The sequence below is a fragment of the Paenibacillus sp. Y916 genome, assembly GCF_056786435.1.
The window spans coordinates 229,444-344,786 of the sequence record NZ_JBXCJA010000002.1 but is presented as its reverse complement, the minus strand read 5'-3'; the positions used below and the strand labels follow the sequence as shown (position 1 = coordinate 344,786).

Annotated in this window: 98 protein-coding genes (2 of these 98 only partly in view); 73 read left to right on the top strand and 25 right to left on the bottom strand. The window is 40.8% G+C overall.

Annotated features, from left to right (window positions below):
* Positions 1–452: the beginning of an ABC transporter ATP-binding protein gene (locus AC1TO9_RS05735; RefSeq protein ID WP_482058829.1), read on the bottom strand. It extends 1,582 nt beyond the left edge of the window; the window shows 452 of its 2,034 coding nt (coding positions 1–452); its start codon is at positions 450–452; the stop codon falls past the left edge of the window.
* Positions 453–500: 48 nt separating this feature from the next.
* A complete protein-coding gene (locus AC1TO9_RS05730; protein ID WP_482058622.1) occupies positions 501–2,258 on the bottom strand; it encodes an ABC transporter ATP-binding protein in 1,758 nt (585 codons plus the stop codon).
* A gap of 494 nt (positions 2,259–2,752) precedes the next feature.
* Here AC1TO9_RS05730 and AC1TO9_RS05725 point away from each other — a divergent pair, with 494 nt between their 5' ends.
* Both AC1TO9_RS05725 and AC1TO9_RS05720 read left to right on the top strand, forming a co-directional pair.
* Positions 2,753–3,052 (top strand): HesB/YadR/YfhF family protein, encoded by a 300-nt coding sequence (locus tag AC1TO9_RS05725; protein WP_482053846.1) that lies wholly within the window; start codon positions 2,753–2,755, stop codon positions 3,050–3,052.
* 142 nt (positions 3,053–3,194) lie between these two features.
* The gene (locus AC1TO9_RS05720) at positions 3,195–4,946 is read left to right on the top strand and encodes an ABC transporter ATP-binding protein (RefSeq protein ID WP_482053845.1); all 1,752 of its coding nucleotides are present in this window, start codon (positions 3,195–3,197) and stop codon (positions 4,944–4,946) included.
* A gap of 93 nt (positions 4,947–5,039) precedes the next feature.
* On the opposite strand, the gene AC1TO9_RS05715 is transcribed toward AC1TO9_RS05720, so the two are convergent.
* A complete protein-coding gene (locus AC1TO9_RS05715) occupies positions 5,040–5,483 on the bottom strand; it encodes a DUF441 domain-containing protein (protein ID WP_482053844.1) in 444 nt (147 codons plus the stop codon).
* A gap of 21 nt (positions 5,484–5,504) precedes the next feature.
* A complete protein-coding gene (locus AC1TO9_RS05710) occupies positions 5,505–6,488 on the bottom strand; it encodes a YpdA family putative bacillithiol disulfide reductase (protein ID WP_482054473.1) in 984 nt (327 codons plus the stop codon).
* Between the two features lie 171 nt (positions 6,489–6,659).
* On the opposite strand from AC1TO9_RS05710, the gene AC1TO9_RS05705 reads away from it, so the two are divergent.
* A complete protein-coding gene (locus AC1TO9_RS05705; protein WP_482053843.1) occupies positions 6,660–7,334 on the top strand; it encodes an HAD family hydrolase in 675 nt (224 codons plus the stop codon).
* A gap of 137 nt (positions 7,335–7,471) precedes the next feature.
* Here AC1TO9_RS05705 and AC1TO9_RS05700 read toward each other — a convergent pair whose 3' ends face one another.
* The 5 genes from AC1TO9_RS05700 to AC1TO9_RS05680 form a co-directional block, all read right to left on the bottom strand.
* Entirely contained in the window at positions 7,472–8,116 is a 645-nt protein-coding gene (locus tag AC1TO9_RS05700; protein ID WP_482058621.1) for an FMN-dependent NADH-azoreductase, read from the bottom strand.
* A gap of 136 nt (positions 8,117–8,252) precedes the next feature.
* Complete coding sequence (locus AC1TO9_RS05695) at positions 8,253–9,098, bottom strand: DUF4097 family beta strand repeat-containing protein (protein ID WP_482053841.1); 846 nt, start codon at positions 9,096–9,098, stop codon at positions 8,253–8,255.
* Complete coding sequence (locus AC1TO9_RS05690; protein WP_482053840.1) at positions 9,095–9,658, bottom strand: HAAS signaling domain-containing protein; 564 nt, start codon at positions 9,656–9,658, stop codon at positions 9,095–9,097. Before AC1TO9_RS05690 ends, AC1TO9_RS05695 begins: the two co-directional genes overlap by 4 nt.
* The gene (locus AC1TO9_RS05685) at positions 9,651–9,980 is read right to left on the bottom strand and encodes a PadR family transcriptional regulator (protein ID WP_482053839.1); all 330 of its coding nucleotides are present in this window, start codon (positions 9,978–9,980) and stop codon (positions 9,651–9,653) included. Before AC1TO9_RS05685 ends, AC1TO9_RS05690 begins: the two co-directional genes overlap by 8 nt.
* Before the next feature lie 179 nt (positions 9,981–10,159).
* Positions 10,160–10,399 (bottom strand): hypothetical protein, encoded by a 240-nt coding sequence (locus AC1TO9_RS05680; protein ID WP_482053838.1) that lies wholly within the window; start codon positions 10,397–10,399, stop codon positions 10,160–10,162.
* A 299-nt stretch (positions 10,400–10,698) separates the two neighbouring features.
* Between AC1TO9_RS05680 and AC1TO9_RS05675 the strand changes: the two genes are divergently transcribed.
* The 5 genes from AC1TO9_RS05675 to AC1TO9_RS05655 all read left to right on the top strand — a co-directional run bounded on the left by AC1TO9_RS05675 (position 10,699) and on the right by AC1TO9_RS05655 (position 19,073).
* On the top strand, positions 10,699–11,496 hold the full coding sequence (locus AC1TO9_RS05675; protein WP_482053837.1) for a hypothetical protein: 798 nt from the start codon (positions 10,699–10,701) through the stop codon (positions 11,494–11,496).
* Positions 11,497–11,562: 66 nt separating this feature from the next.
* Entirely contained in the window at positions 11,563–12,366 is an 804-nt protein-coding gene (locus AC1TO9_RS05670) for an SDR family oxidoreductase (protein ID WP_482058620.1), read from the top strand.
* Between the two features lie 156 nt (positions 12,367–12,522).
* Positions 12,523–15,033: an ATP-dependent helicase HrpB gene (hrpB, locus tag AC1TO9_RS05665; RefSeq protein ID WP_482053835.1), complete on the top strand. Its 2,511-nt coding sequence runs from the start codon at positions 12,523–12,525 to the stop codon at positions 15,031–15,033.
* A gap of 254 nt (positions 15,034–15,287) precedes the next feature.
* The gene (locus AC1TO9_RS05660; protein ID WP_482058619.1) at positions 15,288–16,484 is read left to right on the top strand and encodes an acyltransferase; all 1,197 of its coding nucleotides are present in this window, start codon (positions 15,288–15,290) and stop codon (positions 16,482–16,484) included.
* Positions 16,485–16,685: 201 nt separating this feature from the next.
* Positions 16,686–19,073 carry a GH36-type glycosyl hydrolase domain-containing protein gene (locus AC1TO9_RS05655; RefSeq protein WP_482058828.1) on the top strand — a complete coding sequence of 796 codons (2,388 nt, stop codon included), beginning with the start codon at positions 16,686–16,688 and terminating at the stop codon, positions 19,071–19,073.
* Positions 19,074–19,177: 104 nt separating this feature from the next.
* On the opposite strand, the gene AC1TO9_RS05650 is transcribed toward AC1TO9_RS05655, so the two are convergent.
* The gene (locus tag AC1TO9_RS05650) at positions 19,178–20,215 is read right to left on the bottom strand and encodes a HAMP domain-containing sensor histidine kinase (protein ID WP_482053833.1); all 1,038 of its coding nucleotides are present in this window, start codon (positions 20,213–20,215) and stop codon (positions 19,178–19,180) included.
* Positions 20,212–20,886: a response regulator transcription factor gene (locus AC1TO9_RS05645; RefSeq protein WP_482053832.1), complete on the bottom strand. Its 675-nt coding sequence runs from the start codon at positions 20,884–20,886 to the stop codon at positions 20,212–20,214. Before AC1TO9_RS05645 ends, AC1TO9_RS05650 begins: the two co-directional genes overlap by 4 nt.
* Positions 20,887–21,066: 180 nt before the next feature.
* On the opposite strand from AC1TO9_RS05645, the gene AC1TO9_RS05640 reads away from it, so the two are divergent.
* On the top strand, positions 21,067–23,457 hold the full coding sequence (locus AC1TO9_RS05640; protein ID WP_482053831.1) for an ABC transporter ATP-binding protein/permease: 2,391 nt from the start codon (positions 21,067–21,069) through the stop codon (positions 23,455–23,457).
* Between the two features lie 350 nt (positions 23,458–23,807).
* On the opposite strand, the gene AC1TO9_RS05635 is transcribed toward AC1TO9_RS05640, so the two are convergent.
* Complete coding sequence (locus AC1TO9_RS05635; RefSeq protein ID WP_482053830.1) at positions 23,808–24,452, bottom strand: transcriptional regulator; 645 nt, start codon at positions 24,450–24,452, stop codon at positions 23,808–23,810.
* A 366-nt stretch (positions 24,453–24,818) separates the two neighbouring features.
* On the opposite strand from AC1TO9_RS05635, the gene AC1TO9_RS05630 reads away from it, so the two are divergent.
* The 7 genes from AC1TO9_RS05630 (at position 24,819) to AC1TO9_RS05600 (ending at position 37,525) form a co-directional block, all read left to right on the top strand.
* Entirely contained in the window at positions 24,819–24,950 is a 132-nt protein-coding gene (locus tag AC1TO9_RS05630) for a hypothetical protein (protein WP_482058842.1), read from the top strand.
* A gap of 30 nt (positions 24,951–24,980) precedes the next feature.
* Positions 24,981–27,290: a helix-turn-helix domain-containing protein gene (locus tag AC1TO9_RS05625; protein ID WP_482058618.1), complete on the top strand. Its 2,310-nt coding sequence runs from the start codon at positions 24,981–24,983 to the stop codon at positions 27,288–27,290.
* A 298-nt stretch (positions 27,291–27,588) separates the two neighbouring features.
* Positions 27,589–28,572 (top strand): ABC transporter permease, encoded by a 984-nt coding sequence (locus tag AC1TO9_RS05620; protein WP_482053828.1) that lies wholly within the window; start codon positions 27,589–27,591, stop codon positions 28,570–28,572.
* Positions 28,573–28,659: 87 nt separating this feature from the next.
* On the top strand, positions 28,660–29,472 hold the full coding sequence (locus tag AC1TO9_RS05615; protein WP_482053827.1) for a carbohydrate ABC transporter permease: 813 nt from the start codon (positions 28,660–28,662) through the stop codon (positions 29,470–29,472).
* Between the two features lie 65 nt (positions 29,473–29,537).
* Positions 29,538–31,154 (top strand): extracellular solute-binding protein, encoded by a 1,617-nt coding sequence (locus AC1TO9_RS05610; protein ID WP_482053826.1) that lies wholly within the window; start codon positions 29,538–29,540, stop codon positions 31,152–31,154.
* A 115-nt stretch (positions 31,155–31,269) separates the two neighbouring features.
* Positions 31,270–35,676 (top strand): hypothetical protein, encoded by a 4,407-nt coding sequence (locus AC1TO9_RS05605; RefSeq protein ID WP_482058617.1) that lies wholly within the window; start codon positions 31,270–31,272, stop codon positions 35,674–35,676.
* A 10-nt stretch (positions 35,677–35,686) separates the two neighbouring features.
* Positions 35,687–37,525, top strand: coding sequence for a hypothetical protein (locus tag AC1TO9_RS05600; RefSeq protein WP_482058616.1), 1,839 nt, complete (start codon positions 35,687–35,689; stop codon positions 37,523–37,525).
* 83 nt (positions 37,526–37,608) lie between these two features.
* On the opposite strand, the gene AC1TO9_RS05595 is transcribed toward AC1TO9_RS05600, so the two are convergent.
* Entirely contained in the window at positions 37,609–38,658 is a 1,050-nt protein-coding gene (locus tag AC1TO9_RS05595; protein ID WP_482053823.1) for a glycoside hydrolase family 88/105 protein, read from the bottom strand.
* Between the two features lie 136 nt (positions 38,659–38,794).
* Between AC1TO9_RS05595 and AC1TO9_RS05590 the strand changes: the two genes are divergently transcribed.
* The 8 genes from AC1TO9_RS05590 (at position 38,795) to AC1TO9_RS05555 (ending at position 49,934) form a co-directional block, all read left to right on the top strand.
* Complete coding sequence (locus AC1TO9_RS05590; protein ID WP_482058615.1) at positions 38,795–39,718, top strand: AraC family transcriptional regulator; 924 nt, start codon at positions 38,795–38,797, stop codon at positions 39,716–39,718.
* A gap of 118 nt (positions 39,719–39,836) precedes the next feature.
* Positions 39,837–41,297 (top strand): PstS family phosphate ABC transporter substrate-binding protein, encoded by a 1,461-nt coding sequence (locus AC1TO9_RS05585; protein ID WP_482053821.1) that lies wholly within the window; start codon positions 39,837–39,839, stop codon positions 41,295–41,297.
* 178 nt (positions 41,298–41,475) lie between these two features.
* Positions 41,476–42,996, top strand: a complete 1,521-nt coding sequence (locus AC1TO9_RS05580; protein WP_482053820.1) for a YcdB/YcdC domain-containing protein — start codon at positions 41,476–41,478, stop codon at positions 42,994–42,996.
* Positions 42,997–43,147: 151 nt separating this feature from the next.
* Positions 43,148–43,291 (top strand): RAxF-45 family protein, encoded by a 144-nt coding sequence (locus AC1TO9_RS05575; RefSeq protein ID WP_482053819.1) that lies wholly within the window; start codon positions 43,148–43,150, stop codon positions 43,289–43,291.
* A 103-nt stretch (positions 43,292–43,394) separates the two neighbouring features.
* A complete protein-coding gene (gene abc-f / locus AC1TO9_RS05570; RefSeq protein WP_482058614.1) occupies positions 43,395–45,344 on the top strand; it encodes a ribosomal protection-like ABC-F family protein in 1,950 nt (649 codons plus the stop codon).
* A 123-nt stretch (positions 45,345–45,467) separates the two neighbouring features.
* Positions 45,468–46,586, top strand: coding sequence for a hypothetical protein (locus tag AC1TO9_RS05565; protein WP_482058613.1), 1,119 nt, complete (start codon positions 45,468–45,470; stop codon positions 46,584–46,586).
* A gap of 297 nt (positions 46,587–46,883) precedes the next feature.
* Complete coding sequence (locus AC1TO9_RS05560; protein ID WP_482058612.1) at positions 46,884–48,641, top strand: alpha-glycosidase; 1,758 nt, start codon at positions 46,884–46,886, stop codon at positions 48,639–48,641.
* 162 nt (positions 48,642–48,803) lie between these two features.
* Complete coding sequence (locus AC1TO9_RS05555) at positions 48,804–49,934, top strand: SGNH/GDSL hydrolase family protein (RefSeq protein WP_482058611.1); 1,131 nt, start codon at positions 48,804–48,806, stop codon at positions 49,932–49,934.
* A 150-nt stretch (positions 49,935–50,084) separates the two neighbouring features.
* Here the strand turns inward: AC1TO9_RS05555 and AC1TO9_RS05550 are convergent, their stop codons facing one another.
* On the bottom strand, positions 50,085–51,803 hold the full coding sequence (locus tag AC1TO9_RS05550; RefSeq protein WP_482058610.1) for a cellulase family glycosylhydrolase: 1,719 nt from the start codon (positions 51,801–51,803) through the stop codon (positions 50,085–50,087).
* Between the two features lie 308 nt (positions 51,804–52,111).
* On the opposite strand from AC1TO9_RS05550, the gene truA reads away from it, so the two are divergent.
* Entirely contained in the window at positions 52,112–52,849 is a 738-nt protein-coding gene (truA, locus tag AC1TO9_RS05545) for a tRNA pseudouridine(38-40) synthase TruA (protein WP_482058609.1), read from the top strand.
* Between the two features lie 38 nt (positions 52,850–52,887).
* Here truA and AC1TO9_RS05540 read toward each other — a convergent pair whose 3' ends face one another.
* Positions 52,888–53,244 carry an MmcQ/YjbR family DNA-binding protein gene (locus AC1TO9_RS05540; RefSeq protein WP_482058608.1) on the bottom strand — a complete coding sequence of 119 codons (357 nt, stop codon included), beginning with the start codon at positions 53,242–53,244 and terminating at the stop codon, positions 52,888–52,890.
* Positions 53,245–53,413: 169 nt separating this feature from the next.
* Between AC1TO9_RS05540 and AC1TO9_RS05535 the strand changes: the two genes are divergently transcribed.
* The 4 genes from AC1TO9_RS05535 (at position 53,414) to AC1TO9_RS05520 (ending at position 56,982) form a co-directional block, all read left to right on the top strand.
* The gene (locus AC1TO9_RS05535) at positions 53,414–54,043 is read left to right on the top strand and encodes a hypothetical protein (protein WP_482053810.1); all 630 of its coding nucleotides are present in this window, start codon (positions 53,414–53,416) and stop codon (positions 54,041–54,043) included.
* Positions 54,044–54,256: 213 nt separating this feature from the next.
* Complete coding sequence (locus tag AC1TO9_RS05530; RefSeq protein WP_482053809.1) at positions 54,257–54,463, top strand: S-layer homology domain-containing protein; 207 nt, start codon at positions 54,257–54,259, stop codon at positions 54,461–54,463.
* A gap of 679 nt (positions 54,464–55,142) precedes the next feature.
* Entirely contained in the window at positions 55,143–56,078 is a 936-nt protein-coding gene (locus AC1TO9_RS05525; RefSeq protein ID WP_482058607.1) for an alpha/beta fold hydrolase, read from the top strand.
* 232 nt (positions 56,079–56,310) lie between these two features.
* Positions 56,311–56,982, top strand: a complete 672-nt coding sequence (locus AC1TO9_RS05520; protein ID WP_482058606.1) for a TetR/AcrR family transcriptional regulator — start codon at positions 56,311–56,313, stop codon at positions 56,980–56,982.
* Positions 56,983–57,093: 111 nt separating this feature from the next.
* Here the strand turns inward: AC1TO9_RS05520 and AC1TO9_RS05515 are convergent, their stop codons facing one another.
* Positions 57,094–57,270 carry a hypothetical protein gene (locus tag AC1TO9_RS05515; RefSeq protein ID WP_482058605.1) on the bottom strand — a complete coding sequence of 59 codons (177 nt, stop codon included), beginning with the start codon at positions 57,268–57,270 and terminating at the stop codon, positions 57,094–57,096.
* Positions 57,271–57,986: 716 nt separating this feature from the next.
* Here AC1TO9_RS05515 and AC1TO9_RS05510 point away from each other — a divergent pair.
* The 20 genes from AC1TO9_RS05510 (at position 57,987) to AC1TO9_RS05415 (ending at position 83,185) form a co-directional block, all read left to right on the top strand.
* Complete coding sequence (locus tag AC1TO9_RS05510; RefSeq protein ID WP_482053805.1) at positions 57,987–58,346, top strand: replication termination protein; 360 nt, start codon at positions 57,987–57,989, stop codon at positions 58,344–58,346.
* A gap of 21 nt (positions 58,347–58,367) precedes the next feature.
* Entirely contained in the window at positions 58,368–58,748 is a 381-nt protein-coding gene (locus tag AC1TO9_RS05505) for a DivIVA domain-containing protein (RefSeq protein ID WP_482058604.1), read from the top strand.
* A 133-nt stretch (positions 58,749–58,881) separates the two neighbouring features.
* Positions 58,882–59,823, top strand: a complete 942-nt coding sequence (locus tag AC1TO9_RS05500; protein ID WP_482058603.1) for a carbohydrate ABC transporter permease — start codon at positions 58,882–58,884, stop codon at positions 59,821–59,823.
* A gap of 26 nt (positions 59,824–59,849) precedes the next feature.
* The gene (locus tag AC1TO9_RS05495) at positions 59,850–60,689 is read left to right on the top strand and encodes a carbohydrate ABC transporter permease (protein ID WP_482053802.1); all 840 of its coding nucleotides are present in this window, start codon (positions 59,850–59,852) and stop codon (positions 60,687–60,689) included.
* A gap of 116 nt (positions 60,690–60,805) precedes the next feature.
* Complete coding sequence (locus tag AC1TO9_RS05490) at positions 60,806–62,203, top strand: ABC transporter substrate-binding protein (RefSeq protein ID WP_482053801.1); 1,398 nt, start codon at positions 60,806–60,808, stop codon at positions 62,201–62,203.
* Positions 62,204–62,278: 75 nt separating this feature from the next.
* Positions 62,279–64,090, top strand: a complete 1,812-nt coding sequence (locus AC1TO9_RS05485) for a sensor histidine kinase (RefSeq protein WP_482058602.1) — start codon at positions 62,279–62,281, stop codon at positions 64,088–64,090.
* Entirely contained in the window at positions 64,083–65,684 is a 1,602-nt protein-coding gene (locus AC1TO9_RS05480; protein ID WP_482053799.1) for a response regulator transcription factor, read from the top strand. Before AC1TO9_RS05485 ends, AC1TO9_RS05480 begins: the two co-directional genes overlap by 8 nt.
* A 41-nt stretch (positions 65,685–65,725) precedes the next feature.
* Positions 65,726–66,859, top strand: coding sequence for a glycoside hydrolase family 88 protein (locus AC1TO9_RS05475; protein ID WP_482058601.1), 1,134 nt, complete (start codon positions 65,726–65,728; stop codon positions 66,857–66,859).
* 52 nt (positions 66,860–66,911) lie between these two features.
* Positions 66,912–68,768 carry a DUF2264 domain-containing protein gene (locus AC1TO9_RS05470; protein WP_482058600.1) on the top strand — a complete coding sequence of 619 codons (1,857 nt, stop codon included), beginning with the start codon at positions 66,912–66,914 and terminating at the stop codon, positions 68,766–68,768.
* 278 nt (positions 68,769–69,046) lie between these two features.
* A complete protein-coding gene (locus AC1TO9_RS05465) occupies positions 69,047–70,672 on the top strand; it encodes a sensor histidine kinase (RefSeq protein WP_482058599.1) in 1,626 nt (541 codons plus the stop codon).
* Positions 70,672–72,276, top strand: a complete 1,605-nt coding sequence (locus AC1TO9_RS05460) for a response regulator transcription factor (protein WP_482058598.1) — start codon at positions 70,672–70,674, stop codon at positions 72,274–72,276. The genes AC1TO9_RS05465 and AC1TO9_RS05460 overlap by 1 nt, the downstream gene beginning before the upstream one ends.
* 83 nt (positions 72,277–72,359) lie before the next feature.
* A complete protein-coding gene (locus AC1TO9_RS05455) occupies positions 72,360–73,274 on the top strand; it encodes a carbohydrate ABC transporter permease (RefSeq protein ID WP_482053795.1) in 915 nt (304 codons plus the stop codon).
* A 3-nt stretch (positions 73,275–73,277) separates the two neighbouring features.
* The gene (locus AC1TO9_RS05450; RefSeq protein ID WP_482058597.1) at positions 73,278–74,114 is read left to right on the top strand and encodes a carbohydrate ABC transporter permease; all 837 of its coding nucleotides are present in this window, start codon (positions 73,278–73,280) and stop codon (positions 74,112–74,114) included.
* Positions 74,115–74,235: 121 nt separating this feature from the next.
* Positions 74,236–75,597, top strand: coding sequence for an ABC transporter substrate-binding protein (locus AC1TO9_RS05445; RefSeq protein WP_482053793.1), 1,362 nt, complete (start codon positions 74,236–74,238; stop codon positions 75,595–75,597).
* Between the two features lie 91 nt (positions 75,598–75,688).
* Positions 75,689–77,341: an MGH1-like glycoside hydrolase domain-containing protein gene (locus AC1TO9_RS05440; protein WP_482058596.1), complete on the top strand. Its 1,653-nt coding sequence runs from the start codon at positions 75,689–75,691 to the stop codon at positions 77,339–77,341.
* A gap of 15 nt (positions 77,342–77,356) precedes the next feature.
* A complete protein-coding gene (locus AC1TO9_RS05435) occupies positions 77,357–78,244 on the top strand; it encodes a glycoside hydrolase family 43 protein (RefSeq protein ID WP_482058595.1) in 888 nt (295 codons plus the stop codon).
* A 214-nt stretch (positions 78,245–78,458) separates the two neighbouring features.
* Positions 78,459–80,177 carry an alkaline phosphatase gene (locus AC1TO9_RS05430; RefSeq protein ID WP_482058594.1) on the top strand — a complete coding sequence of 573 codons (1,719 nt, stop codon included), beginning with the start codon at positions 78,459–78,461 and terminating at the stop codon, positions 80,175–80,177.
* A 57-nt stretch (positions 80,178–80,234) separates the two neighbouring features.
* Positions 80,235–81,017, top strand: coding sequence for an ABC transporter ATP-binding protein (locus tag AC1TO9_RS05425; protein ID WP_482058593.1), 783 nt, complete (start codon positions 80,235–80,237; stop codon positions 81,015–81,017).
* Positions 81,017–82,252, top strand: coding sequence for an ABC transporter permease (locus AC1TO9_RS05420; protein ID WP_482053788.1), 1,236 nt, complete (start codon positions 81,017–81,019; stop codon positions 82,250–82,252). The genes AC1TO9_RS05425 and AC1TO9_RS05420 overlap by 1 nt, the downstream gene beginning before the upstream one ends.
* 9 nt (positions 82,253–82,261) lie before the next feature.
* The gene (locus tag AC1TO9_RS05415; protein ID WP_482058592.1) at positions 82,262–83,185 is read left to right on the top strand and encodes a hypothetical protein; all 924 of its coding nucleotides are present in this window, start codon (positions 82,262–82,264) and stop codon (positions 83,183–83,185) included.
* A gap of 140 nt (positions 83,186–83,325) precedes the next feature.
* Here the strand turns inward: AC1TO9_RS05415 and AC1TO9_RS05410 are convergent, their stop codons facing one another.
* Positions 83,326–85,722: an S-layer homology domain-containing protein gene (locus tag AC1TO9_RS05410; RefSeq protein ID WP_482058591.1), complete on the bottom strand. Its 2,397-nt coding sequence runs from the start codon at positions 85,720–85,722 to the stop codon at positions 83,326–83,328.
* 296 nt (positions 85,723–86,018) lie between these two features.
* On the opposite strand from AC1TO9_RS05410, the gene AC1TO9_RS05405 reads away from it, so the two are divergent.
* Both AC1TO9_RS05405 and AC1TO9_RS05400 read left to right on the top strand, forming a co-directional pair.
* The gene (locus AC1TO9_RS05405; RefSeq protein ID WP_482058590.1) at positions 86,019–86,360 is read left to right on the top strand and encodes a cupin domain-containing protein; all 342 of its coding nucleotides are present in this window, start codon (positions 86,019–86,021) and stop codon (positions 86,358–86,360) included.
* A 287-nt stretch (positions 86,361–86,647) separates the two neighbouring features.
* A complete protein-coding gene (locus AC1TO9_RS05400; RefSeq protein ID WP_482058589.1) occupies positions 86,648–87,688 on the top strand; it encodes a hemolysin family protein in 1,041 nt (346 codons plus the stop codon).
* Positions 87,689–87,784: 96 nt separating this feature from the next.
* Here the strand turns inward: AC1TO9_RS05400 and AC1TO9_RS05395 are convergent, their stop codons facing one another.
* Entirely contained in the window at positions 87,785–88,117 is a 333-nt protein-coding gene (locus AC1TO9_RS05395; protein ID WP_482054470.1) for a helix-turn-helix domain-containing protein, read from the bottom strand.
* Between the two features lie 184 nt (positions 88,118–88,301).
* Between AC1TO9_RS05395 and AC1TO9_RS05390 the strand changes: the two genes are divergently transcribed.
* Complete coding sequence (locus tag AC1TO9_RS05390) at positions 88,302–88,562, top strand: hypothetical protein (RefSeq protein ID WP_482058588.1); 261 nt, start codon at positions 88,302–88,304, stop codon at positions 88,560–88,562.
* 194 nt (positions 88,563–88,756) lie between these two features.
* Here AC1TO9_RS05390 and ilvB read toward each other — a convergent pair whose 3' ends face one another.
* The 3 genes from ilvB to AC1TO9_RS05375 form a co-directional block, all read right to left on the bottom strand.
* Complete coding sequence (gene ilvB, locus AC1TO9_RS05385) at positions 88,757–90,454, bottom strand: biosynthetic-type acetolactate synthase large subunit (RefSeq protein WP_482058587.1); 1,698 nt, start codon at positions 90,452–90,454, stop codon at positions 88,757–88,759.
* A 155-nt stretch (positions 90,455–90,609) separates the two neighbouring features.
* Positions 90,610–90,951, bottom strand: coding sequence for a helix-turn-helix domain-containing protein (locus AC1TO9_RS05380; protein ID WP_482058586.1), 342 nt, complete (start codon positions 90,949–90,951; stop codon positions 90,610–90,612).
* A 58-nt stretch (positions 90,952–91,009) separates the two neighbouring features.
* Positions 91,010–91,798 (bottom strand): TerC family protein, encoded by a 789-nt coding sequence (locus AC1TO9_RS05375; RefSeq protein ID WP_482058585.1) that lies wholly within the window; start codon positions 91,796–91,798, stop codon positions 91,010–91,012.
* Between the two features lie 724 nt (positions 91,799–92,522).
* Between AC1TO9_RS05375 and AC1TO9_RS05370 the strand changes: the two genes are divergently transcribed.
* From AC1TO9_RS05370 to AC1TO9_RS05325, 10 genes are all read left to right on the top strand, one after another.
* Positions 92,523–93,572 (top strand): ABC transporter substrate-binding protein, encoded by a 1,050-nt coding sequence (locus AC1TO9_RS05370; protein ID WP_482053779.1) that lies wholly within the window; start codon positions 92,523–92,525, stop codon positions 93,570–93,572.
* Between the two features lie 94 nt (positions 93,573–93,666).
* Positions 93,667–94,581, top strand: coding sequence for an ABC transporter permease (locus AC1TO9_RS05365; protein ID WP_482053778.1), 915 nt, complete (start codon positions 93,667–93,669; stop codon positions 94,579–94,581).
* Positions 94,581–95,375: an ABC transporter ATP-binding protein gene (locus AC1TO9_RS05360; protein WP_482053777.1), complete on the top strand. Its 795-nt coding sequence runs from the start codon at positions 94,581–94,583 to the stop codon at positions 95,373–95,375. Before AC1TO9_RS05365 ends, AC1TO9_RS05360 begins: the two co-directional genes overlap by 1 nt.
* A 21-nt stretch (positions 95,376–95,396) precedes the next feature.
* Entirely contained in the window at positions 95,397–96,044 is a 648-nt protein-coding gene (locus tag AC1TO9_RS05355; RefSeq protein ID WP_482058584.1) for an SGNH/GDSL hydrolase family protein, read from the top strand.
* Between the two features lie 104 nt (positions 96,045–96,148).
* The gene (locus AC1TO9_RS05350; protein ID WP_482054469.1) at positions 96,149–97,192 is read left to right on the top strand and encodes a LacI family DNA-binding transcriptional regulator; all 1,044 of its coding nucleotides are present in this window, start codon (positions 96,149–96,151) and stop codon (positions 97,190–97,192) included.
* A complete protein-coding gene (locus AC1TO9_RS05345; RefSeq protein WP_482053775.1) occupies positions 97,189–98,352 on the top strand; it encodes a Gfo/Idh/MocA family protein in 1,164 nt (387 codons plus the stop codon). The genes AC1TO9_RS05350 and AC1TO9_RS05345 overlap by 4 nt, the downstream gene beginning before the upstream one ends.
* 44 nt (positions 98,353–98,396) lie before the next feature.
* Positions 98,397–99,128, top strand: coding sequence for a ThuA domain-containing protein (locus tag AC1TO9_RS05340; protein ID WP_482053774.1), 732 nt, complete (start codon positions 98,397–98,399; stop codon positions 99,126–99,128).
* A gap of 23 nt (positions 99,129–99,151) precedes the next feature.
* A complete protein-coding gene (locus AC1TO9_RS05335) occupies positions 99,152–100,258 on the top strand; it encodes a Gfo/Idh/MocA family protein (RefSeq protein ID WP_482053773.1) in 1,107 nt (368 codons plus the stop codon).
* Between the two features lie 365 nt (positions 100,259–100,623).
* Positions 100,624–101,463 (top strand): sensor histidine kinase, encoded by an 840-nt coding sequence (locus AC1TO9_RS05330; RefSeq protein WP_482053772.1) that lies wholly within the window; start codon positions 100,624–100,626, stop codon positions 101,461–101,463.
* The gene (locus AC1TO9_RS05325; RefSeq protein WP_482053771.1) at positions 101,460–102,134 is read left to right on the top strand and encodes a response regulator; all 675 of its coding nucleotides are present in this window, start codon (positions 101,460–101,462) and stop codon (positions 102,132–102,134) included. The genes AC1TO9_RS05330 and AC1TO9_RS05325 overlap by 4 nt, the downstream gene beginning before the upstream one ends.
* A 72-nt stretch (positions 102,135–102,206) precedes the next feature.
* Here the strand turns inward: AC1TO9_RS05325 and AC1TO9_RS05320 are convergent, their stop codons facing one another.
* Entirely contained in the window at positions 102,207–103,571 is a 1,365-nt protein-coding gene (locus AC1TO9_RS05320) for a TrkH family potassium uptake protein (RefSeq protein ID WP_482053770.1), read from the bottom strand.
* 137 nt (positions 103,572–103,708) lie between these two features.
* Between AC1TO9_RS05320 and AC1TO9_RS05315 the strand changes: the two genes are divergently transcribed.
* Positions 103,709–104,269, top strand: a complete 561-nt coding sequence (locus tag AC1TO9_RS05315; RefSeq protein WP_482058583.1) for a GNAT family N-acetyltransferase — start codon at positions 103,709–103,711, stop codon at positions 104,267–104,269.
* 72 nt (positions 104,270–104,341) lie between these two features.
* Here AC1TO9_RS05315 and AC1TO9_RS05310 read toward each other — a convergent pair whose 3' ends face one another.
* Positions 104,342–105,094 carry a stalk domain-containing protein gene (locus AC1TO9_RS05310; protein ID WP_482053768.1) on the bottom strand — a complete coding sequence of 251 codons (753 nt, stop codon included), beginning with the start codon at positions 105,092–105,094 and terminating at the stop codon, positions 104,342–104,344.
* Between the two features lie 241 nt (positions 105,095–105,335).
* Between AC1TO9_RS05310 and AC1TO9_RS05305 the strand changes: the two genes are divergently transcribed.
* Positions 105,336–106,958, top strand: coding sequence for an S-layer homology domain-containing protein (locus AC1TO9_RS05305; protein WP_482058582.1), 1,623 nt, complete (start codon positions 105,336–105,338; stop codon positions 106,956–106,958).
* 109 nt (positions 106,959–107,067) lie between these two features.
* Entirely contained in the window at positions 107,068–107,820 is a 753-nt protein-coding gene (map, locus tag AC1TO9_RS05300; protein ID WP_482058581.1) for a type I methionyl aminopeptidase, read from the top strand.
* 130 nt (positions 107,821–107,950) lie between these two features.
* Here the strand turns inward: map and AC1TO9_RS05295 are convergent, their stop codons facing one another.
* A complete protein-coding gene (locus AC1TO9_RS05295; RefSeq protein WP_482058580.1) occupies positions 107,951–108,103 on the bottom strand; it encodes a hypothetical protein in 153 nt (50 codons plus the stop codon).
* Between the two features lie 179 nt (positions 108,104–108,282).
* Positions 108,283–108,888, bottom strand: coding sequence for a pentapeptide repeat-containing protein (locus AC1TO9_RS05290; protein WP_482058579.1), 606 nt, complete (start codon positions 108,886–108,888; stop codon positions 108,283–108,285).
* A gap of 230 nt (positions 108,889–109,118) precedes the next feature.
* Between AC1TO9_RS05290 and AC1TO9_RS05285 the strand changes: the two genes are divergently transcribed.
* The 8 genes from AC1TO9_RS05285 to AC1TO9_RS05250 all read left to right on the top strand — a co-directional run.
* Entirely contained in the window at positions 109,119–109,718 is a 600-nt protein-coding gene (locus AC1TO9_RS05285) for a nitroreductase family protein (protein ID WP_482058578.1), read from the top strand.
* A gap of 199 nt (positions 109,719–109,917) precedes the next feature.
* Positions 109,918–110,262, top strand: coding sequence for a YojF family protein (locus AC1TO9_RS05280; protein WP_482053762.1), 345 nt, complete (start codon positions 109,918–109,920; stop codon positions 110,260–110,262).
* Positions 110,263–110,332: 70 nt separating this feature from the next.
* On the top strand, positions 110,333–110,980 hold the full coding sequence (gene bshB2 / locus AC1TO9_RS05275) for a bacillithiol biosynthesis deacetylase BshB2 (protein ID WP_482053761.1): 648 nt from the start codon (positions 110,333–110,335) through the stop codon (positions 110,978–110,980).
* A 79-nt stretch (positions 110,981–111,059) separates the two neighbouring features.
* Positions 111,060–112,391, top strand: a complete 1,332-nt coding sequence (nagZ, locus tag AC1TO9_RS05270) for a beta-N-acetylhexosaminidase (RefSeq protein WP_482053760.1) — start codon at positions 111,060–111,062, stop codon at positions 112,389–112,391.
* Between the two features lie 25 nt (positions 112,392–112,416).
* Entirely contained in the window at positions 112,417–113,499 is a 1,083-nt protein-coding gene (locus AC1TO9_RS05265; protein WP_482058577.1) for a lactonase family protein, read from the top strand.
* A 217-nt stretch (positions 113,500–113,716) separates the two neighbouring features.
* Positions 113,717–114,151 carry an NfeD family protein gene (locus AC1TO9_RS05260; protein WP_482053758.1) on the top strand — a complete coding sequence of 145 codons (435 nt, stop codon included), beginning with the start codon at positions 113,717–113,719 and terminating at the stop codon, positions 114,149–114,151.
* A complete protein-coding gene (locus tag AC1TO9_RS05255; protein WP_482053757.1) occupies positions 114,151–115,083 on the top strand; it encodes an SPFH domain-containing protein in 933 nt (310 codons plus the stop codon). Before AC1TO9_RS05260 ends, AC1TO9_RS05255 begins: the two co-directional genes overlap by 1 nt.
* 116 nt (positions 115,084–115,199) lie before the next feature.
* A protein-coding gene (locus AC1TO9_RS05250) for an ABC transporter ATP-binding protein (RefSeq protein ID WP_482058576.1) crosses the window boundary here: on the top strand, positions 115,200–115,343 show its 5' end (the start). Its footprint extends 588 nt past the window's final position; 144 of the gene's 732 nt are visible here — the first part of the coding sequence; its start codon is at positions 115,200–115,202; its stop codon lies beyond the right edge, outside the window.

Below are 115,343 nucleotides of genomic sequence, written 5' to 3'. Positions count from 1 at the left end.
AAGATGGTGACCAATAGTAGTAAGAGATATAATCCAACGAGCTTCATAATGCCAGGTATTTCTGGTTTGTAAAAGGTGAAAAGTTGGTCGGCTGTTAATGCCTTGACTGGATAAGTGGACTCTAGAGATCCATTTGAAATGGTCATCTGCCCATCGATAACGACTCTTTTTCCATTAGCAACTTCTACTGCTTGATTGATAAAATAGAAAGTCTTACCTTTCTGGAGAATACGGACTTCTTGACCTTTATTCTCATTCTCGGCGAATCTTTCGCCGCGCTTGTAATAATGACCTTCATATAGAACGGCTCCTTCTGATGTAGGCGAATCCGTCTCAAAGAATGGCTGTTCAATACCGAGCATATGGTCATCGATCATCGCTTTAGCTATAAAAGGTCCCGCAAGTTCTGCGGCAACGCCTATACATAATGTGAATATAGCGGCTATGAACATTACTTTAGCCGTAAGAGCGTACTGGAACAACCGTTTTCCTATGTTCAATTAAGTCACCTCCTCAGTGCCTAGTTTGTTCTCTACTTGTTGACGTTCAAATTGTTCATGATACCAACCCCTTAGAGCTAACAGCTCTTCGTGAGTCCCTTCTTCGATAATGTTACCTTCCTCAAGCACGACAATCCAGTCAGCATGCTCCACAGCGGATAAGCGGTGAGTGGATATGAGCGTTGTTTTGCCAGCGCGTTTGAGTCTGATATTCTCAATAATTCGTGCTTCTGTTCTTGCATCAACGGCAGAAAGTGCGTCATCTAGAATGAGAATTTCAGGATTTCCAATAAATGCTCTTGCTAACGCGACACGTTGCTTCTGTCCCCCAGAAAGGGCGACCCCTTTCTCACCTACAAGGGTATCTAGACCATCTGAAAGGGTAGTCAGATCATTCTCGAAGGCAGCGGTTGCGATGGCATCCATAATGAAGGAATCACTTGCGTCTTGTAAGCCGTATTGAATGTTCTCACGTACAGATCTAGAGAACAATATTTGTTCCTGCGGTACATATCCGATCCAGCTATGAAGTTCGTGCTTAGCGATTTGTTGTATAGGGATATCGGAGATAAGAAGCTCTCCGTCGCCTGCAGGGTATTCATGAAGAAACTGCTTCAGTAAAGTGGATTTACCACTTCCGGTACGTCCAACTACGCCAAGTGTCTGCCCCTTTTGGAGTGTTAACTGAATATTCTTCAAATTATCTACCGTTGAAGTAGGATAACGGAAAGTAATATCCCGGAGCTCAATACGCTGTGGATCACCAACAGTCGTAGGATGAGCAACGTCATCCACATCCGGTGTGACGGATAGAATTTCATCGACACGATCGAGAGAGGCGCTACCCCGTTGCATAATATTAATTAATTCACCAATGGCGAACATTGGCCAGATCATCATCCCAAGGTACATATTAAATGACACAAGATCCCCAAGGGTAATCTGATTTCTGAACACAAGATAAATCCCATAAGTAAGACCAATCACATAGCTTAGACCGACACACAGTCGAATCGTAGGCTCAAAAAAGGCATCCACTTTAGCTACACTCATATTTTTGCGATACACATCATCCGTGATGCTCTGAAAATGTTGTTGGTCTGATCTTTCTTGAACATAAGCACGAATAACGCGCACTCCGGCAACAGATTCGAGAACTTGGTCATTCATATCTCCAAAGGCATCCTGTGCTAAAGAGTAACGTTCATGTACGATTTTTCCATAAATCTTCATCGCAAGAGCGATAAAGGGAAGCGGGATAATCGCTGCTAACGTTAACTGCCAGCTAATGAGGAATCCCATGGCGAACAGAATAACGAATAAATATACGGTTGAATCTGCCATGACTAATATTCCGAAACCAGCTGTTGAAGCGACGGAACGAAGGTCGTTCGTTGCTCTAGCCATCAAATCACCTGTACGATTTCGTTCGAAGAAAGCCGGGGTCATACCAAGTAAATGATTCATATACCGCGTACGGAGAATCCGCTCGACAAGGTTAGCACCACCAAACAATCTATGCATCCATATGTAAGTGATCAGGTAGATAGCAATTAGAATGATAATAATCAATGCGATATAGCGAAAAAGTGAAGGACCTGTAATAGAGCCTGTAACGATATCATCAATCGCATTTCCAAGTAAACGAGGTGGTAACAACTCACCTACTCCACATAAGATCAGCGTAATTAAACCAATGATATAGCGCTTTTTTTCTTGGCGGAAAAACCAACCTAGCTTTTTTAAAACAGAAAACAAAACAATCACTTCCTCTCAAGTTGAAACTGCTGATGAATTTAACACCCAAGTTGGACACAAAAAAAGACATACCATCCGTGAACGGACGATATGTCTTTTGAAATGCTAAAGTTATCATGCGTACGGTTGATTGAGCAACCGCCGCCAACGTAGAATATTTAATTCAGAAATTCTAAGAAGCACACATGACTTCTTTAGAATTAATCCACCAGCAGGGTTACTCCAATATTCAATTGTAGTTTATAAGCCGTATTGTGTTGAAAAGCTCTAATCATCTGATTGAACATGTTACTCACCCTTCCTTTGTAAATTTTTGTAGATCTCGTATCGCAAGAATTCTATCATCATGTCATCAAATTTGTCAATTTTTATTTTAAGGAGAGTGTCTGTTCGTATTTATTACGAGGTAGAGGGGGTGTATGTATTTTTGATGCGGCTTCAGGTATGATAGAGAGACACACATTGGAATACAGAACGTAAAGGAGTTGGATTTCATGAACATTGTAATGAGTGCAGATGCAGCGCGTTGGTATGTGAGAGAGTTAAATTTAAACATCGGTGATTCCGTAAGGTTTTTTCCGCGTTATAGTTCCGGAGGAGGACTACATCCAGGATTCTCACTGGGCATCTCTGTAGAGAAACCGACTAATGGTACGTTATATCAAGATGTAGAAGGAATTCGCTTTTATTTGGAAGAGCGGGATTTATGGTACCTTAAAGGTTATGATCTAGTCGTTAATTATGTAGAGCCTCATGATGATATTGACTATGTGTATGAAGAGATTAAACAATAGTATTTGGAATTTATATAAAGAACTCCTTTTCGACAAGGAAAGGAGTTTTTGGTTGTGTTTAAATGGTAAGTTGTATTTTATTAGAGAAGTGAAGGGATAATAACGAGATATCGTGATCCTTTCGAAAGGGGAAGTATAATCATTGGAGCAATGGAAAGCCTATTTTAAATTTATAAAGCCGTATATGAAATTAATTATTATTACGCTGATTATTGGGATGATTAAGTTCAGTATTCCATTAACTTTACCGATGATCATGAAATATGTAGTCGATGATTTATTGACAGGAAATTCACCACTTTCGATGCAAGAAAAAGTGTCACAATTGATGAAGGTTCTTGGTGGAGCATTAATACTATTCGTTATTATTAGAGGGCCTGTTGAGTATTTACGTCAGTATTTCGCCCAACTTATTACGAATAAGGTTTTATTTGATTTACGAAATCGTTTGTACTCACACTTACAAAAGTTATCGCTTCGGTATTATCAGAATACGAAAGCGGGCGAAGTCATATCGCGTTTCATTAACGATGTGGAGCAGACGAAGAACATTGTAGAAGTCGGGATGATGAATATATGGTTGGACATGTTTACGCTTGTATTCGTATTAGTTGTCATATTCTATCTGGACCCTATGTTGGCTTTAGTCGCCATTTCGATGCTACCCCTGTACGCTATCGCTGTAAAGATTCTTTATAAAAGATTGAAAAGTCTTACAAAGGATCGTTCACAAGCATTAGCAGGTATTCAATCCTATCTACACGAAAGAATTCATGGGATCTCTGTTATACGAAGCTTCACTCTAGAGAAATACGATCAGAATAAATTTGAAGGTATCAATGGTAACTTTCTTAATAAGGCTTTGGCACAGACACGTTGGAATGCGATCACATTCGCAGTCATTAATACGATAACGGATATTTCACCGATTCTGGTCATTGGATATGGTGGATACCAAGTGATTCAAGGGAATCTGACATTAGGTACCTTTGTAGCATTCTTTGGTTACTTAGACCGTTTGTATGCCCCGTTGAGACGTTTAATCAGTTCATCTACGGTGCTCACTCAAGCATCTGCCTCTTTAGAAAGAGTGATGGAATTGATGGACGAGCCTTATGATATCGTGGATGCCCCACATGCTAAGAAATTGAAAGGTCAGGCTCAACAGATTACGTTTGACCATGTATGGTTTAAATATAATGAGAAGAATGATTGGGTTCTACAAGATATAAATCTAGATATTAAAGCGGGAGAGACCGTGGCTTTCGTTGGGATGAGCGGTGGAGGGAAATCTTCACTGATTAGCTTGATTGCTCGATTCTACGATATTCAAAAAGGCGGAATATTGGTTAATGGTCAGAATATTCAGGATCTTACCCAGGAAAGTCTGCGAAGTAAAATCGGAATGGTACTTCAAGATAACTTCTTATTCAGCGGGTCTGTGAAGGAGAATATTCTATTAGGCAATCCAGATGCGGGATACGATGATATTGTAGCAGCATCGATTGCAGCGAATGCTCATGAGTTTATTATGAATTTGCCAAAAGGTTATGATACAGAGGTTGGAGAACGCGGAGTTAAATTATCGGGTGGGCAGAAGCAACGTTTAGCTATCGCCCGTGTCTTTCTGAAGGACCCTGATATTCTGATACTGGATGAGGCGACTTCGGCTTTGGATTTGGAATCTGAGCATCTTATTCAGCAGTCTTTACAGTCCTTATCTTCGAACCGTACGACGTTAATTGTGGCTCATCGATTGTCGACCATCACGCATGCAGATACAATCGTTGTTCTTGAGAACGGAAGCATCACCGAGAGCGGAAGTCATCAAGAATTGATGGAGCTGGATGGAAGTTATGCTCGATTGTATAACGTGCAGCATTTGGATGTTTGACTGAATAGTTGATTGATATGAAAAAAAGGCGCTTTAGCTTATATAAGCTAAAGCGTCTTTTTTTTTTGTTCAAATACAAGTTTCTATCATGCTCTAGCCTTTACCAATCAACAAAGACAGAATGCCAGCGGCAATAAGCGGTCCGACAGGGACGCCGCGAAATAGAGCAACGCCCAATACAGTGCCTACAAGCAATCCTGCTACAATGGTTGGGTTATTACCCATGAGGGTAACACCACGGCCACCGAGATAAGCGACTAGAATGCCAATGGATATCGCCAGTAGCGATTGCCAGTGTAGAAAAGATGAAGTAATGGTAGAGATGCTGATCGTTCCGCTAGCCAAAGGTGACATAACGCCAATAGTTAGAATAATAATCCCGATGGTTAATCCGTATTTCTCTAACCAAGGAAATACTTGTGTAAGTCGAGTAACCCGAATCAGAAGCAAGACGACCATGGCTACGGATATGGATGTATTGTTACTTACTATTCCTAAGCCAGCCATTCCCAATAAGATGAGTGATGTGACATCCATGAATCGATCCCTACTTTCATATTAATTGTGAGTGGGACGGATATGTTCAGCAATTAATCGTCCGTGCACACGACCCGTCTCAATAAATACTTCGTTTGCATTGCTTCCAGATGCAATGACGCCAGCGACATAAAGTCCAGGCACTGAACTTTCCATCGTATTAGGGTTAAAGACAGGCTTCTCCATATCTCCACCTAATTGTACGCCTGAGGAAGCAAGTAACTTCCGGTCGGGATGAAACCCTGTTAGCGCAAGTACAAAGTGATTATCTACGATAAATTGCTCTCCATCATTTGTTGTAATAACGACAGCATCTTCTCGAATTTCAGTCACTTTCGAATTCATGTGAAGAGTAACGCTACCTTTCTGAATAAGTCCTTCAAATAGGGGGCGAACCCAAGGTTTGATATTGTTAGAAATCGTCTCTCCACGATATACAACAGTCACTTCAGCACCTACACGGCTGAGTTCCAACGCTGCATCTACGGCAGAGTTACTTCCCCCAATAATAGCTACTTTTGTACCTGTATAAGGATGAGCCTCGCGGAAATAGTGAGTTACTTTGGGTAGGTCTTCTCCTGGAATACCAATATAGTTAGGATGATCGAAATAACCTGTTGCAATAACGACATGCTTCCCTTGATGATGCTTCTCTTGCCCGCGTCGGTCTTTCGTATGAACTGTGAAATATCCATTCTCATGTCGTTCAATAGAAATAGCTTCCTCATAAGACGTAATATTTAGTTCGAAATGAGAGGCTACCCTACGATAATAGGATAGGGCCTCGTGGCGGTAAGGTTTATCATTCGGTGTAGTAAAAGGAATATCCCCAATCTCCAGCATTTCAGCTGTACTGAAGAATTGCATATATGTAGGATATAGAAATATAGAACGAACAATATGGTGTTTCTCAATAATATGTGTGGATAGTCCACGGCGGTTGCATTCTATCGCTGCCGACAGCCCGCAGGGACCAGCTCCAATAATGATGACGTCTTGCATAATGAACCTCCTTAGTAATGTAGCGATATGTGTAGTTCAAACATTATAATCCTACCCTAAAAGCAAGTTGAATGCCAGAAACTCAAAGGAATCGAACAGAATGTCATCATAGTTTGTGATCATCATAGAAGTGGTTTGGGGTATATGATATGCTTTTGATAGCGAGGGGAGAGAATGGTTTTGCATATAAAAGCTGTTATTTTTGATTTGGATAATACATTAATGGACCGAGATATGACATTTCGTAAATTCACAGAACAATTTGTAGGTGAGCATTTGGGGCACTTGAATGGTCACCTACAGGATGAAATAATAATAGATCTTAAAGTAAGAGATGCAGATGGATATCGGGATAAACAAGGTTTTTTCGCAGAAATGGTGGAGGTTCTTCCTTGGAAGGATCCAGTTACAGCACATGAAATTGAAGCATATTATAACAAACACTATATGACGCACGCATGTCGAATGGATTATGTAGAGGAAGTATTGGCATATTGTAAGTATCGTGGTTATCGCATGGGGATCATGACGAATGGTCCACACCATAATCAGTATAAGAAGATAGATGTTTTACAACTCCGGGAGTTATTCCATACGGTGATTGTATCTGAAGATGCGGGTATGAAGAAACCAGATCAACGAATTTACCAAATGGCATTAGATGAGCTTCAAATGCCAGCAGAGCATACGGTGTTTGTTGGAGACCATCCTGTAAATGATATTTGGGGAGCCAATCAGGCAGGGATTCGTGGGATTTGGTTGCGGCGGAACCACCTGTGGGATGACTCGCTTGGAATGAAGCCATGGAAGACGATTGATCAATTGAATGAGTTGATGGAGATCATTTGAACATGAAGTGCGTTCTACTCACTGAACAACGCTGGATAAGAAGGATCGAAATCCGGTAAATAAGAAACGCCCCTATTTCCAGTGAAATCTGTGAAATAGGGGCGTCTCTATTTGATAACGTATGATTAGGACAACAATTAAGCTTTAACAGCTAGATCTACTACACGTTGTGCAGAAGCTTTAACTTCTTCCATACCTGCAGAAATGATCTCTTGTGCTTTATCAGGAGCTGCATTGTGACCTTCGATGATGACTTCATCAATGATTTGCATACCGAATACGCCAGCGAATACGTTGCGCATGTAGTTAACAGCCATTTCCATTGGAGCAGCTTCCGGTGCTGAGTAGAAACCACCACGAGCGCTCAAGAAGATTGCCTTCTTATCTGTCATGAGTTGAACCATGTTACCTGAAGCGTCATATTTGAATGCGAATCCAGCAGCATATACATAATCGATGAATGTTTGTAATTTAGCTGGGATTGTTAAGTTCCATAATGGGAACGCGAATACGATTACGTCTGCAGCTGAGATAACGTCCATTGCTTTTTGCTTTGCAGCTAAAAGGCGTGATTCAACGTCTGTTAATTCGCCACCGTTCTGTACTTTACCGAAAGCGTTGAATAGATCTTGACCGAAGTAAGGTGTATCTTCTTCAAAAACATCGTAAATTGTTACATTTACGTTTTTCCCTTCTAATGCTGCCATGAAGGTTTCATACATTTTACTTGAAATGGCCTCTGTCGCTGGGCGGTTGTTTGCTTTAACTACTAATACGTTCATTTTGTAAACTCTCCTCTATATCTGTTTATGGTTTTTTTAATTCCTATCCACTCTATATATACTACTTACTTTCTTTAATATAGTACTATACTATTTATAGGTTGTCAAAGTTTCTTGCATGATCCGCAGATTTAAGTTACTCGATTCGGATATTGCCAGAGGAAGTACGAACCTTGATGAGGTCATCAGACAATCTTAGCGATTCTGGCGATTTAATATTACCTGATCTAGCATTTAGATCATAGGAACCTTTGAAATCAGGATCTACCGTTAACGTTACATTACCTGAATTAGCTGAGATATCTAATGATGAAGAACCCTTTTGCGTTAACTTAATATTGCCAGATCGGGCACTGAATGTACCTATGCCCGAGTAATCAGTTATATTAATATTTCCTGATTTAATGGAGACAATTGCAGGAGCTTGGATGTCAGTTCCAGTCACATCGCCAGAACTTGATTCGATTCTAAGCTGGTCTGCAACAATGGATTGGAGTGTTAAATTACCGGAATTTGCTGTGATCTCAGCATTGTATGAGTTCAAATTGGTAATTGTTCCATTGCTTGATTTGAAATGAATACCCACTTCTTGAAGCTGATTCAGATCAGGTAAAGACACCGTTAGAGTAACTTTATGGGATTTGAACGATAACTGAAAGAAATGAATGGAATCATCATCGATATTGATTTCAAATTGTTCATCCTGAGGATGAATTTGGTTCAACTTAGAGATCACTTTATCCTCAAATGATCCTTTCAATTCTACCGTTTGAGTACCGTCTGTACTTTGCACAAATGTAATATCAGTGTTGTAATCACTATTCACAATAAGTTGAGTAAGTACATTATCCTCAATCGTCCACTTTTTTTGATACTCCGTAAGTTCATTACCAAAGTTGAATTTATTCATTGACATACCTACGAATCCTATAATGATGAGTATTAAACCGAGAAATGCAAGACGGATCATGTTCTTTTTCATTGTAAATGCCCTCCTTTAGTGATGTTTATATTCCACCTAATGTATGATTTGCACATGTTTACTAGCCATGTGTAGGTGAACTTGACCGCTATAAATAACCAAATGCCGATTCCTACACACACAATCGAGGCAAATAATTTCGCGACGGAAAATTCATGATTAATGAAATATTCGGGAATGAGTAGAAAAGGACTGACCAAGGTGGCTAATGTTGTAGCACATAACCCGATCCATGTCGACCAAATGCCAATGAATAATGGAACGATAATAATATTGATGAAGAAGAGACCCGTATAAACAAAAATATTACGTGTAATCGATATGGGTTTTTTATGAACTGCCTGTATTTGTGGGTCTTGTATCGTAAATCGATCTCCTAGTATTTCTTTAACTAATTCGAATGGGTCACCTAGTTCATGTGCTATTTGTTCTTCGGTCTTTCCATTTTGCAGACCATGAATGAAGTGTGATTCATAATCGGCTAGTAACTCTTGTCTTTCATCCTCAGAAATGGGGGTCAGATGATGTTGCAAAATAAATAAAAATTGTTGTTTATTCATGCTCAGTTCCTTCCTCAATTAAATTGGATACATTCTGAACAAAGTCTTTCCATTCGAAGATCATATCGGTCAAATAGGATTTACCGACTGCTGTAATCCGGTAATATTTACGCGGTGGACCTTCGGTGGACTCTTGTAGATAAGTGGTGCAATAGCTCTCATTCACGAGTCTGCGTAATAGAGGATAGAGTGCGCCCTCGGCAACATCAATATACTTAGATACGGATTGCGCTAGCTCGTAACCATACTGATCTTTGCGCTGGATTAGGACAAGTACGCAGAGCTCCAATACTCCTTTTTTAAACTGAATACTAACATTCATATGGTTGCTCCCTCAAATCTTGATAATGTAGGTTGTTATAAACAGTACTGAACATTAGATACTAGTGTGTAAGTAAAGTATAATACATAGTACTGAATAATGCAATATACCGGAAACAGAAAAACGCCTTCCATAAAAAAAGGAAGACGCCCAACTTATCTAAGGTCAAAGCTATATGATTAATAAAGAGATAACGCTAACGTGTCATCTTCACTCTTGCTGTGCAGTATGGCTTCAGAACCTTCGATTTCGATACTTATGAGAGATCCCAGACATTTTTGTATGGCTGCTTTGCCGCTTTGAATTTTAAGCTCAAGCGTCTTGCTAAGAAGTCTCATCGTTTTTTGTACAGGTTGTTTATTATCAGTACCGAAATAAACGGGTACTAATTTGTTTTGAAAACTGATTAACATCGTCATTGAAATCACTCCATTCTGGGTATGTCTTGTTTCTATACTAGTGAATGTTTCTTAAGATTACCTTAAAAATAGATTATAAATAGTTAAATAATCCAATCTAAAAACGAATTAGTCCAAGTTGTGACAGAGTGAAAGTCAATAGTTCATTCGTTTTGTAATAGGGTAATATACCCAGGACTATCCTCTTTTGTGCTTCACAGAAGTCCGTAGTATAGTTAATTAAAATATAAGAAAGTATCAGTTTCACTTGAATCAATTTCATAATCGCCGATAAGGGGGTATAGGAGGTTATCATGCTCATGAATCCTGAAATAGTTGAAAAGTTTCGTTACATAAGTTCGCAGGCTAAAGAACAAAAGATATCTTCTTATCAAGGCTTAATGACTTGCCGATATGGATATGGAAGAGCAATTGAGAAGATTACGCAAGGTGAAATGAGTCGGGATTTTTTAGCAGTCTATCTGAAAGATGATATATGTAACTTTACTTTATGTAAGGGGATCGGTAAGAACGACCAAAAAAGTTTAGCTTCGCGTAATTTAGGGAATATGTTAATGGATTGGTTAGATACAACGGATGACTGGTCCTCTGCTGGTTTCTTATCCTTTTTGAAGAATACTCCGCCATTATCTCTAGAGGATTTGAACACAGGGGCTACACAAGAGGAAAACTTAGTATTTATGGGGAAAGTATTCGAAGAACTACAGCTTCAAAGCCTCGAATCGATGTATATATGTGGTCGGTTAGAACTACCTACGTTAGAACGCCCTATCGGAAGAATATGGTTGGCGTGGCAAGGTGAATCTCGCTTGAAATATTGGAGGGACGAGCTCGAGGTAAGTCAATACTTCAAACAAACGATGACCACGGATGAGTGGTGGTCTGCTTCCGATGGTCCTGTTGGTGGAGCGCCACATATATATCAAAGCCGCTTAGAATATGGAATGCCAATAAGACTGCAATTGTATACAGAAGGTCTTAGCGATCTAGATCCGATAGGTGATTGGCTTCCCGATGAACAAATTCAGATTCTATTTGATGCACCACATACGGACGGATTAAGAGAAGATGCAGCATTTTTAGAATTTAAATGGTGATTTTGATTAAATATCCCTCCTATTTGGGTAATCTGAGATATATGTAAACCAAAAGGAGATGTTCATATGAGTAAGGATACAATAAATTCAGAATGTTTTGCAGGTCAGACGGCTATTGTCACAGGAGCTGGTTCAGGTATCGGAAGAGCGGCAGCTATAAAATTGGCCCGACAAGGTGCCCACGTGGCCTTATTCGACTTACTTGATGAACGCACAACGGAAGTGGAAACTGAGATCAATCAGTTTCGCCAAGGCGCAGCACATGCATTTGATGTAGATATTGCGGATGCGGTGAGGGTGGAAAAGGCGGTTCTAGAAACGGTTAAGTTGTTCGGCGGAGTTGATATTGTATTTGCAAACGCAGGTATCAATGGTGTTCTCTCACCAATCGAGGAATTGAAGCTTGAGGATTGGCAGCAGACGCTTAGTGTCAATTTGAATGGAACCTTCTTAACATTGAAGTATACGATTCCGCATCTTAAAAAGAATGGTGGGAGTGTTATCATTACGAGCTCGGTTAATGGTAACCGTACGTTTTCTAGCTTTGGTATGTCAGCCTATAGTACATCGAAGGCGGGCCAGGTTGCCTTTGCCAAAATGGCGGCACTTGAACTTGCTAAGTTCAAAATTCGTGTGAACGTCATTTGTCCCGGGGCGATATCGACCAACATTGATCAAAGTACGAAAAAAACAGATGAACTTAAGGATATTGTCATTCCTGTTGAATTTCCTGAAGGAAGACAACCCCTAGAAGATGGTCCTGGAGAACCAGAACAAGTAGCCAATTTAGTAAGTTTTCTAGCATCGAAAGAGTCTTCCCATATTACGGGATCGCAAATCTTTATTGACGGTGCCGAATCGCTACTGTAAAGAGAAAGTTCAAAAGGTTATATTGTGAACCTTGTATACAGGAGTATCGTCCTTCAACGGATGATGCTCTTTTCTTATATCTTCCTAGATATCGGATGCGGCTTAGCTATATAATAGGCAAGAACGTAATAATGGAAATCAAATGGAGAAGATATAATGCATGATTTACCTATATATGAAGTTATACCTCAGTTAAAAGAAATATTAACCCATCATTCTTCAGCTGTTCTTATAGCAGAACCTGGTGCAGGGAAGACAACATGTGTCCCTTTGGCATTACTTAATGAGCCTTGGCTTCAAGGCAAGAAGATTATTATGCTAGAGCCGCGAAGATTAGCTGCACGTTCTGCTGCTCACTTCATGGCTTCTCAACTAGGAGAGCGAGTGGGTGAAACGGTAGGATATCGCGTTAGAATGGATAGTAAGGTTGGGAAGTCAACGCGGATTGAGGTCGTAACGGAAGGGATTCTGACCCGTATGCTACAGCATGATCAAGAGCTAGTAGATGTAGGAATTCTCATCTTTGACGAGTTTCATGAACGTAATATACAAGGAGATCTAGGACTAGCATTAGCATTGGAATCACAATCGATGTTGAGGGAGGATTTAAAGATTCTGGTGATGTCAGCTACGCTTGCGGCAGAACCGGTAGCTTCCTTGCTTCAAGATGCACCTATCATCCATTGTAAAGGACGGCAGTTCCCAGTAGAAACGATATATTCCCCTCAATTAGTTAATGCCTCATTGGAAAAGGGTGTAGCGTCCGTAATTGGTCAAGCGTTATTCCGCCACAAAGGCAATGTTCTCGCGTTTCTTCCGGGTGTAGGAGAAATACGCAAAGTTAAGCGTGAGTTAGAAATGATGTCTTTACCAGATCAAATAGTCATTAGAACATTATATGGACAGTTGTCATTGCCTGAACAGGATGCTGCGATCCGACCTGAACCTGATGGTAAACGAAAAATCGTTCTGGCGACTTCGATAGCTGAAACTAGCTTAACGATCGAAGGTGTTGCCATTGTTGTGGATAGTGGGCTTATGAGGACACAAGCCTTATCCTTACGTAGTGGAATGACTCATTTAACGACCATGAAAGTATCGAAGGCATCGGCAGATCAGCGTAAGGGTCGAGCTGGGCGCACACAGCCAGGTACTTGTTACAGGTTGTGGAGTCAACAGGAGCAAGATGCGCTTCAGAACGATAGCACACCTGAGATGATGAGTGCTGACCTAACATCATTTGCTTTGGAAATTGCCGCATGGGGAGTACAAGACCCCAAAGAATTACGTTGGCTTGATACACCAAGTGAGACGAGATTCGAGCAAGCAGTTGCTTTACTTCAATCACTCGGTGCATTAGATGAACAAGGTCGAATTACTTCACACGGTCGCCAAATGGTCAATTTGGGGATGCACCCACGGTTGGCACATATGATATTGAAGGCGATTCCGCTTCATTGTGGATATTTGGCTTGTCTGATCGCAGCGCTTCTACAGGAGCGGGATATTTTCAAAGGAAAAAGAGCTACTGATCATTGTGATATCTCTAATAGAATAGATCAGTTAATAATGTGGGTGAGCCAAGGATTGCCGAACTTAGATGATTCCTCCTTAGATATTGCAGCGATGCATCGGATTATTCAAGAGGCGCGAAATATTCAGAAACAGATTCATATTCAGGAAAAGTCTACTGACGGAACGGAATGGTGTGGTGTGCTCTTATCTTTTGCGTATCCAGATCGGATTGGACAAGGAAGAGGAGACGGTCGATTTCTATTAAGTAGTGGTCGCGGTGTGGAAATGTCTACGATTCAGCCACTAAGTCGATCAGCATATATCGTAGCAGCAGTAGTAGACGATCGAGGAACAGAAGGTAGATTGCAACTTGCTGCAAGTTTAAGCGATTCCATGTTGTACCGCTATCAAGAGGAATCGATGCAAGAGGAACATATCGTAGCGTGGGATCGTGATTTGCAGGGTGTGAAAGCTCGGCGAAGATGGATGCTAGGAAGCCTTTTAATTAAGGAGCAGCCATATGCTAAGCCACCAGAGGAAGAGGTTGCATCCGCCTTACTAGAAGGAATACGGCAAGAAGGATTACAGTTACTTCCATGGACGAAGATGTCGATCCAATTCCGACAAAGATTACAATTTATGTATACGTTAACGCCATCTGAATGGCCAGATGTGACAGACGATGCATTGCTAGCTACGCTCCAAGACTGGTTGTTATTATCTATTTATGGTATGAAGAATCGCCATGATCTACAACGTCTACAGTTAACGAATATCATCGAACAGAATCTACTATCATGGGATCAACGGCGAGCATTAGATGATAAAGCGCCAACTCATATGACGGTTCCCAGTGGTTCACGTATTCCGATCGATTACAGTGATCCACTTCAACCGATTGTTGCTGTGCGATTGCAAGAAATGTTCGGATTACAGGATACGCCACGTATTGGTGGAGGTAGAGTACCTTTAATCCTTCATTTATTATCACCAGCACAACGACCAGTACAGGTGACCTCAGATTTAGCCAGCTTCTGGCGAGGTACTTATTTCGAGGTGAAGAAGGAATTGAAAGTTCGCTATCCTAAACATTACTGGCCGGATGAACCATTAGAGGCTGTGGCGACTCGACGGGTGAAGCCGCGACATTAGTCGGTCTGGGACATCATTATAGGAGAATTCATCATGGAAAAGAAAATAGTTGGTGTGTTTGAGACAGAAGTAGAAGCTCCTAGAGCTATTGAGAACTTGAAAATTCAGGGTGTTGGGATTGAACTTATATACTTAAGGTCATAATAGCTCATGGCTTGATTCTTATCGTATGAATGAAGTAATAGTCTCATTCTACAAGAATCAGCTATGAGCTATTTTCTAGGGTATCAAATCATTATTAATGGGAGAGTGCAATGGTAAAAAAGAAAAGAATCACCGAGATAGAGTTATTACGCGGTCTGGCCTTTCTGGCTGTGGCATTACAGCATAGCATTGCCCATTTCGCCTATGTGGAAGGCGTAAGCTTTGGGGATGGTGTTGTCATGACGGTATTATTAATACTGGCTAAATTTGCGGTGCCCGTGTTTATATTTATAACCGGAATGGTGTTATTCTACAATTATGAAGGCCAATTCAACTATATTTCTTTCTTGAAAAAGAGAGTGAAGGATATCATCATACCATACATATTGTGGTCATTTGTGTACTTTTCCTTAAATTATGGTTGGCAGCAAGGCTGGATCGAGCAATCCTGGAAATGGTTTACTATGCTGTTTACGGGTAAGACAAGCTCTCACCTGTGGTACGTCGTTATGATCTTTCAGTTCTATCTATTATTTCCAATGTTCCGCTACGTGATTAATAAAGTGAGAAGGAAACTATCACTATCGGTTTGCATCGTTAGTCTTGTGGGTGTTGGATTACTATATGTATGGCTCACAGGTCAAGTCTCAGCGATTGGAAAGTTGATGTCGTCTATCCAAATCCCTGTTATTACCGCCATGTTTACGAAATATGCAGATCGTAATTTCTTGTATTTCTTCTTTTATTTCGTACTTGGAGCATGTGCAGGTCTAAGACCAGACATATGGAAAGAGTGGATCCGTAGAGGACGTTGGATTTATATATCTAGTTTTATAGTCTTAACGATCTACTATATCATCCTCGTTACGGGAACCTTCCGAACACCTACAGGGCTCCAAGTTGGATTCCATGCAGTATCTTTAATCCGGCCTATGATGGTGTTCTTTCTACTCAGTTCGATTTGTGTAGTATACATGCTTGCTACATGGATGAAGGTGAAAAATGGAAGTCGAAGTAGTCCATTCATTCTTTCCATTGGAAAATATTCATATGGTGCCTATTTAGTGCATGCACTCATGCTTAGAGTTAGCTATATATTCGATGTGGCATGGTTTGTACATTGGCCTATCCTACTGCGCATGCTGATTTCCTTTGTGATATGTGTTCTGTTATCTTATGTTCTTATGAAGTTGCTATCTAGATTCACATGGGGGAAATGGTTGGGTGGAATTCCAATGAAGGGGAATAGAAGGGGAAGGAATTCAAAAAAGACCGCCTTGACTAATCGCTCTGACGGTCATTCTTAATAGCGTTATTCTATCAAAGATCTAGATGCAGCTATCGATTACCGCGGCTCGAAGAACAAGCGGCGTTCAAGATTAAATATCCCCAAGATATTCTTATTTTGGATGGAGCAATAATCTACGTACACTGTTAAAATGATAGTATGGGAGGAAGTGTTAAAAGAGTGATTTCGTTAAAAAACTAAATAGAAGAGAGGTACGATGATGATAAGAGCTTCTGAAAATAATGAATATTATGAACTAACAAGTCCTACACTTCTACCAAAGGCTTCGGGGTTTTTATGGAATGAAAAGATGATGATTCATATGAATTGTCGTGGGTACGCTGTAGCTCAGTTTATGCAACCGGAACCTGGGAAGTACTCCTATGCACCGAATTTGGAAGCCAAGTCTTTTATGCAGCCAGAGCAGCCTTATTATGCCCATCATCCTGGCCGTTTTGTTTATGTGAAGGATGAGGTGAGTGGTGAGATTTTCTCTGCGCCGTATGAACCAGTACGCGTACTCCCTGATAAATATACATTTTCTGTAGGAAAACATAATATGGTATGGAAGATCGAAAGTAATGATATTTTGATAGAAATGAGTTTGAGCTTACCTAAAGAGGATCCGATGGAACTGTGGCGAGTCAAGGTGAAAAACCTTTCGCCAAATAAACGAAAACTAAGCATTTACCCCTATTTTACAGTAGGCTATATGTCATGGATGAATCAATCAGGTGAGTACAAGGATGATTTGCAAGGGATTGTGTGCTCTTCTATTACGCCTTATCAGAAATATCAAGATTATGATAAGATAAAAAATCTGAAAGACAAGACATTTTTATTAGCTGATCAAAAGCCTTCTGCATGGGAAGTTAACCAGGAAGCATTTGAAGGAGAAGGTGGTATTACATCACCGTCAGCAATCAAAAACGAAGTGCTGTCAAAAGGGGAATCCCGGTATGAATCACCGGTTGCTGTCCTGCAATATAGAATCGATGTAGATCCAGGTGAGGAGAAGGCATATCGGTTTATATTTGGTCCGGCTAAAAACGAGGAAGAGATTAGTCAAATTCGCCAGAAATACTTCTTAGATACAGATGCCAGCGGCGATGATGGTTTTGTTACAGCTGAATTAGAATATGCTGAATACGTAAGCGAAGGCAGAGGGTGTATTGAGATCACAACACCGGATGCTGATTTCGATAATTTTGTGAATCACTGGTTGCCGCGGCAAATGTATTATCATGGCCAAACCAACCGACTTACGACAGATCCCCAGACTCGGAACTACCTTCAAGACAATATGGGGATGAGTTATATTAAACCACAGATGGCTAGAAATGCATTTCTAACTGCGTTAAGCCAGCAAAGTACAACCGGTGCAATGCCAGATGGCATCATTTTACATAAGGATGCTGAGCTGAAATATATTAATCAAGTCCCTCATACGGATCATTGTGTTTGGTTGCCCATCTGTTTGAGTACTTATTTAGATGAAACGAATGATTATACTATTTTGGATGAAATTGTTCCTTATGCTGATGGTCTGGAAACGGGTTCCATTTTTGAACATATTAATCGTGCGATGCACTGGCTTATCAGTGATAGAGATGAGCGGGGACTAAACTTTATTAATCAAGGCGATTGGTGTGACCCAATGAATATGGTTGGCTACAAAGGAAAAGGTGTTTCTGGGTGGCTAACGATTGCTACGGCATATGCATTTATGGTATGGGCGGATATATGTGAACAAAGTGGGCGACTGGATGTAGCCAAGGAATTTCAAGTGGCAGCTGATGAGACGAATGCTGTAGTCAATCAATATTTATGGGACGGAGAATGGTATGCACGAGGAATAACGGATGACAATATTGTATTTGGTATTAGTGAAGATAAGGAAGGCAGGATTTTCATAAATCCTCAAGGGTGGTCTTTATTAAGCGGTGCTGCCGATGAATTGAAACAAAAGAAACTGATACAAGCAGTTAGGGAGCAATTAGAAACACCATATGGTGTTGAAAAGCTAGCGCCATCCTACACATCGATGCGAGAGGATGTAGGTAGGGTAACGCAGAAACATCCAGGAACGGCAGAGAATGGGGCTGTGTATAACCATGCTGCAGCATTTTATATCTATGGGCTTTACTCCGTGGGAGAGAAGGATAATGCGTTTCGTTTGCTTCGAAAAATGATTCCAGGGCCAGATCCAGAGGATATTATTAGACGAGGTCAATTGCCTGTGTTTATACCTAATTATTATCGTGGCGCATATAGACAAATTCCGCATACTGCTGGACGTTCCAGTCATTTATTTAATACAGGAACGGTTCCGTGGGTTTATCGCTGTCTGATTGATGGTCTGTTTGGATTACAGGGGAATAAAGCAGGACTTCAGATCAAGCCACAGCTTCCTTCTGACTGGCAAGAGGTTACGGTTAAACGGTTTTTTAGAGGAGCAGAACTGCATATCGATATGAAGCGGGAATCTGGCGTTAGTATAACAGAAGTGTATGTCAATGGTAATTATATTGAAGATGGCATCATTAAGGATTTGAAATCAGATAACGAATATAAAGTGCTAGTAAAAATTCCGTCCCAGAATGAATAAGCTCGAAATACATCACGGAAAATGATCAGATTGTTCTTTTTATTGTTGGATATAATCCCGAGCGACCACTTAAGGCTAGCTCGGGATTATATCCATCTCCTACTTCAATCCATAGGCAATCTAACCGTAAAGGTTGAGCCTTCACCTAATTCGCTTATAACGTCAATCTTCCCACCGCATAGGTTAATGATACGATTGACTAAGGGGAGACCGAGACCGTTGCCTTCTGAGTATCTGGCATGATCTTCTTGATAGAATTTTTCGAAGATATGCTTACTTACTTTGTTTGTCATTCCTATACCGTTGTCAGATATAATTACCGAGATTCCGTTGTCATTAGATATGAGGGCAACGGATATTTCTCCGCCTGTTGGCGTGAATTTAATCGCATTACCAAGCAGGTTCAACCACACTTGCATCATGAGCTCTTCATTTCCGTGATAGGTAAGCTTTGCAAGCTCGATATTTAGAATCAGTTGTTTAGATGACCAGATCGATTCTAGTAGCAATATGGCTTGGCGAATTTGTTCGTCTAGACGATACTCTATTTTTCCAGAAATGACCTCTTGATTCTCAAGCTTGGAGATCTTTAGAATGTTCCCTGATAATGTAGACAATTGACGTGCACTATTTACGATCATCTCTGTATATTCATCATGCTCTTCCTTAGTAATATTCTTATCCTGCAACAGAGTGGCATAACCTTCAATGGCTGCAATGGGCGTTTTGAATTCATGAGATACGTTAACGACGAAATCGTTTCGAAGTGTTTCGATACTGCGAAGTTCTTGAACCATAATGTTAAAGTGATGTGCTACCTCATTAATTTCGTTCACCCGATGAGATTCGTTCAAATCAATGTCAAAGTTTCCGTTGGCGATTTCCTTAGCTGCATTGCTGAAATCAGTAATAGGAGATAAAATTCTTTTGCCGACCATGAATGTTATGATTGTACCGATGACAAGACTGAACAAGACCATGAGTAGAAGAACAGGAATGGGACTTCCGTTATGTTGGGTTATATTTTCATTGCGAATATAAAAGTATGCTACTGGAGCTAGCATGACAGAAGCAGAAAGCATAATAAGAAATACCTTCGATACAAAATACCACCACAGACTATTTCTTTTGCGTTGAATCATGATGATTTCACCACCTTATAACCAAGCCCCCTTACGGTCACGATCTCAAAATCTTCGCATTCCTTAAAGCGTTCCCGCAAGCGATTGATATGCACAACGATCGTGTGTTCATCCGATTCAGAATCCATCCCCCAAATTTCATCCATCAGTTGTTGTTTCGTGAATGTTTTATTAGAATAGGATATGAGTTTATATAGAAGGTAAAATTCTTTCTGCGGTAGAAGAATGCTGCTATCTTGTTGAAAGACCGTTAAAGAATCATAGTCTAACAGGGTATTCCCACATTCGATTTTGCGTTCAGTCATAATTTTGGCGCGGCGGAGTAGGGCACCGACACGTAGAATCATTTCATTAACATCAATCGGTTTCACCATATAATCATCTATCCCAACGAGAAAACCTTGTTGTTTATCAGCAAAGCTCTCCCGTGCCGTTACCATCAAGATGGGGAGATTGAAGTTTGCTTCTCTAAGTGTTCTCGTAAGCTCGTAGCCATCTATACGTGGCATCATAATATCTGAGATAATTAAATCGATATATTCCTTATCCAGAATAGCGAGGGCTGCCTCGCCATCTTCCGCAGATCTTGGATGATAACCGTTTCTGCTAAGAACGGTACAGAATAGTTGACGCAATTTGTGATCATCTTCAACAACTAGAATAGTAAACATACTATGACCTCCAGGGGGAATCTTATATACAATACATATTAGTATACCTCATTCATTTAAATCACAAGAATATAATGATTCCACGTAATTAGGCTCAGTTTAGGTTTAGTTTATAATTGTTTGATATACTTGTTCTATAATCATAGAGACATAGTTATTTGGAAGGGGAGAAGCATCAACATGTTACAGTTAAAAGATATTACGAAGAGTTACAAGACTGGGGATTTCACACAGGTAGCTTTGGATAAGGTGAGCCTCAATTTCAGGAAAAGTGAGTTCGTTGCTATTCTTGGGCAGAGTGGGTCGGGTAAGACAACATTATTGAATTTAATTGGTGGTTTAGATCAATATGATAGTGGAGAACTCACAATTAATGGACAATCGACGAAGAATTTTCAAGATGGTGATTGGGATGCTTATCGTAATAATAGTGTAGGGTTTATATTTCAGAGTTATAATCTGATTTCGCACTTAAGCATCGTGGATAACGTCGAAATGGGTATGACACTTAGTGGTGTGTCCACTTCGGAGAAGAAGAAGAAGGCATTAGAAGTGCTTGAAAAGGTCGGATTGAAAGACCATGTGCATAAGAAACCGAATCAATTGTCTGGAGGGCAAATGCAACGTGTAGCTATTGCTCGTGCTCTAGCGAATAATCCAGATATTATTCTAGCAGATGAACCAACAGGAGCGTTGGATACAGAAACTAGTGAACAAATTATGGAGCTTATCAAGACCATTGCGGCAGATAAACTAGTTATTATGGTGACGCATAATCCTGAATTGGCAGAACAATATGCGGACCGGGTCATTAAGTTCTCCGACGGCAAGTCAATATCTGATACTAACCCGCTGGCGAACCAAAAGATATCATCCAGCTATACGCTCAAGAAAACGAGTATGAGTTTCTTAACGGCATTAAAATTATCAGGTAAAAATATTGCGACGAAGAAGTGGAGAACGGGCTTAACTGCTTTTGCCTCAAGTATTGGTATTATTGGTATTGCATTGATTCTATCTTTATCGAATGGATTTGATAAGCAGATTAGTTCCTATGAAGCAGGGGCTATGTCTAATTTTCCTATTACGATCAACCAGACTGCTATGAGTGTTGATGTATCACAACATGCTGCTATGGGGGGGACAGATCTACCGTCTTATCCGACAGAGAAGAAGTTGATACCGTATGATCCAACTGCGAATTCAATCCTTCATACGAATGTGCTGACAACAGAATATTTAGCCTATCTGGAGAAGATCGACCCTAAACTGATTGATGGGATATCATATACGCGTACGGTTAATATGAATATGTTGAAATCAGATGGAGAAAAGGCTAGCACGGTTAATAAGGGGAATATTAGCTTTTCTTCTTATCCTAGTAAACAGGGGGCTTCCACAGAAAGTTATTTAGAGCAGTACTATGATGTGCTTGAGGGAAGTTTTCCTTCGGAGAAGACGGATCTTGTACTGATCGTGGATGAATATAATCGTCTGACAGAAGCTTCAATTGATGCGTTGGGTCTGGACTATAATGTCGATAGTATTGACTTCGCTGATCTGATTGGTTATGAGTTAAAGCTCATGAAGAACGATGACTATTATCAAAGAAATGGTGAGCAGTTCGCAGTGAAAGGAACAGCTACGAATCTGATTGATATGTATAATAGTGACGATGCAATCACTTTAGATATTGTCGGTGTTATCCGCGGTCAGGAAGAATCCAAGATGTCTACTTTAGCTGCGGGAATTGCATATTCTGATGAACTGGCAACTTACTTTATTGAAGATGCGAAGAGTTCAGAAATTGTAAAGGCACAACAGGAAGCTGACTATAACGTGTTAACAGGACAAATGCTCTCTCAAGACATAGCTGGTAGTGGAATGGCAGGGATGACTCAACCTGGAATGCCAACTATGGATCCTAGCATGGCTGCTGCTATGGCAGCAGTCACCCCAACGACTTCGACGAAGGCTGATATTCTTGCCTCCTTGGGAGCAACGGAGATTCCAACATCAGTCTCTCTGTATCCATTAGACTTTGGATCAAAGGAAAAAGTTAACGCTTATCTGGATGAGTGGAATGCGAATTTGGATACAAAAGACAAAGTGATATACACGGATCTGGCAGCGATTGTCACAAGTATCTCAGGAGGCATTATGGATGGTATTACAATGGTGCTGATTGCATTTGCGGCAATATCCCTCGTGGTCTCCCTAATCATGATTGCTATCATAACTTACATTTCAGTGATGGAAAGAACGAAGGAAATTGGTGTTCTTCGCGCATTGGGAGCAAGGAAGAAGGATATCACGCGTGTGTTTAATGCAGAGACCTTTATCATTGGAGCTTGTTCAGGGATTCTTGGAATTGGTATAACGTATCTGTTGACAATTCCAGTCAATGCAATACTTTATAATCTAACGGATCTCTCTAATGTTGCACAGCTTGATCCTATGCATGCGCTAACGCTTGGTATTATTAGCGTAGTACTTACGATGGTAGGTGGATTCATTCCTGCGAAGATGGCAGCGAAGAAGGATCCAGTAACCGCATTGCGTAGCGAATAGTTCACTGGTAGGTTAGCGATTTGTTGCATCAATAATGGCGATTAGAATTTAAACGTCGCTTAGATCTATAATGAGGAAGAGGTTGATCCAATAGGATCAGCCTCTTTTCTCATTATATACTCTAACGGAAGCAGGAGACCTTATTTGGCCGTATACACCACTTTTGAAATTCTAACGGATCTAGGAGACCTTATTTGATCCTTTTTGCACGATCTGGGCTGTTTATTTACATATAGGGGCGTGTACTTCCGTTAGAATTTTATAAAGGTGTCTTTCCATCGAATAGAGTCTATGATTTCCGTTAGAAATTCGAAGATGCGATATGCTTACTAAGGGATACGATACATCTACTATGGTAACCTAAATGTGCGATACCGCTGGACTCCGCTTGCAACGACCAGTATCTTTTTATGCACTAATTCGAGAGAAATATGTCTTGAGTGGCGATCCGAAAGTTGCAGATGAGTAGAAAGTTCTCGTGGTGTGAAAGGACGCATCAATCTACGGGCAAAGCGTAACGTTTCTGCCTCAGCCCAGTTAAGATCAGAAGGTACTACTGTGGATAGGAACTTTCCGACAAATGCGAGCACTAATTGTTTGCAGACGCCCGGATCTTCTTTAATTGAGGGATAAGCGATGGGTAGGAATATCCAATCGTCAAGTACAAGCAAGGCTTGCTTCATACATAAATCTTTAAAGCGACTGACTTCGATGTCCCTCGCGTGAGATCGATATCCATGAATCTCTATACAGCCCTTTGCATCGTTTGGTCTGTAAGCGAGGTCAAGGTAGCGGCATCCGTTATTAAAGTCACGCACCTCATATTCAGGATACAAATAATCTAGATTCCCTACTGCTGGAAACCAGATTGAACGAAGAAATTCTATCGTTCCATGTCCTAATCCTTTGAGTAGAAGTTCCCGCACTCTGGGGTTCTTCTCTTCGGCAATGTGTTTGTACAGCCATACCTCATAGACATCTTCAAACAAATTCACATCCCCCTAACTTGTAGTCACTATATAAAAAGAAAGCCGCTTTAATACGATAATGCTCATATGAGCTATCGTATTAAAGCGGCTTGTACTTCACGCCGATGAATTATTAAATGTATTCATATAATGGCTTATTCTCGATAGGTTGTCAAGGATTTTCCGTTTTGCGTTAGCTACCATAAGGGGATTTGGAGTGGTTGGATATGTAGGGGATTGGTGTTTGATGCTGTAAGATTATTGCGTAATTTGAAGCCGTACTCACTGATACTCTATTCGCTGTGGGATGCATCGAGATCGGAAGTGTTGCATATAATCGGTTGAACTCCTTTGTGAGAATCAATACCGGAATCCAGAAGGGAATCCATATTTGTGGGATTTAGTGGTACTGAAGTGGTACAGGCAGAAGAAATCATTCAGTTGTTCTTAAACACAGATGTCCATAGGGTAGAAGCTGATGGAGAGATAGATAACCAGGTTATCAGTGAAAGAAGTGAGGTCTAACCCGAAAGAAATTCCATTTGGAGGTATAGCATGATGAAGATAAGCATATCGACTAAGATTATGCTGGTTTATGGGCTCGTATTCTTAGTAATCATCACGCTGACCTTTGGGTTATCGTATATAGGAACAGTAGGTAAGCTAGAGAGTGATCTGAATGATACGAACCTTGCTTTATTGAAACAAGTCGATCAGAAGATTGAGGTGGCCTTTCGTCAGACGGAAAAGGATCTGCTAGCGCTTATGAACGAGCTTGAATTCGTTTACTTTATGCTCGATAGCTATTCGGATGATGGTCAGAAATATAGTAATTTTTTCGGATTAAACACGAAGTTGAGGAATTTTATTGATGCCAATCCTCAGTTCTCGTCCATTTTTGTTTATTCTTCTGTAAGCGGTCACATTCTGACGGACAAAGTGTATATGAAGGATGCCCCCTTGATGGATAACTGGTTGGATGATTATTTGGATATGCCAGTATATTTCAAGTGGCTAACTACCCACCAGGTATGGGAAGATAACGGGAATAAAGATGTGATCACTTTAGTGAGGACTTACCCAACGATCAGTAGCCCGGGATATCGTAAGGGAATTGTTGCCGTCAATATTAATGAAAAGGTATTATACGATATGGTTAAAGTAGTCTACGAGGATAGCAACATGGGTCATATGTTTATTATAGATAACGATGGAAATGTGGTGACTCACGATGATAAAAGTCAAATCTATCGTAACTTGAAGGAACTTCCTTATATTAAAAATGTACTCACTAAAAAAGGAAGCGGGTCATTTACAGAGCAGATTAATGGTGACCGTCAATCGATATTTTACCTTGATTCCAATTATACAGGTTGGAAATTGATCAGCATCCTTCCAGAGTCACAGATATATGAGCCGCTCAAAGTTACGCGGAATCTGCTGATTACTCTGGCGGCGGGTATGATTCTGCTAGCGTTGATCGTGTTGTTTTACGTAAACCGTTGGACATTTAAACCGCTTAATCAATTGGTGGGCAAAATGTCGGGTACATATAAATTCAGCGAGAACTATGAACAAACAGATGCTGGACTTCCTTATCTGGAAAGCGTATTCGACCAATTAATGCTGGACAGAGAACATCTTCAGCGACATGTGCGGGACTCGAAGCCGGTACTGAAGTGGAGAATCATGATGGATATGCTTGTGGGGTATCGAACGGATTATCTGGCTGTGCTTCATCATCTTGAGTTCGTGGGTGTTCATTTATACCCGGATCGATTTCTTGTATGTACGGCGGAGATTAGCAAAGAGGGAATAGACTTAAGGGCTCAGGATGAGACACTTTATACTTATGCATTCTGTAATGTGGCGGAGGAAATGATTAATCTAGAGAACGCTGGGATGGCTATTGACTTAGGAGGGGGGCGTGCAGCAGTCATTTTCAGCTTTGCAGAAGGAGATGCGGAGCAGAATCACTTACGTTCGCTTGCGATTATGGAGCTAATCCTCGATATTATGAAGAAGCAATTCGATCTGATCGTGACTGTTGGCGTGGGTCGAGGCTATAGTGAGATGAGGGAAATTCCTAAATCATACGATGAATCACAGAAGGCGCTTCATTATAAGATGGTGTTCGGCCAGCATTCCGTTATCTCCATTGAAGACCTACAGCCTCTGGACAGCCAAGATTATTATCGATTGATTCGTACATCGGACCGAATTACGGATGCACTGAAGATGACGGATACGGTGAAGCTGAAGAAGTATGTGAAGGAGACATTTCAAGAGGCGATAGATAGCAATTTGCCTCCAGATCTGATCCGTCAGCTTTCTTTTGATATCATTATGAAATCGGTACAGTCCGTTGGTTCCATAGGAATCGACCTGAAGGAATCGATGAGCCAACTGGACAACATCTATGAGCTGATTAACCGCAGTGGAGACTTGAAGGAGATGGAGAGGATTGTCTTCTCGTTTCTAGAAGAGATGGCTGGCAGAATCAAAGCTAAGCGGAGGCAGAGGGGAAGTAATGAGACTATTGAACGTATGCTCATCTATATCGGAGAACATTTTCAGGAAAGTGATCTTTCTTTGGAAAAGCTTGCCCAAGAGTTCCATTTAAGTCCAACTTATATAAGCAAACAGTTTAAAGAATATACCGAAAGTAACTTCATTGATTATTTGATCGGAATCCGGATTACTGCTTCTCAGAAATTTCTAGCAGGGAAGGACATGAAAGTGAACGAGATTGCCGAAGCTGTTGGTTATCTAAACGCACGAAGTTTCCTACGAACATTTAAGAAGTATACAGGGATGACCCCGTTAGAGTACCGAGCCAAGTCACGGACTGATAATGAACAATAATCAAGCATTTAATAACTTTAATATCAAGACATATATTTGAGATCTTCTTCACTTGTGGAAGAATGATCTCTGTATATGTCTTTTTGAGTTGTGTGTCTTACGACTAGAAACCCACGTCCCTGTAGGTATATTCATGTAATATCACAAGAAAATGAACCCTGTTTAAGAATGGTGACTGTACCTATAGCAAGAATAGTCATCGTGTTTAGATCGTGTCTATATCCATAGATTCTATCCCAAGGTACGATCGAATTGCCCAGACGTACTTAGGCCTCCAAACCAAGAAAGGATGAACCCAATGAAGCATAAACGACCCGAACTCGAAACTGTACTGGCCGATTCAGAGTCGACATGGACGAGAACGAAGCCAAGGACTCCCAATGTATTCAACCGATTAAAGAGGGACCGACATTTGTACCTGATGCTGCTACCTGTTATCGGGTTTTATCTTTTATTTAAATACTCTCCGATGGTAGGCGAGATTATAGCGTTCAAAGATTATCGCTTAGGGGATGGGATATTCGGTAGTCAATGGGTTGGATTCAAGCATTTTGAAAGTTTATTCGGGAGTATTGATTTCTGGAGAGTTCTTCGAAATACGCTAGTATTGAACGTGTACAGTCTTGTTTTTGGTTTTCCAGTACCTATCATACTGGCTCTTTTACTAAATGAAGTTCGCAAAGAATGGTATAAGAGGACAGTACAGAACTTACTGTATTTGCCTCATTTTATATCATGGGTTGTCTTGGGTGGTATCTTTATCGCTATCCTTTCGCCAAGTACTGGTGTTGTTAATGCAGTACTTGAGCATGTATTCGGTATTGAACCGATTTACTTTATGGCTAATTCTAGATGGTGGCCAGTAGCGTATACGCTGTCAGGTATATGGCGAGAAGCAGGATGGGGTACGATTCTCTATTTAGCAGCAATGGCTTCGATCGACCCTCAACTATACGAGGCCGCTAAGATCGACGGAGCGAGTAAATTACGCCAAACCTGGCATATTACACTTCCGGGGATTCGTAGTACCGTTGCTATTCTGCTAGTTCTACGCATGGGTAATATGATGGACGTTGGACTAGAGCAAACATTGATCCTACAGAATCAATCTGTACTAGATGTTGCGGATGTTATTAGTACGTATGTATATAGGGTTGGCTTGCAAAATATGAATTATAGCTATACGACTGCATTAGGCTTGTTCCAATCACTGGTCAGCTTGACTCTGGTGGTAGGTGTAAATCGATTAACCCGAATGTTTGGGGAGAGGGGTCTATGGTAAATGATGCTATCTCGAAGAAACAACGTATCCGTCGTGTCTCGGTTGTGGACGACTATAAATTACACCATACTCGGGTGCTTTTCACTAATGGCTTTATACCCGTTATGGTATGTCATTGTATCTTCCTTTAGCAGTAGTAGGGCTATAACGGCGGGTGAAGTGTCTTTATGGCCAGTTGAATTTAACGTAAATGCCTATGTACGACTCTTCGATGACGGTCAGCTTTTTGGCGCCATGGGGAACACGATTGTAGTAACTATTGTAGGTACACTACTAAATATGGTATTAACGACATTAGCTGCCTATCCTCTTTCTAGACGAAGACTTAAGGGACGTAGTCTGCTACTTATGTTTATCATATTCACGATGTTGTTAACTACGGGGATCATCCCCAATTTTATTCTTATTAAATCACTGGGACTTATGGATTCTTATTGGTCATTGTGGCTACCGGCTTTAATTAGTACCTATAACATGTTTGTCATGAAGACATTTATGGAAGGCTTACCCGAGGAAATTGAGGAATCAGCGGCCATCGACGGTGCCGGAGACTGGAGGATTCTAGTCCAGATTATTCTTCCTTTATGTAAGCCGATAATGGCTGCACTCTCATTGTTTTATGCCGTGGGTTGGTGGAACTCCTATTTCAACGTGTTGCTATATATTACGAAGAGTACTCAGCAGACATTAACACTTAAGCTCTATCAAATGATTCTCCAAGTGAATCAAAGTTTATTGAATAATGTCTCCGGGAGCGAAGGGGTGGGACAGGTGATGCTGACACCGGAAGGGATCAAAGCCGCAGCTATCGTGATAGCGGTCACCCCTATTCTGATCGTATACCCGTTCTTGCAGAAGCATTTCGTTAAAGGGGTATTAATCGGATCTGTAAAAGGATGATATCGTCGGACTATATGTCCTTGATATAGGCATAACTATAACTATCTAATAAGGGGATGAAGCAATTGAGAAAAGCAAAGTATTTGTGGAAAACGGTCCTAGTGGCAAGCTTATCACTTATGATGATCCTGGTAGCTTGCAGCAATAAAACTACATCGGAGAATCCATCAGCATCGCCCGTAACAAGTAGCCCAGCTGCTACAACCTCAGAGAATAATTCAGCAGAAACGAAGAAAGAAATAAGTATTTCAGCCTTTGACCGTGGGAGTGTGGCTACGGAGGAAGGTAGCTACGAAAGCAATCGGTGGACGAAATGGATCAATGAAAATTCACCAGCTACGGTTCAGTGGATTCCGGTTGATCGGGGTCAAGCTCAACAAAAGTTAAGTACACTTATCGCGGCAGGTAGCGCACCAGACCTAATATGGGAATATGATCGAAATTATATCGCTCAATTAGCGAATCAGGGGGCTATTCAGCCCATTGATACTTTCATTGAAAAGTACAGTACAACCTTGAAAAAGTATTTAGAGGATAATCCTGAATTGAAGTCTGCTATGACAATCAACGGTAAGATGTATGCGGTTACAAGCAAGAGGAGTATTGAGTCTATTGCTAACAACGGCATGTGGATTCGACAGGATTGGCTGGATAAGCTGCAACTTAAGGCGCCTACAACAGTAGAAGAACTAATTGAGGTGGCTCAGAAATTTAAGGACGAAGACCCCGATGGTAATGGGCAAGACGATACGGTACCCATTGTATTTAACGGTAATGCTGTACAAATTATGCGTGCTTTCTTCTTCACCAATGAGAACCAGTGGTACTTAGAAGATGGCCAGATGAAATATGCCAGAACGTTAGATCGCTTTACTGATTCACTTACCTTTCAGAAGTCATTATTCGACCAAGAACTGATTGATAAAGAGTATATTACCGATAGTAACTTCCAGCGTGCAACTCAACTATGGACGACAGGTAAGGCAGGGATCTATTTTGCTAACTGGAGTATGGATAATGAAATTCGGGATCTAAAGGTGAATGTTCCTGAAGCCAAGCTGGCTCCATTAGAATCTGTGGCGAGCCAATATGGGAAAAATGGTCTGTACCAAGAATTACCTTCCAATGTTCTAGTCGCATTCAACAGCACCATGGATGAGGATAGAATCGAAACAGCCATTAAATTCCTCGATTGGATGCTGGAAGAAGGTTGGATGAGCTTGAAGTTCGGCGAGGAGAATGTACATTACAAATTGGTAGATGGTGAAGTTCCGCAAAGGCTTGATTCAGATCAATTTCGGCAGGAAGTAGCCTATGCTAACGAATATTCAATTCTGAGTCAATGGAATACGAAAGCGGAATGGATTCCGGTCATGGCTGCTCAAGATCCTCTTTCCCAAGAAATCGCTCAGGCTAAATCTCAAGCCTTAGAAGTAGCGCTCAAAAATGAATATCGTAGGGATATCGCGTTTAGTCCGGATTTACCGGAAGTGAGTCAGCTGATTGCGACCTTTGCTCCGATTGCGACACAGATTGAGGTTAAGATCGTAACTGGGGGTAAAACATTAAGTCCCGAAGCGGGTATGGAGCAGGTTCGAAAGGAATGGAAACGTCTTGGTGGAGAAAATGTTGAGAAGCTAGCCCAGGAATGGTATGAAATAAATAAGGAATTCTTGAAATAAGTTAGTAAATAAAGAGTTGTGATCATAGGTGGGAGGACAGATTCTAAGGAGTGATCTTCAACAGAATCTGTCTTTCTGCTAATAAACTTCTTATAAACAAAGGAGTGGTATGCACATGATCAGATCGAAGAAATCGGATGTAATTAAATTTGTCGCTACTTTCCTTCTTTCTTTATTTATATCTCTAATTCTAATGGGATTACCTGAATCCCATACTTATGCCGAAGTAAGTACCCCTGAGTTGACGATAGGAGATTTTGAAAGTGCTGATGAGGCTTGGGACTTCTTGATTGGAAGCGGTGGAGCGCTTGGAAATGGTGAATTTAGTAGGGATTCTACGAACGCTCAGTCTGGGAGTTCCTCAGGAAAACTAGAGCTTAATTTCAGTAGCAATTCGGGATATACAAACAGTTATGTTTCCTTGGAGAAGTACTTGTTTAAACGTGTACTACCTACGGATGCTGTGGAGCTCAGCTTGTGGGTGAAGACAGCGGATATGGCTAAATTCGATCTGATATTGGTCGACAACACGAATCAGAATCATCAACAGACGATCATACTAGATCAGACAACAGAATGGCAGAAGATTACAGTGAGTTCTTTCACATCGGGGGTTAATTATACAAAGTGGGGCGGGAGTAATGATGGAGTATGGCATGGCCCGCTAAAGAAAATGCACTTTAAGCTGACTAAAGCATCGATGAAAGCAGGCAAAACCATGGGCTCCATATGGATTGATAATATTCGAGTTAAGGTCGAGGTTCCCGAGCTAGCCATTGCTCAGGTTCAAGTTGGTAACGTCTTTGCAGGAAGCCAATCAGCCCATTTTGACATTTTGACAACGGGTGATGCTATTCAATGGAGTACCTTCAATGCATGGGGAGAGCCAGTGTCGACCGGAACTGCCCCAGTCACTGGAAGTAAGCTTCGTCTTAACGTACCGGTGACTGAAGATGGATATTATAGATTGAAGGTAGTAGCTTCTTTAGGGGGTACCGTAATTAATACAAAGGAAACGACATTTGCCACGCTTCCTGAGTTTGATCTAGCGGCGGTAACGGAGTCTCCATTCGGTGTACAGACCCATTATGGAATTAGTTGGAACAAGGAAATGATTCCACTTCTTAAATATGCCGGTACCAAGAACGTACGAGACTCCTTCTATTGGTCAGAAGTAGAGGTCAATAAAGGACAATATTCGTTTAACCCCAAGATTACGCTTCCTATGCAATCTTTTAACGAGTTCGGCATCGATCCATTCCTCTCCTTCGCGTTCAGCAATAAGTATTACGATGAAGGTAAAACACCTTATACAGAGGAAGCTCATCTCGCATACGGAAATTATGTGAAAGCCATGCTGGGAAAGTTCGGAAGTCAGATTAATTCAGGTGAAATATGGAATGAGTTCAACCTGCCGTACTTTGGTGGCAATGGTCCTGCAGACTCGAGAGCGAATATTTACTTCAATATGCTGAAGAAGGGTTACGAGGCATCCAAATCGATTCAACCGGAACTAAACGTCGTAGGTGGCGCAACGGCAGGAATTCCAGAAGATTGGTTGGAAGACTTATTCGAGCTTGGTGGGCTGGATTATATGGATTCACTTTCAGTCCACCCTTACCGCTATCCTCAAACACCGGAAGGATTGCTAGAAGAGATTGACGAATTGAACCAACTTGTGCGCGATCACAATAATGGCCAGACCATCCCCCTGTGGTTCTCGGAGATTGGCTGGCCAACCCATTTGAACCCAACGGGTGTAGATGAAACGACTCAGGCTGCCTATTTGATCCGCACTTATGTGCTGAGTATCGCGGCGGGTGTTGAGAAAATATTCTGGTACAACTTGATGGATACTGGGACGGATAAGCTCAACAATGAGCATAATTTCGGAGTCATCCATAATACAGGTGATGCGTTAGGGGCATATACGCCTAAGCCTGCCTACGTTGCTCTAGCTACACTTACTAGACAGCTAACGGGTGCGATTCCTGTGAGTCAGGATATAGAGGATGGTATTTATTGCTACACATTTGATAAAAATAGCGAAACGATTAATGTTTTGTGGTCATTGGATAAAAGAGATATCACTTTGAATACGCAAGAACCCCTTCTAGTGACAGATATGATGGGGCGGAAGATCACATATACACCATTTCAAGGGAAAGTGTATTTGACATTGACGGGTGAGCCTCTGTTTATTCATGGGGACATGGACAGCTTTGTTCAAGATAGCCCATTTTCTCTACAAAGTGCTTCCGTTTATACTAACGATCCCGTAACACTCGTGCTCCAGGTCAGTGATCTTGCACAGCAAGAGGAGCTTATCGCAAGGGTAAGCTTCGAAGGCATTACACAGGAAATTTCCGTGAACGCACCCGGAGATTACTCTGTTGAGTTTCCGGGAATTGATAAGATTGGATACAAGAAGGCGACGGCTACCTTACTTACCACCGGGACGATGTTTGCAGGGTTATCTGAAACAGTTGAGATCCAACAGGCCGAGCAAGTATCGTCAAAGCATGTAATTAAGAATGGTGCTGACGTGATGGAAGTAGCGATCGTGAATGAAAGGTCTACAGAACGCCGATTGACGCAGATTGATTGGAGCATTGGGTCATCTACGGGTTCGGAAGCCTATGACGTAATTATTCCCGGAAATACCTTGCAGACGGTCGACTTCCCGCTATTAGGATTGGCGGAAGGGACACTACAAGCCTATCAATTTAAGTTATTTATGGACGATGGGGCGGTGTTGCTAATCGAAGGGAACGTTAAACTTGTTCCATCCGAATCAAGAGTTCCACTGATATTTCGAACGGTCAATTCCTTGGAGGATCTGCAAGATTTAGTGGGTATTGATCTTATAGCAGATGTGAATTCAAGAATCGGTTCCCATAAGGGTCCAGAGGATTTCAGCGGGAGTCTCTGGTCCACTTATGATAGTGAGCATCTGTACATGGTTGCACGCGTTCATGACGATGTGTTCTCACAGTCGAAGCAGGGCGATGAAATCTGGGCAGGGGATAGTATCCAGTTTGCCGTGTCTGCAGGAATGCCGGGAGAGAATTTACAATGGTATGAATATGGTATGGCCTTAACATCGCAAGGGCCGGAGCTCTATCGGTGGATGGCGCCACAAGGGGTTGAGGCGGGTACCATAGCAAATCCTGATTTACAAATAACTAGAGATGAGGAGAAGAAAGATACAATCTACCAGTTGGCTCTCCCATGGGGTGAACTGGCGCCGATCGTTCCAAGTGACGGTATTCTTAGTCTGTCTATCGTCGTCAACGAGAACGACAGTAATGTTCGTAAAGGCTATGTGGAGTGGGGTAGTGGTATTGGTTCAAGCAAGCAGGCCTCTTTGTTCAAGCCGATTCTATTACAGAAGGCGGATTTAACGAGTCCCATGATTACGATATCTGGAGTTGAAAGTGGAGAGAACTATACCGATCAAGTGACTCCTATAATAAGTGTAAAGGATACGGGAAATGGACTGAAGGAAAGTAAAGCATGGCTCGATGGAATGGAATGGACGATAAATACCCCCATAACGGGGCATGGAATTCATACGCTGATCGTGACGGCAGAGGATTATGCAGGGAACATGGCAACGGAGACTGTCCAATTCACAATTTATTACAGGACAACGCTCCAAGTAGCCGATACGGAAGCATCAATTGAAGGTGAAGCAATACTACAGGCTGCGCTTACGAATCGTGATGGGGACTCTATTGAAGGGCAATCTATTACTTTCCATGTAAACGACCTTTCAGTGGGGGAAGCCACCACGGATGTAACGGGTAAGGCAAATTTCATGTATGTAATTCCGATCAATACGGACAGCGGTATTAAAGAAGTTAGAGCCATATATACTCAGAACGACGACGTATTCCTACGCGGGAGCGAAGACATCGGGAAGCTTACTTTATACGAGTCTGCATTTACTGTACCAGGTAAACCTATCTTATCCAACAATATTCATGATAACGGGATCCTTGGCGGGGATTATACCATTACGATGGATATGTGGTGGGGTGAGAACGGAAGGATGTATAAGCTCTATGAGAACGGTGTGTTGATCCATTCGCAACCGATGGAGAATGCCACGCCTCTTGCTCAGAAGACTGCTGTTCAAGTCGTAGGCAAGTCTAATGGATCTTATGAATACACCTGCGAGTTGATTAATGATAAAGGCACGACCGAATGTGAACCGATGATTGTGGACGTGACGAATATGGAACCAGGTAAGCCTATACTCTCTAATGATAATTGGGATCAAGACGGAGCGTATAAGATAACTATGAATATGTGGTGGGGGACTAACGCCACGGATTATCATCTTTACGAGAACGGACAGCTAATCGATACAAAGCAGTTGACTGCGGCCACTCCTAATGCTCAATCTGTTATCACTGAAATTACTAAGCGAACTTCGGGTGCATATGAATATCGCGCAGAGCTGGTGAATGCTTCGGGTATAAAGGAAAGTGAAGTCATGATCGTAACGGTAATTTAAAGCTTTGATAATGAGAGAGATGCAGTGGAGCATGTTATTGCATCTCTCCTCATTCACAATCAAGAAGCCGGGAACAGAAAGTGAGGATTCAAACATGAGCCGATATTCACAATCGTTGGATGACAAAGAACTTTTATTGAGAAAAATAGTTTCCCAGGAAACTGACTTTGACCCACATGTTAACATGCTGCTGAGGCCATTCCACACGCCTGGGTATCATACGACATTAACTACCGAGTTGTATCCTGTAGTACATCCTACACATCCATCGTTGCTATATGCCGTAGGCTTATTAAATACAGAGGTTCCCGAGTATGTACAGAGGGCTTGTGATGTCATAAAATGCGTACTTACTTTACAAGATCGAGACCCAGAACGAGATACCTTCGGCATATGGCCGTGGTTCTATGAGGAACCGCTTAAACAGATGGATCCACCGGACTGGAACTGGGCCGACTTCTGTGGTAAAGAGCTTGTACTTGCAGTATTGATTCACGGTCATCGACTTCCCGAAGAGCTGAGAGATCAGATTTCACAAGGGATAACCTGTGCGTGTGATGCGATCATCATAAGGGATGTGGGACCTCATTATACGAATATTTGTATTATGGGGGCTTTCGTGACTTTGATTGCTGGAGAACTCTATGGACGTCAGGATTATATAGATTATTCGCTACAAAGACTGGAAAAGTTAAAACATTATACGGAGGCCTTAGGGACCTTCCAAGAATTCAACAGTCCTCATTATTCCGTCATTGCTATCGTAGAGTTATCCAAAATTCATACCCATTCGGTTAATCAAAGGGCTAAGGAAATCGTCTCTGGGCTACTAGACATGGTTTGGCGGATGGTGGCAGAGCATTATCATCCTATTTCCCAGCAGTGGGCAGGTCCACATAGTCGCAGTTATAGTACACTTCTGACCAACAAGATTAAATCCTTTCTACAGATGGCTACTGATAACAAGCTGTCATTCTTCTCTGATGATGAGCTCGAATATGACGCCGAATGGTTCGGCACTGGCAGCCGATGCCCTGATACTTATATAGATTTGTTCATGACTGAGGTAGATACCAAGGTACTTGAACAGGCCTATTATCGAAATAAGGATACTGGTTTCGTGAAATGGGCAGAAACACACATGACATCGCGGTATACAATAGGGATGTTCAGAGATGAAATTATGTGGAACCAAACACGGGGATTGGTCGCTTATTTCGAGAATAACGGGTCATCTACTTATTTACAGATGCGCTGCTTGCATGATGGATATGACTATTGCTCGGGGGTACTCAGTGTTACGGCGGAACATGGACATCTTCTTCTCGGTGTACGGTTCCTCACCAATGGTGGGGATACCCACCCGATGTTGGATCGAATTCAGGGTAGTATAGAGGTATCGGATTTCCGGCTTCGTATGGAATTTGGAGGATTACTTGATGATGTGAGTATTGAAACGGAAGGAACGAAGGCACAAGTAGTCATTAACGGATTGCCTTTGCGGTTCGACAGCATCTATGCAGCTTTTGAAGAGGGAATGGCTGCAGACAGCGCAGAGAAAGAGCAGCAGGGATGGAGCTGGGAAGTGAGTAAGCAAGGACAAGGAGAAAGTGTTGGTTTAGATTTAGTTATCTATGCGGGTCAACGAAAAGTAATAGATTTTTATACGCTCAAAAAATCCGCATTTCTATTCTCGTTAGCTATAGGCGAGGTGGTTGAGAGATTGCCACTGATTACGGTCGTAGAAGAAGCCGGTCATGTGATAGCAAAGGTTACAACTTGCAATCAGAATAGTTCACCGTATGAGTTATCTATTCCTTTACAACCGAATGATCATCATCCCGTATGATGAATAGTTAGGTTATGTTACAAAGAGAGTCTCAATGGTGTAAGCATTGAGACTCTTTATACGATATAGAGTTTGAAGTGTAGTTACTTAACATACAACTCAGAGAGTAGCATTAGAACAAGCCCTTGCCCATAAAGCGTAGGATGACAAGGAATTTCATTATAGGCTTCAATGGAAGGCATAACTGGCGTACCACCAGAAACGCTAGTTACCTCTCCACTTGGAAGTATCTTAATCATAATGGCATCCAAAGCTCTAAAGGCCGAATCTTGGCAAGAGTTGTCTAATAAGCCTTGACGAACTGCTTTTAGGATTCCGCAGGCAATGCCGGCACTTCCCGAGACTTCCGGATAGAAATCGGATCGATCCATGACGGTAGTCCACAGTCCATCAGACTGCTGAAAGTGAATTAGTCCATGCATCATAGCGCGATAACGTTCTATAGCTTGCTCTGATAAAGAGGCTAATCCTTTCAACTCCTGCACAATCATAGGCGTTCCAACGGCGATCCAGGCATTAGCGCGAGTCCAACGAGCAGCGGACATATGATCCTGTGCGATGCAATTCCAACCATGGAACAATACGCCGGTTTCTTTGTCTTCAAGCAGACTCAAATGAAGTTCCAACTGTTTAATGGCTTCCCTAGCATAGATGGCTTCGCCGGTTAGGTGAGCAAGACGTGCTAAGAATAACACCGCCATAAAGATAGTGTCGGCCCACACCTGTTCTGGAAAGCTAACATTTTCAGTGACCGTATGTTCGAATGCTCCTTCTCGGGTACGGGGTGCTTCAGTAAGCATCCAACGTCCGATGTATTCGGCTTGCTCGAGAAATATAGGATCCTGTGTGTGTACGTAGAGGGCGGGGAAGATAGTAAAAGGAGCCATGGAATTAATGACTTTCACATGTTCCGATTGTTGCATGTTTCTGCGTGCCCACATGACGAGGCCATCCAATACCTCCCTTTTTTGTGTACTTTCATAATAGGCCAGCATGGATATGACACCGACGCCGGGAACCCAGTCCCAATGATGGATATCCATCCCCCAATTACCCAGATGATCCAATAACATAAATTGGTAAACCTGGTCTGCAGTTTGATTTAAAATATTGCTTGAAATCGTATTTGGCATTCGATTCATTCCTCCATGGATGTGTAAAGGTATACATTCAATATACATTGTAGAATGAAGTGAATCTTGGTCTATCGTCTTATCGGTTTGGGATATTGTCTTTCATATTAGAAATAAGTGGAAAGGGGAACAAACAGTGGAGAGTGAGGAGCTTATTAAAAAGTACGATATGCAGGATGAGTCTCATATGCCAGAATCCGTAGTGGATGAATTCACGAATGCGATACTATCGGATTTCCCAGTTCACTGCTCGTATCGGACAACGAGCTTAGAACAGCCACATTTTCACTCCCATAATGGATTTGAGCTTTATTTATGTGTACAGGGAAATGGTAATTTCATTGCCAGTGAACAGATACATACTCTGGGAATGGGAACGTTCACCGTTGTCAGTCCAATGGCGTTGCATCTTTCGAGGCCAGATAGGAGTGTGCCCTTTCATCGCTATGTTCTTGCGGTCCAAAGAAGTTATTTGGAAAATTTATATGTAGAAGATAGGGCTTCTTCTATTACAATTAGACAATGGCTTCCAGAACCAGATAATGATTCGATTCATTTTCAATTAAATGGCCGACAGTTATTGAATTTACAGGATACGCTGGCCCAACTAGAAAGGGAAATTAATAAGAAACAGCCTTGCTATCCTTTGATTGTCAAAAGCCTCATCCTACAATTATTTGCCCAACTAGGACGTTATCAATTTGAAACGGGTGAAGATCAAGGAGGGAGCTGTGAACAGAAAAGGCTGGTCGAGAACATTCTCTGTTATATGATGGAGCATCACCACGAGCCAATTAGCGCAGAAACGTTATGTGTACAGTTCCATTTGTCGCGTTCCTACTTATTCAGGATATTTAAGCAGAATACAGGAGCCTCTATTAATGAATCCTTGATCACTATTCGAATGAATAAGGCAAAGGACTTCTTACAAGGAACTGAACTGCCGATCACGGAAGTCGCAGCGACTGTTGGTTTTCAAGATCTTTCTCACTTTTGCCATACTTTTAAACGTTTATCTGGGATGACTCCTAGCCGCTATCGATCCGCACATTCCGTTTAGATAGGATACGGTTGGTTCGGTATATTCCTATTCATGGCGGTCTTCTATTCAACTGCCATGGTATAATGATTCGATTAACTTACTTTTGATCTTATGCCAATCTGAAGGAGTGAATACAATGGGATACGTATTACGGATATTGCTATTATATTGTGGTTTGTTACCATTCACCTTTTCCATACTGACGTTAGCTTTGATGAACACAAATTTGAGCTTGGTGAACATTACAATGGTGTTAATGCCCATAAGTGGAATAGCATCGGGTATATTTGCGGCTATGGACAGACATCTTCCTGGTAGTTTTGGTAAAAGATATTTACCCGTTGTATATCCACTAGGTTACACTGTTGTGGTCTGGGCTGTAGGGATGTTAATCAGTGATGGTTTTTATGGAGACCCTATATGGGGTGCTTACGCCTTGTTGCATATACCGTTTCTCCCTATTAGCTTTATGGCTTCATTCGGAGGGACGGGAATCTTATATTTATTAGCCCCTTTATTTTTTCACTCGACTTTTGTATTAGGATATTTCTTGAAAGAGAGAACGCGGCTGCCAAGGGTTGAAATACATAGTAAACAGTTGATTTCCGTAGCTATCGTTATTTTAATAGCAGGTGGAATCGGAGGCTCAGTGCAGTGGCAGCGTAGCCAAACCGTACTGCTTTCTTATGGATTTGAGCATGGAGGAGGCTACTCAAGTACTGATTTGTGGCCATATGACGTTTCAAATCCTAGTAATCGATTGCCACGGCTGGCAGAAGAAGCGCAATTTAGAATTGAAGATTCCAAAGGTATGCTTATTTTAGATGGAGCGGAAGCGGCTTTTCCTGTCTACTCTGCTTTTGCTCAGGCCACATACGACCAGACGGATTTAGGGGATTCTAAGGGGGCATTCGTCAGCTTCACAAACACTATTTATGCTTATGAACGGTTATTGAGAGGAGAAGTTGACATTTACTTTGGGGCAGAACCGTCTGCGCATCAGCTGAAAATGGCAAAAGAGAGTGGGCATGAACTAGTCATGACACCCATCGGTAAGGAAGCATTCGTATTCTTTGTGAACGAAAATAATGCGATCAAAGGGTTGACGGTGTCAGAGATTACAGACATATACTCCGGTAAGACTCAGAACTGGAAAGAAGTTGGTGGGAAGAACAAGAAGATCGTTGCATTCCAACGTCCCGAAAATTCGGGAAGCCAGACCCTTTTGGAAAAGATTATGGGAGACACACCTATAATTAAACCTTTAAAAGAAGAGGTACCACGCGGTATGGGCGGAATTCTAGAGCAAGTAGCTGATTATCGGAATTATGAAAATTCAATTGGGTTTTCATTTCGTTTTTTTGCAACAGGTATGAATCAAAGCACGGGTATTAAACTTCTTGCTATCAACGGGGTGGAACCCAATGAAGATAATATTTCAAATGGCACTTATCCATTTTCCGCTCATTTGTATGCTATTACATTGAGGAAGGATAATCCTAAGCCAATGATTGCTCCATTTCTAGAGTGGATGCAAGGACCTCAAGGCCAACAGTTGGTAGAGGAAGTGGGCTATGTGAGATTAACAACTCCTTGATTGCTAAGGAAGTAGCTCACATGTGCCATTTCTTTGTTTGAGGATGTTTGTAATCATGTATATGACACATGTAGAGTGCTTGATATTGATGGGTCTGAAAGAATAGATGTGATAGTATTGCTCATAGGTATTGCTTGTAATGATTGCGTAAAAGGATGACTTTAGTAGGAGGGAAAACGTGTCAATCGATAAAGAGAAGCTTTTGGCTAGAGCGAAAACCATTGTTATGATACCCGAGTATTATCAGCTAGAGATGGAAGACAACATGCCCGAAGGCGATGAGAAAGAACGGTGCTTTATCTGGGAGGACCCTGCAAATCGGGATCACACAATTGAGATCACACTGGATTTGGTAACCGGACACCTGACACGGCTTGCTATTGATCGGGAAGAAGTGAGAGAGACCAAGGAGGAGGCTAAACGGTTAGGCATGGATGGGAAGGCTAGAGCGGTAGCCGATGAATTCGTTGCGAAGTTTGCTCCCTATCCTGAGGAATATACGTCAGTCTTACTTGAAAAAAGAAGAGACAGAGTCGACTTTACGTTTCGCGAGGAAGTCGGCGGGCTGCCTCTACCCGGCACAGGTTGTTGGCTGACGCTAGATACAGAACTAAACGTCGTACGATATCATCTAGATGGGGGAAAGGCTAATAAGGCTCGGAAGCCTGAATGGCCGTCCCCCATTGTGGATGCGGATACTGTGATGAAGGATATACGGAGCAATTTACGGATGGCACTAACGATTGTTTCCCTACATCCTTCTATGTATGAAATGAAAGGAACCGAACAGGAATATCGACTAGTGTATGAACCGATTTTAGGCCATCAAAGTATTGATGCTGTTACAGGTCGTGATCTGTTTGGTCCTGAACACTACGTCATGCCGCCAAGTCGCCCTTTGGTGCTAATCGATACTGTTCCGACGCCTGCTACTGACGAGACGGTGTCCTGGGAACAACGGCTTGGGATCAATCTAGAGCATTATGTGCTAGAGAAGTCGACGGATGACGGGGAGAGAATAAGATCCTTTTATCAACTAAGGGGGCAGGAGGAGGAGAACCCAGAACGGGATCCCTTGTCAAGAGATGCTTACATGGAACGAAAATGGGGTAAAAATCTGCGTAATTTTAGGGACTCCTCGATCATGGTACAACTGGAGAAGACGACTGGACGTCTGGTCGGGTATCACTGGTTAGATCGGGTGAAGGAAGGAGAAACGGCGCTAAACCGGGAACAGTGTTGGAAGAAGGCTGAACAATTTCTGCGTATCGTATTTCCAGACTACAACGATTATCTCCAACTTGAAATTGATAAAGATGAATCAGATGGGGAACCGTGCGAACGTGAATTTTTCTATTTGCCCGTTTATATCGACGGAATCCCCGTGAACCATGAGAGAATAACGATCAGTGTTAGCACATCGACGGGAGACGTCTGTAACTATATGGGTGTTTCTTATGAGATGATTCTAGAATTGGTAGGACGCAGTTTCAATCCAATTCTCGAGTCGGAAACCGTATTTGATTACTATGCCGAACAGATGAAACTTCATCTTGAGTGGCACTTAGACCCTGATCAAGAGGTTACTGCATATCGGCTATTATATGAACCGACCGCGACTACCTGCAATGAGTGGGGGGAGAAACGAACTTTACAGTATATAGATGCAGTTTCGGGCGAACCTATTTATGGAAAGTAGTTATATTATCCTAAAACCCTAGTTTTATTAACCATTGTTATACCATCAACAAACGTAAGCTTCTATTACCGACTCCACACATATGGAAAGCATTGCTTAACATCATTATTTATGTTAAAGTATAGAAATTAATGTGAAGGGGGTGAGGTAGGTGAATCACGAAATGGTCAATAACCGTATTAGCCAGCTGCCGATTTCTATGGCTGGTATTGTTCATACATTTTTCACGAACGGGATCAGTCTGTCCAATTCTGAACATACGTTTGAACCATTCGTGAGAAGACGCCTACCTTAACCACAACGGATATTTTTACCATCCTGAGGGTCGCGGGCTTGTTGCTGCGGCTCTTTTTGTGCATCAAATGTTAGGGTCTTCATCTAAATAGGAGGCTTTTGAAATGATAATAGTTAATATTCAACAAATAAAAAAATACCATGCTGCAAATCTTGTATTGGACGGGGTAACGCTTCAACTCCAAACCGGTGAGAAAGTCGGTCTGATAGGCCGTAACGGCAGCGGAAAATCGAGTTTACTCCGGTTAATTGCGGGCCATGAGCGGGTAGATGAAGGTATGCTAACGATCAAGAAGGGATTACGTATTGGTTATTTGCCACAAATTCCTGCCGAGTTCGAGAAACTAAACGTATATAAGGTACTAGCTTATGGTTATCGGGAACTGATGGTCACTAAGCAGGAAATGCTCGTTATCGAACAGCAGATGTCCAGCTCTGAGGCTGTTGTCAATCCTGAACTGATGGAGGCTCTGCTCAAGACGTATGCAGTAGTTCAGGAACGCTTTGAACGAAGTGGCGGTTATGAGATGGATACGGCTATTGATCAAGTAGCAAGTGGATTGCAGATTGATCGTAGCAACGATGAGCGGATGTTTGGCAGTTTGTCCGGTGGTGAGAAGACTCGTATTGTTCTGGCGTCCCAATTAGTTGTCCGTCCAGATTTATTGCTATTGGATGAGCCGACGAATCACTTAGATCTCAAGGGGATAGAGTGGCTGGAGCAGTTTCTTCAACGTTATGATGGCGCATGTATTATCGTATCGCATGATCGTTATTTCCTCGATGCTATCGGTACGAAGATGATTGAATTGGAGGATGGAGAGGCTTATACGTATCTTACTAACTACAGTGGATATATGAAGGAGAAGGAAGAACGTCTTTTGCAACAGTTCGCGCAGTTTCAAGAGCAGCAGAAGGTGATGAAAAAAATGAAAGAAACGATTCGTCAGTTAGAGGAATGGGGGCGAGTTGCAGGGAATGAGAAATTTTTCAAACGGGCAGCATCGATTCGTAAAGCTTTAGAAAGAATGGAGGCTGTAAAGCGTCCCGTCCTGGAGCAGAAAACGGCGGATTTCGATCTGTCCCCACTTGATCGTTCTGGGCGAAAGGTGATCACATTCGAGGGTTTGACGAAGAAATTCGGGACACAGGTGATTTTGAATGGAGCAGAGGGGAGTCTGCTGTACGGTGAGAAGGTCGTGTTATTGGGGGATAATGGATCGGGAAAAACGACGCTGTTCAACCTGCTGCTAGGTTCGTTTGAGGCGGATGCAGGTGAGGTCGAGCGAGGGGCACGTGTGGAAATGGGTTACTTGGCTCAGCAAGAACCAGTGAGCGACAATAAGCTGACGGTATTGGAATATTTTCAGACTGAGGGAAGTTTGGAGGAAGGCGAAGCACGAAATGTGCTGGCGAAATATTTGTTCTTTGGCGCTGACGTTTTCAAGCCGTTGCAAATGCTCTCTGGCGGTGAATGGTCTCGCTTGCGTCTAGCAGTGCTTGTAAGACGTAAGCCGAACCTACTTCTGCTGGATGAGCCGACGAATCATCTTGATATGGCTTCACGCGAAGCATTGGAGGAGGCGCTGGAAGATTATCCAGGAACGGTATTGGCAATCTCCCATGATCGTTATTTCATTAATCGTCTAGCGAAGAGCGTGTGGGAGCTGAAGCAAGGTAAGATTGCTAAATATCTCGGTAATTATGATGATTTTAAGGGGAAGTGTGAAGAACGGTTGTCGCAAGAGAGCAAATTGGTGAGTGGTGCATCACGTATAACCGAAGGGAAAACTTTCGCTACTGATCGGCAGAAACAAGGAGTCAAAGCGGGTAAAAGCAGCGACTTGAGTCGTACAAACGAGCGGAAACTTGAGCAGTTGGAACTTGATATTGCTATACTTGAAGAGGAGCTAATCCGTGCCGACGAAGATCTTCATAGTCTAGATCATATGGGCGATACACTTCAACTTGAAGCAAGGTGGCATGAGCGGGTAGAGAGACAATCACAGCTTGATAATCTTCTGGAATTGTGGATGGAAGAGTCGAACGGATGACTTTTACAATTTGCATATGATTTTGTTGATACATTCAAGAAGGATATTCCAGCCCGAACGTGGAATCACTTTCAAAGGGGATGTATCCCTAACTGAACTTGAGGATGGGCTGGGATCATTAGGATGCAAGAGTATGTTTTATCTGGTGGAGAAGTTGTACGACTGAAGCATTATATTGAAGACAAGCATCGCAGTCTTGAGCCGAAGCAACGGGCACCGATATTAGCCGATGCGGTGCATCGGATCATTGAGAGCCGTCTTCCTTCTTTTCCAGATGAGGTGAAGAAGCAGATTTGTCATGAGCTTCTTATGAAGCATAGAGAAACCCTCGTCATTCATGCGGAAGATGTGCTTCAACATTGTATGTCTTTGGATTTGAGACAAGAGGATCTATTATCCTCCTTAGCTGCATGGGTGTGCAGTAGATCTGAATCTCCTGTGGATGAAGCAGTGGTTAGAAACAATCTTCTTCATTGGTCTCAGCAACTATTGCCTACAAGAATAGTATCACTTCAAGCACTGGAGCGGGAATTGGATCAACAGGACCTTAGTGTCTGCAGGGAAATTGCCGTTGCTAGTGAGCCTGTTGTTCCAGTATGGAACAAAGAATGGTTCGATCGAAGGAGATCATCGATCGCGATAGTTTGTTCGGCAGCCGTTATTCTCTTCTTATTACTGATTATGCCACTTCCATGGGATCAACAGTCGTCTGTACTCGTACCAGATGTAACAGGTGAAGTGCTAGAACTTAAGTTGAATGAGAATGTGAAGCAGGAGCCAGTCGATGGAATTCCTAAAGATTTCGAATATGTTTCTATAGATACGAAACGTTTGCAGCAATATTTGCGGGATAAAAACTCCATGTTAGCCGAGGAACCTTATTTGTCCGCGATTGTGAAAGCAAGCAAGGAATTCAATATTCACCCTCTCTTGTTGTTCGCGATTACTGGACAAGAACAAGGATTCGTTCGAAAGGATCATACGCGGGCTGAAGAAATAGCGAATAATCCTTTTAACGTATTTGGTAGTTGGGAGAGTTACAATACAACGATTGAAGGTTCAGCTACGATAGCAGCACGGACAGTATTTAATATTAGTGGTCGTCGTCCAGGAGCAAGTCACCCGATTCAATGGTTAAATCTCACCTATGCCGAGGATCCAGATTGGTGGAAGGGAGTCACTTGGTTCTTCAATGAGATGAAGCGAGAGGTTGCGGATGAATCTTTTGAATGGCCAGAGTAAGTTGATGAAGTTCAAACATGATGTTTGAGCTTTTTTTTGTTACTTTTCATTGGGAAGTATCAATGAGATTTTCGAAAAACTAGATATGGACGATGTCATCACTCATATACCCGACGAGCGGCAGCACAACCACTTTTAGGAAAGACTGCATCCAATATGGTCCTGTTATTGACGAAATAAAGATGCTATGTTAGTCTGATGGTAATTAAAGGGCAATGTAACCTTTGGGTTCAACCTCGTGTATACGTGGGTTGGGCCCTTTTTGCATTGTCCCGGGAAAAGGAGAATGATACAAATATGAATATAGAAGCTATTTATCACCGTGCAAAATTTAATTGGTCTTATGCCTATGATGATCAGACTTTGCATATCCGGATTCGGACGAAGAAAGCTGATATCCAACAGATTAATCTCTTTTGTGGCGATAAGTACGATTGGGATAAGGCTAATACTATGATCCTCATGAGATTATGGTCCTCCGACGCTCTATTCGATTACTGGGAAGCATCCGTACAGCCGACATTCCGCAGATTGGCTTATTATTTTGCGCTAAACGACGGAGAGAAAACAGTTTACATGTTGGAGAAAGGTTTTTATGACGATTCACCTGTGATCTTTTATGAAGGGCTGTTCGACTTTCCTTTCCTTAATCCCGTTGACGTCATTACGCCACCAGCATGGGTGAAGAAGGCAGTATTCTACCAGATATTTCCGGAACGGTTCGCGAACGGGGACCTGAGCAACGATCCTGAAGGGACAGAGCCATGGGGAGGTAGGCCTAGCGCAATTAACTTTTTCGGAGGCGATCTGCAAGGTATTATCGATCATCTTGAATATCTCACTACGCTTGGCATCAATGCAATTTATTTGAATCCGGTCTTCGAAGGAACGACTAACCATAAATATGATACGAAGGATTACTTAAAGATTGATCCGCATTTCGGTACAAATGACAAATTGAAAGAGCTCGTGAAAGCCTGTCATGGGCGGGGAATACGCGTATTGCTTGATGCAGTATTCAATCATAGCGGTCACACATTTGAACCGTTTGTAGATGTGATGGCTCATGGTGATACCTCTCCTTATGCCGATTGGTTTCACGTGCATGAATGGCCGCTCACGGTGAAGGATGGCGTACCGACTTACGATACGTTCGGCTTCGAGCCGATCATGCCGAAATTGAATACCGAAAATGCTGAAGTGAAGGATTACCTACTTAAGGTAGCGAAGTATTGGATAGAAGAAGTTGAAATCGATGGTTGGAGACTCGATGTAGCGAACGAGGTTGATCATGCCTTCTGGAGGGAGTTCCGAAAAACAGTAAAGGATGTCAATCCAGACGCGTATATTGTTGGTGAAATTATGAACGATGCACTACCGTGGCTACTTGGCGACCAATTCGATGCGGTCATGAATTATCCATTTACGAAGGTATGCCTGGACTTTTTTGCACATGATCGGATCGGAGCAAGTCAGTTCGTTAATAGGCTTGGCGGACAATTGAGTAGCTATCCACAGCAAGTGAATGAAGTTGCTTTTAATTTGCTCGGCAGTCACGATACGGTGCGGTTGCTCACGTTGTGTGGAAATAGCATAGAACGGATGAAGCTAGCTTCCTTGTTCCAACTTACGTTCCCAGGCGCTCCTTGTATTTATTACGGCGATGAAATTGGTATGGACGGGGAGCATGACCCTGATAACCGCAAATGTATGGAATGGGATCCGCAGAAGCAGAATGGTGACTTACTCAAATTTTTCAAGAAAACAATCACTTTGCGACACCAATATTCTGCGTTACAAGACGGAATGCTCACCTTTCTACAGGATCAGGCGAACGACGGGAATTTAATCTACGAGCGCCGAGATGCTCAGGATCGGTTCGTTATTCTTATTAACAATTCAGAAGAAGCCTCTGCATTTCGGACAACGGTAACGGGAGAAGGCTGGATGGACATAGTGTCCGATACACTAGTTACAACTGTGCATGGTCAATTGAACTTGGAACTTCCACCTTTTGGGTATGCGATATTGCATAGGAAGGTTAAGAGTGAATAATCAAGAACCATAACATTAGGATGCTCATTATAGCTCTCAATCTTCATTTCGTGCAAAGCACTCCATGAATGTGGGGTGCTTAATATTGATGGGGAAAGGAAATAGCCGAGATAGTATATGTTATTAAGATGAACTGAAATATTCAATAAAGGAGGAACAACAATGAAGAAGAATGAAAGGTTAGAGGTACATACATTAGCGGATATCGAAAATTTAAAAGTTCATGGTAGAACAACAGGGTGTCTTTCCCCATTGACTCTTTTTTGGACAGGAAGTGCTATTGAATTAAATGCAAAGGGTTCTGAACTATGGATTGAAGTAGAAGTGGATTATGAAAGTTATGAGCCTTGGATTAGCACAATAATTAACTCTGTTCCTGTAAGTAGACAAATGCTGACAGCAGGGAGGTATTGGGTTTGTGTATTTAGAGGGATGAGTGAGGATGTTGTGAAAAATGTTCGTATTGTAAAAGAGGTCCAGGCGATGAGTGGAGATCCTGATTGCTCACTACAGATCCATGCAGTGAAGTTTGATGGGGAATTGTTGGCTGTTGAGGAGAAACCATATAAGGTTGAGTTTATAGGAGACAGTATTACTTCAGGGGAAGGAATTATTGGGTCAAAGACGGAAGAAGACTGGATTTCGATGTGGTTTAGCGCATCAAACAATTATAGTACGATAACAGCAGAAGCTTTGAATGCAGACTATCGAATGATATCTCAAAGTGGATGGGGTGTACTTACAAGCTGGGACAATAATCCACATGCTAATATTCCTAAATATTACGATAAAGTGTGTGGACTTCTTACTGGAGTGAAAAATGAAGCTTTAGGAGCATTGAAAGAAAATGATTTTTATTCGTGGCAGCCAGACGTTGTGGTGGTTAATCTTGGAACAAATGATGCGGGTGCTTTTCATTCACCAGAGTGGATAGATGAAGTAAATGGGCAAAGGTATAAACAACGATTAAATGAAGATGGCACCTATAATGCAGATGATTTAAAATCCTTTGAGGAAGCAGTCGGAAATTTTATTATTAAGCTTAGAAAATATAATAAAGAGGCACATATTATATGGGCATATGGAATGCTAGGTGTACCCTTGATGCCAGCTATCTACCGCGCAGTAGATTGTTATACTAAAAAAACTGGAGATCGGAAGGTTTCGGTTTATCAACTACCCAATATGAGTGATGAAACAGTAGGTGCAAGAAGTCATCCAGGAATATTAGCCCACGAGAAGGCAGCAAAAGAATTAACTGGGTATATAAAAGAAATTTTGTCGATAAAATAAAGCGCTCGGCGTATTGGATGAGGAATAGAGTTACTGGAGAAAATATAGGTTTCTCAAGATCAAAAAGCGTTCTCCAGAAACCTCTCTGGAGAACGCCTTTTATTGGAAATATAAGGAATTATAACTTCTGCTTGTTCGCATGAATAGCTATTACAAAACTGTACCGACAACGTTCGTTCCATTCTTCGTGATCTTATAGGAAATAACATCACCATTCCAGAAATGGAATTTCAAAGTCACATCGCTGTCTTTTACATCTTTAAAGAAGTTCGGAAGCAACTTGATCTCATTAGTGTCATAAGATGGTGCGAATGTATAGCCGAATTCTTTGAATGGAGTCCAGTCTTGTGGACCTGCATTGCTGCCATCTGGATATACGGCTTCCATCGTGGCAAGTTGATTGCCGTTAAAGATAGTTGGAATGGCAAAAACTTCGGTTGTACCTTTTGCATTACTGAATTTAACTGTGTCTGACACTGTCAGTTTTAGCTTCCAAGTTACGCCTTTGTTGAATTTGACAGTAAAGACCACCTCTTCACCTATTTTCTTGGAAGCGGTGAGTGCAGAAAGCTTGCTTGCCTTTAAGGTAAGTACTTCGCCTTTCAAGGTGTAGTCTTTTCCTTCAATCAAATATTTATTATTGGCACTAATCGTTTTGAATTTATTACCGTTCAGGTTAAGATTAACGTTCGTGTCCTTAATCTTAGAATTCTTATTAAGGAAGATTAGGTCGGATTCAAGAGTTGCTGAACGTTCCTTCAAACCTGACATCAAGATGTTATGCAGTTCAGGATCTGACCACTTATGAGTCGTACGATTTAAATGCTGACCGTTATCCCAAAGCATCGTAGCTAATTTTTTTTCTTTCGCATAATGAGTTAGGTACTCGAAGAATTTCAGCTTCTCACCTTGTTCAATAACACCTGTATCTACATCGAAGCCAAGTAGGCCGTATTCACCGATGATAACCGGAATCCCTTTAGCAACGAAAGTGTTGTATACGTTATCAAAAGTTTGAGTAATATCGTTCTTTGTATCTTTATCAAATGTCGTGTGACCCGCAATGTTCACGCTAAATGGCCAGAAGCCATAGTAATGGACGGTTGCGATTATATTTGGATCGTTCAGCGCTGTAATGGTCTTATAAAGCGCATTCATTCTTGTTTCTGAAGGAGTAGTTTCTAATGAAGGCAGGACCAGTGGTCTCTCAGCGTTGTTGCCACCGGATTTGCGGACGATGGTATGGAAGGATGTATTGAGTTCCACTAGCATATCTTCCATCTTTGTCTCATCCGTGCTGCCACCATCAGTGAAGCGTGGCTCATTAATACTTTCGAACATTAGCTTGTCCGATTGATCCTTGAAGACATCAGCAATTTGGGTCCAGGCAGCGTTATAACGTGCCAGAACTTCATCATGTTTCTCTTCCATATGGCTTACCCATAGCCAAGAGTCATGATGGATGTTAATCATCACATACAGGTCTGCATCTAGCGCCCAGCCAACCACTTCTTCTACACGATCGAGGTAGGATTTTTCAATAGTATAATCTGGTGCCTCACCGATGTGATTATCCCATGTGATGGGAAGTCGAATACTTTTATAGCCTTGTGCGGAGATTTCGTTAATAAGCGCTTTGGTTATACGCGGATTACCCCAGGATGTTTCATCGTCACCTGTTGCGTCCAATGTATTGCCAAGGTTCCATCCAGGTTGCATGTTGTCTACATACGATTGCATCTTACTTTTGGGTGCTACCGTAGCTTGCTCATCGGTGGGAGCAGCGGAAGTAACGGAAGAGAACAGAGAGAGTAGAAGGGCAGTGACAATGGTGAGTGATAAGAAAGATTTGTGCATTTTTGTAGTCATTGAGTTCTCCTTTAATAGATAAATTTTGATACATAAATATGATCTTGATTCGGTACAGATGGTTTCGATAACGTTTTCATAAAAAAATATCAAAAGTTATGAAAGCGCTATCTAAATAAGACTAACATATAATATTCGCCAAAAATACCATGCTAATTTGTAAGGAAATCATATGTAAATTAGTGATAATCAAAATTCACAATTAAAATTGTGTAAATATGTGCTTCTCGGTGAACAATCCTATATAATTAACGGAATAATACTAAACGCAATCGCAACTATCATGTTAAAGGAAAAAGGGGAAAACAATGAATAATTATAAACTAACCATTCAATATGATGGTGGACGATATAAGGGCTGGCAGCGTCTGGGAGATAATGAAAATACGATTCAAGGGAAAATTGAAAAGGCGATATCCGAAATGGTAGGTCGACCGATTGAAATCATTGGGTCAAGCAGGACGGATGCGGGGGTACACGCTCTTGCGCAAATAGCAAATTTTAAAATGAGTGAAAATATGACTGAATCTAAAATGATGAGTGTTTTGAATAGTTATTTACCCCAAGATATTAGCATTCGGGAGATTACTCTAGTCGATGATCGTTTTCATTCCCGTTATCATGCCAAAGATAAAACATATTTGTATAAAATATGGAACGAGGCATATAGCCATCCCTTTATGCGGAAATACAGTATGCATGTTAGGAAGAAGCTGGATATTGAAAAAATGAGAAGAGCATGTCAGCATTTTATCGGCGAACATGATTTCACTGCATATTCCAATGCCAAGTCTAATAAAAAGACGATGGTACGTGAAATTTATTCTCTAGAATTAGAAGAGGTTGCAGGCTTCATCGAATTACGTGTGTGCGGGAATGGATTTCTTTATAATATGGTTCGCAAGATGATTGGAACGCTTATCGAGATTGGATTGGGAGAGATAGAGGTGGAAGAACTACCTACCATTCTACTCTCCAAGGAACGAGTCCAAACGGGTGGCATGGCGGATGCAAGTGGGCTTTACTTGGAGAAGATTCATTTTTAGAATTTGGAGAAAGTAATACTTCAATTCAATAAAATGGATTACTGTTGGATAATGGCATCCTTCTCTGATTTCTTTAATCCTTTAAACACCAATTCGTAAGAATGATCAATCATTGTGAATAATTCTAGTTCTGGAATGGTACCATCGATCAAGACAGTGTTCCAGTGGTTTTTGTTTAAGTGGTACCCGGGAATGATCGAAGAGTATTGTTGTCTTAAGTTTTCTGCTATAAATGGATCACATTTTAGGCTGATCGTTAGCTGATTATTATGGTAGGCAATTAAAGCGAACATCTTTGAGGCAACTTTTATTACAAGAACATCGTGACCGAAAGGGTAGTCTTCTAGGCTACTTTTTTTTGATAAGCAATAACTGGATAATTCTGTTATGTCCATGATCGTCTATGTCTCCTTGAGTTAATCTATTCACCAAATCTACAATTCAATGACTACTATTTTGCGAGGAAGAGAGTGCATGAAGTAATAGATTTCCTAATTGTACTGTTTTTAAATGGACAAAATCAAGTGATGGAATGGTATGATAGAAAGTGGGGTGAAGATGAATATGAAAACCAACAATGAGACAACCAACGAAGAAATAAACAATAATCAAGGAACTATATCTGAAGAAAACAGGGTTGAGCTCCTAAAGGCAGTTCATCATAACGGCATCGTATCTTTGAAAAAGCATTTCAACGAAGTCCAAGGACAAGTGTTGAATCTGGAAGCTTATGGTCCTGTTTTTGTTTATCATGTGAAGGATGACTCGAATGATGTTTATTCAAGTGGTTTTTTTCTGCAAGAGTTAGTTGCAAAGTTTCAGTCGGGCAATGATCCGGCAATTTGGATGGCTTCTTTCTTCTATGAGCTGATGAAGAATAAGGGAGGCAAAGCTCTTCCACAACCAGCCTCAAGCGAAGACGAAGCGAAAGCAATTATAGACAAGGTGTTAGTTCCCAAATGTATAGCAGAGGTACGTGAGGAATTTTCTCCAGAGGAAGTTCATGCGGGTCTAGCTTGGAACCAAGAGATCGGTCCGATCTTCGAAGTTGGATTCCCAGCGATAAAAGAAGGAAATAACGTGTGCGCTTTCCCATTACATCTATTGTTCACACATTTACAATTGAATCGGGACCCTTCAGAGCTGTTAGTTCAAGGCATGTACAAGATTCGAAAAGAACATGGGATGGACTAAGATACAATAGTTAAATTAACCGCTCTTATCATGAGCGGTTTTTTTGTTTAGGCTATTTACTTAAATATCGTTTCTTTTATAATACGTAAAAAGAACTGGCAACCCAATAATATTGCTGATGGTATTTCATGTGAAATTGTTTGCATTCTCCAATTTGTGGATAAGTAATTAACACTTACTTATAATAGTGGTCAAATATCATGCAAGCAGTAAATGGTGGAATCTGATGGTACTTTCCGTCCAGATGCAGACATTACACGTGCTGAGATGGCAGCGATACTCGCAATCACTAAGGGGCAGTCTATCGAAGTAAATGCAACAACGGACTTTGCAGATGACAAGGATATACCAGCGTGGGCGAAAAATAGTGTTGCTTTCGTGAAGCAAGCAGGGATTGGACAAGGTAAAGTCAATAACTAATTCGCTCCTCAACACCACGCTACAAGAGCAGAGACCATAACGGTTCTGCTGAACATCTTGGCACATATGAGCAAGCAAGTAGTCATCATCGTACAAATGTGTACTTGTTAAATAAGAAGGGAGTAGTAGTCACGCTCCCTTCTTATTTTTGCTTGAAATTGTCGAAAGGTATCTAAACAGTCAGCAGGGAGACTCCCTTAATATTCGGGAGTAAGCAGTTTCAGGGAGAATGTACGCATGATGGGGAATATTTTGATGTACACACGGTTTTCTACTCACAAGAATACGCGATTTCATTATTCTGAGCTACAGTTCAAAGGTGACCATCCTGCATATCAATGTGACTTCCAAATCCAGCTCGGACATGTTAGCTTCATACGGCTTCAATGTAAAGCATGTGAAAATTCTGAACAGGCTCATGCGTATTGACCTATTAGGTAAACGTAGTTACAATGAAATTGACCTAGTAGGTAAGGTGTGAATATATATAATGGTTATTATCATGATTTCAAAAGTTTTGAATCTGAAATCCAAAAGAAAGGGCGTTATTTTAAATGCAGCATTAAAGTAACTTGCCACGAAGGGGATTTGAAGATGCCTCGCATGGTTCTTTTGGGCTGCTATCTTCACTGATTCCAATGTATGAGAAAAAATAACTTTTGGAGGTCTTGATGCAGCGATGAAAGATTATACAAACAAACACCAAGGTAACAAGTCCCTAGGCAGTGGATCGCCGATTGGAAGTTTCTACAACGTGGAAGGACGAGAATTGTTACTCGATTGTTCTGGGACTGGAAGTCCAACAGTAGTATTTATACCGGCATCCGGCATGGTCGGACTTGATTATTTAAATATCCACAATAAAATTAGTCAGCGTACAACATCAGTGATCTATGATCGAGCGGGAACGGGCTGGAGCGATCAGGTTAAGCTACCTCGAAGTGCCCTCGAGGTCACTGATGAATTGCGGAGTGTTTTGCATACCGCCGGTGTCCCAGCTCCCTATCTGTTCGTCGGCCACTCGTTGGGTGGAATATACTCACGCCTGTACGCCCAACGATTTCCAGATGAGGTAGCTGGGATGCTTCTGCTAGAACCAGCTCATGAGGACTTTCTCACCAATACACCAAAGTTAAAGAAGCGCTACCTTTTTCAGCAGGGTTTTGCAATCCTTCAGACACTCCTAACTTACAAGCAGCTTTTTCGTGGTTTATTCGAGCAGATGTTTGCAAAGTGGCCAGATTCGATACGTGAACCGCTGATTGAATATCATGTCAGGACATTATCGAAAACGATTACTGAAAGGAAAAACTTGAACAGCGAGCTCTATAACGAAGTCCGTAATGGTGGAGACATGCCGGATATTCCGTTGATTGTGTTTACAGCGATGGGGATCGACCCATTCATGACTCCGCTCATGAGTAAATCATTTCTGCGTGAGACTATTGATCCATTCAATAATATAAAAAGTACGATCTATACAAAATTAGCAAATTCAGTTCCGCGTGGGGAGCATCGTATACTCGAGAATGCTGGACATACTACGATCCACACGGATTGTCCAGACCAAGTGATCGAAGCGATCTGGAACTTACTCGATAGTGTAGACAGCTAATGAAGTAAATTGATTTAATACCTTTCATATTTGGTATTTTTTGCTCTACAGAACTTTCAATTCTGTAGAGACTTTGATTTGAGGGGCTTTTTGTTATTGAACACTGGTGAATCGTTTCGTGATGTCCAAATCCAGTTCGGATATGATTGCTTCATACGGCTTCAATGTGAAGCATGTGAAAATGCTGAACGGGATGATGCGTATTGATCTTATAGGAAAATGAAATTATAATATGATTGACCTAGGGGGTAAAATACAAAAATATATAAAGGTGGTTATCACGATTTCAAAAATTTTGAAACTGGAATCCAAAAGAAGAGAAGTTATTTTAAATGCAGCATTAAAGGAATTTGCCACTAAAGGATTTGATGATGCCTCGACAAATGTTATTGCAAAAGAGTCTGGAATTTCAAAAGGGTTATTGTTCCACTATGTAAATAGCAAAAAGGACCTTTTTCTATTCCTTTATGATTATTGCACTGACATGATTAATAAAGAATATCTGGATCTAATGAACTTTAACGAAAAAGATATTTTTGAAAGATTGCGGCAATCATATCTTCTCCAGATTGAGTTACTGCAAAAGCATCCTTGGATTTTCGAATTCAATAAAATTACTGCCAGTACTAAATCTGATGTAATCAATAAGGAGTTAGAGGAAAGAATTAACGGAAAACAATCATCATGCCATGTGACAATGTTTGATATAGTTGATGAATCTAAATTCAGAGAAGGGCTGGACGTTGAAAGATGCAAACAGCTTATTTTTTGGGCGAATATTGGTTTTACAAATCAGATACTGGAGGATATTAGAAACTCAGAGATCAGTGAATTGGATTATGACAATATTCTTGCAGAACTTGATGGTTACCTTAATGAACTCAGGAAAACTTATTATAAATAGAAATTAATTATCGGCATATTAAATGTGAAAAGGAAAACATCAGCAGCTATTGAGGAAATTACGACAGAAAAACTCTGTCTTTTTAAAGGAACAGAGTTTTTTCCTTCCTCTTTATTCATCTTCCGATTCTTTGGCTTGCTTCACTCTTAAACGATAAGCATAATAAAAAGGGATTAAACCACAGATAAATAAAACAGCTCCTAAAAATAGAGAGTTTAACCAGCCAAAGTTCGGTGTAATGGAAACAAGGTAGCCAAAAGCCACTACAGCAATTATTAACACAATCAAGTTTGCCTAATCGATTGTTTATCAATTAATTTTTTTATTCGACTTATTCATTGCTAATCTTAACAAAGATTTAGCTTAAATTACTTAATAAACAATGATTTGATGCCTTATCCCATAAGTGCTGTTTCACCACATCCGATAAGTAGCAAGGGAATTATACGAAATACCGAAATTATAGATATGAACTTGTTCATGACTGTCGCTTCCAAATCTCTTGAACTAATAAGCTACATTTACATCGTCAATATCATATTGTCTAGGGGCCGTGATTACATTAAAGTCATTACTGCATTTCATTACGGATGCTGAAGTGGTGTTTGGATTCTGCAATTGGAGCATTTGATTCATGTGTAAAATTTGAGTTGTTCATTAAATACGCTTATGCAGTAATTATTTCATCATATGAAAAATTCATAACAGTGATTTCAAAAAAAATATTAGTTCATACCTACGTCATCATACTATGAAGCTTTTTATCACATTCACATCATTGGTTCAAATGGGTCTCCATGAATAATTCATGCTGTGCAATTTGAGAAATAGTGGTTTATAATGAAGTTATAGATATTGCAACAGCGATCGTAAGGACAATCCGTCACCGAAGCGGTCACCCTACACGAAAGTTTTAAGATCTTGGTTTTAAGGACTTGGACTTTAAGGTTTTCCTTTTTAAGGACTTGTTTTGAAAATCTATCATAATTAAGGAGGTTCCACCCATGGCATTCATGATCGCACAGCGAGCATTTATAAAAGTCTATCTGATTACAATGGTCGAGCAGCAACGGGGTTATGGCTATCAAATGTTAGAGGAACTCCGGAAGGATTTCAGCGATTACGGTTATTCACCTCCACAGAGTGAAATATATCGTGCGCTTCATGAATTAGTACAAGAAGGGGTATTATATCGGCAGAAGCAATTGAAGGGAAATGATCCCAAAGTTGATTTTCAGGAGATTGTCTTATATCATTTTACAGATGAGGGTAGAGAGAAAGCTGATCTATATAAGAAACAGATCAAGACGGATCTTGATCGTTGTCTTGGGATACTAAATAAAGCTGTAAAAGATAATTATTAACTTTTGTAGGAGGTATTGGAATTGGACGAGCATATGCAGCGTAGACTAGACAAACAAAAAAAACTGTTTAACCAATTGGGAATTCATTTGGATGCTCTTTCGATCCACGAAAAAGCGTTCAGTAATAAGCTTAGAGGATACGATCCGGATGAAGTAGATACATTTCTGGACCTGGTGATTAAAGATTATGAACGCTTCTATGCTACGATTGCCGATCTCATGGATAAATGGCAGGAACAGCAGATCGTTATGCGTGATTTAAAAGCGGGAGTTGTACATGATACGATGACGACGCCTAAAATTGATCCGACTCAAATAGAGGATATCGTATTACAAATGGAACTTAATCTGAAGCAGTTAAGATCCAAATTACGACCAGAGCAAGATTTCTTTATTGAATAAGGAATCCACATAAATTACAGAATGTAAAAATTAACGTTAATATGATCAAAATACCGTCATTCATTTGACGGTATTTTTTTTATAATGAAGATAGATTACAGGATGCTAATTTAAAACAAGCGAGGTGTTTGACATGGCGCAGCATATTAAAGTGATAACCAAGAAGCCACCTGTTGAGAGAAAACGTAAAGTTTATTCGCTGCAACGCGGAGAGACTCTGGCGGGATTCCTATTTGTAAGTCCTATGTTAATCGGCGTGTCCGTACTGGTGCTCTTGCCGATTATGGCTACGATGATTCTAGGGTTCGCTGATTGGAACTTCGTACAGGGGTGGAGTGGAATCAAATGGGTTGGGTTCGGGAACTTTAGTAAATTGCTTGATGATCCACTGTTTATTAAATCCGTTCGTAACACGTTGCTATTTCTGCTGACCGTGCCTACGTATATGATTATTTCTATGGTGCTTGCGATATTAATTGATAAGCAAGTATATTTCAAGTCATATTTTAAAGTAGCTTATTTTATGCCTTATATCTCCATGGTTGTAGCAGTAGGGGTTGTGTGGCAAGTATTATTCCAGCCATCCTATGGTCCTATTAATGAGATGCTCAAGTCCATTGGGATGGCTAATCCGCCGAAATGGATTGCTGATCCAAACTTTGCGTTGATCTCCATCATGATGATCTCCGTATGGATATCGATTGGATTCAATTTGATCATCTACATCGCGGGTCTACAGTCTATTCCGAAGGATCTATATGAAGCTGCTGATATGGATGGGGCGAATGGCTGGACGAAATTTACACGCATTACATTTCCACTGTTATCTCCAACGTCATTCTTCCTGATGGTGACTGGGATCATCTCGACATTTAAAGTGTTCGACTTGATCGCTATTATGACACAGGGTGGACCGATCGGTTCGACGACGATGATGGTGTGGTACTTGTACGATACCGCCTTTGTGAATTTGAAGATTGGATATGCGTCGTCTATTGCGACCGTTCTATTCGGATTCGTGATGTTAATTACGTTATTCCAATGGATTGCTCAGAAGAAATGGGTCAACTACTAACAGACTAAGAGGAAGGAGCGAAGAGTATGAATGTTCATTCTGGGATTGATTGGCGCAAAGCAGTCATGACAGCTATCATGTTTGTTATCAGTATATTATTCCTGTTACCTTTCATTTGGATGTTAATGACTTCATTCAAAATGGAGACGGATGTGTTCACTTACCCTATCCAGTGGATTCCACAGACTTGGAACGTGATCGAGAACTATAAAGAAGTATGGTTTGGTGATTATCCATTCTACCTATATTATTGGAACTCTATTAAAACAAGTATTCTTACGACGATAACCTCTTGTCTTGTGTCTGCTCTCGCGGCATACGGTTTCTCGAAAATTCATTTTGCCGCAAGTAATGGGTTGTTTATCATTGTTCTTGTTACCTACATGATTCCAAGCCAAGCGATTCTAGTGCCGCAGTTCATTCTGTATCGTAATATTGGATTGTTTGATAGCCATTTCGGTTTGATCATTATTGGAAGCTTTAGTGTGCTAGGGACATTTATGCTCAGACAGTTCTTCATGGGCATTCATCAAGAATTTATAGAATCTGCCAAAATAGATGGTGCAGCGCATTTTCGAATTTTTTATTCCATTGGATTACCACTTGTAAAGCCTGCAGTGGCGACGTATGCCATTCTAAGATTTATCTGGACATGGAATGATTATCAGAATCCGCTTATATTTCTTAGAACCGACAATCTGTACACACTACCGTTAGCATTGCAGAAATTCACTTCGATGAGTGGAGAATTTTATTCATTGATTATGGCTGGCGCAGTATCCTCGATTCTTCCGCTCGTTATCATATTTATTATCGGACAGAAAAGTGTTATTGAGGGAATTGCTCTCGGTGGAGTAAAGGGGTAGAGACCCATGAATGGTAAAAATAATTCGAGATAAGTAAATATAGTTTTATCAGTGAAATGAAAGCGCTATATATAATGTAAAGTGTAGACATTAAACATACCAGGGAGGGTTATAGAATGAAGAAAAGAAAAGCGTTGACAGGTGCAATCGCTGGTGTTCTAATGATTAGTTTGTTATCAGGCTGTGGTGGGTCGAATAATAGTAATACAGAAGCTAAAGATACTGCCACCAATACGCCTAAAGCTCCAAGCGAAAGTGTGGAAAAAGTAAATCTTCGTCTGTACACCTATGGAACAGAGGAAGCCTACAATTGGAAGCACACATTGAAAGCTTATGAAGATGCAACGCCAGGCGTTACGGTTGAACTCATACAACTTAGTGACAAAGGGGATACACAAGAAGCATTTAAGAAACTTGATCTTGAGGCAGCATCTGGGGCAGCTATAGATGTGCTCATGTTCAGTGATCCAGCGGGTTATGCACAGCGTGTAGCTCTAGGTATGGCTGAACCTTTGGATGATTTCATCGCTAAGGATGGTTATAAGGAAGCGGAAGATTATAAAGTAGACACTAGCCTAGATGGAAAAGTGTATGCACTCCCTGGTAAATTCAATCCATGGTATGTATTGCTCAATAAGAATCATCTCGACGAAGCAGGGCTTGCCGTTCCAACGGATTGGACATGGGATGAGTATGCAGATTATGCCAAAGTATTAACCAAGGGAGAAGGAGCTGCGAAGCGGTACGGTACTTACTTCCATGGTCCGCAAGCAGGTGGCTGGATGGAGTTCTTGAAATTGAAAATGGAGAATCAACCTCAGGATGCAGATTTCCTCAAGGCTGATGGTTCGTCCAATCTAGACAACGCTACATTTAGAGAAACACTTGAACTAAGAGTTAGAATGGAGAAGGAAGATCAGTCCTCAGTTCCTTATTCGGATATGATCTCACAGAAGTTAGCTTATCGAACACAATTCTTCAATGAATCTGCGAGTATGCTAACGATTGGAAGCTGGATGAATACCGAAATTGGGGGTACGGAAAAGGTTCCACTTAACTTTAATATAGCCGTTGCTCCTTTCCCTAAGAATAAAGCGGCGGATGCAACAGGATTAACGCCAGTTACAACGGATTATGTCGCAGTTGGTGCGAAATCCAAACATAAAGAAGAAGCTTATAACTTCGTTCGTTGGTATACGACAGAAGGACAGATTGTACAAGGTAAGAATATTCCGGCATGGAGCCAAGTGAAGACGGAGCAAGTGGAAGGTATCATCGATACCATTCTGGCGGGTACCAAGAATCCAGAGAAGGTGGATAAGAAATCATTAGTAGATACACTGGTTGTCTCGAAAGCATCGGCAATCGTTCCACCATCCTCGTATCAAAACGAAGTATATAAAGCAGTTAACGATGAATATGAGAAACTCATCCTAGGAAATCAAGATATTGATGCCACTGTGAAAGCTTCTCAAGAACGTGTGCAGCAAATTATTGACGCTAACAAAAAATAATTTGATATAATGGACCCATCAATGGGGGCGGAGTTCCCGCCTCCATTTTTTTCATGTAGAGGGGACGGAGTAACGATGTTTCATTGGATTAGAAGATGGACTCCTAAATCTATTCGTCATAAGCTAATTATAGCTTCTATTACTTGTATTGTTGTTCCCGCTGTGTTCACACTATTGATCTACAATTCCTTAACACAAGAAGCTGTGAAACAGCAGGCTTTGGCTAATGCGGAAGATTCCCTGCAACTTGTAAATAAATCGGTAAGTAATCTGCTTGATAATATGTTAAAGACAGTGAACTATATCCAAGTGAATTCTGGAATGACATCTTATTTTAAGCAAGTAGTATCAGGCCATATGGATGGAAATCCTTACACTAAATTCATGGAAGCGAATCGCATCTTGGAACAGTTGGACAGCTTGACCGTTGGCGGTGTGAAAAGCTATGTAACGGTATTACTAACGAATGGTTCGTATTACATGAATTATTCTGTAAGCGATTACAACCCGATGGATATCGTAAACGAACCATGGTTCAGTAATCTACAGGAGCTGACAGGTCTACAATCGTATTGGATTGGTGCCGAACCGACCTCTTTTCAATATGACAAGTTCGATCATCCGTATCAGGTTTCAGTAGCTCGGACACTGAGGCTTGCTAATTCTGAGATTTATGGATATGTCGTGGTTACGATAATGGAGGATCAGATTAGTTCAATTATGGGCAGTCGTTCAGCGGGAAGTGAGATTCAACTGGTAGACGATACAGGGGTTATCGTTTCGAATCCGAATCCGAAGGGGATTGGAACAAAATTCACTTATTTGGACCAATCTAATCTTAAAAAGTCCTCATCGATGATTAAGGTCAACAACAATAACTATCTATTATCACAACAACAGATCTCATATGCAGGTTGGTCGCTTGTTCTATTGCAACCGTATAATGAAGCTACTGTAAATATCAGTTCGATTTTTAACCGAGTATTTATTTTTCAGATATCATCTTTTATCATTTTTCTAGTATTGCTAATTGCACTTGTTAGGACATTTACGAAGCCATTGGTTACATTAGGAAAAGTTACATCGGCTGTGCAGAGGGGCAATCTGCAGTTACGCTCAGGTGTTCGCGGGAATGATGAGATTGGTCATCTTGGAATTATGTTCGATCAGATGCTGAATGTAGTCCAAGAAATGATTACAGAAGTTTCAGTTACGCAAGCGCGTAAAAGAAAAGCGGAGCTAAAGATGCTTCAGGCTCAAATTAATCCTCACTTTCTGTTCAATGTACTTAATTCTATTAGGATGAAGGTCATGAAACGGGGGGACCCGGAGAGTGCACAGATGATAAGCTCATTATCTATACTCCTTAGAATGACTATTAGCCGTGAGGAAGATGAAATTCATCTGCATGAAGAGGTTGATCTGGTCACCCATTATATGACTCTAATGAATATGAGACAGAAAGAAGAAGTGAAGATTGAACTAAATATTGCACCTGAGGCCCTTTTGATCAAAGTACCCCGTCTCTTCCTTCAACCCATTGTCGAGAATGCTATGATTCATGGGCTTAACCAGCAAGCGGGAAGTATCCGTATTTCTGCAACGATGGATCAACAGAATCTGATTCTAACCGTTGAGGATGACGGAATGGGAATGGACTCAATCGCATTAGCTCGTCTTGTCGATAAATTAGTAGTTGTTGAATCAGAGGTTCTTGCCAAGGGAGAGGCAGTGAGTTCATTCTCTGGCATGGGTCTCCAAAATGTTGTTGAACGTATGAGAATTCTATTCGGGCAAGAGTTCGAAATAACAATCCAAAGCAAAGAGGCTGTAGGAACGGTTATTGAGATGGTGATTCCGCAAAGAGGAGGGGAACGGGATGTATAAAATCATGTTAGTAGATGATGATTATCCCGTCATCGAGCTACTATCCGATGCAATCAAGTGGGATGAACTGGAACTTCATCTGATCGGAACTCATGAGAATGGTGTAAGCGCATGGGAGCAGGCGCAGGAAGAAATGCCAGATATTCTAATTACAGATATCGGTATGCCAAAGATGAATGGGTTAGAACTGATTACCCGAATCAGAGAAGTGAAACCGGACATAAGGATTATTATACTTTCATGTCATAATGAATTTCAATTTGCTCAGCAAGCGATGAGGTTGAATGTACAGGACTATCTCTTAAAGGATAGCTTGAATCCGGAGGATTTGGTCCAGTTACTTAGTAGATTCAAAATTGGATTAGATGAGGTAGCGCAAGCAGGTTGGGAGCAATCTCGAATGAAATATTTATATAGTGAGACAAAGGAACTCCGCAAGGAACAATATATTAAAAATTTCATTCATCAGCCACTACTTTCACCGCAAGAATGGAGGAAGGAAGCAGCAGAATATGGGTTGTTCATAGATGGTGAGTTCTGTTTGCCAGTCATTACTTACTTGGAAGACTATCGGAGGATTAAATATCGCTTCTTATCAGAACAAACATTGAATTTTGCGGTCATTAATGTTATCAATGAAGTTTTGAACAGTTTACAGACGAAGGTACGGCATGTTAAGTACGACGTCAAAACGTCATTCTTATTATTCACTTATAAACCTAGCTTAAAGACGAATATATATGATGAAGTCCTTGCAAGTCTGAAAGCGATTCAAGCTACTCTAATCAAAGTGCTTAAAATCCAGTTTTCATTCATTACCGGGCACGGCTGTGCTACTCCAGAATGCTTGAAAGTTAGTTTGAATGGGATGTTGGAATGCGAGAAACAACGATTCTATTTAGAACCTGGAGAAATTACGAAGATACAAGATATTACTGTATCTGGACAACAGCACAATATCTTTGACTATTATGATCTGGCTAGTTCAGAACTTCGTGGGGTGTTTTTAGGCAAGAACCTGGATAAAGCCCGTGAAGTGACTGAGAATTGGGTCAGCCTTATTCAGAAAGAGAAGTATGCTCCAGAGAATGTTAAGGATTGGATGTTAAAATTGCTACTGGATCTTAAGTTAAAGCTCCATTCATTGCAATCGATTAAGCCTTCTTATTCTGCAGATACACTTCATAGGGAAATCGTTGATATGGATACATTATCTGAATTGCGTCTATGGTTAAATGAACATCTGGAGTCCGTAGCAACAGTTAATGGACCAGGTACAAGTAAGCGAGCTGAAGTAATGGAGGCTTGTAGATATGTCTCTCTTCGGTTGAATGCGAGAATTAGCTTGGATGAAGTAGCAGACCATCTGCACTTGAATGCAAGTTACTTCAGCAGACTGTTTAAGAAGGAATCTGGATTCACTTTCATCGAATATGTAACTAGGTTAAAGATGGAACGTGCTAAGGAGCTGTTGGATCAGACGAATCACACGGTTGGAGGAATATGTGAGCTCTTGGGCTACGACAACCAAAGTTATTTCATTAAGACATTTAAAATACATGTAGGTGTTACACCGGTTGAGTATCGGGGATAAGACTTAAAAAAATGATAGATTGGTTGGTGGAGGGAATGGAAATGGATATGATGAATCAGCAATGGGTAGAAGAAGCGTGGCATAAAGCATTGAAGAAGACTCAGCATAACAGTGTGAGAATAGGCTCAGGGTTTCCCCACGCGAGTCAAGGAGGAATATATGATTCGGCTGAGCCATATTGGTGGACAGCAGGGTTCTGGCCAGGGATGTTATGGCTTCTATACAAAGAAAGTGGAGACGAATCATTGAGGTTAATCGCGGAGGCATGTGAGGAACGTCTTGATTCTGTGTTGATTGATTATGTTCGTCTGGATCACGATCTTGGATTTATGTGGACATTAACGAGTGTTGCTTCCTATAAATTATCAGGTAATGAAGTATCAAAGATTAGAGCACTTAAAGCGGCTAATTTCCTTGCTGCAAGATTTAATATAAAAGGTAACTTCATTCGCGCCTGGAATCCATGGTATGAAGGTGAAGATAATGCAGGATATGCCATCATTGATTGCGTGATGAATATGCCTTTACTATTCTGGGCTTCAGAAGTCAGTGGGGACCCGCGTTATCGTCATATCGCAGAAGCACATATGGATATGGTCATGGAACATTTCATCCGTCCAGATGGCTCCGTATATCATATTGTGCGATTCGATCCACACACAGGGGAGGTCATCGAGGGAATTGGTGGTCAAGGGTATGCAGCTGAATCCGCTTGGTCTCGGGGATCAGCATGGGCAATATACGGATTAACATTAGCTTATCATCATACGGGGAAGACAGATTATCTTGATGCCGCTAAGCGTGTGTCCCATTTCTTCTTGACTCGTCTACCAGAGGATGATGTGCCGCATTGGGATTTCCGCGCACCTATGGAAGAGCGTCAATATCGGGATTCATCTGCTGGAGCGTGCGCAGCAAGTGGATTGCTGTTGCTTGCTGAGAAAGTGGATGAAGTTGAGGCAGCGATCTACCGAGATTCAGCGATTCGTATACTTAAATCGTTGTACGAGAACTATGGCACATGGGATGATTCGAGTGAGGAAGGCTTGATTCTCCACGCAACGAGCAATTATCCTCAAGGGACGAATATTGATGTTCCGCTAATTTACGGAGATTACTTCTATGTCGAAGGACTCGCACGATTGAAAGAGAAAGGGCCATTCTACTGGGAATAAAACGATTTAGGATCGGTTAAATAGATAAGCTGATGGTAAAGGAGCTTGGATGATGTACAAACAATGGGACATGTTTAATGCGAATCCACTACAAAGTAAACAAGATTTACAAGTTGCCTTGCGGCAAATATTAGATCCTCTTAAGCCATTTTATAGCGAAGGGAACACTAGGTTGAAACTTGGAGTTACTGGAGCTGGTAATCATTCCTTGATAACTGATATGGAGGGTTTCTCCCGAGTATTATGGGGGATGGTTCCGTTACTAGCAGGTGGAGGGGATCATGAACTCTGGGATACATGTCTTGAAGGGATACGTAACGGCACCAATGCTGAGCATGAAGAATACTGGGGGGCAGTTGGCGATTATGATCAACGGCTGGTTGAGATGGCTGTATTCGGCTATGCCTTAGTTCTGATTCCAAATAAAATATGGGATCCCTTAGATGAGCTAGAGAAATCAAATCTATATCATTGGCTGAATCAGATCAATAGTCATCCCTGCCATGATTGTAACTGGTTGTTCTTTCATGTCTTGGTGAATCTGGGATTTCGTAAAGTAGGCCTTCCATATGATCATGAACAGATGAATAGAAATCTGAATCGTATCGATGAGTTCTATTTGACCCAAGGATGGTATAGCGACGGGGGCGGAGGTCATAGCGACTATTACGTTCCCATTGCTTTTCACTATTATGGATTGTTGTATTCGAAGCTAATGTCGGATGAAGATCCTGAGAGATCTGCTAGATTTAAGCTAAGAGCAGTAGAATTCTCCAAAGACTTCATACATTGGTTCGCCCCGGACGGTTCAGCTATTCCCTATGGAAGAAGCTTGACCTACAGATTTGCTCAATCGGCATTCTGGAGTGCGATGGTAGACGCAGAGGTAGACGCTAATCCCCTAGGTGTATTAAAAGGACTGATTCTAAGAAACTTACGCTGGTGGTTTAAGCAACCCATATTCAGTCATTCTGGACTACTCACGATCGGCTACGTGTATCCCAATCTAATCATGGCTGAGAATTACAATGCACCAGGTTCACCGTACTGGGCACTTAAGGCGTTCCTGCCATTAGCGCTGTCTGACGATCATCCATTCTGGGTTAGTGAAGAACTACCATTACCACAGTTGAGTACATTGTCCATACAGTCACCGGCTCATCTTGTTATTTGTCGGCAAGAGGAGACAGATCATGTGACAGCTTTTAATAGTGGTCATCTTAGCACGAATGAACATACACATACCTCGGCTAAGTATGAGAAGTTCACCTACTCTAATGTATTCGGATTCAGCGTCCCTAGAGCAGAATGGGGACTGGGTCAAGGTGCATTCGATTCGATGCTGGCTCTCAGCGAAGGAGATAACTTATATAGAGTCAGAAGGATGAATGAGGAATCTCGGATCGATGACAATGTACTATATTCGAGGTGGAAACCATGGAAAGACGTAGAGATCCAGACATGGATTGTAGCGGGGCTCCCATGGCATATTCGAATCCACCAGGTATGCACACAGAGAAATCTGGATGTAGCTGAAGGTGGATTTGCTTTAGGGAATGAGCTTGATCTTCAGGTAAATGACGACGACGATAGAGTCGGTATTACTGCATCATGTTATCTAGGAAGCAGCGGTATTGTAGGTTTACGTGGTTATGATGTCGCTGAACTCATCTATCCGCAAGCGAATACGAATATACTACAACCACGTACTGTTATTCCTACGTTGAAGACGAGCCTAGCTCCGGGTACACATTGGCTGATTTCCGCTGTGTTTGGCGAACCGGGAGGAAGAGGAACGGGAGATCATAGTTTAGATAACCCCAGTGAAATATTGAATGTGCGAATTGAAATGAATGAGATACTTCTAACGACGCTTAGTGGAAAGGTGATAGCTCTGTCATTAGGGTAACACCATGATCTCCTGCAAATTTACCAATAATAATATGATATCGCTTTATGAAAGCGCTATTACCGATCTAGTTAAAGGCGTAATCCCAATATAAGGAAGGGGAATGGATTATTGTATATTCATTAAGGAATAAGCTAATTACTTCTTTCGTAATATTAATATTTGTATCATTCTCTGCCATTGCATTGTTCTTATTTAATGAATCACGCACCATTATTCGTTCCTATATTGAATCTTCTGCTTTAGAAAAAATGGTGGAGTACGGTGCGTATATTGAAATGGTACAAATGCAAGTTTATGATTTGGCCTCACTTGTATTTAATAGTGATGTCGTTGATGACTGGGATAAAGTATTATCTGATTCTTCTTCAACAGAAGGCGACAAGATGCTTTCCAATTTGGAATTAGGTGATTACTTAACCAAAACGACGAATAGCTACTCTAGTGTGTCGAGTGTAACCGTATATCGAGATCATAATTTATGGATAAACGGCGCAAATTTAATAGGAAAGAACGATTTTTTTATTAGGGAGACATGGTATAAAGAATTTAAAGATCAAAGTTTTTATTGGTCAAGTGCGCATGTAGATGCAGTTGAAGTAATGAAAAATAATAATCATGCAGTAATTGGTATGGCCATGCCGATCGATACGTTCCAACCAGAACTTTCCAAAAGCTTACTAAAAGTGAATGTTAATGAAAGTTATTTTTTAGAGCCTTTAAATCGTATTCATCTAGGTCAAAATGGAACGATTTTTTTATTGGATCGGTATGGGCAACCATTGTTAACACAGTCAGAATTTCCAGATGATAAACAATTAGCTAATCATGTACAGAACATCATTGCTAACGGTCAGACTCAAGGAACGATTTATTCAGATGGTAAAGGTAGCGCAAAAGAGATATTAGTATATAAAAAATTACCGAAGACGAAGTGGGTATTAATAGGAATCGTATCAGAAAACGATTTATATGCAGAGCTTTTTAGTCTTCGTAAAAATATTATTATTATTGCATCATTCCTGCTTGTACTATCAGTCCTTGTCGCTATTGTACTATCTCATAGTATTTCAAAACCGTTAACTTCTCTTGTGGTCGCTATGCGACACGTACAGCGGGGAGAATTTAACCGAGCTGAACTCCGTATTCAATCAGAGTCAGTCGTTCGAACAGAAATGGGGTTTGTATCAGAAATTTTCCGTAAGATGGTAGAACAATTAAGACAACATATTAAAAATGAATTTGAATTAAAGTTACTGCGACAGCAGGCTGAATATAAAGCGTTATTAATGCAGATTAATCCACATTTTCTGTTCAATACGTTGGAGTTAATTAGTAGTCTTGCTCTACAGAATAGGGGAAGGGACACCGAAAGGATTATACATTCATTAGGTCAAATGATGCGTTATTCATTGAAGATTAGTAATGATCTCGTATTATTGACTGATGAGCTGAAATATGTTGATCACTATTTCGCTATTATTAATCTTCGTTATAAGGATCGTGCTGAAATTGAAGTGAGCAAACAAGGGGAACTGGAAGGGGTAATGATGACGAAGTTTATTATCCAGCCGCTATTAGAGAATGCAGTCAAATATAGTTTCCAGACCCAGGAGATTGCAAGAGTCAATCTCCACATTACTAGAGCAGAAGAGAGATTAGTCATCGTTATTGCCGATAATGGTCCTGGTATTGCACAAGAGCAACTAGATAAGGTTACAGCATTTGTTGATATTGCCGAATCAAATCAATTACTGATGGGTGGAATGAATCAGATAGGACTAGGTAATGTACTTGTTCGTTGTAAACTTTATTATGGAGAGCTATTCCAGTATGAGATAGATAACAGTGAACTCGGTGGTGTAGAAATAAAGTTGATTCTACCGGTTAAGGAGAGAGAATAATGTTTAAAGTGCTCATTGTAGATGATGAACAAGAGATCATAAATGGATTGAAATTAAAGGTGGCATGGGATTCAATAGGGCTAGAGATTGTAGGAGAGGCAGGTAATGGAGCGGCGGCATTGGAATTTTTGGAGAATCATGCTGTTGATCTTGTACTTACAGATATGAATATGCCTGTAATGAATGGATCTGCTTTTCTTGATTATTGTAAGGAGAAATATCCAGGTATTAAGGTGATCGTATTGACTGGATACGATGATTTCGAATATGCAAGAGCTGCTGTTCGTGGAAATGCGCGTGATTATTTATTGAAGCCTATCATGTCCGAGGAATTAACGGAAGTTCTACAACGAGTGAAGCTTGAGCTAGATAATGAACGTGAACAATTTAAGAAAACGACAGCTACTGAATGGAAGCTATCTATGTTTTTTTTGGAGATGTGTGAAAATTTTGTACTGCGTATAGCTAAAGGGGAAACGAATTTCAATATTCACAATCGAGCAGAGCTCTTTCGTATGAACAACTGGGAACATCAGTCTGTTATTTTTCTTACGCTTGGTTTGAAGCAGCAATCTATTAACGATGAAGTTGGTATTGACCGAGTGCCGCAGCAATATCAGTTTCCATTTGAATTGATTTGCAGAGAAATCATTGCATTAACAACGGAATCAAGTATTCTATTTAAAGATAATAATTACCCCAATTTACTCCATATTATTTCATTAGATAATGAAATGAATAAGGCTACATTAACGGATAAGTTGAGAGAAATAGTAAGTTCTAAACTGCTATTTGAGCTTGTTATTGGAAGTGGTTTACCAGTTTGTGGTTACAGCAAGTGGAATGAAGGTTATATGGGCGCGCTTCTATCCTGGAATATGGAAGTAAGTCATGTGCAGAATAGTGAAATTAAGCTAGAAGAAGGACAATTGAACTTGCAGGGCAGTGATATACAAGCATTGAAACGAATGCATCTTCGGGGTGAAATGTCCTCCTTTAAGGATGTTATTGAGATCCAATTACAAGAAGCATATAGGCAATCAAAAAGTAGCTTTGTAAAGTCAATTTTTCAGTTGTTTCTTGTGATTGAAAGTATCGCTCATGAAACGAATACATCACTAAGTAGCGCCCAACAAATATGGCTTAGACCTGAATTCGCGTTAAGTCTGGACACCATTGAAAAGGCGAATGTATTCCTGATGGAAATCGCTAATCACATTCATCAACATGTAGTGAATGTTGAAGTGACAGATGAGCAATCTGTTATTAAAAAAGCTCAGAGCTTTATAGATGACAATTATATGTATGAAATTACTTTACCGATGTTGGCCGAAAAGTATAATTACAATCCCTCGTATTTCTCGGAATTATTTAAAAGTAAGGTTGGGAAAACATATGTCCAATATATTGCTGATGTTAGAATGAAACATGCTTGCAAGCTACTGGAGGAATCAAATTTGGGACTATGGGATATCGCTGAATTAACGGGCTTTTCTAACCCCAGCTATTTCAGTTCGAAGTTTAAAAAAGTTTTTGGAACCTCACCTACCGACTATCGTCAAAGATTACCTAGAAAAAGTGATAGTACTTCCCCGAAGAAATAGAATTCAAGTTAATAACAATTCTCTCTATTATTAAGTCATGAGTTATGCTTTTGACTATATTAGATTAGGGAGGATTGTTATTCATGCGCTTATCACATGGAAATATGGCACGAGAGCAGAATAGAACAGCATATTTGTTCTTGTTACCATGGTTCATTGGTTTTTTCTGTTTAACGGTGGGTCCAATGATTGCATCGTTATTATTCTCATTAACGAAATATAATCTTTTTAATTCCCCCAAATGGATCGGTCTTGACAACTATGTTCAGATCTTTACCAATGATCCAATCTTCACGAGCTCAATGTGGTTAACCTTCAAGTATGTGTTTCTATCTGTCCCATTTAAGCTGATTTTTGCTCTGTTAGTAGCGATGGCCTTGAACAAAGGAATGCGAGGTCTAGGCATCTATCGAACAGTCTATTATCTTCCTTCGTTACTTGGCGGTAGTATTGCCATTGCTATCGTCTGGCGTCAAATCTTTGATGGTCAAGGGATTGTTAATGATTTTCTATCGTTATTCGGTATTACCGGTCCTTCTTGGATCGCTCACCCCGATTATATTATATACACGATAATTACTTTATCAGTATGGCAGTTTGGTTCAGCAATGGTTATCTTTTTGGCTGGATTAAAGCAGGTACCTGCTGAAATTTATGAAGCTTCCTCTATTGATGGAGCGAGTAAGGTTCGCCAGTTTTTCACAATGACACTTCCATTATTGTCACCTGTTATTTTCTTTAATCTTATTATGGGCTTAATTAATTCCTTCCAAGCATTTACCCCAGCCTTTGTTATTGGTGATGGGCGTGGTGGTCCGCTTAATGCTACGATGTTCTACACGCTTTACCTTTATTTGAAAGGATTCTCTTTCTTTGATATGGGTTATGCATCTGCTTTAGCGTGGGTCATGGTTATTATGATCGGTACTTTGACAGCGGTCGTCTTTGCCACATCGAAATATTGGGTGTTCTACGGCGATGATAAAGGAGGCAAATAATCAATGTCTAAGACAACTACAACCCGTTGGATTCGCCATATGTTTGTTATCGGATTAGGCGTTCTGATGCTGTATCCTGTCCTTTGGTTAATTAGTAGTTCCTTTAAACCGAATCAATTCATTTTTTCTCAACCAGGATTGTGGCCAAGTGAGTTTACATTGGATAATTACATTAAAGGCTGGAAAGGATTTCAAGGAATATCTTTCAGTAGATTCTTTCTAAACTCCGCGTTTATTTCTATTATGAGTGTACTGGGTAACGTGATTACATGTTCATTAGCAGCCTTTGCATTTGCTCGATTAAAATTTAAATTTAGTAAACTTTGGTTTGCTATGATGCTTGTGACGATTATGTTGCCTTACCATGTGACATTAATTCCACAATATATCGTTTTTAGTGAATTGAATTGGATTAATACTTATTTGCCTCTTGTTGTTCCGAAGTGGTTAGCAACAGATTCATTCTTTATTTTATTGATGGTACAGTTCATCCGTGGTATTCCTAGTGAATTGGATGAGAGTGCAACCATTGATGGATGTAGTCAAAAACAAATTTATGTTAAAATCATGCTTCCCTTACTTGTACCTGCGCTTATCACAACTGCTATTTTCACATTCATCTGGACATGGGATGACTTCTTTAGTCAAATGATTTACATTAGCAAAATTGATTTGTTCACTGTTCAGTTAGCGATCCGTTCATTATTTGACCCATCTGGATCTTCAGATTGGGGAGCATTGCTAGCTATGTCAGCCTTGTCATTAGTGCCAATTACAGCAATCTTCCTTATATTCCAGAAGTACTTCCTTGAGGGAATTGCGACAACAGGATTTAAGTGAGGAATGAGTGGTCCTGAAAAAAACATGTATGAAGACCCGAAATAATGAAATTAAGTTTTTGGAAATAAACGCTATCATTACCTACGTAAGCACTTTCATATTGTGATAAGGGGAGATCGAAATGAAAAAAGGATGGTTAATCGTATTGATGTCAGCATTCATGATTTTTACTGCAGCATGTTCTAGTACTAGTAATACCAGTAGTGGAAATACGAATACGAATACGAATACGAATACGAAAGAAAATGCCTCCACAGAGCAAGATACTCCAGCTGTAAAACAAGTGGAACTGCGGCTTATGTGGTGGGGAGATCAGGAACGTGCCGATATAACAAATCAAGTTGTCGAACTATTTGAAGCTAAATACCCAAACATTGATATTGTCGGCGAATTTGCTCCATCTTCTGGCTACTGGGATAAAATCAATACTCAACTCGCATCAGGAACGGCGCCAGATATCTTCTTCCTAGGTGGGAATGTAGTAGACTATGCGATTAAAGATGTGTTGCTTCCTTTAGATGCCTATGTTGGCAACCAACTGGATTTATCAGATATGGATGACGCAATGATTGAATATGGTACGATTAAAGACGAATTGCTGCATGTGTCTGCTGGAGCGAACGCTCGAGGTATTGTTATTAATGAAACGATGTTCGAAAAAGCGGGTATGGCTATTCCCCAGGATGGTTGGAATTGGGATGACTACGCACGAATCAGTAAAGAAATAAGCGACAAGCTAGGTCCCAATGCATATGGTACTTATGATTTTACATTTGAAGGATTAGATATATTTTTCAAACAAAGTGGAAAGCAAATCTATGATATGGAAAAAGAATCACTTGGATTTGATGAAGCTACCGCATTGAAATGGTTCCAATACTGGGCGGATACTGCAGCAAATGGTGGTGTAGTAACACCTGAACTAGCTATTTCTAACCCTGGAGATGATATTAGTAAATCACTAATGGTTACTAGCCAAGTAGCAATGAATTTACTTGCTTCTAATCAGTTAACTGCACTACAAAGTCTAACGACTGACAAATTATCGATGGTACAATTACCGCGCGGTGACAAAGGAACGGGTGTTATATTTGAATCAAGTCAAGGATTATCTGGTTTTGCTAAAACGGAACATCCAGAGGAAGTGGCATTGTTTATTAATTTCTTTATAAATGATAGTGAAGCAGCGCAAATTCTTCGTAATAATCGTGGTGTACCCGTTACAAGCAAAAATCGTGATGTATTAGAAGCAGCTGCTGATGATGTAGATAGAATCGTATACGACTATACTAGCCGTGTATCAGAAGCAACGAAAACAGAGCCTTTTGGAGTCAGCTATAACCCTCCAGGATCTGCTGAATTCACCAAGCTAGGAAAAACAACCATTCAAGAAATTGGTTTTGGCCGCAAGACAGTTGAACAAGCGGTTAAAGATTTCTATGAAGGAACAATTACAATTTTCTCTAGTAATGTGAGTGAATAATTAGGTCGTTCATATCCTAGATAAAGCAGGCTACCGAATGGCAGCCTGCTTTATTACCCATTAAGAGTCGAGATAAAGGAGAATAGGTCATATGGGAAAGAGTGCCTTATTAGAAAGGTTGCGGTCATTATCTGTAGAAGATCGAATGGGGGAACTTGGAAAAGAAACGGATCATGATGTGATGAAGAAATGGGAAGCATTCAATGTTTCTTTCGTTGCAGAAAGTAATAAACTTGAACACGTCTATTATCAAGCAATTCGTAAGCTATTAGATTGTATCGTACCCACACTGGCTAAAGAACCCATGTTGCATGAGGGTGGAATTTATTTCGGCTGTTGGCTTGAAAGTACAGGTACAATTAATGCGGAGCTATTATCACGCTTTCTGCCTTCTGTGTCTGAGGAAACTTATTTATCCTTTGCCAAATATCAACGAGAAGATGGAATGCTCCCTTATAAAATTACAAAGGACGGGCCCTCGTATCGTCAAATTCAGCTGGTGACTCCACTTGCTCGCAGTGTGTGGAATCACTATAAGCTGCATGGTAAGAACAAACTATTTCTACGTACGATGTACGATGCAATGGTTAAATACGATGACTGGTTAGTGCAATATAGAAATACGAGAGAAACAGGTTGTGTAGAAGCATTTAGCGCTTTTGATACAGGTCATGATTTGTCTCCACGCTTCTGGCATGTTGCTGATACTCCACATCTAAATGATTCAACGCAATGTAATCCCAATTCGCCAATCCTTCCGTTCCTAGCACCCGATTTAACGGCAAATGTATATTGTCAGCGACTTTACTTAGCGACAATGGCTGAGGAGTTAGGGGAAGATGGAAGCCACTGGGACGAGAAAGCACAGCAAAGCTTAAAGAGCCTATTCCAGTATTGCTTTGATGAGGAAGATTACTTCTTCTATGATCGTGATCGGAATGATCAATTTGTGCGCGTACAATCTGATGTGCTCTTGCGAGTGATGGCTTGTGAAGTTGGGAATTCAGAATTTTTCGAGAACATGTTAAGTAAATATTTATTAAATACTAGAAAATTCTTTGCTAAATACCCATATCCGTCTATTGCATTGGATGATCCGAGATACGATCCACATAATAGCTATAATAGCTGGGCAGGACCAAGTAACTTCTTAAGTATTATCCGTACAGCTCATGCGTTTGAGCATCATCATCGCTATGTTGAATTAACATGGGTGATGTTCCCTATTATGGCTGCGATGGCGAGAATGACGAGATTCTCTCAAGCAATAAGTCCATGGACGGGCGAGGAGGGCTTTACAGAGGTTTATTCTCCAGCCATTCTTGCTGTATTAGATTATATTGAGCGACTATCAGGTATTCTACCAACAAGAGATGAGACGGTATGGTTCACAGGTGTACTTCCATATGATGTGGATCATGGAGAGCAGATTACAGGTGATCTTGCTTATCGTAGGAAGGTAAATGACCATACCTTTGAATTTATTAATACAAGTGATGAATGTCAAATTTATCGTAATGGAGAGCTAAAGCTAGTATTTCCGTCAGGAATTCGTGTGGTTACCGACCGTAAAGGTCAATTGCAGAGCATCATTGGGATGACTCTTCAACCGGTTAGTGGTGAGTTGAAATTTGAAGGACTTGAGCTTTCTTTTACAGTGAAGGGTAATGAGCAGCTTGACTATAGGGATGGTCAGCTTGTGACTGTTCGAGATATTGGTATCGTTCATCCAACCTATGAGTAAGGAGGAGAGTTACTTATGAATCTACTAACTATAAAGGATATTCAAATTCGTGATCCATTTATCGTTCCAAGGGAGGAAGAAGGCAAATACTATATGTACGGAAGTACAGACGCTAATATTTGGGGAAAAGGGACTGGTTTTGATGCTTACGTAAGTACAGATTTAAGTAACTGGGAGGGGCCATTTCCTGTATTTCGTCCTGATGAAAACTTCTTCGCAGACAAAAATTTTTGGGCTCCAGAAGTCTATGCTTACAAGAACAAGTACTATATGTTTGCAACTTTTCGTAGAAGAGATAATGACTTGCTAGGTACAGCTATATTAGTAAGTGATCAGTTGTTAGGGCCGTTCACTCTACATAGTGATGGACCTGTCACACCGAAGGAATGGAGTTCATTAGATGGTTCTTTACATGTAGACGAGCAGGGAATTCCTTGGATGGTTTTCTGTCATGAATGGCAGCAAGTGGGTGATGGAGAAGTATGTATTGTTCGGCTAAGTGATGATTTACATTCTACTATAGGTGAACCCATTCTTTTGTTTGCAGCTTCTGAGGCGGCATGGACGACACCCTTTATTTCACCACGTTATCCGGATACTATCAACTATGTTACCGATGGACCTTATGTATTCCGTACGAACAAGGGACAACTCAGTATGCTATGGGCGAGTTTTATCGATAACACGTATGCTCTTGGTCTTGCAGAATCGGTTACGGGTGAAATAAAGGGACCGTGGATACAAGCGAATGAAGCCGTATATCGAAATGATGGTGGTCATGGAATGGTATTCCGTACTTTTGAAGGAAAGCTTCTATTAGCATTGCATACACCGAATAATACACCTGATGAGCGTCCTTTTTTTTTAGAAATGATGGGACTTGAGGGTTCTCCAATAAGATGAAACATAAGCGAATCTCCAAAGCGCTAATAAATGTTTTCAATTGAAACTGACCATATAAGGTTGGTTGTTTTTTTATATTTAATCAAAACCCTCATTTCATTTGACATTTCGAACACATTTTACTATTAAGATGGTCTTAAATGACAGATTATCAAATCAAGAACGATATGTTTTGATAATCTATCAGAAACATAGTTTGAGAGGGGATTAATGAATGAATAAAATATTCAAACGTTTAGCTTTGGGTGGATTGGCACTATCGATCGTCGCTACAGGTACCATAGTAATGGAGAATCAGAAATCTTCAGTTAGTGCAGCAAAGAAAGCTACATCTAAAAATCTGATCGTATTGATTGGAGATGGTATGGGACCTGCACAAGTGGCTGCAACACGATATTATCAACAACATGAGGCTAGTAAACAGAGTTTGAATATAGATCCATACTATGTAGGTCAAGCAACTACATTTGCGGATAGAGGAGATGATGGCGGAGTTATCGTTTCTGGGATTGTAACAGACTCGGCTTCTGCTGGAACTGCATTCGCAACGGGAAACAAAACATACAATGCGGCCATAAGTGTATCTAACGAAGACGTAGCCAAACCATTCGCATCTGTACTTGAAGCTGCTGAATTAAGTGGAAAGTCTACTGGACTAGTAACAACTGCTCGCATTACCCATGCTACTCCAGCTGTATATGCTACACATGTTCGCAGTCGGGATAATGAATCCGCTATTGCTTCACAATATGTAACAAGTGGAATAGACGTATTGCTAGGTGGAGGCCAATCTTTCTTTGTAACCAAAGATGAAAAGGGCAAACGTACAGATAAGAATATCATTCCTGATTTTGAAGCTAATGGCTACACGGTAGTTCAAAAGGCGACAGATTTGAAAGCATTAACTGCGAAGAACTCGAAAGTACTCGGATTATTCGGAAGTTCACATGTTAATTATGTCCCAGACCGCACGCAAGATACTCCTAGCCTAGCAGCGATGACATCTAAAGCAATTGAAATTTTGTCAACGAATGAGGAGGGGTTTGCCATCATGATTGAGGGTGGACGAATCGATCATGCAGGTCATGCAAATGATTTGCCGTCGATGATTCAGGAAACTCTTGATTTCGATGCAGCTTTCAAAGTGGCTATTGATTTCGCTAAGAAAGATGGTAATACATCGGTAGTTGTAACAGCCGATCATGAAACAGGTGGCTTGTCATTGTCTCGTGATAACATATATGAAGTGAATATCGACTTGTGGGATAAACAGAAGCATTCTTCAGAAAGCATTGCTAGTAAATTAGAAGCTGCCCAATCTATCGCAGAGATTAAAGCTATTGTATCCGGGAATACTTGGATAACTGATCTTTCAGATGAAGAAGCGCAAATCATTATGGATGGAGACGGATCTTCTTACAAGCGTGAGGGCGGGTACAATGCAGTCATCTCCAAACGCTTACTAGTTGGTTGGTCAGGACACGGACACTCCGCAGTAGATGTTGGAGTCTGGGCATACGGTCCGATTGCAGACCAAGTGAAAGGTCAAATTGACAATACACAGATTGCATTAGCAAGTGCCGATGTCATTGGTGTTGATTTGAAAAAGGCAACAGCTGAGCTGCAATCGAAATATTTGTACCCTAAGTTTAAAGTGAGTCGTGAGAAAGAAGTACTCTATCCAGCGAAGGCATTAGTTGAGGCACTTGGAGGCACATACACATCTGATAAGGACATGGTTACAATCGTCTATCAAAAGAACATAATGAATATCAATTTGAAAACCAATGCCATACAATTCAATGGGAAAAATGGAGCCTTTACGGTAGATGTCGATAATAATACTCTTTATCTTCCTCTTACAGCCTTTAATCAACTTTCCGGGAAAACCATGAAGTGGGACACATTATCCGAACGACTTTTATTGAAATAAATAAAGTGAGTTAAAGAGAAGGAACAGGGGAATTCATTCTCCTGTTTCTATTATTTTGTGGCGAGGGGTGGCGAGAAGTTGCTTACAATGAATGGTATTAAGAAACAATTCACAGTGGCTGGCAAGGATATCCCTATACTGAACATCCCTCAATGGCATGTCGCGAAGGGGGATAAAGTCGCATTGATCGGTCCCAGTGGTTCAGGTAAAAGCTCATTGTTGCACTTAATCAGTGGGATTCTGAGCGTGGATGAAGGAGAATTATACGTAGATGGTCAACCCTTACATTTGTTAAAGGAGGCTGCGAGAGATGAGTTTAGAGGTAAAAGAATAGGCTATATTCTACAGGATTTCCACCTGATTCCCTCCTTGACCGCGAGGCAAAATGTGGAGATCATTATGTCCGTTAAGAAATCCAAAAAGGAAATCAATGCATCGATTAGTGATTGGTTTGAAAAGGTAGGATTACAAGATCGGATGAACCATCTTCCATCTCAACTGTCTAGAGGTCAACAGCAACGGGTGGCGGTCGTTAGAGCATTAATCAATGAACCATTGCTTGTATTAGCTGACGAGCCTACGGGTAGCTTAGACTGGGAAACAGCCGATGAGATCACAGATTTAATGATGGAACTGTGTGCCGGTGACAAGCATACTTTAATCGTTGTAACACATGACTTAAATATGGCTAATCGCTTTCATCGAGTTCAGCATATTCATGAATTGAATCTTGTTCAATCCCGTGCGCATAACCATTCGAATTCCTTATTATATGATAGATGGTCAAGCCCAGAAGGAGTGGTTTCGACAATTCATCCTATTAAGGAGGAGATGGGGTAATGAGTCTGTTTCGTCTATTGATTCGAAATATATTTCACCGCAAATTTCTTTCCTTGCTCACGATGAGTTCTATTGCAGTTACTGTCGCATTCATTGTGCTCCTCAGTCTTTCACAAGAAAGTGTAGAGCAAGGTGCGAAGAAGGGGTATGGACCATTTGATGTCGTTATCGGTGCAGATGGTAGCCAACAGCAATTGGTATTAAGTACGTTCTACCACGTGGGAATACCTACAGGTAATATTCCTGAATCTGTTCTTCAGATCGTAAAGGATGATTCGCAAGTAGAAAAGGCTTATCCTATGACGACAGGTGATCATTACAATGGGTATCCAATCGTCGGAATCGATGCTGAATATTTCCTTACAAGGTATGGAGATCAGAAACTCCAAAATGGAGGCTTATATAAGCAGACAGGTGAAGTTGTTATTGGATCCTATGTGGCAAGGACTCTTGGACTCCAATTAGGAGATACATTCGCTGGAGCCCATGGTCTGATTGATCAGGAAATTCATCATGTGAATGATGAAGATGAAGGCGAGCACGGTGGAACAGTGCATGAAGAAGAGCTTGATAGTCACGCTAATCTTAGATACACCGTGGTTGGCATTCTTCCTTCATTAAATACGCCAGATGATCGAGCGGTATTCACAACCGTTGATTATGCTTGGGCCGTTCATGAAACGGTGGATGATTCCAAAGAAATAACGGCTATTCTCGTAAAACCTAAATCGCTTCTCGGCGCACAGTCTCTTAAAAAAGAGCTAGATAATATCGACAAAGTTCAAGCCGTATACACGAGTAAAGCTGTAGCAGATGTTGTGAATTTAGTGGATAGTGGGGCACAGATTCTAAATATAGTGACAGGTCTTTGCATTGTGCTAGCTGCTATATCTGTTTTACTATCGCTAGTTGCCGCTGTGAATGAACGGACGAAGGATGTTGGCTTGTTAAGGCTATTAGGGAAATCTAAGAGTTATGTCTGGATGACTCTGATTGGTGAAGGATTACTCTTAACGACAACGGGGCTTATTATAGGACTGATCCTTGGACATGTGGGTGGATTTCTGCTGAAGGATACACTTTTTGCTTATGGAGGAATTCAAATCAATCCGCTATTGTGGACAGCAAGCCATATATACATTGTGTTAGGAACCATGATTATGGGGTTAATGGCTTCTATTGGACCTGCATATAAGACATATCGAATGAATCCACTCACATTATTTAAAGCATAGGGGGCAGAGATGAAGAGATTAGGAATCTTACTATTGTTATTACTTTCGTTACTTCTTCAGGCTTGTGGTCAATCCATTAAAGTGGAAGAAACAGCGCAGTCGTTCTCTACTTTATATCAGGAAGCATCCGAAGGTGAAGAGGTTGAAGCAGGAGAAGAGCCTGAACAAGCTGAACAAGCTGAATCCATCTCGATAGAAAATAATAGTTCAGAAGATTTGGTGAATAATACCGTTTCTGAGTCGGAGTCAGCAACTATAAAGGCTAGCAAGATTGAGAACATAACGGAAGATCAAGTTGAAGTGAAAGAAACAGACAAAGACAAAGACAAAGACAAAGACAAAGACAAAGACAAAGACAAAGACAAAGACAAAGACAAAGACAAAGACAAAGACAAAGACAAAGACAAAGACAAAGATATAGCAGCAGACCAAGTAACTAAACTAGTAGCAAGTTCACTACAGAAAGATGTTGTGAAAAAAGACACTGAATCCACACCAGAGGATAGTTCAATCACAGCCAAAAGTGAAGTGAAGCATACAGTGCCAGCTAAGAGTACATCAACCGGGAACACTAGTATAGGCTGGTCAGAATTTTTCGATGGGGAGGACCAGACGACACCTTCTAATCGATTCTGGGACTTGAAAGGATCGACGGTCACGATCAAAGGGTTCATGGGTGAAGTACTTTCTTTTGACAAGCATTGGTTTCTGCTTATTCCAGAGCCCGGTGCTGAATGTCCATTTGATAATGGTGATGAGACGTATTGGAACAAGATCATGATTGTATTTGTACCTGATGACGTGAAGTTAAGATATAAATCTGGACCGTTACAAATCACGGGACGACTGGATACAGGCATAAAGATCGATGAATCTGGCTATAAGACGATGTTTAGAATATATGATGCTTCATTCGAAGAGATGAAAGAGTAGTCAGTAATAGCGAGTACTCCGGTTAACATGGACAAAATCCCCTAGGTACGGAAGTTCCGCACCTAGGGGATTTTTATAAATATAGGGAAATATAAGTTTTCGTTACATTTATCTTTAATTGTGTAGATTACAATTAGGTATTAACGCTGACCAATTGCTTGGTCAGTCCTACCTTGGATCTCGACAAGTTTCATAATAACGGTAGCAGCTTGTGCTCTGGTTACCGTTTGTTGTGGATTGAATTTACCATTCTCACCTTGCATTAGGCCTAGCTTAGTAACAACTGCAACAGCACCTTTGTTACTGATGGCGTTGGCATCACTGAATTGGCTAACGGTCGTATCATTCTGCAGATGTAAGGCTAATTTATTATAGTTTACAATGGATGTCAATAGAACGGCTAGCTGTTCTTTAGTTAGTTCGTTATCCGGTTGTAAAGTACTGTCGTTCTTAATCCATTGACGCTCCACGGCATATTTCACAATGCCATAAATAGAATGGTCTGGATCTATACCGGCAACTGACTTTTGTTCTGCACTATAATTGTAGCTATCATAATAAGGTGTTATGGATTTAACGATCATGGATAGCCAATCGGATACGGTAATCACTTCATCAGGTTGTATCTTTCCATCTTGATCAGGTGTCAGGATACCGTAGTCAACGAGAGTGGTAAGTGCCTTTTCTGCCCCATGACCTAACAGATCTGTTGGCGTGATGGTACCGTTCGCTTTCCCGATGTTCTCATATTGAGTTACCCATTTACCAGTGACAGCATCTAGAACTTGATAGGATCTAATGGGATCGGTAGGTTCAGGAGTATAGACTAGTTTTAGCTCCATTTTCGTATTTACATTACTATAGATGTATCCACCAAATCGTGAATATTGTAACTTCATTGCATATAGGTTTAGATAAGACTCTAGAGCTTCTTCTTTAGATACCTTAATGACCGGCTGATCTATGACCTTTTCCAATCCAGCATTTCGATATGCTGAATAGGATTGCAGCCTTCCGAAGATATCAAAGATGATGGTTACTGTGCTATCACCTACTGGAGTTCCTTTGTAGAAGCGTTGGAACTCATAACGGTATTGATTGCTTTCCGCTAAGAAGTTCCAGCTATCTTCATGGTCAATGATCTTTAATTCTTGACTAGCATTAGCATATAACTGGTTGATCAAGTCGATAGATCTTTGCTTAGCGGATTCTTTGGATAGCTTTGTGAGTCCATTGGGGATAGTGACGTTCTGTTTCGATCCAGTTTCACCGAAATCATTGATTCGGAATCCTATTATTTCACCAGTATCTGCATCAACCTCGGCGTTATAATAAGTCTGCTGGCCAGAATATACATTTTCTCTCCAGTTTAGATTCCATATCTTCTGCTCAGAGTTGTAATAATAAGGTGAAAGTGATTGATGCTGTAATTTGAAGTCACCAGGTATCACAAAGACTTTCTGAACTAGTTGAGCTGCCTCTTCACCACTGAGTTGGGTCTTATTGCTTCGAGTAATGAATTTGTCTTTGGTCTGAGGAACGTCTGAATACGTAATAGATGTCGATGGAACCGTAGTACCCTCGATAGATAATCTCTTTCCTGTCAAAGCATCCATAGAGTAGGTCGAGTTAGGGGCTGGGCGATAGCCAAGTATCCAGTCTGTTTTCTGATTGTTTTTACGAATTGGAATATAGTATAATCCAACTTCTAATTCATCTTTGAATCGCTTATTAGCTTCAGCCTCACTAATCTTTGCGACAGATGATGGATAACTCATAGATTCAGAAGGTTTAGAGAATTGCACGACATGACCATTGGAATTAATAGTTATATTCAGAGCATCCGCTTGAGAAGGAATTCCGTTCTTCTTTATTGTGAAATAGAATGAATATTGAACAGGTCCGAATAAGGCTTGATTCGCATATCCATAATCTACATCATTCACTTGAAGATCACCCATTGAAATCGATGGGGCTGCTTTAGCAATAAAACTTTTGGCTTCAATTAAAGCTTGTTCTTTAGACAACTTTGGGGGATAGTACGCTTCTTCACTCTCAAGAGGGAATGAAATGTATGTACTGATTAAATCCCCTGTAATAGCATCCACTTGACTATTGAACCCATAACCGGAAGTGCCTACCTGATAACTCCATTGAATGTCCCAGACCATCTGGTTCTCAGGGGCAGGGTAGGTATTGTTATTACCTAAGGTGACATTCGTTGTTTCGGCATTCTTTAGTGCTGGAAATAACTCTCTAACCTTTGCAACTGCCTTTTCTTTTGTGAATTTAACTTTCGCGGGATCTGGTGTTGCAGCTTCAGAAATGACCATTTCTCCAGGAGCGATGGCTAATCTCATACGATCTGTCATGACCGCATCAGAGCTCGATGAAGTTCCAGATACAGATACAGATGAAGCTGTAGTCACAGAGTCGGCAAAAGCAAAACCTTGTGGCATGAGTAAAGTACAGGTTATCGCTCCAAGTAGGGCGACTTTAGAAGTGCGGTGAATGGTACGAGTAGATCTTTTTAACAAAACTGCTCATCCTTTCAAAGTTAAAATATAGATATTAATCCAGATTACATCTATATAGACGCGATCACCAACAGAATGGTTATGCCAAGTCTAATTATATTTTTGAAAATACAAATGTATTCACGAACACGATAACTCACATTAATTGAGAACAGTTCTCAATTAATGTGACCTAAATCACAATGACGTCTTCATAACTCGATTAAGATGACATTAGGTTCTAAACAAGAATTTTATTAGCATGAAGTTAGTTGAAATATGAACGAAGACAATATCATAAATCGGAGGTTATCATCATGGAAAAGAAAGAGTTACAACCGATCAAAGAATATCTAGAAGATAAATTCACTAAAAGAATTCTGTTCAAAAGTGGTGGGAGTGTTGTCTTTGTACTAAACTTTATGCCTGGACAAGAGCTACCATCACATCAACATCCTGGGGCATCCGTATTTATTCTAGTACTTGATGGAAGCGGGACGGTTACGGTGAATGGAGAAGATACCCATCTAGTTAAGGATGATGTCATCTCATGCGAGGGGGACGAGCATTTCTCTTTCACAAATACAGGCAATGCTCCGACCAGTCTCTATGTCGTTCTAAGTAAAATTCCAGATGAAAGATATGCTCAGAATATATAAGGAAATGGGTATCTGCTAAATAATACTTCCAGAGGAAAGACTGCTTGATGGTCTTTCTTTTTTTGTATAATAAATGTGACACCAAATACGAAAAGCAACCATTCAATACCGACTTTTTGAAATTGAATAATTAGTTGGTATAATTAGGGCAGTATATATTCGAAAAGCCTAAGGAGGTGACAAGATAATGGATGATGATCCAGGTGATAGTTGGTATTATTTGAGAATGTAGTACTCCATATGAAATTTAGGGTGGAACTAAACTAAATCATATGGAGGGAATACAATTGCTTATTAATCTTGTTGTGCTATTTGTACTTATATTAATAAATGCATTCTTTGCCGCTTCTGAGATGGCCTTAATCACGATAAATGACAATAAGGTTAAAGCGATGGCTGATACCGGTCATAAAAAATCAATACTATTGCAAAATCTCTTGAGCGAACCAAGTCGGTTTCTGGCAACGATACAAATCGGAATAACGCTAGCCGGCTTTATGGCAAGTGCTTTTGCAGCAGAGAGCTTTGCTGGCGGATTTGCACTGTTATTTCATGAAATGGGAATCCCAATTTCTTTACCGTTATTAGAGACGATCTCACTGGTTGTGATCACACTCATCCTATCCTATTTCACATTAGTACTGGGTGAGCTGGTTCCCAAGAGAATTGCTATGCAAAAGGCAGAGGCTATCTCATTGTTCGTGATAAGCTCCCTGACGATTCTGTCGAAGGTATCATCACCATTTGTTAAATTATTAAGCATTTCAACGAACCTGGTTGTTCGAATGCTAGGTATGGATCCTAATGCAGATAAAGAACAAGTGACAGAAGAAGAAATTCGTATGATGGTTGACGTAGGTAATGAGAATGGAACGATTCAGGGATTAGAAAAAGTGATGATTAACAATATTTTTGAATTAGATAATAAATCAGTTTCTGATATTATGATCCATAGAAATCGTGTGGTGGCTATTCCGCTAGATGCATCACTTAAGCATATTACGAATCTTATTATTATGGAGAAATATAGCCGATTTCCAGTATATGAGCATGATATTGATAATATTGTGGGAATTCTCTATGGTAAAGATTTGATTCGTTATTTGAAGAATGGTACAGATACTGATTTATTTGATATCAAGAGAATCATCCGTAAGCCATATATTACCCTTGAATTCAAAGGTGCCGATAAATTATTTATTGAAATGCAAAAAAACAAAGTTCATATGGCCGTTGTTATAGACGAATATGGTGGTACAGCCGGAATAATCACTGTTGAGGATATACTCGAGGAAATTGTAGGTAATATCTTTGAGGAGAATGATTAGGAATAAAAGAATAGAAGTAACTGATAACGATAATAATATGGGGCTGTCTCAAAAGTCATACCAATGACTTTTGAGGCGGCCCCTCTTCGTTATTTCTTAGTCCATTTGATCAAGATGAGTAAACATAACCTCAAGCATATTCAGGGCCATTTGCTGTTCATGTAACGAGCGTTCTTGCAATAAATTTGTAACTTTATGAATAAAAAGGTTGTCATTCATCTTGAGGGACTCGAGAAGTAGTTCATCAGCAGTGACTTCTAATTGATTGGCTAATTTAATCAGGGTCTCGAGAGTGAGGCTTCGTTCCCCACGTTCAATCTGTCCTATGTAGGCATGAGAAACGTCGATCTTCTCCGCCAATCTTTCTTGGGTTAAATTATGTTTAAGTCGTTCTTGACGTAACCGCGATCCCAATTGCATATAATCCATCAATTATCACCCTCCACCCTAAACATTAGTGAAAGGTTAAGGAAAATTTAATATACTGTTAGTTTCAATGTGTTTACTGATAGTTTCATATGGTATATAATTACTATAATGGGTTGTTATTTAATAGCTCATATGATTGTTTTTTGATTTTTCGCTCAGCTAATCTATGAAAGGAGAATGAACATTGAAATGTCTACAATGTAACTTTGAGAACAGTGATACAGGGAAATTCTGTGATCATTGTGGAATTCTATTGTATGCATCGTATAGAGCGCAGATAAGAAACAATAAAGTGAGAACAGAAGAAGTTGCAGCAACGTTACCAATTCTACCAATGAAGAGAAAAAGAGACCAAACCTTAAAAGCGCTACGTATCGTAATATTGCTCATAGGAATGATCCTGTTAGTTATGATCCTTATGAAGTTCTTCATTCTTACTACTTAGGGGGTAATACACATCATCATCTTTGAAAGGGAACGAGATAGTTCCACTGAATATCCCAGACCATCTGATTCGTAAGAGCAGGATCGGGTGTTGCAGATACGGATACAGTTCCAGTGCCAATGTCAGCAACAAGAGGGACATTCCGAGCTGATAAAGCAGACAGATGGATGTCCCTTAATTGTTCAATCTCCGTACTATTCAGGAAAAATCATATCACTATTACTTTGTCCGGGTGGAACGATCGGATAGACATTCTCTTCTTCAGTAACGTCAAATTCCATAATGACAGGACCAGGGGTGGAGAAAGCGAGTTGTATAATGTCTTGTGCTTCAGTTAATGTATGGGCTCTTAGACCGGTAGCTCCATAAGATTGTGCGAATCTCACATAATCGGGAGATGAGAGTCGAACAGAAGAATAGCGACGTTCATAGAATAATTCTTGCCATTGTCGTACCATACCTAAGTAACCATTATTCAGAATAGCTACTTTGACAGGAAGTTGGTAATCTACCGCCGTCATCAATTCTTGTAAATTCATTTGAAAACTTCCATCACCACTAATACATACCACTTGCTTATCTGGTGCAGCCAATGACGCTCCAATAGCCGCCGGGAACCCATAACCCATCGTTCCTAGTCCACCTGAGGTTAGAAATGATCGTGGATAATTGAATGCATAATGATGTGCCGTCCATATTTGGTGTTGCCCAACATCCGTAGTGACAATCGCGTTTCCATCTGTCATCTCATCGATTAGCTGAATCACCTTCTGAGGTTGCAACATACTATTCGAATGATCAAAGCGAGGAACCCTCTTTTGCCACGAGGAGGCTACGGATACCCATTGTTTCGTATCTCCTTGTGGGTGATGTTTCATGAGACGAGATACAACTTCTGAAATATTCCCCTCAACAGGTAGCTGTACAGATAAATTTTTATTCAACTCTGCAGCATCAATATCGATATGAATCTTATATGAATGGGGTGAGAATGACTTCATCTTACCTGTTACACGATCACTAAAGCGAACTCCTAGACTAATGAGTAGGTCGGCTTGATGAATCGCTTTGTTAGCAGCAAATGTACCATGCATACCAAGCATGCCTAAATGGAGCGGATGATTGGAAGGGAAAGCGCCTATACCCATAAGGGTACTCACAATAGGTATTTGGGCGGATTCAGCCAGTTCACGTACGAAGGTGGAGGCGCAGGATGAAATAACGCCACCCCCACACATGATGATAGGCTGTTTGGCTTGATTAATTTTCTCCACAATGTGGCGGATTGTCAGCTCGTCGATTAGTGGAGTCGGATCATATCCTCTGATTTGTATCGGTTCCGCTGGCTGGATAAACTGCGCATAGGTGTTCATTATATTTTTTGGTAAGTCAATAACGACAGGACCTGGTCTTCCAGTATTAGCGATGTAAAAAGCTTCTTTTAAAATTCGTGGTAGTTCGGTTACATCCATGACCATATAGTTATGTTTCGTGATATCCATCGTCATACCATATATATTGACCTCTTGGAAGCTGTCGCGTCCAATCAGATCTGTGGAGACTTGGCCTGTTAGTATGACCATAGGTATCGAGTCCATATAAGCTGTTGCGATTCCTGTGATGGCATTTGTTGCTCCTGGGCCAGACGTAACCAAGGCAACACCTGGTTTACCAGTAACTCTAGCATACCCATCCGCAGCATGAACTGCGGCTTGTTCGTGTCTCATCAGGATATGTCTAATCTCGTTGCATTGATAAAGTGCATCGTAAATTGGAAGTACGGCTCCACCTGGGTAACCAAAGATGGTATCAACTTGTTGTAGTAGTAAAGCTTCTAACAAAATGTCTGCACCTAACAATGTGTGTGGGTACTTCTGTATATTTGACCCCATGAAGTATCATCTCCTTCTCCATATTCGCTTCTGTATAGTTTATATTTTAGAGTGACAAGTTAAAGTGATTCTGATCATAATGTTCCGTATATAATAAGGGGCTGTCCCAAAAGTCATAACAATGACTTTTGAGGCAGCCCCTCTTCATTATTTCTTTACTTAGTAGAGTCCATTTGATCAAGATGAGTAAACATAACCTCAAGCATATTCAGTGCCATTTGCTGTTCATGAAACGAGCGTTCTTGCAATAATTTTGTGATTTTCTGAATAAAATGGTTGTCTTTCATCTTGAGGGACTCGAGAAGTAGTTCATCAGTCGTGACATCTAATTGATTTGCTAATTTGATCAAAGTCTCGAGAGTGAGGCTTCGTTCACCGCGTTCAATCTGTCCTATATAGGCATGAGAAACGTCGATTTTTTCCGCCAATCTTTCTTGTGTAAGATTATGCTTATGTCGTTCTTGACGTAAGCGCGATCCTAATTTCATATAATCCATCTTTTATCATCCTCCACCCTAAACAGTAGTAAAAGGTTAAGGAAAATTTAATATACTGTTAGTTATGCTCCTCATATAGTTCTTCATTCTTGCTGCTTAGGAACCAGCCTAATGTTGCGATTGAGATAAGTACGGCATAGAAGGTAATTTCCCAAGCAGTGCTATGTGCAAATGATTCAGATACGATGGCCAGGGATGGGTGAGCAAGGGTGATCACAGCGAGCTTAACGCCCACCCAACCGACAATGATGAAGGCAGCAACTTCTAGACCAGGACGAGAATGTAGTAACTTCACGAAGTAGGATGCCGCGAAACGCATAATGATCATTCCAATTAAACCTCCAGCAAGAACAACTAAAAATTGTCCACCATCCAATCCTCCAATTCTCGGAAGTGAAGTTTTCGGCAAGGTTACTGCTAATGCTACAGCTGCTAGAATAGAGTCTACGGCAAAAGCAATGTCAGCTATCTCAACTTTAATAACAGTGAGCCAGAAGCCAGCATTCTTCTTCGGTTGTGTTGAACCGTCGGGCAGCACTTCTTCTGTTTTGTTTTTTTTGAAAACCATTTTTCTTACAATATGATTTGCGGCGATGAATAATAGATAAAGGGCACCGATAGCCTGAACCTGCCAAATGTCTACTAAGTATGAGATAACGAACAATGAAGCGAAGCGAAACACAAATGCGCCTGCCAAGCCGTAGAAGAGTGCTCTTTTACGCTCTTCATCTGGAAGATGCTTCACCATAATTGCTAACACAAGCGCATTATCTGCTGCAAGTAAGCCCTCTAATCCAACCAGTACAAGTAATACCCATCCATACTCTAATAATAAACCGAAATCCAATGTTATTTCCCCCTTGTTTATATTTATGCATGAAGTATAACCATCCCAGCATGCGGTTAACACCAAAAAAGACCTTTACCAAAAAAGTAAACGCCTTTTAAAAAGGGCCTACTTCTTGGTAAAGGTCTCGCTAACAGTTGTGAATTGTCAATAAAGCCGGAGAAGGATCTCTCGTATTGACGACTTTATTATACAGCTACTCCCCTTTACAGGTAGAAGATATTTAATTATGAACTTTCTCTAAAAGAAAAACAATATAGGGAAATCATATATAATTTTTGACTTGATGTCAATGCGTATAAAAATAGGAAGATAGATCTTATGGATTTGTTTCTTGGAAATGTATGGTTAACAATTGATTGTTGATCGTATTGTAGATGATGGTCACGATGACTCTGCGGGTACTATTATTATTCATCACAAGAGAGCGCTTTCGATTAAATGAGCTGTACAGAGGGGCGAGAGGTATATAGCAATTGACGGATATTGTAGAGACATATATTATTAGGAATAACTTCTTATATTTCGGCAGAGACGGATACCTTAAAGCGATACGAAGTATCGCTAGCATCGGAAGCGTAAACTTCTTGAAAAAAAGGTATAACCGTTTCTGCTTGAGTCAAAGCTTTAGCGCGTTGTATCATAACTGCGGTGATGCTTGTCTGTTTTAGTTGATTACTGAGCAGTTGTAATGAAATATGTACATTAGAAAAGGGGTTTTTTAATGAAGAAGAAACTATGGGTCTCACTTATGTTGTCTGCCATTATGATTCTAGCAGTGGCTTGCGGAAATAACGGGGCCAAAGGCACGAATGACACCACTGGAACGGACGTTGGAAGCAAAGATAATACGGATAAGAAAACTTACAAAATTGCCATTTCTCAAATCGTAGAGCACTCATCTTTGGATGCAACCCGCGAAGGATTCTTGCAAGCCTTGAAAGATGCCGGAATTACTGAGGGTGATAACCTAAAGTTAGATTATAATAATGCACAGGATGATCAAACGAATAATATGACCATCGCTCAGAAGATTAATTCGGGTGATGCTGATCTCGTTCTTGCTATTGCAACACCGTCTGCTCAAACGGTTATACAGCAAGTTAAGGATAAGAACATATTGTTTGCAGCTGTTACAGATCCCCTGGATGCTAAGATTGTAACTGATTTAGAGAATCCTGGAGGTCTTGTAACTGGGGTTTCTGATACGAACCCTGAAGCAATCGTCAAGCTGATGGATTTCATAGCGGGAAATTTCCCTAATGTAAAAAGCGTGGGAATCGTTATCAATGAAGGTGAACCGAACGCTGTGATGATGTCTAAACTGGCAGGGGAAGCGTTAGCTAAGCACGATATAAAGCTAGTTAAAGCTGCGGTTACTAATACATCTGAAGTGAAACAGGCAGCAGAATCGTTGATTGGTCGTGCAGATGTCTTTTATATTACATTAGATAATAGGGTAGTAAGTGGTGCAGAAGCGATCATTCAAGTAGCCAATGAGAAGGATATTCCGTTCTTCTCCAGTGATCGCGATACGGTTGAGAAGGGTGCATTTGCAACAGTTGGATTCAAATATTTCGATCATGGTTATCAAGTGGGTCAAATGGCCGTGGATATTCTGAAGAATGGTAAGAAACCTGGAGATATGCCAGTGGGCATGCAAGAGAAGTTGGATCTGATATTGAATTTAAAAGCTGCGGGTGAACAAGGGATCGAAGTAACGGATGAAATGAAGGCACAAGTAGAAGATGCAGAGGAAAACATTATCCAGTAATAATAGTTTGAATAGGTACTACTCAGAAATTATTGTTATGGAGTGGCCGATGTGAATCGACCACTCCCTTTACGTCTAAGAGGAGGTAATCATAATGATCGACTCATTATGGGGTGCGTTAGAGTCCGGGATGTTATATGCATTTATGGCACTCGGAGTATATATTACATTTCGAATTTTGGATTTTCCAGATTTAACGGTTGACGGTAGCTTCACAACAGGGGCAGCCATTGCGGCAGTGATGATTACTCATGGATATCCACCTATTTTGGCTAGTTTTTCGGGTTTTGCTGGGGGAGTCGCAGCTGGAGCCTGTACAGGCCTATTGCATACAAAAGGTAAAATTAATGGGCTCATGTCCGGTATTCTGATGATGATTGCCCTGTATTCCATTAATATGAGAATTATGGGTAAACCTAATATCTCGGTTTATGGATTGAATACGATATTTACTTCAGTAAAGCCACTCGTGCTTATACCGATTGTTGTCATCATCGTGTTAGCTTTATTGGGTCGCTTTTTATATTCAGATCTGGGACTAGCATTAAGAGCTACTGGTGATAATGATCGGATGATTCGAAGCTTTGGTGCAAATACTGATCTGACCAAAATTATCGGTATTAGTCTAGCGAATGGATTAGTAGCACTTTCGGGGGCATTACTCGCTCAACAATCTTCTTTTGCTGACTTATCTGGAGGCGTAGGAATGATCGTCATTGGGCTAGCTTCTGTTATTATTGGGGAAGCCGTGTTTGGAGCTAAAAATGTCATTCATCATATCATTTCCGTCGTTCTTGGTTCTATCATTTACCGTGTTGTTGTCGCACTCGCACTTCGGGTTGAATGGTTAGAAGCTTCAGATATGAAGCTTATTACCGCTATTATTGTTATCGTGGCACTCGTGCTCCCATCGACTCGACGTGTGATGAAGCAGAAGAAGATGGCTAAGAAGCGTTCGGCTGAAATATTGGATATCGGTCAAGATCAAACGATGGGAGGTGGGGTGTAATGCTTCAGTTAAACCATGTAGCTAAATTGTTTAATCCAGCCACACCTGATGAGAAAATTGCTCTATTTGATATACAATTACATTTGAAACCAGGTGACTTCGTCACAGTTATTGGAAGTAATGGCGCAGGTAAATCTACCTTAATGAATATTATTTCCGGCGTAATGAAGCCAGATACAGGAAATGTCAAGATTGAGAATCAAGACATCACTTACTTACCAGAGTACAGTCGGAGTCGTTGGATCGGTCGAGTATTTCAAGATCCGATGGCAGGGACCGCTCCTTATATGACCATCGAGGAGAATCTTGCTATGGCCTATGCACGGGGCAAGAAACGCGGGCTCGCTTTAGGAGTGAAAGCTAGTAAACGAGCGTTGTTCCGTGAACAGTTGTCACGTCTTGGTATCGGGCTTGAAGAGCGACTTCATGCAAAAGTGGGAATGCTCTCAGGTGGTGAGCGTCAGGCTCTAAGTCTACTTATGGCTACATTCACGAATCCTCAAATCTTACTGCTTGATGAACATACCGCAGCACTAGATCCTTCTCGGGCAGAATTAATTACCAGATTGACGGATAGTATCGTGCGAGAGATGAATCTGACAACGCTGATGGTTACTCATAATATGGAACAGGCTATCCGTCTAGGAAATCGTCTTATTATGATGGATAGTGGACGAATCATATTAGATATTGATGAAGAGAGAAAGAAAGATCTAACTGTCGAGCAGTTGCTTGGTGAATTCGAACAAATAAGTGGACATAAATTGTCTGACGACCGTCTAGTACTCGGTTAAATGAAGATAGGGAGTGTTGTTATGTTCAATAAAGATGCAAGAATTTTATTTCAAGGGGATTCGATCACCGATGGAGGACGCGGTCGGGAACAAGACATTAATCATGATATGGGTCACGGGTATGCTTTTCTTATCGCAAGTCTCTTAGGTTATGAACAGCCAGGACAACAATATCGGTTCTTCAATCGAGGTATAAGCGGAAATCGGATTGTTGATTTATTTGGACGTTGGCAAGAAGATACATTAAACCTTAAGCCGGATGTGTTAAGTATACTTATTGGCGTAAATGATGTAGGTAGGGGGTTCTCTGCGCAAGCTGGAGTATCCGCAGTTAAGTATGAGAAGGTGTATGAGTTACTAATCGAAGAAACCAAATCCCAATTGCCGGATATTGAATTTGTTATTTGTGAGCCATTCATTCTACCAGCGACGGGGAAAGTGAAGGATAACTGGAAAGAATGGAACGATGAAGTTCGCCAAAGACAAGAAGCTGCGAAGAGAATCTCTGAAACCTATGGCACCATTTATGTTCCGCTACAAGAGCCCTTCAATGATGCATGTCATCAAGCAGACGAATCGTATTGGATATGGGATGGTATTCATCCGACTCCAGCGGGTCATCAGCTTATTGCGAATGAATGGATAAAGAGCGTGAAGAATAGGAAGTAGCAGATCGAATTAAGTTGGGTGAAGATCCTTGATGTACTATTGACATCTGGATCATCACATGAGAAAATGTACGCGTGTACATCATTGAATAAGGAGGGCTTGTTATCGCATCCCGTAAGGAGGTTGCAAAGCTAGCTAAGGTGTCTGAAGCAACCGTATCAAGAGTGCTTAACAACGTTGGTCCTATAAAGGATGAGACAAGACAAAGAGTTATCGCTGCAGCAAAGGAATTGAATTATACTCCAAGCTCGCTCGCGCGAAACTTTGCTACTAGTAGAAGTGGGAACATAGGTGTCATCCTTCCTTATGTGCCTAAGGTCAATTTGTTCTCAACCTATTTCTTATCGGAAATACTGAGTGGAATTGGGAGTAAGTCTCACGAATATGGATATGATCTATTATTATTGTTCAGACCTATAGATGATGTGATGAACTATTCACAACTATTCCATACTCGTAAGGTTGACGCACTGATCATACTAGGTGCTAAAGATAATGAAGTGGAAATAGAGGCATTACAACAGTTGAAAAAGGAAAATAGACATTTCTGCTTAATTAACCAGCATTATGATGGAGAGACTTTCAGTGAAGTGGATGCCACTCATATGAAAGGGAGTTATGATGCTGTCAAACATCTGATTCATCAGGGATATAAAAGTATCGCCTTTATAAATGGGCCTACAGTATATTCCAACAGTCGAGATCGTTATGAAGGATATCAGCGAGCATTACAGGAACATGGATTAGAGGTTAAAGAGTCACTATTGTTCACAGGTAACTTTAGCCGCAAGAGCGGTTATATAGCTGCATCATCGGTTCATGAGATGTTGAATGATGTAGATGCTATATTTGCATCAAATGATCGAATGGCTATTGGCTTACAACAAGGATTAAGAGAACTTGGTATACCATGGAATGAGCTTCCGGGAATGGTAGGGTATGATAATTCAGATTCGGCTGAAGTGACAGCGCCTTCATTGAGTAGTGTTAAGGTACCTTTTTATAAAATGGGTCAAGTCGCTACCGAGAATCTATTGAACCGTCTACAACAATCGTCAGTAATGCTGGATGACTTCCGCATTCAACTACCGACAGAGTTAATCGTAAGAGAATCTAGTAGTGCCAAATCAAAGGAGGAATTGGAATGAAGCAACTTCGTATTGGTATGGTAGGATACAAATTTATGGGTAAAGCACATAGCAATGCTTATCGTGCACTTCCGATGTTCTTCCCAAATGCTAAACTGAAACCGAAAATGTCGGTCATCTGTGGGCGTGATGAGGTCGCAGTTCAACAGGCCGCTGAGCAATTTGGATGGGCAGAGATTGAGACGGACTGGCGGAAATTAATTGCACGAGATGATATTGATCTGATCGATATTAATGCACCTAGTAATGTTCATAAGGAAATTGCACTGGCTGCTGTACAAGCGGGGAAACATATTTTCTGTGAAAAGCCATTAGCGTTAACTTTAGCAGATTCTCGAGAAATGTTGGTTGCTGCTGAGAAAGCTGGAATTAAGCATATGATCGGCTTTAATTATCGCTTCACACCAGCTATTCAATTAGCGAAGAAGTTAATTGAGAGCGGTCGATTAGGAGAGATTTATCATTTCCGAGCGTGGTTTCTTCAAGACTGGATTATAGATCCAACTTTTCCATTGGTATGGCGCCTTCAGAAGGAGATTGCCGGTTCAGGATCGCATGGTGATCTAGGAGCACATCTTATTGATTTCGCACACTACCTAGTAGGCGACATGCAAGAGGTTATCGGCATGAGCGAGACGTTCATTCGTGAACGACCACTGGCTAGTGAAATGACCGGGTTAAGCGCCAAAGGAAGTACTGACGGTCCTATGGGAGAGGTCACAGTAGATGATGCAACGTTGTTCATGACTCGTTTTGTAAATGGTGCCATCGGGTCTTTCGAGTCAACGAGATTTGCTGCGGGACATCGAAGCACCAATTCATTCGAGATTAATGGTAGTAAAGGAAGCGTGAAGTTTGACTTCGAGCGGATGAATGAACTGGAAGTATATTTCACGGATGATGACGAGGACGTACAAGGGTTCCGACGTGTACTGGCAACGGATCCTGCACATGCTTATTCGGAAGCTTGGTGGCCAACTGGGCATACGATCGGATTTGAACACACGTTTACACATGAAATGTTGGAGCTTATGAATGCTATAGATGAAGATAGACAACCTTCACCGAATTTTCATGATGGAGTGAAATGTCAAGCTGTGTTGGAAGCGGTTGAACGTTCAGTCGAAGAGCGGCGCTGGGTATCTATTTCAGAAATGTAAACTAAAGAAGTAGAGTTTCAAAAAAACTTTTAGGAGTGTTCAATATGAGAAAAGCGCTAATCGTATGGGGAGGCTGGGATGGTCATGAACCTGAACAAGTTGCTCACGTATTCAAAGGTATTCTAGAGAAAGAACAATTCGATGTAGAGATTTCGGATACATTGGAATCATTTGCTGATCAAGAGAAGCTTCTTGGATTGGATCTCATTGTTCCTGTATGGACGATGGGTGAGATTAAGAGTGAGTATGCAGAGAATGTCCTGAAAGCGGTACAGAATGGTGTTGGGATTGCGGGTTGTCACGGTGGGATGTGCGATTCCTTCCGTACCAATGTCGATTGGCAGTTCATGACGGGTGGGCAATGGGTTGCTCATCCAGGAAATGATGGCGTTGAATACACTGTTAATCTGAAATATAGCTCTAGTATGCTGCTTGAGGGGATAGAGGACTTTCAGGTGAAGAGTGAGCAATATTATCTTCATGTAGATCCGGCGGTAGAAGTTTTAGCGTCCACAATGTTTCCCATTGTTCCAGGACCTCATTCTGCTAATGGAGCCGTTGAAATGCCAGTCGTTTGGACGAAACGATGGGGGAGTGGCAGAGTGTTCTACAATTCTTTAGGACATCATGCCGATATTGTTGAGATGCCACCGGTGACAGAAATGATGCGCCGTGGGTTCATCTGGGCAGCAGAGGGTAAATTAGTATCTGAACAAAAGAATGGTGCTTCGGCACAACATCAATCTTACACTGGAATGGTAGATAATAACTATTAATGCAATCGGGAGGAAACATCATTGTGGGAAAAATAACTGTAGGAATTATCGGGTGCGGGAAAATAAGTAGTATTTATATGGAAAACTGTAAGAAATTCGAGGTTATTGATCTAGTTGCATGTGCTGATATAGATATTCAAAGGGCTCAAGAAAAAGCTTCAGAGTATGATATTCCTAAAGCATATACTCCTGAAGAGCTGTTGGCAGATCCAGATATTCAATTGGTTATTAATCTCACAATCCCTGCTGTTCATGCTTCGGTATGTCTACAAGCATTGGAGGCAGGCAAGCATGTTTACGTGGAGAAACCACTTGCTGTCACGAGAGATGAAGGTCAGAAGGTGTTGCAAGTTGCTAAGGAGAAGGGGCTGCTTGTTGGATGTGCACCAGAAACGTTCTATGGAGCAGGTATTCAGACAGCCCTCCAACTTGTTAATGATGGCTTGATTGGTAAGCCTATTGCAGCTACAGCATTTATGATGAGTCGTGGTCATGAAGGATGGCATCCTGATCCTGAGTTTTATTATCAAGCAGGAGGGGGGCCAATGTTCGATATGGGGCCCTATTATTTAACGGCACTTGTTCAACTGCTTGGTCCAATTAAACGGATTACAGGAATTACAGGAAAGGCTTTAAATGAGAGAGTTATTACTAGTGAGAAGAAGAGTGGTAACGTAATTCCTGTTGAAATTCCAACCCATGTAGCAGGTGTAATGGAATTTGAAGAAGGAGCCATAGGAACTCTTATTATGAGCTTTGACATATTTGGTGGAAGTACTCTGCCTCCAATTGAGATTTATGGTACGAAGGGGACACTTCAAGTGCCGGATCCCAATAACTTCGGTGGAGTTGTGAAATATCGCCTAATGGGTGAGTCGGAATGGATTGAACAACCGCTATTATTTGGTTATATAGAGAATACGCGAGGAATTGCCGCGGCTGATATGGCATACGCCATCCAAAGTGGGCGGCCACATCGGGCAAGTGGGGAATTAGCATATCATGTGCTAGAAGCAATGTGGGCATTCCATGATTCTTCAGATGAACAGAAACATTATGACATGCAAAGTACATGTACTAGACCACGCCCTATGCAGCAAGATCTCGCACCTTTTACGTTAGATAACTGATTCCGGTATATAACAACCTCACTACGGCCTGTAACCCGTAGTGAGGTTGTTTGAGTGCATTGTTAAATGAATCCAGAAGCTAGATTGGAGTTCATTAGATGTATTTGCGAGGCTTATTCGTTATAATGAATCAACAACTCATGACAGAAGTCACGGGTGTTATGTTGGTGTTTACTTTACGTGAACGGTTAAAAATATAAGAAAGCATAAGTTTCACTTGAATCAATTTCATAATCGCCGATGCAGTTATATCGGGTTGCGTAATTATGAAATTGATTCTTGATACTCTATTCCTTATATTTCTGCTGAACCGGGTACCGTCCTTGAAAAAGGATGGCGAAGCCGTTTCTACTAGGGAGGGCAAGATGTCGTACAAACAGATAAAGTGGTTAATTCTATTTCTACCTACGTTAACCGTTGGTTTATGGGAGTATATAAGACACAGCTTCTTATTACCATCCATCTCCATGGAGATGGGTAATATACTGACACCTGTGATTGTGTATCTTATCAGTCTAACGTTATTGGTGCCTCTATTTCGGATGCTAGAACATAGCCAAGAGGAATTGAACCATGAACGTGCGGAGAAGACGGCATTTGAAGCGAGGGATCATTTGGCAAGAGAGCTACATGATGGGATGGCACAGTCATTATTTTTGTTGTCAGTACAATTAGATACTGCTCATTCTAAAAGAACCAACGCAGGGGACATTGAAGAAATACATGAAATTCGAAAAACAGTTCACGAAGTGGATCGATATGTTCGTCAAGCGATTACAAATTTACGATATCCAGCAACAATAGAGGATAATAGATATGAAGACACCATGAAAGCACGGATCATACAGATTGCAGAAGAGACATTAACTTTACAACCTGTTATTGAATGGACCATTCCCGATTCATGTTTAAATACAAAGCATAAAATTGAGATGCTAGCTTGCATTCGAGAAGCACTCATTAATATTACGAAGCACGCAAAAGCTACAACAGTTTCCATTCGTGGTGAAGGATCAGATCAATCATGGCATGTTCGTATACAAGATAACGGTGTAGGGATCAAAGAGGACCCCAATGTACATAAGAATCGTTATGGTATGAGGATTATGAAGGAAAGAGCGCAGGAACTGGGTTGGACAGTGTCCCTACCTAGCGTTGCTAACGGAACAATCATCGAGATTAGAAAGGGGATGACCAGATCGTGAGTTTATATCGTGTCATCGTTGTCGATGATTCACAACATGCGAGGGAAGCGATTACCGAAATATTAGCAGTAGATAGTGATTTTGAAGTCATAGGTGTGGTGTCAAGTGCTGAAGAAGCGATTGTCCTAACGGAGCGACTTATGCCTGATCTGATCTTAATGGATATTCATTTGAAGGAAATGGGTGGGCTTGAGGCAACTCGGATTATCAAATTACAATTTCCTTATGTCAAAATAGTAATGATCACTGTTTCTGATGACATAGCACATTTATTTGAAGCTTTGAAGCAGGGCGCACAAGGATATTTGCTGAAGAATCTGTCCCCATCAACGTGGTTGGAATATTTGCATGCCATCATGAGAGAGGATGCCCCACTTAGTCGGGAACTGGCTTTTCAAATATTGAAGGAATTTCCGACTTCCTTGGCTAGCGAGGAGCATATTCCGTTAACTGCTAGAGAAAGAGAAATATTAAATTGGGTTGCTTCAGGAATGACAAATAAGGAGATTGGAACGCAACTAGGGATATCAGATCTTACGGTTAAGAATCATCTGAAGAATATTTTACACAAGTTACATCTTGAGAATCGTGTGCAATTAACTCGTTATGCACTTGAAAAAGGATTGGTTAGTCGCAAGCAAGGATTGTTCTCTAAACGCAAACGTACTTGAATCTTCTCCTCTTGTGCCAAAAAAACTTCAAGATCCTATAAGGGAACTTGAAGCACTTTGGTGTTCTTTCATTTACCCAATCGTAATTTTACCTTCAGGATATCGGAACGATTCCTTTTTTGCCTTTGGAGTTAGAGCATAGGCTAATGTCAGAGGCCCAAGTCGGCCTAAGAACATAAGGAAGGTAATCGACCCCTTTCCAAAGGATGAAAGATCGGGCGTGATTCCCATAGAAAGACCACTTGTTCCAAAGGCTGAGGTCGTCTCGAATAGAAGAGTTAGAAATTGACGGTCTTCTGTGACAGACAATAACATGGTAAAGGCGATAACAAGCAGGAATGACAATAGTGTAAGTGTAATGGCCTTGTAGACGACATCCTTCGCAATTCGCTTGCGAAAGAATACAACGTCCTCTCTGCCTCGGGCCATGGTGTACACTGCACCAATGAGAATGGCAAAGGTAGTAACCTTAATTCCACCACCCGTTGAGCCTGGTGCTGCACCAATGAACATCCATATAATCATAAAGAACTGTGTGGACTGACGTAACATTGGGATGTCAAGTGTACTGATTCCACCAGAACGTGTTGTAACTGATTGTAATGCAGATGCGAAGATCTTGTCAGTTTGGCTCAGTGCTTGAAGCGTATGTACGTTTGTGTATTCGAAAATATAAATAACGATAGTACCCACCACAATAAGAGCAACGGACACTGTGAGAACGACTTTACTATGTAATAATAGTTTTCTCGATTTGCGAAATCCAAGAAGATCGGATATAACAATAAAGCCAATACCACCTAGAAATATGAGTAGCATAAGGATTAGATTAACAAACGGATCATTAACATAAGGACTAAAGCTACTAAAAGGTCCATGAATCGTTCCAAGGATATCAAAACCTACGTTGGTGAACGAAGAAATGCTATGAAATACGCCATAATACATCGCTTGAATGATAGGCATGTCCAAAGAAAAACGAATAGCTAGAAGTGCAGCTCCGATGAGTTCAATCGTCAGGGAGTAGAAGATGACTTTGCGCATTAATCGCACGATACCTTCCATACTTCCATGATTCATAGCTTGTTGCAAAATTAAGCGTTCTTTGATCGATATGCGCTTGTTAAATACTAGAGCAATTAACGTAGCCATGGTCGTAAACCCTAACCCACCAATTTGAAAAAGGCTTAGCATCACAATTTCTCCGAATAAAGATAGCTGTGTTCCGGGATCAATAACAGCAAGCCCTGTTACACAGGTGGCTGATGTAGCCATAAACAAAGCATCTACAAAGGATAATGCTACCCCTGTGGAAGAAGCGGCAGGTAGTGATAAGAGAATAGCGCCTATGAATATGATCAATGCGAAACCGATGACTAAAATTTTTGGAGGTGTTAATAGGTAGCGAAATAGCTTCCTTTTTTTTAATATATCCATTGCAAAACTCGCTTTCTAGAATGTCATTCTTATTATTATAGTGTACCCACCTTTCATAAAACAGTCCCTAATTCCCATTATTTTTTTTGATGGGTTATAATTTAAGTTCAACACGTAAAAGTATGGAGGAATATAAGATGTTAAGACCCGCAAAAAAAGAAGATGCACCATTCGTATCACGCTTGCTTTATGATGCCTTGCATGATATTGCCCATCAATTGACAGGTCAAGATCACGAAATAGATGCTCTAAATGTTCTAGAGAAATTTTTCGTTCAAGAAGAGGGACGTTTAAGTTATCAGCAGATTATAGTTAAAGAAGTGGATGGTGTAGTAGGTGGGGCTGTCGTATCTTACGCAGGCTCGGATGCTAACATATTGGATCAACCGATCGTTGATTACTTACGTCAATTAAAGAACGATTCAAGTTTCGTGCTAGATAAAGAAGCTGATGAGGATGAGTATTATATAGATACCTTATCTGTATCCCCTATATACGGTAGACGTGGTATTGGCACAGAATTAATGCTTACTGTAGAGAGTGAAGCGAGAAAGAGACAATTCTCCAAAATAGCACTTGCCGTTATTAAAGATAATATTGGAGCCTACTACTTGTACCAAAGATCAGGATTTAAAGTAGACAAGGAGATCCCGATTAACGGTCACCTATACTATCATATGGTTAAGGCCCTTTATTAAGGTAAGCAAAAGCCCTGTCCACTTAAATGCTGGCAGGGCTTTTCTGTATTCAATGACTAGTGCTTCAGTTAACTACTTTTCTAACCAGCTTTCATCCCAAATGATATAGCCCTTCGATTTTTCTCCAGCTGGCCCCTTGAAAGTCACTTTTAGCTCAGTCGTATTTTTCGGCAATACCAGGACATTATCAACTAACGCATTGTCATTGATCAGTCCAGTTGCTAATGCTTGTCCCTCGTTGTCGGTAATAGTATAAGATCCGGTAACTGCTTTGTCAGTGACAGAGCTTTTAAATCCGATGAGCACGCCTACTTTAGTTGTGCCTGCTTTAACTTTAAAGGCTACACCTTGACCGGCACTATTTACACCACTAACCATAAAAGCTTCACTGTACTGTGTATCTCCAAACAATAAATCGTCCTTATTACGAGTGATTCCGTTAGTAGCAACACTCCATTTCACATGAGAGACATTGTCTACGCTAAACGGAACTCTTTCACCGGTGCTTGTATTACCAGATGTAGACGTTGTAGTAGTTAGTGAAATCCGTTGTTTCGCTGCATCCCAACCAACATCGACACCTGTAGCTTCAGCTACGGATTTAAGAGGGACGTATGTAGTACCTTTGTAGCTGATAGGAGTTAACTTGTTTCCATTAGGATCTTTCGGAGTCCAAGCCTCACCATCTAACAAAAAGGATATTCCATGATTCAAGTTCGCTTGGATTTTCTCTAATGTCGATGCTGCTGAAGCTCCTGCTGAAAATGTTAATAACAAAACAAGTGCCGATCCAATAAGTGCTGTTCTCTTCATTTTGATTTTCAAAATTTAATTTCCCTCCAATGTAATAATATGTATCATAGTCCCTCATAATACAACAGGTTGAAAATTTCGGCAAGGAGTGGTGAAACATTCCATGATCATAATCTTCTCATATAGTAAGAACGTCTATTCTGAACAACCTCTATAATTCTTCCATTATTTGATCATAAAAGCCTTTGCTTAATTTTGATAGGATAGAAGAGTTATCTATTCTATTAAAAAAAGCGAGGTTTTTCTCATGAGAATGAACCGATTATATAAGATGTTGACGCTAATGCTAATTGTAATGATATTTGTAGCGTTTACCACGATACCCGTCGCCATAGCAAAACCAATGAGTAGCGCATTACCTTTCGATGATATTACAAATAGCTATGCTCAGAAGGAGATTATTCGATTAGCTAAGCTAAATATTATTAATGGTAAGGCTGAGCGCACATTTGAGCCACAACAACCTGTGACGCGAGCCGAATTTATAACGATGATCGTTCGTCTATTACAATTAGAACAGGTAGATAATGATATTGCCCCCTTTACGGATGTTCGTAAAGGGAATTGGTATGCTGGTTGGGTACAGGCTGGGTTCAACTTGGGCATTGTGGATGGGACTAGTCTTAGGAGATTCGAACCTCAAAAATCGATTAGCCGGCAAGAGGTCGCGACGATTATTACTCGGGCAGTCAAGTTAAAGAAAACAGCAAATGATAGTTATCCTACTTTCGCTGATGCTGGTGATATCGCTAAATGGGCGGTACCTTATGTAACCATGATCGAGAAGAATAAACTTATGATTGGGCAAGGTAACGAATTTCGTCCAAATGATGACATGACTAGACAAGAAACGGCAGTCGTATTGGATCGGGTTCTGAGCAGTTCATTCGGAGTGGAGATTACGGAAGGACTATCAGAACCTACGATTCAGATGGGCTGGCAGTATGACAGTACAACAGCGGAATTTATAGATCAGATCAACGCTTCCAATATCAATACGTTGACTCCAAGATGGTATTTCTTACAGAATAATGGGATCGTATCAGATAAGACGGACTCCCAACTCCTAACTTATGCTAAACAACATCAGAAGAAAATATGGGCCATGTTCGGAAATCGTTCGGATGCCGAGTTAACACATGATATGTTGACTGATTCTACAATGAGAAGAAGCGTCATACAGCAATTGACTACGTCTGTGAGGAAATATGGTCTGGATGGGATTAATGTTGACTTTGAAAATGTAAATCCCGTGGATCGTCAGTATTTAACATCTTTTATAGTTGAGTTATCTTATGCACTACATAGGGAAGGAGCAGTTCTATCCATGGATGTATCCCCTGACCTTGGGAGTGATTGGACAGAAGCTTTTGATTATGCGAAACTCGGTGCCGCTGCTGATTATGTCGTTCTTATGGGTTATGATGAGCATTGGGGACAATCCCCGATAGCCGGGTCGGTATCTTCATTGCCATGGCTTGAGAAAGCATTGAATACATTGCTGAAATCTGTTCCTTCGAATAAAGTCATAGCGGCACTACCCTTATATACGCGTGATTGGTCTACATCTAAACAAGGTGTCTTGTCCGAGGATTTAACTTTGGAGCGACAGGGTCAACTTATCCGAAATTTACAAGCTAAGCTTGTATGGAATGATATAACAGGTCAGTTTATAGCCACATATACGAAACAGGGAACGAAGCATAGCATATGGGTGGAAGACAGTCGTTCGCTCTCACTTAAAGCTCAAATGGTTGCTACTAAAGGTATTGCAGGGTATGCCTATTGGTATATGGGTTCGGAGACGCTTGATATTTGGTCTGCCCTGAGAAATGTTAGCAAGTTTTCATCCTATGAATCATTGGTGGATTTTTGAATACTTTGAGGATAAGATGTATAATTTTATATTAGCGACTTAAATTTTTTCACCATAGTGGAAAGTTTGGTTATAATAAGAAGACCATAATAGAATGAGGGATAAGAACATGATTACAATTAAGACGAAAGAACAGATTCAAAAGATGAAGCTTGCTGGTGATATATTAGCTGCGTGTCATCGAGAAATTAGCAAGATGATCGTTCCTGGAATTACAACATTGGAGATCGATCGATTCGCTGAACAATTTATAATTAAGAACGGGGCTACTCCTGAACAAAAGGGATACAATGGTTATCGTTTTGCGACTTGTGCATCCGTCAATGACGTTATTTGTCATGGATTTCCTTCTCATACGAAGTTAAAAGAAGGGGACATCGTGACCATTGATATGGTCGTCAATTTAAACGGATGGTTAGCAGATTCTGCTTGGTCTTACGCTGTAGGTCAAGTATCTGAGCAGTCACAGAAGCTTATGGATGTAACGAAGGAATCTCTATACAGAGGGATCGAGAAGGCAGTCATCGGTAATCGAATCGGAGATATTTCACACAGTATTCAAGTGTATGCTGAAGCAGAGGGTTTCTCTGTCGTTAGAGAATTCATTGGACATGGAATTGGTATGGATATGCATGAAGATCCCCAAGTTCCCCATTACGGTCCGCCTAATCTAGGTCCAAGACTTAAAGAAGGCATGGTTATTACGATTGAGCCTATGATCAACACCGGGACTTATCGTAGTAAATTAGATGATGATGGTTGGACAGCAAGAACACTGGATGGTGGATTATCTGCACAGTATGAACATACGATAGCCATTACGGCAGAAGGTCCTATTATACTGACTGATCAAGGTGTTTAAGATGACGGATTGTCCTTCCGATTGCTGTTGCCCTCCGATTTCTTGAGTGTATTCCGCATAGCGGTTGAAATCAGAGGGCAAAGCATTTGCTTCCGAAGTAGCTTACGGTAGGAACGCTTGTAGGCGAACGCTACCGCTTCTTCAGGACAATTCCGTCATCACCATTCACTATTATAGCTGTAATAAGTACATCTAAAATCAACCCAATCCCTTGGAAGCTAACTTTAGTTGCATGGAGGACATCTAAATTACTGGAAACTCCACATTTCAGCGTTATTGTCATTTTTAACTGTAGTTTATACAACTAATTCTCTCTATCCCTACTTTTCCTGCTAATTAAATGTACTTTCTGCATCTATTTTAGCAGAAATGAGTGCTTTCTTATATTTTGAATAAAGGCGATTTTTCATTCTATTCTGAATGAAAAATCGCCTTTATTTATGTTCTTCGACGTATTATAAACTAATCAATTTTCGCACCAAAAGCTCGCGTAAAAGTAACGGCTTGGTGAAGGTCCATTTTAACCCCCGTTATATCTAATGCTTTAAAATCAATGCCATCTAGAATGGCCCCTCGAAGATCAGCGCTCCGGATATTTGCTTTTCCTAATTGAACTCGTGTTAAATCAGCATCTCTGAAGTCAACTTTTTCTAAGTTAGCTCCAGACATATCAGCTTCTGAGAACCTTACTTTACGTAAATTTTGTTTGCCTAAGTTAACATGCCGAAGATTAGTGTAAGACCAATCACCTTCTTCAATGGTTATTCCATCCATTCTAGCCTTGAAGAAATCCGATCCAATCATCTTACAATTTATGAATTTAGACACAAATAAGTTGCTCTCGTGAAATTTACAGTTGGTAAATGCCGAACCATGATGTTGAGAGGAGTTAAGAGTGGCATTCGTAAAATCACAATTAATAAATAGACAACCTGTGGTCAATACCTCTTCTAATGGTGTACCACGGAAATTACAGTCTTCGAAGGTACAGTTGCGAAGTTCTCCATAGCGTAGGTCAGAGTTGCTAAAGTCAATGTCGGTGTAATTCTTATCTACATGCTGAAACATGATGATCATCTCCTATAATGTACATTATACTAATAATACAATACTTAATGTTATGAAGATTAAATATGATGTTTCTGTGAAAATTACAGATTGCGGATCCTCTTCGAAGTGATGATTCACTCATGTGAATACAAACTGGCAATGGAGGAATAGTAATGTTGTTGTGTTCTGATAAGGAATAAGGTATGATATAAAAGTAAGTAGATAACATTTAGGAGGTCGCTTTAATAATGTCATTAGAATTTTTGGAAGCCATTAAGAATAGACGTTCGATTTATGCAATTAGTAAAGAATCCGTTGTATCTGATGAAAGAATTCACGAAATCGTTAATGAAGCTGTAAAACATACACCATCTTCTTTTAACTCACAAAGTGCAAGAGTGGTTGTTCTTCTAGGGGAACAACATGATAAGCTTTGGAATATTACAGAGAATACTCTAAAAAAAATTGTTCCAGAAGATCAATTTACTCCTACGGCTGAGAAAATGACGATGTTCCGCAATGGATATGGTACGATATTATTTTTTGAGGATCAAGATGTTATTGAAGGGCTTCAAACGTCATTCGCAACGTATGCAGATAACTTCCCGATCTGGTCACTACAATCCGCAGGTATGCTCCAATTGGTTGTGTGGACTGCTCTAGAAGTCGAAGGGTTGGGTGCATCTTTGCAACATTACAATCCCCTTATCGATGATGAAGTGAAAGCAACTTGGAACATTCCAGCATCATGGAAGCTTCTTGGTCAAATGCCATTTGGTAAACCACTTGCTCCTGCTGGTGAGAAACAATTCCAACCACTAGAAGACCGCGTTTTAGTATTTAACTAAATTGCAAGTTATCACATAAATAAAGAAGCCATTCTCCTTTTCTTTTACGAAGAGAGGGTCTGGCTTTTTTTGAAATATAAGAAAGTACAATCTTTTTGAAAAAGGACGGTACAGCCGGTTCTACTTGATTATTTTGAAATAGGGTATAATGTGGACTATAATAGTTTTACTATAGACTCATAATGGGGGAGTAGAAGAGATGCAACTCATAGATCAGACACGCGTTCAACGGGTTATTGAGCAATTCAAAGACCAAGATCTGTATATTCATCTAGAGATGACAACAGGAGCTTATGCTTCTCACAATGATAAGTCCAAATTCACTGCATCGACATTTATCCGTAATGGAGTGATTCGATATTCGCTAGGTTCGATTGAAGGTGATGGTCCTTTTCGTGTAGGACTGAAGATGGAGCAAGGATGGGTGTATTCACAAGGACTAACTCACTGGGATGAAAGTGATGAAGAACGTCTCATCCTTGCTGGTCATGATCATGATGGGAAGTTGGTCGTATCACTCCAACTAAGTAAAGAACCATTTTAACTAGAAATGGATGGTCAAGCCAAGCACGACAGAGATTCATAAACCGTCCAGAGAAAGAAGGTACAACCAAATGGAACGTCATATATTAGTAGTACTACCTCATCCTGATGATGAATGTTTTGGTCTCTCAGGAACATTAGCCAAATATATTAGTGAAGGAACTCCTGTAACGTATGCTTGTTTAACTTTAGGAGAGATGGCCCGTAGTATGGGTGATCCACTATTCGCTAACCGTGTCACACTTCCTCAGATTCGCAGATTAGAACTAGAGGAATCTTGTCAGCATATAGGAATAACAGATATTAGAATGATGGGTTACCATGATAAAACGATTGAATTTGAAGATCATGAGCAAATGAGTGAAAGAATAGCTGCCTTAATAACCGAATTGAACCCATCTCTTGTCATAACCTTTCATCCGAAGTATAGCGTGCATCCCGATCATGATGCTACTGGAGCAGCTGTTATTCGAACGATTGCTAAGATGCCAAAGGAACAAAGACCTGTTGTCCACTGCCTAGCATTTACCAAGGGCTGCGAGCAAATATTAGGTGAGCCAGATGTTAAGAATGATGTCATTCCTTTTCTGAAGCAAAAGCTAGGATCGATACAATCGCATCGTTCTCAGTGGCAATTACCTACGGACCCTCACATGGTAGAGAGTGAAGAAATGAAAGAAAGATTCGGAACAGAGCGATTTTGGACTTATTCTTTTTAAAGCACAAGGCGGATTTCCTGTGAATGGGAGGTTCGTCTTCTTTTAAATATAAGAGGTTGGTGATGAGATGAGGTTGAGGTTGAATATTAAATGGAGTATTGGATTAACCGTCATATGTGTCATGCTAGTTCTTGGTGGTTGTAGTTCGGGTAATAGTAAGGATGTGGGTCAACTCGATTCTTCAACGAATACGAATCATATAGCACCAGATGATCAAACAACGGATGCGGGTGAAGGCACTAAAGTGCCACAACAATCTGAGGATGAAGGTATCTTGCCGGAGGAAGTCCCAATCGAACCCACTGATCCTGTAGAAGATCTCTTGAATAGTATGAGTACAGACGAAAAGATAGGCCAACTGGTTGTCGTTGGCATAGATGGAACGATAAATAATGAGGATAGTGAAACATTTATTGAAGATTATCATGTCGGAGGTTTTATTTTCTATAAAGATAATATGGAGTCAACGCAGCAAGCGTTACGGTTATTTAATGATCTAAAACTCAGTAATGAGGTCAATAAAGTTCCACTCTGGATGAGTGTGGATGAAGAGGGTGGCCGAGTGACGCGAATGCCCAAAGAATTTATGAAGTTACCTACGAATAAAGTGATTGGGAAGAAGAATGATGCTAAGCTTTCTAATGAAATCGGACAAATCCTTGGTCGAGAATTACAGGGGTTTGGATTGAATATGGACTTTGCTCCAGTGCTTGATATTCATAGTAATCCTAATAATCCTGTCATTGGGGATCGTTCTTTTGGGAATCAGGCAGAGGTAGTTAGCTCGCTTGGTATCGCTACTATGCATGGCATTCAATCCCAAGGAGTTGTACCCGTAGTGAAGCATTTCCCGGGTCACGGAGATACGTCAGTGGACTCTCATATTGGCTTACCTATTGTCGAGAATAGTCTGGATCGTTTGCGCAGACTTGAACTTCTTCCATTCCAAGATGCCATTAATCAAGGGGCAGAAGTCGTTATGATTGCACATATTCTAATGCCAAAAGTAGACCCGGATTTCCCAGCGTCATTATCTAAGGTCGTTATTACAGAAATCCTTCGTGCGGAGTTGGGGTTCAGTGGTGTTGTCATGACAGATGATATGACCATGGGAGCCATCGTTGACCATTATGATCTTCCTCAATCTGCTGTCCAATCGGTACTTGCAGGCACAAATATTGTGCTCGTCGGTCATGATGTTGAGAAGGGGATAGCGGTTATAGACGCTTTGACAGATGCTGTGAAGAACGGTAAGATTTCAGATGAGCTATTAAACAATCGAGTGTATACAATATTGAAGCTTAAAGAAAAGTACGGATTGAGTAATGAACCTGCCAAAGGTCCAGATGTTCAGGCACTAAATGCGGACATACAAAAAATAGTTAATAAGGTTGGACAAACTAATAAATGATGAAGACAATTAGGAGGAGTTATTAATGGTAGTTCATGATGGGAAGTTGTTCGTATTCGTAGGTTCATACGCTGAATCGGCAGATAACGGTATTTATGTATATACCTTTGATGAAGGAACAGGGCAATTAACACTCGTTGATGAGGTTGCTGGACTGCAGAATCCAACCTTTTTAAATGTGGATCATATTAAACATAAGCTATATGCTATTTCAGAGTCGAAATCCGCGGAAGGTACCAAGATTGGTGAGATCGTAGAATTCGCAGTGGAACCAATAACAGGATCACTGAAGCTCATTCAGCGCAAGGATAGTGTAGGTGCGCCGACATGCCATATCCAACGGGATTCAGAAGGGAAGTATCTTACGGTTACTAGCTACCACGGGGGGATGATCGGTCTATTCTCTCTCAAAGAAGATGGTAGTTTGGGAGAATTATTGGATGTTGCGCAGCATGAAGGAAAAGGTGTACTCGCTGAACGTCAAGATCGGCCACATCCGCATTCCTCTTTCTTTAGTCCTGATGGCAGATTCTTTTTCGTACAGGATCTCGGATTAGACCTTATTCAAGCGTATAGTATTAATGAGGACAAGCAACAGTTAATTAAACAAGGAATTGTGAAGCTGCAACCAGCTGCTGGACCAAGACATCTAACATTTCATCCGAATGGAGCATATGCTTTCGTGATTAATGAGATTGACTCAACGATTACGTCTTTCAATTATGATGCTGAGCATGGTAAATTAAGCGAACGAGAGACTGTACCGACACTACCAGCAGATTTTGAAGGGGACAATGGTTGTGCAGAAATATTGATTTCACAAGATGGTAAATTTGTATATGGTTCCAATCGTGGTCACGATAGTATGGTGGTGTATGCCTTTGATGAAGTGACGGGTAAGCTGACACTTGTAGAACATGTATCCGTAGAAGGAGCACATCCGCGTCATTTCGAATTTACACCTAAAGGTGACTATCTTTTTGTAGCTAATAGAGATACGAACAATATTACGATATTCCGAGTTGACCAAGAGTCGGGAAAAATACAATATACAGGCGATAGCGTAACGGTGTCTAAGCCAGTATGTGTTAAGCCTTTTTATATGTAATATCCTCCATGAGTTACTAATTTCACAATAAATAAATACACCACATACCGATATAATGTATACTGAGATAAGGAACCAATAAGAGGTGATAACAACTATTGAAAGCGCATTTTATTATAATGCGGATTCAAAAGGTGACTTTTTGAATATCCTCTTATAATGCGAGTAATAATTGTTTGATGGGTTCCATATAATCCAGCAAAAGGTGGTGAGATCAATGGAACTATGGGCAATCTGGCTCGTCATCGGAGTTATTCTGTTTGTCGTGGAGATGCTGACATTAACCTTTTACCTGTTATGGATTGGCATCGGGGCGATTGCGGCAGCACTTATTGCTCTGGTAGTACCTGACTTATTCTTCGTTCAGGCGTTATTTGGTTGTATTGTAGCACTGGTGTTGACCTTCTTCACGAAACCATTGACCAAATTTATGCGTAAATCGGATGGTTTCACGGATGTTATTGATGAATTAGTCGGCAAGCAAGGAATTGTTATTGAAGAAATTGACGTCAGTAAGAATGGTATCGTGAAGGTTGGCAACGAAACATGGAGTGCTTCCTCAGATCAGCTTTTACGCAAAGATGAAATTGTCATTATTGTACAACGTGGTACCACTGTCTTAGAAGTCCACAAATGGGAAGGGGTTTCTTAATGGAGTATGGTTGGGTAATTGTTCTAATTATTCTCGCTATTGTCGTTGTTTTTATTTCGTTGACTATCAAGATCGTACCACAACAACGTGTTGGCGTTGTAGAGCGACTTGGTAAGTTTCATCGTTTATTAAATCCAGGATTAAATATTCTTATTCCAGTGATTGATCATGTACGGGTATACCATGATTTGCGTATTCAACAGGCGAATGTGCCTCCGCAAACGGTTATTACCAAAGATAACGTACAAGTAGAAATTGATACGATTATATTCTATCAAGTCGTTGGACCGGATCAAGCTACATACGGGATATCTGACTACGTGTATGGTGTACGTAACATATCTACTGCAACGATGAGACAGATCATCGGTAAGATGGAGTTGGATGAAACGTTATCTGGACGTGAGAAAATATCGTTAGAGATCCGTGTTGCTTTGGATGAAGCGACAGAGAAGTGGGGCGTACGGATTGAGCGGGTTGAAGTTATTGATATTCAGCCGCCAAGAGATATTCAAGAAGCGATGGATAAGCAGATGAAGGCTGAACGTAGTAAACGTGCTATCGTTCTTGAAGCAGAAGCTGCTAAGCAAGACATGATTCTTCGTGCTGAAGGTGATAAGCAGAGTAAAATTCTAAAAGCCGAAGGGGATAAGGAAGCGCGTATCCGTGAAGCTGAAGGATTAGGTCAGGCTCAAGAGCTAGAAGCTATTGGTGAAGCGAAGGCGATCTTGGCTGTTGCACAAGCAGAGAAGAATCGTATAGAGATGATTCGTGAAGCTGGTCTTGACGAGAATGTTCTTGCGTATCGTTCTTTCGAAGCGCTAACTGAGATTTCTAAAGGACCTGCTAATAAAGTGTTTATTCCTTCGAATGCTGTTGAGATTCTTGGCAGTCTAGGTGCTATCGGGGAAATATTTAAATCTAAGAAATAAGTCATATTCATGTCAATATAAATTGAAAGAAGCCAAATTCCTCTTGAAGGGTTTGGCTTCTTTCAATTTATCTTGATAATATTATATTACTGTATACATATGGAGGGTAAGTGACTTTGACGAGCATATTGGAAATGAATCAATTGAGTAAGCGATACGGAGATCAACCTATATTAAACGCCTTTACATCTCAAATTACTAATCCAGAAGTGATTACACTTCTGGGGAAATCAGGGCAAGGTAAAAGTACGCTTCTGCGG

Coding starts and splice junctions, on each gene's coding strand:
- AC1TO9_RS05470 (WP_482058600.1), top strand. CDS start 66,912: ATGTACAAACAATGGGACATGTTTAATGCGAATCCACTACAAAGTAAA.
- AC1TO9_RS05255 (WP_482053757.1), top strand. CDS start 114,151: ATGGAGTATGGTTGGGTAATTGTTCTAATTATTCTCGCTATTGTCGTT.
- AC1TO9_RS05655 (WP_482058828.1), top strand. CDS start 16,686: ATGATAAGAGCTTCTGAAAATAATGAATATTATGAACTAACAAGTCCT.
- AC1TO9_RS05535 (WP_482053810.1), top strand. CDS start 53,414: ATGAAAACCAACAATGAGACAACCAACGAAGAAATAAACAATAATCAA.
- AC1TO9_RS05490 (WP_482053801.1), top strand. CDS start 60,806: ATGAAGAAAAGAAAAGCGTTGACAGGTGCAATCGCTGGTGTTCTAATG.
- AC1TO9_RS05395 (WP_482054470.1), bottom strand. CDS start 88,117: ATGGATTATATGCAATTGGGATCGCGGTTACGTCAAGAACGACTTAAA.
- AC1TO9_RS05330 (WP_482053772.1), top strand. CDS start 100,624: ATGTCGTACAAACAGATAAAGTGGTTAATTCTATTTCTACCTACGTTA.
- AC1TO9_RS05555 (WP_482058611.1), top strand. CDS start 48,804: ATGAAGAAGAATGAAAGGTTAGAGGTACATACATTAGCGGATATCGAA.
- AC1TO9_RS05290 (WP_482058579.1), bottom strand. CDS start 108,888: ATGTTTCAGCATGTAGATAAGAATTACACCGACATTGACTTTAGCAAC.
- AC1TO9_RS05520 (WP_482058606.1), top strand. CDS start 56,311: ATGATTGACCTAGGGGGTAAAATACAAAAATATATAAAGGTGGTTATC.
- AC1TO9_RS05295 (WP_482058580.1), bottom strand. CDS start 108,103: ATGACAATAACGCTGAAATGTGGAGTTTCCAGTAATTTAGATGTCCTC.
- AC1TO9_RS05440 (WP_482058596.1), top strand. CDS start 75,689: ATGGGAAAGAGTGCCTTATTAGAAAGGTTGCGGTCATTATCTGTAGAA.
- AC1TO9_RS05500 (WP_482058603.1), top strand. CDS start 58,882: ATGGCGCAGCATATTAAAGTGATAACCAAGAAGCCACCTGTTGAGAGA.
- AC1TO9_RS05680 (WP_482053838.1), bottom strand. CDS start 10,399: ATGACGATGTTAATCAGTTTTCAAAACAAATTAGTACCCGTTTATTTC.
- abc-f (WP_482058614.1), top strand. CDS start 43,395: ATGATAATAGTTAATATTCAACAAATAAAAAAATACCATGCTGCAAAT.
- AC1TO9_RS05595 (WP_482053823.1), bottom strand. CDS start 38,658: ATGCCAAATACGATTTCAAGCAATATTTTAAATCAAACTGCAGACCAG.
- AC1TO9_RS05715 (WP_482053844.1), bottom strand. CDS start 5,483: ATGGATGTCACATCACTCATCTTATTGGGAATGGCTGGCTTAGGAATA.
- AC1TO9_RS05445 (WP_482053793.1), top strand. CDS start 74,236: ATGAAAAAAGGATGGTTAATCGTATTGATGTCAGCATTCATGATTTTT.
- AC1TO9_RS05640 (WP_482053831.1), top strand. CDS start 21,067: ATGTTACAGTTAAAAGATATTACGAAGAGTTACAAGACTGGGGATTTC.
- AC1TO9_RS05260 (WP_482053758.1), top strand. CDS start 113,717: ATGGAACTATGGGCAATCTGGCTCGTCATCGGAGTTATTCTGTTTGTC.
- AC1TO9_RS05465 (WP_482058599.1), top strand. CDS start 69,047: ATGGTACAAATGCAAGTTTATGATTTGGCCTCACTTGTATTTAATAGT.
- AC1TO9_RS05695 (WP_482053841.1), bottom strand. CDS start 9,098: ATGAAAAAGAACATGATCCGTCTTGCATTTCTCGGTTTAATACTCATC.
- AC1TO9_RS05615 (WP_482053827.1), top strand. CDS start 28,660: ATGGCTTTATACCCGTTATGGTATGTCATTGTATCTTCCTTTAGCAGT.
- truA (WP_482058609.1), top strand. CDS start 52,112: ATGAATAATTATAAACTAACCATTCAATATGATGGTGGACGATATAAG.
- AC1TO9_RS05495 (WP_482053802.1), top strand. CDS start 59,850: ATGAATGTTCATTCTGGGATTGATTGGCGCAAAGCAGTCATGACAGCT.
- AC1TO9_RS05685 (WP_482053839.1), bottom strand. CDS start 9,980: ATGAATGTTAGTATTCAGTTTAAAAAAGGAGTATTGGAGCTCTGCGTA.
- AC1TO9_RS05305 (WP_482058582.1), top strand. CDS start 105,336: ATGAACCGATTATATAAGATGTTGACGCTAATGCTAATTGTAATGATA.
- AC1TO9_RS05600 (WP_482058616.1), top strand. CDS start 35,687: ATGAGAGAGATGCAGTGGAGCATGTTATTGCATCTCTCCTCATTCACA.
- hrpB (WP_482053835.1), top strand. CDS start 12,523: ATGCATGATTTACCTATATATGAAGTTATACCTCAGTTAAAAGAAATA.
- AC1TO9_RS05650 (WP_482053833.1), bottom strand. CDS start 20,215: ATGATTCAACGCAAAAGAAATAGTCTGTGGTGGTATTTTGTATCGAAG.
- AC1TO9_RS05455 (WP_482053795.1), top strand. CDS start 72,360: ATGCGCTTATCACATGGAAATATGGCACGAGAGCAGAATAGAACAGCA.
- AC1TO9_RS05285 (WP_482058578.1), top strand. CDS start 109,119: ATGTCATTAGAATTTTTGGAAGCCATTAAGAATAGACGTTCGATTTAT.
- AC1TO9_RS05475 (WP_482058601.1), top strand. CDS start 65,726: ATGGATATGATGAATCAGCAATGGGTAGAAGAAGCGTGGCATAAAGCA.
- AC1TO9_RS05280 (WP_482053762.1), top strand. CDS start 109,918: ATGCAACTCATAGATCAGACACGCGTTCAACGGGTTATTGAGCAATTC.
- AC1TO9_RS05435 (WP_482058595.1), top strand. CDS start 77,357: ATGAATCTACTAACTATAAAGGATATTCAAATTCGTGATCCATTTATC.
- AC1TO9_RS05415 (WP_482058592.1), top strand. CDS start 82,262: ATGAAGAGATTAGGAATCTTACTATTGTTATTACTTTCGTTACTTCTT.
- AC1TO9_RS05320 (WP_482053770.1), bottom strand. CDS start 103,571: ATGGATATATTAAAAAAAAGGAAGCTATTTCGCTACCTATTAACACCT.
- AC1TO9_RS05480 (WP_482053799.1), top strand. CDS start 64,083: ATGTATAAAATCATGTTAGTAGATGATGATTATCCCGTCATCGAGCTA.
- AC1TO9_RS05605 (WP_482058617.1), top strand. CDS start 31,270: ATGATCAGATCGAAGAAATCGGATGTAATTAAATTTGTCGCTACTTTC.
- AC1TO9_RS05530 (WP_482053809.1), top strand. CDS start 54,257: ATGGTGGAATCTGATGGTACTTTCCGTCCAGATGCAGACATTACACGT.
- AC1TO9_RS05675 (WP_482053837.1), top strand. CDS start 10,699: ATGAATCCTGAAATAGTTGAAAAGTTTCGTTACATAAGTTCGCAGGCT.
- AC1TO9_RS05315 (WP_482058583.1), top strand. CDS start 103,709: ATGTTAAGACCCGCAAAAAAAGAAGATGCACCATTCGTATCACGCTTG.
- AC1TO9_RS05485 (WP_482058602.1), top strand. CDS start 62,279: ATGTTTCATTGGATTAGAAGATGGACTCCTAAATCTATTCGTCATAAG.
- AC1TO9_RS05660 (WP_482058619.1), top strand. CDS start 15,288: ATGGTAAAAAAGAAAAGAATCACCGAGATAGAGTTATTACGCGGTCTG.
- AC1TO9_RS05265 (WP_482058577.1), top strand. CDS start 112,417: ATGGTAGTTCATGATGGGAAGTTGTTCGTATTCGTAGGTTCATACGCT.
- AC1TO9_RS05725 (WP_482053846.1), top strand. CDS start 2,753: ATGAACATTGTAATGAGTGCAGATGCAGCGCGTTGGTATGTGAGAGAG.
- ilvB (WP_482058587.1), bottom strand. CDS start 90,454: ATGGGGTCAAATATACAGAAGTACCCACACACATTGTTAGGTGCAGAC.
- AC1TO9_RS05585 (WP_482053821.1), top strand. CDS start 39,837: ATGGGATACGTATTACGGATATTGCTATTATATTGTGGTTTGTTACCA.
- AC1TO9_RS05625 (WP_482058618.1), top strand. CDS start 24,981: ATGATGAAGATAAGCATATCGACTAAGATTATGCTGGTTTATGGGCTC.
- AC1TO9_RS05540 (WP_482058608.1), bottom strand. CDS start 53,244: ATGGACATAACAGAATTATCCAGTTATTGCTTATCAAAAAAAAGTAGC.
- AC1TO9_RS05355 (WP_482058584.1), top strand. CDS start 95,397: ATGTTCAATAAAGATGCAAGAATTTTATTTCAAGGGGATTCGATCACC.
- AC1TO9_RS05420 (WP_482053788.1), top strand. CDS start 81,017: ATGAGTCTGTTTCGTCTATTGATTCGAAATATATTTCACCGCAAATTT.
- AC1TO9_RS05380 (WP_482058586.1), bottom strand. CDS start 90,951: ATGGATTATATGAAATTAGGATCGCGCTTACGTCAAGAACGACATAAG.
- AC1TO9_RS05525 (WP_482058607.1), top strand. CDS start 55,143: ATGAAAGATTATACAAACAAACACCAAGGTAACAAGTCCCTAGGCAGT.
- AC1TO9_RS05550 (WP_482058610.1), bottom strand. CDS start 51,803: ATGACTACAAAAATGCACAAATCTTTCTTATCACTCACCATTGTCACT.
- AC1TO9_RS05460 (WP_482058598.1), top strand. CDS start 70,672: ATGTTTAAAGTGCTCATTGTAGATGATGAACAAGAGATCATAAATGGA.
- AC1TO9_RS05365 (WP_482053778.1), top strand. CDS start 93,667: ATGATCGACTCATTATGGGGTGCGTTAGAGTCCGGGATGTTATATGCA.
- AC1TO9_RS05620 (WP_482053828.1), top strand. CDS start 27,589: ATGAAGCATAAACGACCCGAACTCGAAACTGTACTGGCCGATTCAGAG.
- AC1TO9_RS05690 (WP_482053840.1), bottom strand. CDS start 9,658: ATGAATAAACAACAATTTTTATTTATTTTGCAACATCATCTGACCCCC.
- AC1TO9_RS05345 (WP_482053775.1), top strand. CDS start 97,189: ATGAAGCAACTTCGTATTGGTATGGTAGGATACAAATTTATGGGTAAA.
- bshB2 (WP_482053761.1), top strand. CDS start 110,333: ATGGAACGTCATATATTAGTAGTACTACCTCATCCTGATGATGAATGT.
- map (WP_482058581.1), top strand. CDS start 107,068: ATGATTACAATTAAGACGAAAGAACAGATTCAAAAGATGAAGCTTGCT.
- AC1TO9_RS05405 (WP_482058590.1), top strand. CDS start 86,019: ATGGAAAAGAAAGAGTTACAACCGATCAAAGAATATCTAGAAGATAAA.
- AC1TO9_RS05670 (WP_482058620.1), top strand. CDS start 11,563: ATGAGTAAGGATACAATAAATTCAGAATGTTTTGCAGGTCAGACGGCT.
- AC1TO9_RS05360 (WP_482053777.1), top strand. CDS start 94,581: ATGCTTCAGTTAAACCATGTAGCTAAATTGTTTAATCCAGCCACACCT.
- AC1TO9_RS05705 (WP_482053843.1), top strand. CDS start 6,660: ATGGTTTTGCATATAAAAGCTGTTATTTTTGATTTGGATAATACATTA.
- AC1TO9_RS05645 (WP_482053832.1), bottom strand. CDS start 20,886: ATGTTTACTATTCTAGTTGTTGAAGATGATCACAAATTGCGTCAACTA.
- AC1TO9_RS05430 (WP_482058594.1), top strand. CDS start 78,459: ATGAATAAAATATTCAAACGTTTAGCTTTGGGTGGATTGGCACTATCG.
- AC1TO9_RS05560 (WP_482058612.1), top strand. CDS start 46,884: ATGAATATAGAAGCTATTTATCACCGTGCAAAATTTAATTGGTCTTAT.
- AC1TO9_RS05565 (WP_482058613.1), top strand. CDS start 45,468: ATGCAAGAGTATGTTTTATCTGGTGGAGAAGTTGTACGACTGAAGCAT.
- AC1TO9_RS05340 (WP_482053774.1), top strand. CDS start 98,397: ATGAGAAAAGCGCTAATCGTATGGGGAGGCTGGGATGGTCATGAACCT.
- AC1TO9_RS05370 (WP_482053779.1), top strand. CDS start 92,523: ATGAAGAAGAAACTATGGGTCTCACTTATGTTGTCTGCCATTATGATT.
- AC1TO9_RS05450 (WP_482058597.1), top strand. CDS start 73,278: ATGTCTAAGACAACTACAACCCGTTGGATTCGCCATATGTTTGTTATC.
- AC1TO9_RS05510 (WP_482053805.1), top strand. CDS start 57,987: ATGGCATTCATGATCGCACAGCGAGCATTTATAAAAGTCTATCTGATT.
- AC1TO9_RS05700 (WP_482058621.1), bottom strand. CDS start 8,116: ATGAACGTATTAGTAGTTAAAGCAAACAACCGCCCAGCGACAGAGGCC.